112 protein-coding genes, 1 tRNA gene and 1 pseudogene (1 of these 114 cut by a window edge) are annotated in these 114461 nt (G+C 72.6%); 69 read left to right on the forward strand and 45 right to left on the reverse strand.

What is annotated here, in order from left to right:
• Positions 1 to 130: 130 nt before the first annotated feature.
• Positions 131 to 883 carry an SDR family NAD(P)-dependent oxidoreductase gene (locus tag BN6_RS00275; protein WP_015097504.1) on the reverse strand — a complete coding sequence of 251 codons (753 nt, stop codon included), beginning with the start codon at positions 881 to 883 and terminating at the stop codon, positions 131 to 133.
• Between the two features lie 296 nt (positions 884 to 1179).
• Here BN6_RS00275 and BN6_RS00280 point away from each other — a divergent pair, with 296 nt between their 5' ends.
• The 4 genes from BN6_RS00280 (at position 1180) to BN6_RS00295 (ending at position 6515) form a co-directional block, all read left to right on the forward strand.
• Positions 1180 to 2475, forward strand: a complete 1296-nt coding sequence (locus tag BN6_RS00280) for a UDP-glucose dehydrogenase family protein (protein WP_015097506.1) — start codon at positions 1180 to 1182, stop codon at positions 2473 to 2475.
• Positions 2476 to 2551: 76 nt separating this feature from the next.
• Complete coding sequence (locus BN6_RS00285; RefSeq protein ID WP_015097507.1) at positions 2552 to 4345, forward strand: gamma-glutamyltransferase family protein; 1794 nt, start codon at positions 2552 to 2554, stop codon at positions 4343 to 4345.
• Positions 4346 to 5038: 693 nt separating this feature from the next.
• On the forward strand, positions 5039 to 5989 hold the full coding sequence (locus tag BN6_RS43125) for a sensor histidine kinase (protein WP_231904915.1): 951 nt from the start codon (positions 5039 to 5041) through the stop codon (positions 5987 to 5989).
• Positions 5871 to 6515, forward strand: coding sequence for a response regulator transcription factor (locus BN6_RS00295; RefSeq protein ID WP_231905491.1), 645 nt, complete (start codon positions 5871 to 5873; stop codon positions 6513 to 6515). The genes BN6_RS43125 and BN6_RS00295 overlap by 119 nt, the downstream gene beginning before the upstream one ends.
• Positions 6516 to 6712: 197 nt before the next feature.
• Here BN6_RS00295 and BN6_RS00300 read toward each other — a convergent pair whose 3' ends face one another.
• Complete coding sequence (locus tag BN6_RS00300; protein ID WP_015097510.1) at positions 6713 to 7087, reverse strand: hypothetical protein; 375 nt, start codon at positions 7085 to 7087, stop codon at positions 6713 to 6715.
• A 371-nt stretch (positions 7088 to 7458) separates the two neighbouring features.
• Between BN6_RS00300 and gmd the strand changes: the two genes are divergently transcribed.
• Both gmd and BN6_RS00310 read left to right on the forward strand, forming a co-directional pair.
• Positions 7459 to 8448 carry a GDP-mannose 4,6-dehydratase gene (gene gmd / locus BN6_RS00305; RefSeq protein WP_015097511.1) on the forward strand — a complete coding sequence of 330 codons (990 nt, stop codon included), beginning with the start codon at positions 7459 to 7461 and terminating at the stop codon, positions 8446 to 8448.
• Positions 8445 to 9338, forward strand: a complete 894-nt coding sequence (locus tag BN6_RS00310; protein WP_015097512.1) for an FkbM family methyltransferase — start codon at positions 8445 to 8447, stop codon at positions 9336 to 9338. The genes gmd and BN6_RS00310 overlap by 4 nt, the downstream gene beginning before the upstream one ends.
• A 60-nt stretch (positions 9339 to 9398) precedes the next feature.
• Here the strand turns inward: BN6_RS00310 and BN6_RS00315 are convergent, their stop codons facing one another.
• The 5 genes from BN6_RS00315 to BN6_RS00335 all read right to left on the reverse strand — a co-directional run bounded on the left by BN6_RS00315 (position 9399) and on the right by BN6_RS00335 (position 17888).
• On the reverse strand, positions 9399 to 11810 hold the full coding sequence (locus tag BN6_RS00315) for a glycosyltransferase family 4 protein (RefSeq protein ID WP_231904917.1): 2412 nt from the start codon (positions 11808 to 11810) through the stop codon (positions 9399 to 9401).
• Positions 11801 to 12961, reverse strand: a complete 1161-nt coding sequence (locus tag BN6_RS00320; RefSeq protein WP_015097514.1) for a methyltransferase domain-containing protein — start codon at positions 12959 to 12961, stop codon at positions 11801 to 11803. The genes BN6_RS00315 and BN6_RS00320 overlap by 10 nt, the downstream gene beginning before the upstream one ends.
• 91 nt (positions 12962 to 13052) lie before the next feature.
• Positions 13053 to 14351, reverse strand: coding sequence for an alginate O-acetyltransferase AlgX-related protein (locus BN6_RS00325; protein ID WP_015097515.1), 1299 nt, complete (start codon positions 14349 to 14351; stop codon positions 13053 to 13055).
• A complete protein-coding gene (locus BN6_RS00330; protein WP_015097516.1) occupies positions 14348 to 16693 on the reverse strand; it encodes a glycosyltransferase in 2346 nt (781 codons plus the stop codon). Before BN6_RS00330 ends, BN6_RS00325 begins: the two co-directional genes overlap by 4 nt.
• Positions 16686 to 17888, reverse strand: coding sequence for a hypothetical protein (locus BN6_RS00335; protein ID WP_015097517.1), 1203 nt, complete (start codon positions 17886 to 17888; stop codon positions 16686 to 16688). The genes BN6_RS00330 and BN6_RS00335 overlap by 8 nt, the downstream gene beginning before the upstream one ends.
• 440 nt (positions 17889 to 18328) lie before the next feature.
• Between BN6_RS00335 and BN6_RS41435 the strand changes: the two genes are divergently transcribed.
• The gene (locus BN6_RS41435; RefSeq protein ID WP_051075402.1) at positions 18329 to 19690 is read left to right on the forward strand and encodes a hypothetical protein; all 1362 of its coding nucleotides are present in this window, start codon (positions 18329 to 18331) and stop codon (positions 19688 to 19690) included.
• A gap of 63 nt (positions 19691 to 19753) precedes the next feature.
• Positions 19754 to 20221 (forward strand): annotated as a pseudogene (locus BN6_RS50095) (hypothetical protein); the annotation flags it as partial.
• Positions 20222 to 20821: 600 nt separating this feature from the next.
• Here the strand turns inward: BN6_RS50095 and BN6_RS46410 are convergent.
• The 4 genes from BN6_RS46410 to BN6_RS00365 all read right to left on the reverse strand — a co-directional run bounded on the left by BN6_RS46410 (position 20822) and on the right by BN6_RS00365 (position 22398).
• Positions 20822 to 21229 carry a hypothetical protein gene (locus BN6_RS46410; RefSeq protein WP_158509332.1) on the reverse strand — a complete coding sequence of 136 codons (408 nt, stop codon included), beginning with the start codon at positions 21227 to 21229 and terminating at the stop codon, positions 20822 to 20824.
• 95 nt (positions 21230 to 21324) lie between these two features.
• Complete coding sequence (locus BN6_RS00355) at positions 21325 to 21753, reverse strand: OsmC family protein (protein ID WP_015097521.1); 429 nt, start codon at positions 21751 to 21753, stop codon at positions 21325 to 21327.
• A 146-nt stretch (positions 21754 to 21899) separates the two neighbouring features.
• Positions 21900 to 21972, reverse strand: a tRNA-Gly gene (locus tag BN6_RS00360).
• 27 nt (positions 21973 to 21999) lie between these two features.
• Positions 22000 to 22398 carry a DUF7674 family protein gene (locus tag BN6_RS00365; RefSeq protein WP_015097522.1) on the reverse strand — a complete coding sequence of 133 codons (399 nt, stop codon included), beginning with the start codon at positions 22396 to 22398 and terminating at the stop codon, positions 22000 to 22002.
• A 248-nt stretch (positions 22399 to 22646) separates the two neighbouring features.
• Between BN6_RS00365 and BN6_RS00370 the strand changes: the two genes are divergently transcribed.
• From BN6_RS00370 to BN6_RS00385, 4 genes are all read left to right on the forward strand, one after another.
• Entirely contained in the window at positions 22647 to 23987 is a 1341-nt protein-coding gene (locus BN6_RS00370; protein ID WP_015097523.1) for a sigma-70 family RNA polymerase sigma factor, read from the forward strand.
• A gap of 98 nt (positions 23988 to 24085) precedes the next feature.
• Positions 24086 to 24520: a hypothetical protein gene (locus BN6_RS00375; protein WP_015097524.1), complete on the forward strand. Its 435-nt coding sequence runs from the start codon at positions 24086 to 24088 to the stop codon at positions 24518 to 24520.
• 136 nt (positions 24521 to 24656) lie between these two features.
• Positions 24657 to 25520 (forward strand): Fpg/Nei family DNA glycosylase, encoded by an 864-nt coding sequence (locus BN6_RS00380; RefSeq protein WP_015097525.1) that lies wholly within the window; start codon positions 24657 to 24659, stop codon positions 25518 to 25520.
• Positions 25521 to 25846: 326 nt separating this feature from the next.
• Positions 25847 to 27106, forward strand: a complete 1260-nt coding sequence (locus BN6_RS00385; RefSeq protein WP_015097526.1) for a sensor histidine kinase — start codon at positions 25847 to 25849, stop codon at positions 27104 to 27106.
• 179 nt (positions 27107 to 27285) lie between these two features.
• Here the strand turns inward: BN6_RS00385 and BN6_RS47325 are convergent, their stop codons facing one another.
• A complete protein-coding gene (locus tag BN6_RS47325) occupies positions 27286 to 27456 on the reverse strand; it encodes a hypothetical protein (protein WP_015097527.1) in 171 nt (56 codons plus the stop codon).
• A gap of 55 nt (positions 27457 to 27511) precedes the next feature.
• On the opposite strand from BN6_RS47325, the gene BN6_RS00390 reads away from it, so the two are divergent.
• From BN6_RS00390 to BN6_RS00405, 4 genes are all read left to right on the forward strand, one after another.
• The gene (locus BN6_RS00390; protein WP_015097528.1) at positions 27512 to 28378 is read left to right on the forward strand and encodes a S49 family peptidase; all 867 of its coding nucleotides are present in this window, start codon (positions 27512 to 27514) and stop codon (positions 28376 to 28378) included.
• A 63-nt stretch (positions 28379 to 28441) separates the two neighbouring features.
• Positions 28442 to 29296 carry a LytR/AlgR family response regulator transcription factor gene (locus BN6_RS00395; RefSeq protein ID WP_015097529.1) on the forward strand — a complete coding sequence of 285 codons (855 nt, stop codon included), beginning with the start codon at positions 28442 to 28444 and terminating at the stop codon, positions 29294 to 29296.
• Positions 29293 to 29733, forward strand: a complete 441-nt coding sequence (locus BN6_RS00400) for a hypothetical protein (RefSeq protein WP_015097530.1) — start codon at positions 29293 to 29295, stop codon at positions 29731 to 29733. The genes BN6_RS00395 and BN6_RS00400 overlap by 4 nt, the downstream gene beginning before the upstream one ends.
• A complete protein-coding gene (locus BN6_RS00405; RefSeq protein ID WP_015097531.1) occupies positions 29730 to 31514 on the forward strand; it encodes a sodium/solute symporter in 1785 nt (594 codons plus the stop codon). The genes BN6_RS00400 and BN6_RS00405 overlap by 4 nt, the downstream gene beginning before the upstream one ends.
• Before the next feature lie 230 nt (positions 31515 to 31744).
• On the opposite strand, the gene BN6_RS00410 is transcribed toward BN6_RS00405, so the two are convergent.
• Positions 31745 to 32665, reverse strand: coding sequence for an Lrp/AsnC family transcriptional regulator (locus tag BN6_RS00410; RefSeq protein WP_015097532.1), 921 nt, complete (start codon positions 32663 to 32665; stop codon positions 31745 to 31747).
• A gap of 482 nt (positions 32666 to 33147) precedes the next feature.
• On the opposite strand from BN6_RS00410, the gene BN6_RS00415 reads away from it, so the two are divergent.
• Both BN6_RS00415 and BN6_RS00420 read left to right on the forward strand, forming a co-directional pair.
• Positions 33148 to 33504 (forward strand): DUF485 domain-containing protein, encoded by a 357-nt coding sequence (locus BN6_RS00415; protein ID WP_041311515.1) that lies wholly within the window; start codon positions 33148 to 33150, stop codon positions 33502 to 33504.
• On the forward strand, positions 33501 to 35087 hold the full coding sequence (locus BN6_RS00420; RefSeq protein ID WP_015097534.1) for a solute symporter family protein: 1587 nt from the start codon (positions 33501 to 33503) through the stop codon (positions 35085 to 35087). Before BN6_RS00415 ends, BN6_RS00420 begins: the two co-directional genes overlap by 4 nt.
• Here the strand turns inward: BN6_RS00420 and BN6_RS00425 are convergent.
• On the reverse strand, positions 35084 to 35857 hold the full coding sequence (locus BN6_RS00425; RefSeq protein ID WP_015097535.1) for a helix-turn-helix domain-containing protein: 774 nt from the start codon (positions 35855 to 35857) through the stop codon (positions 35084 to 35086). The two genes, BN6_RS00420 and BN6_RS00425, sit on opposite strands and share 4 nt — an antisense overlap.
• Positions 35858 to 36001: 144 nt before the next feature.
• Here BN6_RS00425 and BN6_RS00430 point away from each other — a divergent pair, with 144 nt between their 5' ends.
• The 3 genes from BN6_RS00430 to BN6_RS00440 all read left to right on the forward strand — a co-directional run bounded on the left by BN6_RS00430 (position 36002) and on the right by BN6_RS00440 (position 38267).
• Positions 36002 to 36904, forward strand: coding sequence for a hypothetical protein (locus BN6_RS00430; protein ID WP_015097536.1), 903 nt, complete (start codon positions 36002 to 36004; stop codon positions 36902 to 36904).
• 120 nt (positions 36905 to 37024) lie between these two features.
• The gene (locus BN6_RS00435; RefSeq protein ID WP_015097537.1) at positions 37025 to 37363 is read left to right on the forward strand and encodes a rhodanese-like domain-containing protein; all 339 of its coding nucleotides are present in this window, start codon (positions 37025 to 37027) and stop codon (positions 37361 to 37363) included.
• A 1-nt stretch (position 37364) separates the two neighbouring features.
• Positions 37365 to 38267: a DUF4328 domain-containing protein gene (locus BN6_RS00440; protein WP_015097538.1), complete on the forward strand. Its 903-nt coding sequence runs from the start codon at positions 37365 to 37367 to the stop codon at positions 38265 to 38267.
• A gap of 74 nt (positions 38268 to 38341) precedes the next feature.
• Here BN6_RS00440 and BN6_RS46415 read toward each other — a convergent pair whose 3' ends face one another.
• From BN6_RS46415 to BN6_RS00460, 4 genes are all read right to left on the reverse strand, one after another.
• Positions 38342 to 38713, reverse strand: coding sequence for a superantigen-like protein SSL4 (locus BN6_RS46415; protein WP_015097539.1), 372 nt, complete (start codon positions 38711 to 38713; stop codon positions 38342 to 38344).
• An 82-nt stretch (positions 38714 to 38795) separates the two neighbouring features.
• On the reverse strand, positions 38796 to 39176 hold the full coding sequence (locus tag BN6_RS00450; RefSeq protein WP_015097540.1) for a hypothetical protein: 381 nt from the start codon (positions 39174 to 39176) through the stop codon (positions 38796 to 38798).
• The gene (locus BN6_RS00455) at positions 39169 to 39696 is read right to left on the reverse strand and encodes a SigE family RNA polymerase sigma factor (RefSeq protein WP_015097541.1); all 528 of its coding nucleotides are present in this window, start codon (positions 39694 to 39696) and stop codon (positions 39169 to 39171) included. Before BN6_RS00455 ends, BN6_RS00450 begins: the two co-directional genes overlap by 8 nt.
• Positions 39697 to 39723: 27 nt before the next feature.
• A complete protein-coding gene (locus BN6_RS00460) occupies positions 39724 to 39993 on the reverse strand; it encodes a hypothetical protein (protein ID WP_041311519.1) in 270 nt (89 codons plus the stop codon).
• On the opposite strand from BN6_RS00460, the gene BN6_RS00465 reads away from it, so the two are divergent.
• The 4 genes from BN6_RS00465 (at position 39992) to BN6_RS00480 (ending at position 42831) form a co-directional block, all read left to right on the forward strand.
• Positions 39992 to 40912, forward strand: coding sequence for a helix-turn-helix domain-containing protein (locus BN6_RS00465; protein WP_015097543.1), 921 nt, complete (start codon positions 39992 to 39994; stop codon positions 40910 to 40912). The two genes, BN6_RS00460 and BN6_RS00465, sit on opposite strands and share 2 nt — an antisense overlap.
• Before the next feature lie 8 nt (positions 40913 to 40920).
• Positions 40921 to 41121 (forward strand): DUF397 domain-containing protein, encoded by a 201-nt coding sequence (locus BN6_RS00470; RefSeq protein ID WP_015097544.1) that lies wholly within the window; start codon positions 40921 to 40923, stop codon positions 41119 to 41121.
• A 177-nt stretch (positions 41122 to 41298) separates the two neighbouring features.
• The gene (locus BN6_RS00475) at positions 41299 to 41505 is read left to right on the forward strand and encodes a hypothetical protein (protein WP_041311522.1); all 207 of its coding nucleotides are present in this window, start codon (positions 41299 to 41301) and stop codon (positions 41503 to 41505) included.
• Between the two features lie 300 nt (positions 41506 to 41805).
• Positions 41806 to 42831, forward strand: coding sequence for a glycerophosphodiester phosphodiesterase family protein (locus BN6_RS00480; RefSeq protein WP_041311523.1), 1026 nt, complete (start codon positions 41806 to 41808; stop codon positions 42829 to 42831).
• Between the two features lie 16 nt (positions 42832 to 42847).
• On the opposite strand, the gene BN6_RS00485 is transcribed toward BN6_RS00480, so the two are convergent.
• Positions 42848 to 44080 (reverse strand): cytochrome P450, encoded by a 1233-nt coding sequence (locus BN6_RS00485; RefSeq protein ID WP_015097547.1) that lies wholly within the window; start codon positions 44078 to 44080, stop codon positions 42848 to 42850.
• Positions 44081 to 44173: 93 nt separating this feature from the next.
• Between BN6_RS00485 and BN6_RS00490 the strand changes: the two genes are divergently transcribed.
• The 6 genes from BN6_RS00490 (at position 44174) to BN6_RS00515 (ending at position 48031) form a co-directional block, all read left to right on the forward strand.
• On the forward strand, positions 44174 to 44881 hold the full coding sequence (locus BN6_RS00490) for a glycerophosphodiester phosphodiesterase (protein WP_015097548.1): 708 nt from the start codon (positions 44174 to 44176) through the stop codon (positions 44879 to 44881).
• Positions 44882 to 44906: 25 nt separating this feature from the next.
• The gene (locus tag BN6_RS00495; RefSeq protein WP_015097549.1) at positions 44907 to 45851 is read left to right on the forward strand and encodes a DUF5926 family protein; all 945 of its coding nucleotides are present in this window, start codon (positions 44907 to 44909) and stop codon (positions 45849 to 45851) included.
• An 80-nt stretch (positions 45852 to 45931) separates the two neighbouring features.
• On the forward strand, positions 45932 to 46258 hold the full coding sequence (locus BN6_RS00500; protein WP_015097550.1) for a DUF952 domain-containing protein: 327 nt from the start codon (positions 45932 to 45934) through the stop codon (positions 46256 to 46258).
• A 125-nt stretch (positions 46259 to 46383) separates the two neighbouring features.
• Positions 46384 to 46893, forward strand: a complete 510-nt coding sequence (locus BN6_RS00505) for a SigE family RNA polymerase sigma factor (RefSeq protein ID WP_015097551.1) — start codon at positions 46384 to 46386, stop codon at positions 46891 to 46893.
• Positions 46890 to 47525 carry a hypothetical protein gene (locus BN6_RS00510; protein WP_041311527.1) on the forward strand — a complete coding sequence of 212 codons (636 nt, stop codon included), beginning with the start codon at positions 46890 to 46892 and terminating at the stop codon, positions 47523 to 47525. The genes BN6_RS00505 and BN6_RS00510 overlap by 4 nt, the downstream gene beginning before the upstream one ends.
• Complete coding sequence (locus tag BN6_RS00515; protein ID WP_015097553.1) at positions 47510 to 48031, forward strand: hypothetical protein; 522 nt, start codon at positions 47510 to 47512, stop codon at positions 48029 to 48031. Before BN6_RS00510 ends, BN6_RS00515 begins: the two co-directional genes overlap by 16 nt.
• A gap of 68 nt (positions 48032 to 48099) precedes the next feature.
• Here the strand turns inward: BN6_RS00515 and BN6_RS00520 are convergent, their stop codons facing one another.
• Positions 48100 to 48657, reverse strand: a complete 558-nt coding sequence (locus BN6_RS00520; protein WP_015097554.1) for a ferritin — start codon at positions 48655 to 48657, stop codon at positions 48100 to 48102.
• A 138-nt stretch (positions 48658 to 48795) separates the two neighbouring features.
• A complete protein-coding gene (locus BN6_RS00525) occupies positions 48796 to 50046 on the reverse strand; it encodes an arginine deiminase (protein ID WP_051075405.1) in 1251 nt (416 codons plus the stop codon).
• A gap of 202 nt (positions 50047 to 50248) precedes the next feature.
• Between BN6_RS00525 and BN6_RS00530 the strand changes: the two genes are divergently transcribed.
• Both BN6_RS00530 and BN6_RS41445 read left to right on the forward strand, forming a co-directional pair.
• Positions 50249 to 50608, forward strand: coding sequence for a hypothetical protein (locus BN6_RS00530; RefSeq protein WP_015097556.1), 360 nt, complete (start codon positions 50249 to 50251; stop codon positions 50606 to 50608).
• Between the two features lies 1 nt (position 50609).
• The gene (locus BN6_RS41445) at positions 50610 to 52682 is read left to right on the forward strand and encodes a caspase, EACC1-associated type (protein WP_015097557.1); all 2073 of its coding nucleotides are present in this window, start codon (positions 50610 to 50612) and stop codon (positions 52680 to 52682) included.
• Positions 52683 to 52686: 4 nt separating this feature from the next.
• Here BN6_RS41445 and BN6_RS00540 read toward each other — a convergent pair whose 3' ends face one another.
• From BN6_RS00540 to BN6_RS00555, 4 genes are all read right to left on the reverse strand, one after another.
• Entirely contained in the window at positions 52687 to 53346 is a 660-nt protein-coding gene (locus BN6_RS00540) for a GOLPH3/VPS74 family protein (RefSeq protein WP_015097558.1), read from the reverse strand.
• Positions 53347 to 53371: 25 nt separating this feature from the next.
• Positions 53372 to 54634 carry an alpha/beta hydrolase family protein gene (locus BN6_RS00545; RefSeq protein ID WP_015097559.1) on the reverse strand — a complete coding sequence of 421 codons (1263 nt, stop codon included), beginning with the start codon at positions 54632 to 54634 and terminating at the stop codon, positions 53372 to 53374.
• A 111-nt stretch (positions 54635 to 54745) separates the two neighbouring features.
• Complete coding sequence (locus tag BN6_RS00550; RefSeq protein ID WP_015097560.1) at positions 54746 to 55507, reverse strand: CPBP family intramembrane glutamic endopeptidase; 762 nt, start codon at positions 55505 to 55507, stop codon at positions 54746 to 54748.
• 9 nt (positions 55508 to 55516) lie between these two features.
• A complete protein-coding gene (locus tag BN6_RS00555) occupies positions 55517 to 56275 on the reverse strand; it encodes a DUF2470 domain-containing protein (protein WP_015097561.1) in 759 nt (252 codons plus the stop codon).
• 149 nt (positions 56276 to 56424) lie between these two features.
• Between BN6_RS00555 and BN6_RS00560 the strand changes: the two genes are divergently transcribed.
• The gene (locus BN6_RS00560; protein ID WP_015097562.1) at positions 56425 to 56892 is read left to right on the forward strand and encodes a hypothetical protein; all 468 of its coding nucleotides are present in this window, start codon (positions 56425 to 56427) and stop codon (positions 56890 to 56892) included.
• 101 nt (positions 56893 to 56993) lie between these two features.
• Positions 56994 to 57470 carry a hypothetical protein gene (locus BN6_RS00565; protein ID WP_148302676.1) on the forward strand — a complete coding sequence of 159 codons (477 nt, stop codon included), beginning with the start codon at positions 56994 to 56996 and terminating at the stop codon, positions 57468 to 57470.
• 57 nt (positions 57471 to 57527) lie between these two features.
• Here BN6_RS00565 and BN6_RS00570 read toward each other — a convergent pair whose 3' ends face one another.
• The 6 genes from BN6_RS00570 to BN6_RS00595 all read right to left on the reverse strand — a co-directional run bounded on the left by BN6_RS00570 (position 57528) and on the right by BN6_RS00595 (position 66124).
• Complete coding sequence (locus tag BN6_RS00570; RefSeq protein WP_015097564.1) at positions 57528 to 58706, reverse strand: VWA domain-containing protein; 1179 nt, start codon at positions 58704 to 58706, stop codon at positions 57528 to 57530.
• 119 nt (positions 58707 to 58825) lie between these two features.
• Entirely contained in the window at positions 58826 to 61135 is a 2310-nt protein-coding gene (locus BN6_RS00575) for a DUF5682 family protein (RefSeq protein WP_015097565.1), read from the reverse strand.
• A complete protein-coding gene (locus BN6_RS00580) occupies positions 61135 to 62217 on the reverse strand; it encodes an ATP-binding protein (RefSeq protein ID WP_015097566.1) in 1083 nt (360 codons plus the stop codon). Before BN6_RS00580 ends, BN6_RS00575 begins: the two co-directional genes overlap by 1 nt.
• Complete coding sequence (locus BN6_RS41450; protein WP_015097567.1) at positions 62214 to 63644, reverse strand: DUF5691 domain-containing protein; 1431 nt, start codon at positions 63642 to 63644, stop codon at positions 62214 to 62216. Before BN6_RS41450 ends, BN6_RS00580 begins: the two co-directional genes overlap by 4 nt.
• Positions 63641 to 64909, reverse strand: a complete 1269-nt coding sequence (locus BN6_RS00590) for an SWIM zinc finger family protein (RefSeq protein WP_015097568.1) — start codon at positions 64907 to 64909, stop codon at positions 63641 to 63643. Before BN6_RS00590 ends, BN6_RS41450 begins: the two co-directional genes overlap by 4 nt.
• Positions 64910 to 64948: 39 nt before the next feature.
• Complete coding sequence (locus BN6_RS00595; protein WP_015097569.1) at positions 64949 to 66124, reverse strand: homogentisate 1,2-dioxygenase; 1176 nt, start codon at positions 66122 to 66124, stop codon at positions 64949 to 64951.
• 69 nt (positions 66125 to 66193) lie between these two features.
• On the opposite strand from BN6_RS00595, the gene BN6_RS00600 reads away from it, so the two are divergent.
• Genes BN6_RS00600 through BN6_RS00610 form a run of 3 tightly spaced genes read left to right on the forward strand, consistent with a single transcriptional unit; the run spans position 66194 to position 68915 of the window.
• Positions 66194 to 67060, forward strand: coding sequence for a hypothetical protein (locus BN6_RS00600; RefSeq protein WP_015097570.1), 867 nt, complete (start codon positions 66194 to 66196; stop codon positions 67058 to 67060).
• On the forward strand, positions 67057 to 68235 hold the full coding sequence (locus tag BN6_RS00605; RefSeq protein ID WP_041311531.1) for a fumarylacetoacetate hydrolase family protein: 1179 nt from the start codon (positions 67057 to 67059) through the stop codon (positions 68233 to 68235). Before BN6_RS00600 ends, BN6_RS00605 begins: the two co-directional genes overlap by 4 nt.
• 8 nt (positions 68236 to 68243) lie before the next feature.
• Positions 68244 to 68915: an IclR family transcriptional regulator gene (locus BN6_RS00610; RefSeq protein ID WP_015097572.1), complete on the forward strand. Its 672-nt coding sequence runs from the start codon at positions 68244 to 68246 to the stop codon at positions 68913 to 68915.
• Positions 68916 to 68997: 82 nt separating this feature from the next.
• Here the strand turns inward: BN6_RS00610 and BN6_RS00615 are convergent, their stop codons facing one another.
• Positions 68998 to 69822, reverse strand: coding sequence for an MBL fold metallo-hydrolase (locus tag BN6_RS00615; RefSeq protein ID WP_015097573.1), 825 nt, complete (start codon positions 69820 to 69822; stop codon positions 68998 to 69000).
• A gap of 61 nt (positions 69823 to 69883) precedes the next feature.
• Positions 69884 to 70480 (reverse strand): TMEM165/GDT1 family protein, encoded by a 597-nt coding sequence (locus BN6_RS00620; RefSeq protein ID WP_041311535.1) that lies wholly within the window; start codon positions 70478 to 70480, stop codon positions 69884 to 69886.
• Between the two features lie 330 nt (positions 70481 to 70810).
• On the opposite strand from BN6_RS00620, the gene BN6_RS00625 reads away from it, so the two are divergent.
• Both BN6_RS00625 and cydB read left to right on the forward strand, forming a co-directional pair.
• Positions 70811 to 72301, forward strand: coding sequence for a cytochrome ubiquinol oxidase subunit I (locus BN6_RS00625; RefSeq protein WP_041315812.1), 1491 nt, complete (start codon positions 70811 to 70813; stop codon positions 72299 to 72301).
• A 9-nt stretch (positions 72302 to 72310) separates the two neighbouring features.
• Positions 72311 to 73318, forward strand: coding sequence for a cytochrome d ubiquinol oxidase subunit II (cydB, locus tag BN6_RS00630; protein ID WP_015097576.1), 1008 nt, complete (start codon positions 72311 to 72313; stop codon positions 73316 to 73318).
• A gap of 4 nt (positions 73319 to 73322) precedes the next feature.
• On the opposite strand, the gene BN6_RS41455 is transcribed toward cydB, so the two are convergent.
• On the reverse strand, positions 73323 to 73808 hold the full coding sequence (locus tag BN6_RS41455; protein WP_051075407.1) for a hypothetical protein: 486 nt from the start codon (positions 73806 to 73808) through the stop codon (positions 73323 to 73325).
• 205 nt (positions 73809 to 74013) lie between these two features.
• On the opposite strand from BN6_RS41455, the gene cydD reads away from it, so the two are divergent.
• Both cydD and BN6_RS00645 read left to right on the forward strand, forming a co-directional pair.
• A complete protein-coding gene (cydD, locus tag BN6_RS00640; protein WP_197540230.1) occupies positions 74014 to 77370 on the forward strand; it encodes a thiol reductant ABC exporter subunit CydD in 3357 nt (1118 codons plus the stop codon).
• Positions 77371 to 77375: 5 nt separating this feature from the next.
• Positions 77376 to 78500, forward strand: a complete 1125-nt coding sequence (locus BN6_RS00645) for a GAF domain-containing sensor histidine kinase (protein ID WP_408005274.1) — start codon at positions 77376 to 77378, stop codon at positions 78498 to 78500.
• Positions 78501 to 78578: 78 nt separating this feature from the next.
• Here BN6_RS00645 and BN6_RS00650 read toward each other — a convergent pair whose 3' ends face one another.
• Entirely contained in the window at positions 78579 to 79202 is a 624-nt protein-coding gene (locus tag BN6_RS00650) for a response regulator (RefSeq protein ID WP_231904921.1), read from the reverse strand.
• Between the two features lie 61 nt (positions 79203 to 79263).
• Between BN6_RS00650 and BN6_RS00655 the strand changes: the two genes are divergently transcribed.
• Positions 79264 to 79746, forward strand: coding sequence for a GNAT family N-acetyltransferase (locus BN6_RS00655; RefSeq protein WP_015097581.1), 483 nt, complete (start codon positions 79264 to 79266; stop codon positions 79744 to 79746).
• A gap of 69 nt (positions 79747 to 79815) precedes the next feature.
• On the opposite strand, the gene BN6_RS00660 is transcribed toward BN6_RS00655, so the two are convergent.
• Entirely contained in the window at positions 79816 to 80427 is a 612-nt protein-coding gene (locus tag BN6_RS00660) for a macro domain-containing protein (protein ID WP_051075408.1), read from the reverse strand.
• A gap of 102 nt (positions 80428 to 80529) precedes the next feature.
• Here BN6_RS00660 and pheA point away from each other — a divergent pair, with 102 nt between their 5' ends.
• Complete coding sequence (gene pheA, locus BN6_RS00665; protein WP_015097583.1) at positions 80530 to 81465, forward strand: prephenate dehydratase; 936 nt, start codon at positions 80530 to 80532, stop codon at positions 81463 to 81465.
• Positions 81462 to 82073 (forward strand): histidine phosphatase family protein, encoded by a 612-nt coding sequence (locus BN6_RS00670; RefSeq protein WP_041311543.1) that lies wholly within the window; start codon positions 81462 to 81464, stop codon positions 82071 to 82073. The genes pheA and BN6_RS00670 overlap by 4 nt, the downstream gene beginning before the upstream one ends.
• 125 nt (positions 82074 to 82198) lie before the next feature.
• Here BN6_RS00670 and BN6_RS00675 read toward each other — a convergent pair whose 3' ends face one another.
• Together BN6_RS00675 and BN6_RS00680 are read right to left on the reverse strand one after the other, a co-directional pair.
• Entirely contained in the window at positions 82199 to 82549 is a 351-nt protein-coding gene (locus tag BN6_RS00675; RefSeq protein ID WP_015097585.1) for a metallopeptidase family protein, read from the reverse strand.
• Between the two features lie 4 nt (positions 82550 to 82553).
• Complete coding sequence (locus tag BN6_RS00680; RefSeq protein ID WP_231904923.1) at positions 82554 to 83624, reverse strand: septum formation family protein; 1071 nt, start codon at positions 83622 to 83624, stop codon at positions 82554 to 82556.
• 328 nt (positions 83625 to 83952) lie between these two features.
• Here BN6_RS00680 and BN6_RS45195 point away from each other — a divergent pair, with 328 nt between their 5' ends.
• From BN6_RS45195 to BN6_RS00730, 10 genes are all read left to right on the forward strand, one after another.
• Positions 83953 to 84606, forward strand: a complete 654-nt coding sequence (locus BN6_RS45195) for a hypothetical protein (RefSeq protein ID WP_331712621.1) — start codon at positions 83953 to 83955, stop codon at positions 84604 to 84606.
• A complete protein-coding gene (locus tag BN6_RS00690; RefSeq protein WP_015097588.1) occupies positions 84607 to 85770 on the forward strand; it encodes a glutathionylspermidine synthase family protein in 1164 nt (387 codons plus the stop codon).
• An 11-nt stretch (positions 85771 to 85781) separates the two neighbouring features.
• Entirely contained in the window at positions 85782 to 86234 is a 453-nt protein-coding gene (locus BN6_RS00695; RefSeq protein WP_015097589.1) for a DUF350 domain-containing protein, read from the forward strand.
• 110 nt (positions 86235 to 86344) lie between these two features.
• The gene (gene serS / locus BN6_RS00700; RefSeq protein ID WP_015097590.1) at positions 86345 to 87595 is read left to right on the forward strand and encodes a serine--tRNA ligase; all 1251 of its coding nucleotides are present in this window, start codon (positions 86345 to 86347) and stop codon (positions 87593 to 87595) included.
• A 94-nt stretch (positions 87596 to 87689) separates the two neighbouring features.
• The gene (locus BN6_RS00705) at positions 87690 to 88388 is read left to right on the forward strand and encodes an acyl-ACP--UDP-N-acetylglucosamine O-acyltransferase family protein (protein WP_015097591.1); all 699 of its coding nucleotides are present in this window, start codon (positions 87690 to 87692) and stop codon (positions 88386 to 88388) included.
• An 81-nt stretch (positions 88389 to 88469) separates the two neighbouring features.
• A complete protein-coding gene (locus BN6_RS00710; RefSeq protein ID WP_015097592.1) occupies positions 88470 to 88709 on the forward strand; it encodes an acyl carrier protein in 240 nt (79 codons plus the stop codon).
• Positions 88710 to 88712: 3 nt separating this feature from the next.
• Positions 88713 to 89447, forward strand: a complete 735-nt coding sequence (locus tag BN6_RS00715) for an SDR family NAD(P)-dependent oxidoreductase (RefSeq protein WP_015097593.1) — start codon at positions 88713 to 88715, stop codon at positions 89445 to 89447.
• Positions 89444 to 90817, forward strand: coding sequence for an AMP-binding protein (locus BN6_RS00720; RefSeq protein ID WP_015097594.1), 1374 nt, complete (start codon positions 89444 to 89446; stop codon positions 90815 to 90817). The genes BN6_RS00715 and BN6_RS00720 overlap by 4 nt, the downstream gene beginning before the upstream one ends.
• Positions 90814 to 91860 (forward strand): LuxE/PaaK family acyltransferase, encoded by a 1047-nt coding sequence (locus tag BN6_RS00725; RefSeq protein WP_015097595.1) that lies wholly within the window; start codon positions 90814 to 90816, stop codon positions 91858 to 91860. The genes BN6_RS00720 and BN6_RS00725 overlap by 4 nt, the downstream gene beginning before the upstream one ends.
• Positions 91857 to 93080: an acyl-CoA reductase gene (locus BN6_RS00730; protein ID WP_015097596.1), complete on the forward strand. Its 1224-nt coding sequence runs from the start codon at positions 91857 to 91859 to the stop codon at positions 93078 to 93080. The genes BN6_RS00725 and BN6_RS00730 overlap by 4 nt, the downstream gene beginning before the upstream one ends.
• 37 nt (positions 93081 to 93117) lie before the next feature.
• Here BN6_RS00730 and BN6_RS00735 read toward each other — a convergent pair whose 3' ends face one another.
• The 5 genes from BN6_RS00735 to BN6_RS00755 form a co-directional block, all read right to left on the reverse strand.
• The gene (locus BN6_RS00735) at positions 93118 to 94263 is read right to left on the reverse strand and encodes an RNA polymerase sigma factor (RefSeq protein ID WP_015097597.1); all 1146 of its coding nucleotides are present in this window, start codon (positions 94261 to 94263) and stop codon (positions 93118 to 93120) included.
• 31 nt (positions 94264 to 94294) lie between these two features.
• On the reverse strand, positions 94295 to 94702 hold the full coding sequence (locus BN6_RS00740; RefSeq protein ID WP_015097598.1) for a YciI family protein: 408 nt from the start codon (positions 94700 to 94702) through the stop codon (positions 94295 to 94297).
• A 151-nt stretch (positions 94703 to 94853) separates the two neighbouring features.
• Positions 94854 to 95951, reverse strand: a complete 1098-nt coding sequence (locus BN6_RS00745) for a UDP-N-acetylglucosamine 2-epimerase (RefSeq protein WP_015097599.1) — start codon at positions 95949 to 95951, stop codon at positions 94854 to 94856.
• Positions 95952 to 95983: 32 nt separating this feature from the next.
• Positions 95984 to 97150: an L-2-hydroxyglutarate oxidase gene (lhgO, locus tag BN6_RS00750; protein ID WP_015097600.1), complete on the reverse strand. Its 1167-nt coding sequence runs from the start codon at positions 97148 to 97150 to the stop codon at positions 95984 to 95986.
• A gap of 21 nt (positions 97151 to 97171) precedes the next feature.
• Positions 97172 to 98038 (reverse strand): LLM class flavin-dependent oxidoreductase, encoded by an 867-nt coding sequence (locus BN6_RS00755; RefSeq protein WP_015097601.1) that lies wholly within the window; start codon positions 98036 to 98038, stop codon positions 97172 to 97174.
• A 59-nt stretch (positions 98039 to 98097) separates the two neighbouring features.
• Here BN6_RS00755 and BN6_RS00760 point away from each other — a divergent pair, with 59 nt between their 5' ends.
• From BN6_RS00760 to BN6_RS00825, 14 genes are all read left to right on the forward strand, one after another.
• Positions 98098 to 98910 carry an HAD family hydrolase gene (locus BN6_RS00760; protein WP_015097602.1) on the forward strand — a complete coding sequence of 271 codons (813 nt, stop codon included), beginning with the start codon at positions 98098 to 98100 and terminating at the stop codon, positions 98908 to 98910.
• A 169-nt stretch (positions 98911 to 99079) separates the two neighbouring features.
• Positions 99080 to 100177, forward strand: coding sequence for a DegT/DnrJ/EryC1/StrS family aminotransferase (locus BN6_RS00765; RefSeq protein WP_015097603.1), 1098 nt, complete (start codon positions 99080 to 99082; stop codon positions 100175 to 100177).
• Entirely contained in the window at positions 100174 to 101142 is a 969-nt protein-coding gene (locus tag BN6_RS00770) for a Gfo/Idh/MocA family protein (protein WP_015097604.1), read from the forward strand. The genes BN6_RS00765 and BN6_RS00770 overlap by 4 nt, the downstream gene beginning before the upstream one ends.
• Positions 101143 to 101187: 45 nt before the next feature.
• Entirely contained in the window at positions 101188 to 103101 is a 1914-nt protein-coding gene (locus BN6_RS00775; protein WP_015097605.1) for a DUF6541 family protein, read from the forward strand.
• A 46-nt stretch (positions 103102 to 103147) separates the two neighbouring features.
• Positions 103148 to 104155 carry a glycosyltransferase family 2 protein gene (locus BN6_RS00780; RefSeq protein WP_015097606.1) on the forward strand — a complete coding sequence of 336 codons (1008 nt, stop codon included), beginning with the start codon at positions 103148 to 103150 and terminating at the stop codon, positions 104153 to 104155.
• 11 nt (positions 104156 to 104166) lie between these two features.
• The gene (locus tag BN6_RS00785; protein WP_015097607.1) at positions 104167 to 105417 is read left to right on the forward strand and encodes a hypothetical protein; all 1251 of its coding nucleotides are present in this window, start codon (positions 104167 to 104169) and stop codon (positions 105415 to 105417) included.
• 244 nt (positions 105418 to 105661) lie between these two features.
• Positions 105662 to 107617, forward strand: coding sequence for a DUF6541 family protein (locus BN6_RS00790; protein WP_015097608.1), 1956 nt, complete (start codon positions 105662 to 105664; stop codon positions 107615 to 107617).
• A 33-nt stretch (positions 107618 to 107650) separates the two neighbouring features.
• Positions 107651 to 108394 (forward strand): glycosyltransferase family 2 protein, encoded by a 744-nt coding sequence (locus tag BN6_RS00795; protein ID WP_015097609.1) that lies wholly within the window; start codon positions 107651 to 107653, stop codon positions 108392 to 108394.
• 9 nt (positions 108395 to 108403) lie between these two features.
• The gene (locus BN6_RS00800; protein ID WP_015097610.1) at positions 108404 to 108832 is read left to right on the forward strand and encodes a DUF2304 domain-containing protein; all 429 of its coding nucleotides are present in this window, start codon (positions 108404 to 108406) and stop codon (positions 108830 to 108832) included.
• A gap of 549 nt (positions 108833 to 109381) precedes the next feature.
• Positions 109382 to 109606 carry a hypothetical protein gene (locus BN6_RS00805; RefSeq protein ID WP_015097611.1) on the forward strand — a complete coding sequence of 75 codons (225 nt, stop codon included), beginning with the start codon at positions 109382 to 109384 and terminating at the stop codon, positions 109604 to 109606.
• Positions 109607 to 109680: 74 nt separating this feature from the next.
• Complete coding sequence (gene glf / locus BN6_RS00810) at positions 109681 to 110865, forward strand: UDP-galactopyranose mutase (protein ID WP_015097612.1); 1185 nt, start codon at positions 109681 to 109683, stop codon at positions 110863 to 110865.
• A gap of 156 nt (positions 110866 to 111021) precedes the next feature.
• Positions 111022 to 112911, forward strand: coding sequence for a glycosyltransferase (locus BN6_RS00815; protein WP_015097613.1), 1890 nt, complete (start codon positions 111022 to 111024; stop codon positions 112909 to 112911).
• A gap of 177 nt (positions 112912 to 113088) precedes the next feature.
• Positions 113089 to 113442 (forward strand): PadR family transcriptional regulator, encoded by a 354-nt coding sequence (locus BN6_RS00820; protein WP_015097614.1) that lies wholly within the window; start codon positions 113089 to 113091, stop codon positions 113440 to 113442.
• Complete coding sequence (locus BN6_RS00825; protein WP_015097615.1) at positions 113439 to 114032, forward strand: HAAS signaling domain-containing protein; 594 nt, start codon at positions 113439 to 113441, stop codon at positions 114030 to 114032. The genes BN6_RS00820 and BN6_RS00825 overlap by 4 nt, the downstream gene beginning before the upstream one ends.
• Positions 114033 to 114045: 13 nt before the next feature.
• Here BN6_RS00825 and BN6_RS45200 read toward each other — a convergent pair whose 3' ends face one another.
• Positions 114046 to 114270: a hypothetical protein gene (locus tag BN6_RS45200; protein WP_015097616.1), complete on the reverse strand. Its 225-nt coding sequence runs from the start codon at positions 114268 to 114270 to the stop codon at positions 114046 to 114048.
• Between the two features lie 84 nt (positions 114271 to 114354).
• A protein-coding gene (gene glfT1 / locus BN6_RS00830) for a galactofuranosyltransferase GlfT1 (RefSeq protein WP_015097617.1) crosses the window boundary here: on the reverse strand, positions 114355 to 114461 show its end. 790 nt of this gene lie beyond the right edge of the window; only the last 107 of its 897 coding nucleotides appear in the window; the start codon falls outside the window, past its right edge; the stop codon is at positions 114355 to 114357.

Consider the following 114461-nt stretch of genomic DNA (forward strand, 5'->3'; position numbering starts at 1 on the left):
TGACATGTGGGCAAGTGGGCAATGCCCCATCGTGTTGACTGCCGCACACCGCTGAATGCATCGGACGGGTCCCGACGGAGTACCGGCCGCGGTGCGGAAGCGCGTTGCCTGCACAGACCGGCTGCTGTACCTAGCGAGGCGCCATGCGCAGGGCGCCGTCCATCCGGATGACCTCGCCGTTGAGGTAATCGTGCTCCACGATCGAGACGGCGAGCTGCGCGTACTCCTCGGGCAGCGCCAGCCGCTTGGGGAACGGCACGCCCGCCGCCAGGCCCGCGCGGAACTCCTCGGAGACGGTGGCCAGCATCGGCGTGTCCACGATGCCCGGCGCGATCGTCATCACCCGCACGCCCACCGACGACAGGTCGCGCGCGGCCGGCAGCGTCATGCCGACCACGGCCGCCTTGGACGAGGCGTAGGCGACCTGGCCGATCTGCCCGTCGTAGGCCGCGATGGAGGCGGTGTTGATCACGATGCCGCGCTGGCCGTGCTCCAGCGGCTCGGACCTGCCCATCGCCGCCGCCGCGAGCCGCAGCACGTTGAACGTGCCGACCAGGTTCACGTCGATGACCTTGCGGTAGAGGTCCAGCGGGTGCGGGCCGGTCTTGCCGACGGTGCGGGTGGACGGGCCGATGCCCGCGCAGTTGACCACCACGCGCAGCGGGCTGCCGGAGCCGGCGGCGGTGTCGACCGCGGCCTGCACGTCCTCCTCGGAGGTCACGTCGGCGGCCAGGTAGGTGACGCCCTCGACGGGTTCCGCGTCGTCCACCCGGATGTCCAGGGCGAACACGCTCGCGCCCTTCGCGGCCAGCGCCCGCGCCGTCGCGTTGCCCAGGCCGGACGCGCCGCCGGTGACGATCGCCGCGGTTCCCTCGATCTTCATGCCACACCCTCCGTTGCCCAGCGACCCTGCCGGGTCTGGAGGTTAACGGCCGTTCAGCGCGCGGTGCTCGGACAGGTGCAGCAATGCGACCAAGGGCACGGCCGCCACCAGCGCCAGCCCGGCGAAGATGGCCAAGATCAGCAGCAGTTCCATACCTGAACGATGCACCCGCCGGGCGTGCTCGCGCGTCCGCCGCCAGGGCTGTTCCCGAGTACCCCCAGAGGACTACCCACCTCACTCTCCGCATACAACTCAAGTTCCACCCACGGCCAACTTCGGCTGCGACCGTCTGGACCATGTTCGTCCGACGGATCGCGGTCGTGGGAACGGGTTACGTGGGCCTGACCACGGGGGCCTGCCTGGCCTCCCTGGGGCATCGGGTCGTCTGCGCCGACGTGGACACGCTGAAGGTCGCCCGGCTGCGCGCGGGCCAGGTCGACATCCTCGAACCGGGGCTGACCGAGCTGGTCACCGAGGGCCAGGCCGCCGGGCGGCTGGAGTTCGTGGAGGGCGCGCGGGCCGCCGTGGCCGACGCCGAGGTGGTGTTCCTGTGCCTGCCCACGCCGATGGGCTTGGGTGGCGCGGCGGACCTGTCCGCGGTCGAGTCGGTGGCCCGTGACCTGCGCGAGGTGCTCCCGTACGGGACGGTCGTGGTGTGCAAGTCCACGGTCCCGGTCGGCACCTCGACGCGGGTCGCGGACCTGGTCGGCCGGGAGGACGTGGCCGTGGTGTCGAACCCGGAGTTCCTGCGCGAGGGCAGCGCCGTGCGCGACTTCCTGCACCCGGACCGGATCGTCGTCGGCTCCGACTCGCCGCAGGCCGCCGAGCGGGTCGCCGCGCTGTTCGCCAAGCTCGGCGCGCCGACCGTGCTGATGGACGCGGCCAGCGCCGAGATGGTCAAGTACGCCGCCAACTGCTTCCTGGCGATGAAGCTGTCCTACGTGAACGCGATCGCCGAGCTGTGCGAGCTGGTCGGGGCGGACGTCTCGGCGGTGACCGACGGCATGGGCCACGACCGGCGGATCGGCCAGTCGTTCCTGCGGCCCGGACCCGGCTGGGGCGGGTCGTGCCTGCCCAAGGACACCCACGCCATGGTGCGGATCGCGGAGTCGGTGGGGGTCGACTTCGACCTGGTCCGGTCCACCATCGACACCAACCGGCGGCAGCAGCGGCGGGTGGTGGACAAGGTGCGCGACGCGGTCGGCGGCACGCTCGCCGGTGCCCGGATCGGCATCCTCGGGCTGGCGTTCAAGGCGGGCACCAACGACCTGCGGGACTCGCCGGCGCTGGCGGTGGCCGAGCTGCTCGCCTTCGAGGGCGCCGAGCTGGTCGCGCACGACCCCGAGATCGGCCGGCCGCTGGTCGGGATGACCGTCGTGGACGACGCCTACCTGGCCGTCCGGGACGCCGACGCGGTGGTGTTGCTCACGGAGTGGCCCGAGTTCCGGGCCCTGGACTGGGGTCGGGTGGCCGACCTGATGAGCGGTGTCGTGGTCCTCGACACCCGCAACCACCTCGACGCGGACGCCTTGCACCGCGCGGGTTTGGCGTTGCGGGGGCTCGGGCGCAGGCAGCCCGCGGCAGCCGGTTGAGCCGACCGTCGTACATCAGGACACAATTTAGTTCGCCTGGTTAACCAAAGATGGGATGTCCACGTAGGTTGTCCGCGTGTTCACAACCCGCCCTGAACTCGTCGGTACCCACGGCATGGTCGCGTCCACGCACTGGCTCGCCTCCAGCGCGGGCATGGCCGTGCTGGAGGACGGCGGCAACGCGTTCGACGCGGCCGTCACCGCGGGCTTCGTGCTGCAAGTCGTCGAGCCGCACCTGAACGGTCCGGGCGGCGAGGTGCCCGTGGTGTTCACCGCGGCGGGCGAGGCGACCCCGAAGGTGCTGTGCGGCCAGGGCGTCGCCCCGGCCGGGGCGACCACCGACCACTACCGCGGCCTGGGCCTGGACCTGGTGCCGGGCAGCGGGCTGCTCGCGGCGACCGTGCCGGGCGCCTGGGACGGCTGGCTGACGCTGCTGCGCGACTACGGGACCAAGTCGCTGCGGGACGTGCTCGGGTACGCCATCGGGTACGCGCGCGACGGGTTCCCGCTGCTGGAGCGCGTGTCGGCGACCGTCGAGACGGTCTCGGAGCTGTTCCGCGAGCACTGGCGCTCGTCGGCGGGGCTGTGGCTGGCCGACGGGAAGGCACCCCGGCCGGGCGCGCGGTTCCGCAACCCGAAGCTGGCCGACACGTGGGAGTGGCTGCTCGCCGCCGGCGAGGCCGCCGGGACCGACCGCGAGGCGCAGATCGAGGCGGCGCGGCGGGCCTGGTCGCAGGGTTTCGTCGCCGCGCAGGTGGAGGAGTTCTGCCGGACCGCGTTCCGCGACGACTCCGGTGCCGACCACGCGGGCGTGCTGACCGGGCAGGACATGGCGTCCTGGCAGGCGACCTACGAGGACGCGGTGACCGCGGACTTCGACGGGTGGACGGTCGCGAAGATCGGCGCGTGGTCGCAGGGACCGGTGCTGTTGCAGCAGTTGCGGCTGCTGGAGTCGTTCGGCGACCGGCTGTCCTACGTCGACGGCGTGCCGACGCCCGAGACGGTGCACCTGGCGGTGGAGTGCGCCAAGCTGGCCTTCGCCGACCGCGAGGCCTGGTACGGCGACAGCGCGGACGTGCCGCTGGACACCCTGCTGTCGAAGGACTACGCGCAAGCCCGCAGCGCTCTGGTCGGGGAGACCGCCTCCCTCGAACTGCGCCCCGGGTCCCCGGACGGGCGGGACCCGGTGCTGCCGCGGCACGTGCTCGCCGGCCGTTCCGCCATCGTCACCGACGGCGGTGGCGCGCTCGGCGAGCCCACCGTCTCGCGGACCGGCGCGGTCCGCGGCGACACGGTGCACATCGACGTGGTGGACCGCTGGGGCAACCTGGTGTCGGCCACCCCGTCCGGCGGCTGGCTCCAGTCGTCGCCGACCATCCCGTCGCTCGGGTTCTGCCTGGGCACCCGCGCGCAGATGTTCTGGCTGGACGAGGGCCTGCCCAACACCCTCGCCCCCGGCAAGCGGCCGAGGATCACGCTGTCCCCGACGCTGGCGCTGCGCGACGGCGAGCCGGCCCTCGGCTTCGGCACGCCCGGCGGCGACCAGCAGGACCAGTGGCAGCTCGGGTTCTGGCTGGCGCACACCGTCGGCGGCCTGAACCTCCAGGAGGCCATCGACTCGCCGATGTGGCACAGCAACGCGTTCCCGAGCTCGTTCTACCCGAGGGCGTGGACGCCCGGCGAGCTGGTGGTCGAGTCGCGGCTGGGCGCGGCGGCGCTGGAGTCGCTGCGGGACCGCGGTCACCAGGTGGTCGACGCGGGCCCGTGGTCGCTCGGCCGGATGTCCGCGGTGTCCCGGGACCCGCACGACGGCTTCCTCCGCGCCGCCGCCAACGCCCGCGGCAACCAGGGCTACGCCGCCGGCCGCTGACCGGCCCGCACCCGACCCGACCGCGCCACCGACCCGGGACGCTCGACCGCGCCACCGAACTGGGGCGCTCGACCGCGCCGCCCGGGTCGGTGGACCGCGCAGGTGACCTCGCGTCACCGGCCCTCCGGCGGCCTCGGGCCGTCGGCCGCCGCCACTGGTCACCGGACCGCGCCGACGGTGTCGGGGGCGGGCTCCCCGGACGGCGGCCGGCGGGCTCGGCGTTCGTCGGGCGGGCGGTCGTCGCCTGGGCCGGGTCGCGTGGCGTCGCGGGATCCGGCGGGTGGCGCTCGAACGGTGACCAGTGGCGGTGCGGGGCCCTGGGCGGCCCGGTGGTGATGGGGTTGGAACGGCCCCGGCCCGAGGGGGAGGGGGCCGGGACCGTTCCGGCTCTGGGGTGGGTGTCGGTCAGCCGACGCCCGTGCGGGGCGACCCTGGGGCGAGGGCCGCTCCCGTGGTCTTCGTGAAGTTCACGGGGCGGAAAATTTCGCAGTCCGACCCCTCGGATCAAGCTCGCTACCTCCTCCGAGTGGACTTCTTCACCCGGAGCGGTGGCCGTGGGGGTCGGCGGCGGTGGCCGTGGGCGGCGGTGCGGCGGTGGGGGCGGAGGGCTGCCGGGGTACGACCGGTGTCGTACTCGGGGAGCACGCCCGCAGGACGATGTCGTCGCTGGTGGCGCTCCCGTACGGTCGTGCCGTGGCTTGGCTGGCGTGGGTGTGGTTCGCGGCGACGTTCGTGCCGCTGTTCTGGCGTCGCCGCTACCCGGTCGCCGTCATCGCGGTCACCGGGGTGTCCACGTGGCTCTACTACGTCACCGGCCACTGGGGCCCGCTGATCGTCGTCCCGGCGTTCGCGCTCCTCTCGCTGCGCCGGGTGCGCATCGCCGAACGCCGGGACCGCCGCATGGAGGAGGAACGCCTCCGGATCGCCCGCGAGGTGCACGACGTGGTCGCGCACAGCCTCGCCATGATCAACGTCCAGGCCGGTGTCGCGGCGCACGTCGCCGACCGCCGCCCGGAGGAGGCCGTGAAGGCGCTCAAGGCCATCAAGGAAGCCTCCGGCCACGCCTTGGACGACCTGCGCGCGACGCTCGGCGTCCTGCGCACCGGCGAGGGCGTCACGCCGGTGCCCTCGCTGTCCCGGCTGGCCGAGCTGGTCGGCCCGGTCCCGAAGGCGCGCGTGGTGGGCGAGCCGGGCGAGCTGCCGGCCCCGGTGGACGCGGCGGCGTACCGGGTGGTGCAGGAGTCGCTCACCAACGCCCTGCGCTACGCCCCGGACGCGACCGCGATCACGATCACGTTCACCCGGGTCGAGCCGGTGCGGGGTGCGGCGGGGCGGCTGGAGATCTCGGTGCGCGACGACGGCACGGACACCGCGCAGGCGGCGCAGGGCGCGGGGTCGGGGCTGCGCGGTATGCGGGAGCGGGTGGCGGCCCTGGGCGGTGGGCTGGAGGCCGGTCCCCGGCCGGGGGGCGGGTTCGAGGTGCGTGCGGTTCTGCCGTGGGAGGTGGCGCGTGATCAGGGTGGTGCTGGCCGACGACCAGGTGCTGGTGCGGGCGGGGTTCCGCCTGCTGCTGGACACGGAGGACGGGTTCGAGGTGGTCGGCGAGGCCGGCGACGGGGCGGAGGCGCTGCTGCTGGCGCGTGAGCACCGGCCGGACGTCGTGGTGATGGACATCCGGATGCCCGGTGTGGACGGGCTGACCGCGACCCGGGACATCTGCGCCGAGCTGCCGGACGTGAAGGTCCTCGTGCTGACCACGTTCGACGTCGACCAGTACGTGTTCGAGGCGCTGCGCGGCGGCGCGTCGGGGTTCCTGCTCAAGGACGCCGACCCGGTCGAGCTGCTGCGCGCCCTGACCGTGGTGGCGCGGGGGGACGCGCTGCTCGCGCCGAGCGTCACCCGTCGCCTGATCGAGGAGTTCGCCGCTCGTCCGGAGCACCGCCGACCGGATCCGAAAGCGCTGCGTGAACTCACCGCCCGGGAACGGGAGATCCTGGCCCTGGTGGCGGGTGGCCTCTCCAACGACGAGATCGCCGAACACCTGGTCATCAGCCCGGCGACTTCGCGGACTCACGTGAGCCGGGTGATGACGAAACTGGCCGCGCGGGATCGGGCACAACTCGTCGTGCTCGCCTACGAATCGGGTTTGGTGCGCGTCCGAAGGCCATAACCCGACAGTATGAGGAATTGTTATACCTCTGGTAACCCAGGGTATTGGTCGTATTGGTCACCCATTCCGGCGACTCCGGTACAAGGGTGCATATGCTCGTTACGGAAAGCGAGCGGACACCGATAAAAATGTACGGAGGGTGACCAACCCGAGAAGCCCCGCGTTGTTCGCGCGGGGCGGGCGGATGGGAGCGGAAGTCAGGCGATCGCGCCCGGCGGCAGCTTCAGCTTGAACGGCAGGGTCGTCACCACGGCCAGATCCGACGCGGTCCGCTTCATCAGCGTGGGCGCGTTGCGGGACCCGGGCTCGGGCAGGTCGAGCAGCCGGTCGACGGCCTCGACCAGCGGGCCCTCGTAGATCCAGACCGCCTGCGCGGCCCGCGTGCTGTCCCGAACCGCAGGTAGGCGGCCTGCGCGCGCCTCGGTCTCGGACCAGAACAGGATCGAGTCGATGAACCCTCTGCGTTGCTTGAACGCCATGATGCGATCGAGCTGTCCGTCCTCGTCCCGGAGGTGGAGGAACTGGAAACCGCTCTCGCGCAGCTCGATGACCTTGCTCAGTGCGAGATCCATGGCGCACCTACCTCTGTATCTGAGGTCCCCTAGCAGGCACAGGTCTGATGACCTGAAAAAGATCGTACGGCAAGCGCACAATCCGCCATAGGGCCTAGGTGGACGATGTGGTCTCAATGCGAGGACGATCGCTGTCTTTTCGATACGGACCGCAGCGTCCAAAGCGTGCGCGCCGAAAATGTGACCGCTCCCAAAGTGACCAGGCTCACAGCAAGCCACATCTGCTTCTCCGGTCTTCGGGGATGTCATCACCACAAGAGACGCCGCGCATGGCAAGGGGGTTGCCTGCCGCCCGCGCGACCAACCCCTGTCCCGACCGGCCCGCCCGGATCGGGTGAAGGCGGCGACGCGCCCACGGCTATCCTGGCGCGGTGGCGCGTGCATTGATCACCGGTATCACCGGTCAGGACGGCCGTTATCTCGCCGAGCTCCTGCACAGCAAGGGGTACGAGGTCTTCGGCCTGGTCAAGGGGCAGAGCAACCCGCGCGCCGAGCTGGTGCAGCAGGAACTGCCGTTCGTCGAGGTGGTCTCGGCCGACCTCCAGGACCTGACCAGCCTCATCTCCGCCGTCGAGCAGACCCAGCCGGACGAGGTGTACAACCTCGCGGCCATCTCGTTCGTGGCGCTGAGCTTCAAGCAGGCCGAGCTGACCTCGAACGTCACCGGCCTGGGCGTCCTGCGGATGCTGGAGGCCATCCGGATGGCGGGCGGCAGCACCAACAACCCGATCCGCTTCTACCAGGCGTCCAGCTCCGAGATGTTCGGCAAGGTGCGGGAGACGCCGCAGCGCGAGACGACCCCGTTCTACCCGCGGTCGCCGTACGGCGTGGCCAAGGTCTTCGGCCACGACATCACGGTCAACTACCGCGACAGCTACCACCTCTACGCCTGCTCCGGGATCCTGTTCAACCACGAGTCGCCGCGCCGCGGGCTGGAGTTCGTCACCCGCAAGATCACCAACGCGGTGGCCCGGATCAAGCTCGGCCTGCAGGACACGCTGGCGCTGGGCGACCTCGAACCGCGCCGCGACTGGGGCTTCGCCGGCGACTACGTGCAGGCCATGTGGCAGATGCTCCAGCAGGACGAGCCCGACGACTACGTGATCGCGACCGGCCGCACGCACCGGGTGCGCGACTTCGTGCACGCCGCGTTCGCCCACGCGGGCATCGAGGACTGGGAGAAGCACGTCACCCAGGACCCGCGCTTCTTCCGCCCGGCCGAGGTCGACCTGCTGGTCGGCGACGCGTCCAAGGCGCACGAGAAGCTGGGCTGGAAGCCCGAGGTGGAGTTCGCCGAACTGGTCGCGATGATGGTCGACCACGACCTCGAAGTGGAAGCACGCAAGGCCGGCCGGCAGTGATCTCGTACGCGCAGAACGGCGAGGACGTCGTCCTCGCGCGGCTGTTCGGCGAGCGGTCCACCGGCCGGTACGTCGACGTCGGCGCGGCCGACGCGGTCAAGGACTCGGTCACCAAGCACTTCTACGACCTGGGCTGGCGCGGCATCAACGTCGAGCCGATCCCGGAGCACGCCGAGAAGCTGCGCGAGGCCCGCCCGGAGGACGTGACGCTGGCCGTCGCGCTGGGCGCGGCCGGCGGCACCGCCACCCTGCACGTCGTGGAGGACCGCTCCGGCTGGTCCACCCTGGACACCGACCTGGCCACCGGCTACCGCGCCGAGTTCAAGGTGGTCGAGATCGAGGTCGAGGTGCGCACGCTCGCCGACGTGCTCGACGAGCACCCGGGCCCGGTCGACTTCCTCAAGATCGACGTCGAGGGCGCGGAGCGGGCCGTCATCGAGGGCGCGGACTGGGCCCGGCACGCGCCGCGGGTGGTCGTGGTCGAGGCGACCGAGCCCGGCTCGCCGACGCCCAACCACGAGGGCTGGGAGCCGCTGATGCTCGCGGCCGGCTACGTGTTCGTGCTGTTCGACGGGCTCAACCGGTTCTACGCGCGGGAGTCCGACGCCGAGGCGCGCCGGGTGCTCGCCGCGCCCGCGAACGTGTTCGACGAGTTCGTGCCGGCCGACCTGGTCGAGCCGGTCGACCAGCGCGCCGCCCGGGTGGCCGAGGTCGGCTACATCCGGCGGATGGAGGACGCCCTGCGCGAGGCGCAGGAGGCGCGGGTCGAGGACGCCGCCCGGATCGAGGAGCTGCGCGCCGCGCTGCGCGAGGCCGAGCAGCAGGTGGCGCGCTCGGACCGGCGGCTGGCCGCGCTGGAAGCCCGCCTGGTCGAGCTGGAGAACCGCTGACCCGACCCGCGCGAGCGGGCCGGGCCCCCGAATCACCGCCCCCGAACCACCGCCCGGGACTCACCGCCCGGCGGTCAGCCTCCGGTGCACGCCGCCGAGGTGCCTGCCCTCGGCGTAGATGGTCCTGATCCGGTCGCGCATCAGCGCGCCGACGGCCTCCGCGCCGCTGTGCGCCCGGATCGCCTGCTGCGCCCGCGCACCCATCCGCGCCCGCAGCGCCGGGCTGTCGGCGAGCCGCCGCAACCACTGGCCGGCCTGCGCCACGTCCGGCTCCGCCCACAGCTGGCCCGGCCGGTACCAGTCGGCGAACCGGTCGTCGTAGCGGTGGTCCTTCGCGGTGATCCGGCGGATGTCGTACCCGACGGTCGCCGCCGCGCCGGGCGGCATGAAGTCGGTGTTGCCGCCGTAGCCGGTGGCCACCACCGGTTTGCCGAGCAGCATCGCCTCCGCCATGCCCATCCCGAAGCCCTCGGAGCGGTGCAGCGACGCGTACACGTCGCACGACGCCAGCAGCGAGTCCATCTCGGCGCGGCTGAGGTTCTCGGCGATCAACGTCCCCCCGACGCTCGCGACGGCGTCGCTCAGCGCGGCGGCCATCAGCGGGAAGATGTCCAGGTCGACGGCCTTAATCACCAGCTGCGCGGTGGTGCCGCGCTCGTCGGCCGAGAACGCCCGGCGGAACGCGTCGATCACGCCCCACGGGTTCTTCCGGGCGTCGCTGGAGGACGCGCTGAAGGTGAACAGCACCACGAACGCGTCCTCGGCCAGCCCGAACCGCGCCCGGTCCGGTGCCGTCGACACCTCCGGGATCACCGTGGGCACCACCATGATCGGGATGTCGGTGACCGTGCGGAACGTGTCGGCGATGAACGACGAGAGCACCCACAGCTCGTCCAGCCTGGGCAGCTGGGCCAGCGTGTAGTCCAGGATCTCCGGCAGCTCCCACGCCCACAGCGCGATCGTGTAGCGGTCCAGCGCCGAGTCCGGGATGAGCTGGAACTCGTTGAGGTTGACCATCCACAGGTCGACCGGGTAGTCCTTGCCGCCGCGCAGCTCGGCGATCCGGGGCGGCACGGTGACCGTCCGGACCGGTGCGCGCGAGTTGAACTCGGTGAAGGTCAGGCCCGCGTCGGTGCCCGCCAGCGCCAGCGCGGCCCGCCGGAACGACTCGGACAGCCCGGTGGTGGCCCGCATGTCGCCGAACAGGTTCGCGCCCGGGACCGCGATGTCCAGCGGCGCGGTCACGTCCGCCGGCACCGCCGCCCGTGCGACCTGCGGCACGTGGTCGGCCGACGCCTCCAGCGCCGCCCGGTACTGCCGGGCGACCACCGGCCAGGACGCGTTGGCCGCGACCCAGCCCCGGGCCAGCCGGCCCGCCGCGCGCACCTCGCCGGGCTCGACGATCATCCGCTCCATCAGCGCGGCCAGCGCCTCGGCCTCGGCCTGCGGCTCCAGCGGCACCCGGAAGCAGAACCGCTCGTCGTGGTGCCGGTTCTGCGGCAGGTCGCTGGTGATCACCGCCCGGCCCGCGCCGAACGCCCGCATCATCACCGCGCTGGTCTCCCCGGCCGTCGGCCAGCGCAGGTTCACCACCGCGTCGGACGCGCCGATCAGCCGCTCGAAGTCGTCCTTGGCCGGGCTGAGCACCACCTCCACGGACTGCTCCAGCCCGTACTGCTCCATGGCCCGCACCACGTCGGCGTGCACGTCCGGGTAGTCCACGTGCCCGGCGATCAGCAGCCGGGCGTGCGGCCACCGCCGGCGCGCCTGCGCGAACGCCAGCACCACCACCAGGATCCGCTTGATCCGGTTGAACCCGCCGAACACGCCGAACACCACGTGCTCGTCGGTCCAGCCGAACCGGGACCGCACGGCGGCGCGCTCGGTGTCGTCGCGCACCGGCGCGCCGGAGTTGACGACGGACACCGGCAGCGCCGGGTACCGCTCGCGCAGCCGCGCCGCCGTGAACGGGTCGTGCACGATGACGCCCTTGCTCGCGGCGAGCAGCCGCCGCTCCATGGTCATCGTCATGGCGTCGAGGTACCGGGTGCCGTCCGCCTCGACCGCCGGCCACCCGTGCAGCAGGGCCGGGTCGTGGACGTCGCCCCAGATGGGGCCGTGCGCGTAGACCAGTTCGTCGCGGAACCCGGGGGTGCCGATCCCGCCGTGGAAGCCCTGCTGGAAGTCCAGCAGGGAGGTGTCGTGCAGCACCACCACGCCCGGCTCGGCCAGCGCCCGCCGGTAGATCCACGAGTGCACGCCCGAGTGGTTGCCCATCTGGTAGACCGGCAGCCCGGTCGCCTCGGCGGGCGGGACCACCGGCACCGGCGCCACCACGTCGGCCGACCGCGACACGGCGGTCAGCGACACCTCGTCGGCCAGCGGGCCGAGCAGCTCGTAGGTGTAGTCCGAGATCCCGCTGCGCTCGGGCGGCAGCGGGCTCCACATGCCCACCCGCATGGTCACACCCACGCCAGCAGGCAGTACCGGCCGGCCCGCGCCGCGTCGGTGGTGGCGGCGGTGACCGCCGTGGCGGGCCGCCGGTCCGGCGTCGTGGTGGGCCACCCGTCGAGCGGGCCGCCGTCCGGGTAGCGCACCTCGACCCGGGAGAACCCGGCGACCTCGGCCAGGAACCGCAGGAACGTCGGGTGCACCGGCCGCCGGGCGAACGGGTCGACGTGGAAGTCGACCGGGCCGCCGTCCGGGTCGGGCGTCTCCAGCACCAGCACGCCGCCGGGCTTGAGCGAGCGCGCGGCCAGGTCGAAGAACCGGGACAGCTCCGCCGGGTCGTGCCGCTCGGCGAACCGGAACGCGGTGACCGCGCCCAGCGACCGCTTGCCGGCGCGCTCCAGCACGTCCAGCGGGTCGGCCTCGGTCACCGGCAGCCCGAGCTCCGCGCAGTGCTTGACCACGAACGGGTTGGCCGACGCGCCGGACGCGGGCACCTGCGCCGCGCGCAGCACCTCCAGCCACTCGCCGCGGCTGGGCGACACGTCCAGCACCGGCCCGCCGGTCGCCCGCACCACCGGCACGTACGCCTCGCGGCCCGCGCGGACCCGGTCCTCGGGGCCGTCCAGCAGGTGCGCGACCGGGATCTCCAGGTTCGCCGCCCGGTCCGGCACCGCGCCCACCTCGACCTCGGGGGCGGTGGCCCGCGCCCGGTCCAGGAACAGGTCGAGCTGGGCGTGCCGCAGCCGGGTGTCCAGCGCCGCCGAGTCCAGGTCGGCCAGCTTGCGCTCGATCCGGTCCAGCCGCTCGGCCACCTCGTCGGTCGCGGTCTCCCGGTCGACCAGGCGCAGCCGCAGGTCGGTGACCTCGGTGCGGACGCCGCCGATCGCCGCGTACAGCCGCTGGTTGAGGCCCGCCACGATGTTCTGGTCGGCCGCGCGCAGCTGCTCCAGCTCCTCGCCGGTGGCGGCGCGGGCGGCACCGGCACCGCTCTGGCTCAGCGCGTCGACCGCGTCGCGGACCGCGAGGTTGAAGTCGACCTGCCCCTTGAGCTGCCGCTTCCAGAGCAGGCGCAGCAGGAACCGGCCGAACAGGTCCCGTGAGCGCAGCGGCAGGTTGAGGTTCCGGTGCTTCTCCAGGCGGATGATGGCGTCCGCCAGGCGTGCGTGCGACATGGGCCGTCCAACGAAAGATCGAGGGTGAGGTCGCCGAGAGCGGCTGAGGGGCAGTCTAGGCCGGCACCGCGCGCGGGATGGCCGCAACGGGTCAGCGGACCGGCTTCGCCTTGAGCTGCGCGACGATCGTGTCGATGACGACCGGGCTGAGCAGGACCGGCGTGCCGGCCACCAGGCTGCGCTCGGCCACCTCGACGACGACCGCCGTGGTGTCGGCGAGCATCCTCCCGGCGGCCTCGCCCCGGTCGGGCGCGAGCTGCGCGTGGTGCATGATCGTCAGGTCGCAGAACGCGCTGCCCAGGTACTTGGTGGTGCGGGTGGTGAACGAGTCGCCGATCATCCCGACCCGCGGGCCGTACGTGCCGATCCCGGTGGTGGTGTTGAGCCGCAACGGCTTGTCCAGGTCGCGGGGGGTGTCGTCGCGGGTCCGCGAGGTCTTGCCGTCGGGCAGGATCCGGTAGGACAGGCCGGTCGTGGTGCCGGTGCGGCCGATCAGCGGCGGCAGGTCGGCGTCCGACCGCCACGCCGGGCCCTCGTCCACCCGCCACGTCGAGGTCAGGCCGGGCCGCAGCTTCTCGGCGACCCGCCGGGCGGTCACCACCCCGCCCTCCTCGCCCCAGTGCGCGTCGACCGGGCCGTAGACCGGCGTGCCGAGCCGCTCGCCCCAGTCCGCCAGGTCCTGGCGCACGTCCAGGACGTAGTCCTCCCGGGACATCGCGGCCCAGAACTCGTCGACCACCTCGCGGTGGCACTCGCGGCCGGGCAGGTCGGCGGGCAGGTTCTGCGGGTAGAGGGTCGCCTTGTCCGGCGCGACCACCACGACGAACTGCCGGCCGGTCGACGTCACGCCGTCGCGCAGCGTCCGCAGCAGCCGCACGGTCTCGTCGGTGGCCAGCGACTGCGAGCAGTGGCTGGCCAGTTCGTTGCCCAGGTACAGCCAGCCGTTGGTGCCCTCCACGACGTCCGGGAAGGTGACCGGCGGGCGCTTCGGCTTGGGGGCCTTGCTGGTCTCGGTCGGGATGACCGCGCCGGCCTGGTCGGACTTGGGCCGCGCGGGCGGCTCGCCGAACACGCCCCGGCTGATCGCGTCGTAGAGGCCGATCGCCTGCTCGCGCAGCGGCAGGTGGTCGCTCGCCCACGGCTGGAGCTTCTCGATCTCGGTGATCCCGGGGAACCCGGTCAGCGCCCGGTTCTCGAACTCGCGCGGGTGCGCGCCCAGCACGAACGCCACCGCGGGCAGCGTCAGGAACACCACCGCGCAGATCAGCGACACCCGCTGGGTGGCGCCGTGCCGGGGGCGGTGCAGGGCGTGCTCGGTGGGCAGCAGCGACTCGTGCACCGGCGGCAGCACGGTCGCGGCGTCCGGTTCGGCCTCGTGGTGAGCGGTCATCGCCCGTCCAGTATGGCCTCCACCCGGCCCAGCGCGTGCCGGATCGGGCCGGCCGCCGGGCGGAGCAGCCGGCGCGCGGCGCGCACCAGCGGCGGTCGGGGCGGCGGTGGTGGCGGCGGTGTGTTGCGGGCCAGCCACGTCCGGTGCGCGGCGTCGAGGCGGGTGTGCAGCCACGCGGCGGCGACGTCGAACGACCGGGTGCGCAGCAGGTGCTCACGGGCGGCCAGGCCGCGCCGGTGCGCCTCCAGCGGGTCGTCGGCGATCTCGCGCAGGGCGCGCGCGGCGGCGTCCAGGTCGGGCTCGGCCCAGTGGGCGTCGGCCTGGTACGGCAGCCAGCCCGGACCGACGACCGACATGCCGTGCGGGATCGGCCAGCCGACCGAGGCGTTGACGAACTCGGTTGTGCCGCCGTAGTCGGTGGACACGACCGCGAGGCCGCGCATCATCGCCTCCGCGACGGTCAGGCCGAAGCCCTCGCTGCGGTGCAGCGACACGTAGGCGTGGCTGCTCGCGTACAGCTCGGCCAACTCGCCCGCGGTCAGGTACCGCTCGACCAGGGTGATCCGCGGGTCGTCGGCGACCAGCAGCCGCAACCGCTCGGCCGCCCGCGTGTGGAGATGGGAATTCGTCGACTTGACGACCAGCTTCACGTCCGTGCGGCCCGGGAACGCCCGCTGGAACGCCGTCACCACGCCCCACGGGTTCTTGCGCTGCGCGGTGCTGTTGTAGTCGAACGCGAACAGGAAGCCCGTGGTCTCGCCGGGCTCACGCGGCGCGGTGCGCACCAGGCCGCGCTCCACCACCGGGACGGGCACGGTCCGCACCGGGACCGGCGAGTGCGGCTCGATCGCCCGGCGCACGAAGTCGCTGACCGTCCACACCTCGTCCACCAGGTCGAAGTGGTGCATGGTCGGCGGGAAGTCGGCCAGCTCCCACGCCCACAGCCCGATCCGGTACCGGCCGTGCCCCACCTCGGGGTCGGCCTCCAGCAGCGAGCGGGTGAAGTCGCCGTTCACCGTGATCAGGCTGACCGGGTACGTCGGCCGGCCCACCGAGTCCGGCGCGGCCACGCCCGTGCGCACGTTGCCCTTCACCGAGTGCTCGTCCACGACGGACACGTGCGGCACGCCGGCGGCGGCCACCACGTCCAGCATCACCCGGCCCATCTCGCCGATGCCCAGTTCCGCCGTGTGGTAGCCGGCCACGTTCACGCCGAACGCCCGCGTCGGGCCGGCCGGTTCCACCGGCGGGGTCGGCAGCGCCCACACCGGCACGCCCTCGTGCACGCCGTGCCGCCCGCACCAATCGCGGAAGCCGGAGTCAGCGGGGTCCAGTGGGCGCGGGAACGCGACCTGGAGGTCGACCCGGGACAGCCACAAGCCGTGCAGCAGCCGGTTCATGCCCGTCGTGCGCTGCGCGGGCGTCGCGGGGGAGGTGAGCCAGTCGCGGAACGCGGTGCCGTCGAACGCGTGCGGCGGCGGGATGACCGGGGTGTCGTCCAACGGGTCCGGCTCGACCCGCAGCGCCGCCTTGTACACCGCGCGCATCACGTCGTTGATCGGCTCGCCGTCCGGGAACGCGTCGAACGCCGACCGGGTCGTGACCGGGGTGTGCAGGTCGTAGATCCGGCGCCACTCCGGGTGCTCCGAGAGCAGCACGCGGTCGTGGCCCGGCGCGGTCAGCCACGGGTCCTCGTGGCCGGTGAAGTCGACCACCAGCGCCCGGGACGGCTCCCGCTCGTGCAGGTTCCCGGCGGCCACGCCCAGACCCGGGTCGCGCGCCACGTGGTGCGCGAAGAGGGCGGCGGCGTCCCCGACCCACCCGCGCGGGGTCTGCGCGACCAGGTCGGCGCGGGCCCGGTCGGCCCAGAAGTCCACGAACGCCTTCGCGTCCCGGCCCACCGCCACGAGGTTCTCGGTGAACCCGCCCACCTCGCGCGGGTGCCGGCCGTCGTCGGGCAGCGGCCCGAGCAGCCTCGGGACCAGCGTCAGCCCGGCCGGGAAGTCCGGCAGCCGGCCCAGCACCAGCGAGTCCGACCCGAAGTGCACGACCAGGTCGTGCGCGTCGAGCAGCCGGCGGACCAGCAGCGGCGCGGCGAACCGGGCCAGCTCGTCGGCCGTCGCGCAGGTCGCCGCCCGCAGGTACTCCTGCGCCGGGACACCCAGGTCGCGCGCCGCGAGCACGGTGACGCCGGGCAGCTCTCCGGCGTCCTCCCACGCGTCGGCGACCAGCACCACGAAGCCGTGGTCCGGGTGGTGCTCCAGGTAGGAGCGGGCCAGGGCGCTCGCCGCGCCCGGCCCGCCGACCACCACCGCACAGCCGGCGACCCGCCGGTCAGGCATCCACGGCCAGTTGCTCGATCTGCGCCGCCAGCAGGTCGTCGAACGCCTTGGCGACCTTCGCGAGGTCCTTGCCCGTCACCTGGACGCGGACCACGACGTCCTTGGAGATGTAGTGCGCGCGCACCACGCCGAGGCCGTTGCCGGCCGGCGCGGTCTGGAACGCCGTGACGCCCTTGGGCAGCGTGCCGGTGTAGGGCTCCATCGCGTACTTCGCCTGGAGCACGCCCAGCGCGTCCACGGCGGTCTTCGCCTCGGGAGCACCGGTCATCCGCACGGTCAGCACCTGCGTGTACAGCTCGCCGCCGGACACCACCGAGCCGCCCAGCCGGGACCGGCCCGCGCCGGAGGCCTGGAACGTCTCGTTCTCCTCGGCGGTGAGCAGCTTGCCCGCCACCACGTCGGCGAAGTTCTGCACGCCGGACTGGTCCTGGCTCACGCCGGGCAGCTCCGCGACCTCCAGGCCGTCCTTCGGCTTGGTCGTGGTCGTGGTCGGCGGCGCACCGGTGGTCTGCTGCTGGGTCCCGCCGCCGGTCGTCGTGCTGTCCCGGGTGGTGAAGAACCAGATGCCGCCGCCGATCAGCGCCAGCACCACCACGATGCCGACGATCGCCAGCCACTTCTTGCCGCCGCCACCGCCGCTCTCGTCGAACACCTCGGGGCCCTGGGCGATCCAGCTCGGCGTCTGCTCGCCGACCACGCCAAAACCCTGGTCGTTGCCCCACGGCGGGGTGTTCGCCGGGGCCGCGCCACCCCAGCCGCCCGGCTGGGGCTGCTGCGGGGGCATCTGGTTCGGCGGCGGCGCGACCGGGCGCACGTACTGCGTGCGGTCCGCGTCGACCGGCCGCTGCTGCGCGCTGACCACCTGGGTGGCCTCCGGGTTCGCCGCCGGCTGTGGCACCGGAGGCTGCCCCTGCGGCGGCGACAGCGGCGGCTGTGCCACCGGAGGCTGTGCCACCGGCGGCTGGCCGGGCGTCACCACCTGCGTCGCGTCCGGGTTCGGGCCGCCCTGGGGCGGCTGCGAGGCCTCCCAGCGGAACGGCGCGCCGAACGGGCCGTTGGTCTGCGGTGGTTGTTGCGGCGCCGCGCCCGAGGCGGAAGCCAGGAGCTCGTCACGACGCCGGCGGTATTCGTCGGCGCTGATCCGACCCTCCGCCAACGTCCTGTCCAGCTCCGCCAGGTCCTCTTGCCAGGCCATCCGCCCCTCCAAAGTCGCCGCGCGGTCGCCATTGTGGCCTATCGCCCCGCGGCGCTTTCGGGCATCCGCCACTTGTGATGCTGTCGTTGCCGTCGGTGAGCCGGGCTCACGTGCGGCGACCGGCCGGACCGGGCCGCCCCTGGGCTCCTTCTTGGGCTGAACGGCGCAGTGAATTGCTCTGATCAGGGCAATTCCCGGTCGGGTGGACCTTCGTCGGGCGAATCACCGGGCACGACGCTGTGCGGTTCGTCCGCTCCAGTGGTCTTCGCGCTCGTGCCGACCACCGGGCGACGATGTCCTTCAGCGTCCGGAAGACGAGTCGGTAGGCGTCCGGCGGGCGAGTAGTGGTCAGGGGGACCGCGGCTCGCGGGTGCGCCCGTCTTCCAGGGGGAATCGATTTGTCAGCGCTCAGAGCGCGCCTGTCGGCGCGCGTTCCGGTCGTGCTCGTCGCAGCCTTCGCCGCGGTCCTGGGATCGATCCCGGCCGCCCACGCCGGCACCGGGCCGGACCCGGCCCTCGCCGTGCAAGTGCCCACCGGGCCCTACCTGGTGGGGCAGGAGATCCCGATCCGGATCACCGCCGCCAACCGGGGCGACGTGGCCGAGAAGGTCTACGTCGGCACATCGCCCACCTCCGGCTCGTACCTGAGCCTGAGCGGGCTGGGCCCGCTCGCCCACCCCGGCACGACCCTCGCGCCGGGCGCGTCGACCACCGTCGAGGTGACCGGCCGCATCCACCACTGGCAGGGCGTTCCGGTCGTCCGGTTCTCCCTCTACGCCCCGTCCGACGTCGACCGGGGCAACAACGAGGCCGAGGTCCGGCTGCCGTTCACCTCGCCGGACTCCGGCACCGGGACCGCCACCGGGCTCGTCTACGGCGACCGCGACGGCGACCAGGTCGCCGACCCGGGCGAAGGGCTCGCCGGCGTGCGCTTGCAGGCCCACGACGGGGACCTGTCGCACCACTACGTCGTCCGCACCGACGCCCAGGGCCGCTACCGGTTCACCGGGCTGCCGGTCCGGCGGTACCGGCTGTCCGTCGGCCAGGCACCGGACGGGTGGGTGCTGCCGCGCAGCGCTGAAGTCGACGTCGACGGCAACGGCGAGGAGTACGCCGAGCACCGGGCCGTGCGGCCGTTGAGCGACCGGCTCGGCGCGGTGGCCGGGTTCGACCAGGAGCACCACCTGGTCGGCGACCGCGCGCGGGTCTTCGTGACGCTGACCAACAACGGCCCCACCGACATCACCGGCATCAAGGCGGGCTGCGACCGCAGCGGCGGCGAGGGCCCGCACCTGGTCGACCTCGACGTCGGCGACCTGGCCTGGGACCGGCCGGGCGTGACCGTCCCGGCCGGCCAGTCGCGGGTGTACGTGATCAGCGGGACGGTGCCGGCCAAGGCCACCGGCTTCGGCACGGCGAACATCGGCTGCGACTTCGGCCCCGACGGCGACCACGCGCCGGAGGGCTACCCCCGGGTCTTGCCCTACACCCGGGTCGACGCGCCGCGCGCGGACACCTGGCTGGTCTACTACGAGGACCGCGACAACGACACGATCCGCGACCCGGACGAGGCCGTCGTCGACCTGGAGGTCCGGTTGACCGACGCGATCTCCGGCGTCGTCGCGGACACGGCCCGGACCGACGCGCGGGGCCGCGTGGACTTCCGCAACATCCCGGCCGGCCCGTACTGGGCGGTGCTGAACGGCCGGTGGAAGTACGAGCCCCCCAACGGCGGCGGGCTGTACGTCGGCACGTGCGTCCACTGCCGCGGTGGTCAGACGACTGCGGTGCTGCCCTCCTGATCGCCTGCACCTGAAGGCGGCCCCGCCGGCGCGGGGCCGCCTGGTCAGTTGCGCTTGGTCAGGATGGTCGGCCCGACGATCCGCCGGGCGAGCCGCCGCAGCGCGCTCTTGGACCTGCCCTGGGCCGACTCCTCCGCCTCCTCCTCCACCGGGGCGGGCGTCGGCTCCGCCTTCGGTTCCGGTGTGGCGGGCGCGAGCACCTCCGTACCGGCTTCGGAGGATGCGGGCGTCGCGGGTGCGGGCGCGGCTCCTGCCGGCGGGGTGGCGGGCGGTGGGGTGGCGGGCGGCCTGGTGACGGGCGCGAACACGACCGTCGCGGCGTGCGCGGCCGCGTTCTGGACCGGGGACACCGGTGCCGGGGGTTCCTCGACGGGCCGGGCGACCGGCTGGGAGGCAATCGCCTCCTTGACCTCGGCCACCGGTTGGGCCACGACCGACTGGCCATTGGCGGCCGGCGGCACGACCGGCTTCGGCGGAACGGCCACCGGTGGCACGGACTTCACCGGCACGGACTTCACCGGCACGGACTTCACCGGCACGACCTTCACCGGCACGGACTTCACCGGCACGGGCGTGACCGGCGGTGCCGCCGGCACCACCTCCGCCACGGGCTCCTCCACCGGGACCGCCGGGGTGAACAAGCCGCGCGCCGAATCCGCCGCGACCGGCTCCACGACCGGCTCGGCCGGCGGGGACAGGACTCCCGCCATCGGGGCGGGCGTCACCGCGTCCACCGGTGCGGCCTCGACGCCCGGCGTGGCGACGGCTCTGGCGTCGACCACGCCGTCAGCCGGTCCGGGCGCCGCCGGGGCCGGCTTCGGGACGCCGTTCGGGACGGCCTTCGGGACGGCTTGGGCCGGCGCGGCACCGAGGGTGCCCGACCGCGAGGCCGGAGCCGGGATGGTGCCCGCCACGCCCGCCACGGAGGTCCGTTCGGCGGTCGCCACCGCCGAGGTGGACAGCGGCCTGGGTGCCGCGACAAGGCGGCTGCGGGTGGCAACGTGCGGCATGCGGAGGGTCGGCGCTTCGTTGCTCGGCTGGGACTTGTTCTGCGGGGACTGGTCAGGCTCCTGGCTGAACGTCACACCGGGATCTTGCCAAAACACGCTGAGTGAGTCAGTGGCAGGTGAATCAGCAGAAGATCAACCCACACGGCCTGGTGGTCGTCGTGGTGGTTCGGGATGTCGTAGTCGTGGGCCGCGTGGTGGTGGTCGTCGGCCTGGTGGTCGTGCTCGCGGTGGTGGTCACGGCGGTGGTGGTCGTCGTCGTGCCGCTGCCCGTCGTCGTGGTGGTCGTGCTCGACGCCGCCGTGGTCGTCGTCGTGGTGCTCGACCGCGTGCCGCCGGTGGCCGAGGCGGCGGTCGTGGTGGTCCGGCCGGGCTGCGAGCTGTTGGTCACCACGACGATGTGCGCGTCACCCACCGGTTGGACCGCCTGGGGCGCCTCGGTCATGGCCCCGTGGGCGAACAGGGCGGCGAGCACGGCACCGACCAACGCGCCGATCGCGAGCCGCGTCGAACCCCCCGCTGCGGTGAGCATTGGCCTTGAGTACCGGCATCCCCCAGGCGGGTCAAATCGTTCCCGGGTGATCGGTACCGGCTCGATACTCGTGATATCGAGCCGGTACCGGCGGTTCACCCCGCGAGTTCCGCGGTCAGCGTGATCGTGGTGCCGGTCAGCGCCTGGCTGACCGGGCAGTTCTTCTTCGCGGTCTCGGCGGCCTCGGCGAAACCGTCGGCGCTCAGGCCCGGCACGGTCGCCCGGACGGTCAGGTGGATGCCGGTGATGCCGGTGCCCGGCTGGAAGGTCACCTCGGCGGCGGTGTCGACCTGCGTCGGCGGGGTGCCCGCCTGGGCCAGGCCGTGCGAGAGCGCCATCGAGTAGCACGACGAGTGGGCCGCCGCGATGAGCTCCTCGGGGCTGGTCTTGCCGTTCGCCTCCTCGGCGCGCGACGGCCAGGACACCGCGTACGAGCCGATGCCGGACGACTCCAGCGTCACGGTGCCGCTGCCCTGGAGCAGGTTGCCTTCCCAGTGCGTGGTCGCCTTGCGGGTGGTGGCCATGGTGGTGGACTCCGTATCCAGAACGTCGGAAAAGCCTTCGCCGCCAACCTAACGGCGATCACCCGGCGACGCCCGACCCGGCCCGCCGGATCACACCCGGAAACGCCGAAAGGGCCCCGGAAATGTTCCGGAGCCCTTTCGGCGAGAGCGGATGACGAGACTCGAACTCGCGACCCTCACCTTGGCAAGGTGATGCGCTACCAACTGCGCTACATCCGCCTGACACGAAGAACTATAGACCACGCCTCACACCGCATTGCGACCGGGGGGTGGTGTCGCCCCCAGCAACTGGTCTACCTCGGACAACCGCTCCGCGGGCCAGCGCCACTCCCACAGCGGCCGCACCTTGTCCACGACCTCGGCCGGCAACCAGGGCGCCACCTCGTCGCGCAGCTCCCACTCGTCGAACACGTGCTCGTAGAAGCTGACCACCGACGCGTTGGCCAGGAACTGCTCCGGCTGCTGGAAGCACCAGTGCGCGAAGCCGTAGACGCGGCCCAGCACGTCGTCGTCACCGGCCCGGTGCGCCTCGGCCGCGAGTTGCCACAACTCCGACAGGAACACGTGACAGGACCACGACTCGCGCTCGACGACCGCGCTCAGTTCGGGGAGGAGGGCCGAAGCCCTTGTGCGCCAATCGCCCACGAGGCGGGACCCTACCGGTCGAACGGCCCAACGCGGCGGGGCCGCCCACCAGCTGACGCCTACCCGTAACCGGTCCGTCACCGAGTGCTAGCAGTGGGCGTTGGGATACCCAGAGTGGTCCCCTGCTCCGAACGGCCCACGCCGACTGTCGGGTCTTCGGTATCGGGTCGCTATCACTTCGGGGCGCGACCACCCGGTTGTGGCATCTTGACCTCGGACCACAGTGCGGGCGGGAGGTGCCGGGCGGGATGGCCGGAGATGCCGATTTCGACCGGGAACTGCTCGCCAGGGTGCGGTCCGGCGACGACTCGGCGTTCGGGGAGCTGTTCTCCCGGCACGCCGACGCGGTCCGGAGGTTCGCCCTCCGGCACGTCCGTGAACACGCCGAGGCCGACGACCTGACCGCCGAGGCGTTCTTCCGCGTCCTGCAGGCGATCCGCCGCGGCACCGGGCCGACCGACCACGTGCGCACCTACCTGCTGACCGTCGCCCGCCGCGTCGCGTGGGAGTGGAGCGGTCGGCGGCGGGACGTGCCGGTGGAGGACGAGGAGCTGTCCCGCCGGGTCGAGCCGTTCCCGGACGCCACCGCCGCGCGCCCCGAGCACGCGCTGATCTCGCGGGCGTTCACCAGCCTCCCGGAGCGCTGGCGGACCGTGCTGTGGCAGGTCGAGGTGGAGGGCGAGCGGCCCGCCGCCGTCGCGCCCAGCTTCGGCCTGAGCCCCAACGCGATGGCCGCCCTGGCCCGGCGGGCCCGCGAAGGGCTGCGCGCCGCCTACCTCCAGGCGCACCTGGCGGAGGACGTCGGGCCGCGCGCGTGCAGCTCCGTGGTCGCCAAGCTCGGCAACTACACCGCCGGCGGCGTCCAGGGCGCGGAGCAGCGGCGCATCCGCAAGCACCTGCAGACCTGCTCCTCCTGCAACTCGCTGCACGCCGAGCTGACCGAGGTGTGCTCGACGCTGCGGGCGCACGCGGCGAGCATCGCCGTGCCGGTCGCCGCGACCGCCCTGTTCGGCACCGCCGCGCTGGGCCAGGCCGTGCTGGGTCAGGCGGCGCTGGGCAAGGCGGCCTGGCTCACCGGCCGGGTCAAGCTGGCGCTCGCGGCGTCCGCGTCGGCCGTCGCGGTCGGCCTGTTCGGGGTGATCGCGGGCTCGTTCACCGGCGCACCCGGGCCGGCCCTGGTCGACGCCTCCCCGGACACCCCGAACGGCAGCGACGTGCTGGAGCTGCGCTCCACCGCGCCGACCGTCACCGGGTGGCCGACCAGCGAGACCTCCCCGGAACCGCCGCCGGCGCGGGAGCAGGTCGAGCACACCCGCGCGGCGGTCCGCGCGACCACCACCCAGCCGGCCAAGCCCGCCACGACGACGACGCGGGCGTCCGAGGCCGGGTCGGTGTCCGCCCCGGCCACGACGACCCGTGAGCTGCGGCTGTTCCAAGAGCCCGTGGACGACACCCAGACGTCCGCGACGACCACCTCCGAGACGCCGACGGCCCTGGTCGAAACCACCACGACCACCCCCGCCACGCCGACGGTCACCCCCACCACGGTGACGCTGCACCCGACGCCGAGCGCGCTCGAACCCTCCTGATCACGGGCCGCGACCACCGGGTTCACCCACTGGTTGCAAGGGTTTGCCGGTAGCGTTGAGGCCGCTGAGTGATCGTTCGACGCCTGAGGAGCACGGTGATGACGCGGCTGGTGCGCGGTGCGGACGGCCGGATGTGGACGGTGCGCAGCCAGATCGAGTGGCGCAACCCGTCCGCCGACGCCGACTTCGAGCACGACGTGAGCGGCGGCCACGGGCCGGGCGTGCTCATGCTGGCGCTCGTGGTGGTGATGGGCGTGATCCTGGTCGCCTGGACGCCCCAGGAGGTCGTCGTCCCGGCGTGGCTGATCTTCGCCCTGGTCCTGGTGTTCCTGTTCTTCCCGGCCCGGTGGGCGGTGCGCCGGCCGTGGCTGGTGGCGGCCGAGGCGAAGAAGACCGACGAGCTGCCGCCGGAGCGCTGGGTGGGGTCCGTGCGCGGGTTCCTGACCGTGCGCAACGAGGTCTCCAACGTGGCCCGCAAGATCGAGATGTACTCCCTGCCGGACCTCGACGGCCCGCTGCAACCGGTCGACTGACGCCCGCCGCCCGACTCCCCTCCGGCCGCGTTCACCGACCCGCCCGGCTCGGGACGACTCCCCGGTCGGCCCCTGGTCGACTCCCGGTCGGCCCGGTTGGGTCGACTGATCGGGTTTCGCGGGCGACACTGGTCCGGTGCCGGAACTACCCGAGGTCGAGGCGCTGGCCGACCACCTGCGCGAGCACGCCGTCGGGCGTGTCGTGCACCGGGTCGACGTGGCGTCGTTGCAGGTCTTGAAGACTTTCACGCCGCCGTGGACCGATCTGCAAGGTCGGACGGTGACCGGCGCGGGCCGGCACGGCAAACACCTGGACCTGGACTGCGACGGGCTGCACCTGATCGTGCACCTGGCGCGGGCCGGCTGGCTGAGGTGGTCCGACACGATGTCGGCGGCCCCGCTCAAGCCCGGCAAGGGGCCGCTGGCGCTGCGCGTGCACCTGGGGCCGCCGGGGCAGGGGCCGGGGTTCGACCTGACCGAGGCGGGCACCAAGAAGGGGCTCGCGGCGTGGGTGACCACCGACCCGCGGACCGTGCCGGGCATCGCCCGGTTGGGGCCGGACGCGTTGTCGGTGTCGCGGGCGCGGCTGGAGGAGCTGTTCGCGGGCCGTGCGGAGCGGCTGAAGACGGCGCTGACGGACCAGACGCTCATGGCCGGGGTGGGCAACGCCTACTCGGACGAGATCATGCACACGGCCCGCCTGTCGCCTTATGCGACGGCGGGGAAGTTGAACGCCGAGGCGCTGGACCGGTTGCACGAGGCGTTGATCGGGGTGCTGACGGACGCCGTGGCGCGGTCCGTGGGGCAGTCCGCGGCGCGGCTGAAGGGTGAGAAGCGGTCCGGGCTTCGGGTGCACGCGCGCAACGGGCTGCCGTGCCCGGTGTGCGGGGACACGGTGCGCGAGGTGTCGTTCGCCGACAAGGCGTTCCAGTACTGCCCGACCTGCCAGACCGGCGGCAAGCCGCTGGCCGACCGCCGGATGTCCCGCCTGCTCAAGTAAGCCGCCCTCAGCAGTGAGCTGCCCTCAGCAGCAAGTGCGGCCTCCGCAGCCGTCCCGCCGGGTGCGAAGAGTGACCGATCAGGTGACAAGTCACCCGATGGGGAAGGTATGCACCCGTACCCGGTCGCACAGCGCGTGTCCGAAGCGTCCGACCGACCGTCCGAACAGCGCAGCGGAAACCGCCCGACGGCCCGCAGTGGTTCCATCGAGCAGGTGTAGGGACCGACTCAGGGTGTGCCTAACGCCACCGAGCGGAGGTGAATTCATCGGATGTCTACTCGATCCGGTGGACAACCCCTTGCTTAGAGGCCACTGGACGGCACAGCATGGACGCCGTGCGTGACCTCCTGACCGAGCGCGCGGTGCTCGGTGTCATCGCGACCTTGGCCGTGCTGGGCCTCTTCGTGATGCTGTGCCGTGCCCGACGGGTGAGCACGTCGGTCGAAGACGCCGTGATGGACATGCTGCACCGGATGTCCAAGGCGTCCGCCGACCTGCGAGAAGGGCTCACGCAGGACGCGGCGGACAAGGCCACACCCCACCTGCGGGAGATGCTGCGGTGCGTCGCGGTCGGGATCACCGACCACGAGGGCACGCTGCTGTCGTGGGACGGCGGTGCCAACGACCACTACGAGTTCCTGCGGACCTACATCGAGCGGGCGATCGGCGAGTGCCACAAGGAGCACGTCGAACACCGGAAGCTCGACTGCGAGCTGCCCGGCCCGTGCTCGCTGCACTCGGCGGTGATCGTGCCGCTGATCGTCGAGTCCGAGGTCGCCGGGACGTTGATCGTGGTCAGCGGCGTGGCGAACAAGCGGCAGATCCGGATGGCGGAGGAGACCGCCAGGTTCGTCTCCACGCAGCTGGAGCTGGAAGTGCTGCAGAAGTCCCGGCAGGCGCTGGCACAGGCCGAGGTCCGGGCGCTGCGCGCGCAGATCTCGCCGCACTTCGTGTACAACGCGCTGAACACGATCTCGTCGCTGATCAGGACGGACCCGTCGCACGCGCGGGAGCTGCTCCAGGAGTTCGCCGAGTTCACCCGGTACTCGTTCCGGACCGACGGCTTCTTCACGACGTTGGCCGACGAGCTCACCAACATCCACCGCTACCTGACCATCGAGCAGGCGCGGTACGGCCCGCGGCTCAACGTCAGGTTGAAGATCGCCCCCGAGGTGCTCCAGGTGGTCCTGCCGTTCCTGGTCCTGCAACCGCTGGTGGAGAACGCGGTCCGGCACGGCCTGGCGAAGAAGCCGGGCGGCGGCCTGCTGACGATCATCGCCGAGGACAACGGCGCGGAAGCCCTGATCTCGGTCGAGGACGACGGCCTCGGCATGGACCCGGACCGCCTGTTCGAAGACCTGAAGGACAGCCACCAGACCGGCGCCCACGTGGGTCTGGGCAACATCAACCACCGGATGAGGGCGGTCTTCGGCGACGACTACGCCCTGGTCGTCGAGACCGCGCCGGACGCCGGCATGAAGATCATCCTGAAGGTGCCCAAGTACTCGCCGGGTGTCCGCACCAACCTGCCGCTGGTTCCCCACAAACTGGAGGAGACCTCGGAACAGCCGGCCATACGCGCCTGACCAGCGGGTGTGCGTGATCACCTGTCGGTGGCGAACGCGGACCTGCGGCGGTGGTGGCGAACCCGGTCCTGGCGGGTCCATCGCGACGCGTGCCGCAGTGGCGACACTCGGCCCGTGCGGCGTGCGGCTCGGGTGGTGTTCGTTCGGTGGTGTGGCGTTCGGCTCGCGGGGTCGGCCTGTCAGGGGGCGGCGGCGACGGCCAGGGTGGTCACCAGCATCACCGCGCACACCGACCACACGATCCACATCCAGTAGATGTGCATGGAGGTCGGGCCGTCCGCGTTCTGCCGGCCTCGGTCGTCCCACCACTCGACGTACCGCTCCAGCCACCGGATCGGGTTGAACGTCACCGGCCGATGTTAGCTCCGCCACCCTCGTTTTCGACCTCCGACGTAAGGTCGACGCATGAGCGTGACGGACAAGATCGCCGCCCGGCTGCCCAAGATCGTCAGTGACCGCGCCGAGCGCGGGCCGGTCGTCGCCGCCGTGCGGTTGCACGGGGTGATCACGCCCACCCCGACGCCCATGGCGCGCAACACGATCAGCATGCAGACCGTCGAGAGCGCGCTGACCCGCGCGTTCGACCACGACCGGCTGGTCGCGGTCGCGTTGCTGATCAACTCGCCGGGGGGTGCGCCGACGCAGTCCGCGCTGATCGCCGAGCGGATCCGCGAGCTGGCCGCCAAGAAGCGGGTTCCGGTGCTGGCGTTCTGCGAGGACCTCGCGGCGTCCGGTGGCTACTGGCTGGCCTGCGCGGCGGACGAGGTCTTCGCGCACGGGACGTCGCTGGTCGGGTCGATCGGCGTGGTGAGCGCGGGGTTCGGGCTCGACGGGCTGTTGCAGCGGCACGGGATCGAGCGGCGGGTGTTCACCGCCGGGGAGCACAAGGTGCGGCTCGACCCGTTCCAGCCGGTCAAGGCCGAGGACGTCGAGTGGCTCAAGGGGTTGCACGTCGACCTGCACGCGCAGTTCACCGCCTGGGTGCGGGAGCGGCGCGGGCCGAAGCTCACCGGGTCCGACGAGGAGCTGTTCACCGGCGAGATCTGGACCGGTTCGCAGGCTCGCGACCTGGGCCTGGTGGACGGGATCGGCACGTTGCGCTCGGTCGTCGCCAAGCGCTACCCGGACGCCGAGATCGCGGTCGCGGAACCCCGCCGCCCGCTGCTCGCCCGCCTCGGGCTCGCCGGCAGCACCACCCGATCGGGGGACTTCGTACCGGCCGCGCTGGCCGCGTTGGAGGAGCGGGCACGCTGGTCGCGATTCGGGTTGTAGCGCGGTCCGAGGTCACGGTCGGCGTCGACTCCCCCTACCCCACGTAGACACAGACCGGCGTAAATGGGCAAGATGCGCGGCACAGTGAGCACCCACGACAACACCGGCCTCCTCGTTCTGGCGGTGGACGACGAGGCACCCGGTCTGAGCGAGATCAAGTATCTGCTCGAGAGCAGCCCGCACATTCGGCGCGTGCTGACCGCCTTCGACGCCGCCGAGGCCCTGCGCATCCTCCGGGGCGACTACGACCCCGAGGTGATGGAGCGCACCAAGGCCGGCCTGCCGCCGGTCGACGCGGTGTTCGCCGACATCAACATGCCGGGGCTCAGCGGCACGGACCTGGCGCGCGTGCTGGGCGCCTTCCGCGCGCCGCCGGCGCTGGTGTTCGTGACGGGCGTGGAGCACTCGGAGGCGGTGGTGGCCTTCGAGGTCGGCGCGCTGGACTTCGTGACCAAGCCGATCAACGAGGACCGCATCAACAAGGCGATCTCGCGGGTGGTGGACCGGGTGGCGGTGACGCCCGCGGTCACGCCCGAGCCGGTGGCGCAGGAGCCGACCGACGACGAGGTCATCCCGGTCGAGCTGGGTGGCACCATCAAGCTCGTGCCCCGGGCCAGCGTCCGCTACGTCGAAGCGCAGGGCGACTACGCGCGCCTGCACACCAGCGACGGCCAGAGCCACCTGGTGCGGATCCCGCTCGCCCAACTGGAGGAACGGTGGGAGAACGCGGGTTTCGTCCGCATCCACCGCTCCTTCCTGGTGGCGCTGCCGCTGGTGACCGAGCTGCGGATGACCTCGAACGGCTACGCGGTGGTGATCGGCTCCGGCGAGGGCGCCAAGGAGCTGCCGGTGAGCCGGCGGCACACCCGTGAGCTGAAGGAGCGGATCGTCCGGCCGCCCAAGAGCAGTTGGGGATGAGCAAGCACTCCGGCCCGCCGGGGCAGCCCGACCAGCCGCAGCCCGGGGAGCGGGATGCCTGGCTGTCGGTGGCGGCGCGCAAGAACCGCCGCCGGCGGGTGGTGCTGGCCGATCCGCGCGGCCGGGGCCGGGTGCTGCGCACGATCATCGAGCTGGAGGAGCAGACCAGCGTCGGCGAGAAGCTGATCCGCGACCTGATCAGGCAGCAGCTCAAGACCGCGTTCCTGCTCGGCGGCGGCACGCTGACCCTGCTCGCCCTGCTGCCGCTGGTGTTCTACTTCGTGCCCGCGCTGTCCGGCGTGGAGCTGGCGGGCGTGCGGCTGCCGTGGCTGATCCTCGGCGTCGTGCCGTTCCCGCTCTGCTACGCCGTGGGCTACGCGTACCGAAGACTCGCCGAACGCCACGAGCACGACTTCGTGAGCTCGGTGGACCGGTGATCCAGAACCTGTGGAGCCTGGGCCTGGTCGTGGTCGTCGCGGCGCTCACGTTCCTGCTGGGCTACGTGGGTTCGCGGCGCGCCAACACCACCCCGGACTTCCTGGTGGCGCGCCGGGCGATCCCGGCGACCCGCAACGCCGCGGCGATCTCCGGCGAGTACCTGTCGGCGGCGTCGTTCCTCGGGGTGGCCGGGCTGGTGCTCAAGGACGGCATCGACGCGCTCTGGTACCCGATCGGCTTCACCGCGGGCTACCTGGCGCTGATGCTGTTCGTCGCGGCCCCGCTGCGCCGCTCGGGCGCGTACACGCTGCCGGACTTCGCCGAGGCGCGGCTGGGGTCGACCAGCCTGCGCCGGGTGTGCACGTTCTTCGTGATCTGCATCGGCGTGCTGTACCTGGTGCCGCAGTTGCAGTCGGCGGGCTTGACGCTGAACACGATCACCGGGTTGCCGGCGTGGCTGGGCGGCGCGGTGGTGACGGTGATCGTGGTGGTGAACGTGCTGGGCGGCGGGATGCGGGCGATCACGCTGGTGCAGGCGTTCCAGTACTGGGGCAAGCTGTTCGCGATCGCCGCGCCGACGTTCGTGCTGTTCGCGGTGTTCCTGGGCGGGCCGGGCAACGGGGCGCGGTCGGTGGACGAGGCGGGCGTGCTGCGCTTCCACGAGGCCGTCACGGTCACCACGGCCGAGCAGGTGCGGGTGCAGGTGGTGGTGCCCATGGAGCTGTCGGCGACCGGCCAGGTCAACGGCGGGCGCGCGGACGGCGACGTGTACTGGACGCCCGGCACGTACACCATCGGCAAGGGCACGGTGCTGCGCTTCGAGCAGGACTCGCCGGTGCCGGTGGTGGACGACTCGCCGACCGACAACGAGAGCTGGCTGACCCCGCAGGCCGGTGGGCTGGGCGGGCTGTTCGAGACCTACTCGCTGATCTTCGCGACGTTCCTGGGCACGATGGGCCTGCCGCACGTCCTGGTGCGCTTCTACACGAACCCGGACGGCAAGGCGGCCCGCCGGACCGCGCTGCACGTGCTGTACCTGCTGGGCCTGTTCTACATCTTCCCGACGGTGCTGGGGGTCGTCTCGCGGCTGTACCTGCCGCAGTTGCTGGTGACCGGCAAGACCGACGCGGCGGTGCTGGTGCTGCCGTACACGATGCAGCCGAACCTGCTGGGCCAGGTGTTGGGCGCGATCGTGGCGGCGGGCGCGTTCGCGGCGTTCCTGTCGACGTCGTCGGGTCTGGTGGTGAGCGTGGCCGGGGTGGTGTCGACGGACATCCTGCCGGGCAAGGTGCGCGACTTCCGGTGGGCGACGGTGCTGACCGGCGCGGTGGCGATCGGGTTGGCGCTGCTGCTGCCGCGCGCGGACGCGTCGCTGACGGTGGCGATGTCGTTCGCGCTGGCCGCGTCGACGTTCTGCCCGTTGCTGGTGCTGGGGATCTGGTGGCGCGGGCTGACGTGGGTGGGCGCGGTGGCCGGTCTGGTGGTGGGCGGCGGGCTGGTGATCGGTTCGCAGGCGGTGACGGTGGTGAGCTCCTACACCGGCGGGTGGGCCCCGTCGGTGTTCTCGATGCCCGCGCTGGTGACGGTGCCGGCGTCGTTCCTGACGATGGTGATGATCAGCCGGTTGACCGGCCGGCGGCGGCCGGAGGACGTGAGCCAGATCCTGCTGCGGTTGCACGCGCCGGACCCGCTGGGGTTCATGCGGGACCGGGAGCAGCGGCCGGCACCCGAGCCGGAGCCGGCGGGCGACCGGCGGGACCCGCCCGCGCCGTGGGGCTAGCGCGGCGGTCCTCCGCGCCCGGTGGACCGCCGCGCCGTTGGTGGACGCGCCGCCGGGCACGGTCGGCAGCACGGTGGATCACCCGCTCCGACCAGGCTGATCGGGTCGGACGACGGTGTGTCGGGAACGTCCGGCCTGGTGTTAGCCAGATCGCGCGGAATCGCGCCCCAGGGCACTTCTGCCACCCGATCGAATGAAGTTCTGCCCCCTCGACACCGCCTGGTGACGGGTCAGCCGAGCGCTTTCACGGTCCGCAGCACGGGCGCGGTCTCGATCGCGGTGATGTGCTCGATGGTGCCGAGCCGGTCCACGAGGTACCGGTGCAGGGCGCGCGGTGTCGGGCAGAGGGCTTGCGCGGCGAGGTTGGTGGGGCCGGTGGTGGCCGCGACGAACGCCAGCTCCTCGTGCCGCGCCAGGGTCTTGGCCACGTGGTCGAGGTGCGCGGGCGGCACCGACAGCCACAGCATGGCGTGCGTGGTCGCGCCGAGCAGCGCCGAGTCGATCTCCACGTCGAAGAACACCGCGCCGCTCGCGGTCAGCGCGGTCAGCCGGCGGGCGACGGTGACCGGTGACCAGCCGGTGGCCTCGGCGAGCTCGGCCTGGCTGGTGCGGCCGTCGCGGCGCAGCGCGGCGAGCAGGGCGGCGTCGGTGTCGGCGAGCGGTTGGCCGTCCTGGGACCGGGGCGGGGTCAGCTTCGCGAGCTGGTGCGGTGTCAGGGCCTTCGCGCGGCCGTGCCACGCGGTCGGGCCGCCCAGGTACATGTGCAGCAGGTGGTGGGCGGACACCGAGGTGATGCTCGCGGTGCGCGGGATGTCCTGCACCAGCAGGGAGTCGCCGGTGATCAGCGCGGAGATCCCGGTGCCGCCGGAGGTGAGCTTCACCCACGAGGTGTCCGGTCGGCGGGCCAGCGATTCGGCGATGTCGCGGGCGGTGGCCGGGCTCGCGGTCAGCCGGATCAGCCAGCGCGACCCGTCGAGGTGGTCGGGGTCGGGCAGGCCGACGACCTTCAGCCCGGCTTCGGCGCGCAGCCTGCGGTAGCGCCGGGTCACCGTCTGGGTGGACACGCCGAGCACGGCCCCGATCCAGTTGAACGGCGCGCGGCCGTTCACGTGCAGCGCGTGCACCAGCGCACGATCCAGTTCATCCAGCACGATTCCGCATCCTAGGGCCCACCAGTGGAAGTTTTCCGAAGTCTGGCCGTAGCGACTGGAAGGAAATCGGGTCCACGCGGAGACTCGGCGGCACGGTCGGCGTAGTGCCCCTCAGGGGTGTGTTCTTCGCCACCGGCGTGGCCCCTGCGGGCCGGGTGGCGGTGGGCCTGCCTGCCCTCGCCGCTGGTGCCGTCGGGGCGCTGCGGCACCCGTTCAGACCTGCGGTTTAACCGCTCCGAGTAGGCATATTGCACGACCGGGTGACCTTCAAACCCTCGATCCGGTGACCGGATTGCTGATCATTCAGCAGGCTGCTCGTCTCAGCATTCCTACCGCTCATCGCATCACCCGACTGTTGAGCGCAAGTCCACGGACGGGGTCTTTCAGACGTGACCCACGTCTCCCTACGGTGCAGCGCGTATCTGAACGCACCGGGAGGGTCACGTGCCGTTCACACCGCCGACCAGCGCGAGGAGGGGATCATGAGCACCACCGAGAACACCTCGGACGGTCCGACCCCTGCCGGAGCGGCCCACGACTGGGTCGAAGTCCAGTCCGGCCCCGAATTCGTCGAGCTCCGCCGCAGGCTCCGCACCTTCGTGTTCCCCATGGCCGGGCTGTTCCTGGTCTGGTACCTCGTCTACGTCCTGCTCGCCGACTACGCGCACGACTTCATGTCGACCAAGGTGCTCGGCAACATCAACGTCGGCCTGATCCTCGGCCTGCTCCAGTTCGTGTCGACGTTCGCCATCACCACCCTCTACGTGCGCCACGCCAACAAGAACCTCGACCCCCGCGCGGAAGCACTCCGCGAGAAGCTCGAAGGGGGTCAGGCGTGAACAACAACGCCCTGCTCAACGTCGGCATCTTCGCGGTGTTCGTGGTCGCCACCCTGTTCGTGGTGATCCGGGCCAGCCGCAACACCAAGACCGCCGCCGACTACCTGGCCGCCGGCCGTGCGTTCACCGGTCCGCAGAACGGCATCGCGATCGCCGGCGACTACCTCTCCGCCGCGTCCTTCCTCGGCATCGCGGGCGCGATCGCGGTCTACGGCTACGACGGCTTCCTCTACTCGATCGGCTTCCTGGTCGCCTGGCTGGTGGCGCTGCTGCTGGTCGCGGAACTGCTGCGCAACACCGGCAAGTACACGATGGGCGACGTCCTGAGCTTCCGGATGCGGCAGCGCCCGGTCCGCGCCGCGGCGGCCACCTCGACCATGGCCGTGTCGTTCTTCTACCTGCTCGCGCAGATGGCGGGCGCGGGCGGCCTGGTCGCGCTGCTGCTCGGCATCGACGACAAGCTGGGCCAGGCCGCGGTGATCGCCGTCGTCGGCGCGCTGATGATCACCTACGTGCTGATCGGCGGCATGAAGGGCACCACCTGGGTGCAGATCATCAAGGCGGTGCTGCTGATCGTCGGCGCGGCCGTGATGACCCTGTGGGTGCTCGGCAAGTACGGCTTCAACCTCTCGTCGCTGCTCGGCGCGGCGGTCGACAACGCGCCCAAGGCCGGCGAGAAGCTGCTCGGCCCCGGGTTGCAGTACGGCGCGTCCGGGACGACCAAGCTGGACTTCCTGTCGCTGGCGCTGGCCCTGGTGCTCGGCACCGCCGGCCTGCCGCACATCCTGATGCGCTTCTACACCGTGCCCACGGCCAAGGAAGCCCGCCGCTCGGTGGTCTGGGCGATCTGGCTGATCGGCCTGTTCTACCTGCTCACCCTGGTGCTCGGCTACGGCGCGGCGGCGCTGGTCGGGCCGGACAAGATCCTCGGCGCGCCCGGCAAGGCCAACTCCGCGGCCCCGCTGCTCGCCGAGGCGCTGGGCGGGCCGCTGCTGCTGGGGCTGATCGCGGCGGTCGCGTTCGCCACGATCCTGGCGGTGGTGGCCGGGCTGACGATCACCGCTTCGGCGTCGTTCGCGCACGACATCTACGCCAACATCATCAAGAAGGGCGTCGCGGAGGACAAGGACGCCGAGGTCAAGGTGGCGCGTCGGACCGCCATCGTGATCGGCGTCGTGTCCATCCTCGGCGGCATCGCGGCCAACGGCCAGAACATCGCGTTCCTGGTGGCGCTGGCGTTCGCGGTGGCCGCGTCGGCGAACCTGCCGACCATCCTGTACTCGCTGTTCTGGAAGCGGTTCAACACCTCGGGCGCGCTGTGGTCGATCTACGGCGGTCTGGTCGTGACCATCACGCTGATCGTCCTGTCGCCGGCGGTGTCCGGGAAGCCGACGTCGATGTTCCCCAACGCGCACTTCGACCTGTTCCCGCTGTCCAACCCCGGCATCGTGTCGATCCCGGTGGCGTTCTTCCTCGGCTGGCTGGGCACCGTGCTGTCCAAGGAGAACGACAAGCGGAAGTACGCCGAGATGGAGGTCCGCGCGCTGACCGGCGTGGGCGCCGAGAAGGCGACCCGGCACTAGGCCCCGGGGTCCGCGCGCCCCGCCGGGACGCGCGGACCCCGTTCGGCCAGGAACCGGGTCGGCGTGCACCCGGCCAGGTCGCGGAAGTCCCGGCTCAGGTGCGCCTGGTCGCTGTACCCGCAGGCGTCGGCGACCCCGGCCAGCGGCCGGTCGGTGACCAGCAGCATCGACGCGGCCCGCTCGAACCGGGCGACCCGGCTCAGCCGGCGTGGCGAGCAGCCCACCTGCCGGCCGACCATCGCCGTCAGGTGCTGGCGGCTCCAGCCCAGCCGATCGGCCATCCCGGCCAGCGACAGGCGGGCGGTGGCGGGCCGGACCAGCTGCCACGCCGCCAGGAGCACTTCCGGCGCCGGTGCCGGCCCGACCTCCGCGCGGGCCGCCAACGCCCGGTCGAGCAGCGCGAACCGGCTCGGCCAGTCGCCCAGCCGCGCCAGTTCGCCCTCCAGCCGGTGCACCCACGAACCCCACAGGTCGACGAGCGGAACGACCTGCCCCGCCAGGTCGTTCACCGGCACGCCCGCCAGCCGGTACGCGCCCAGCACGGTCAGTTCGACGGCGATCGCGTGCTCGCGGTCGTGCGAGCCGAGCAGCCGAGCGCCCTCGACCCCCACGCTCAGGAACGACGGCAGGGCCGGCGACCGGTGCGGGTGCCCGAAGTCCAGGTACAGCAGCGGTCGCACGCTCGGCACCTGGAGCCGGCGCAGCGCCGGCCCGGTCAGCTCCGGCCCGCCGGCCCGGCGCACCACGACCGACCGCGTCCACGTCGTCACCAGTCCAGTCTGTTGTCCCCCAAGGCTTTCGGCAGCGGCCGAACGGCCGCACCGGCGGGCGTCAAACGTTCAAGACAGCACGCGGACACCGTCCGTAGCGTTCGGCGTCGACCGTTTCTCAAGGGGAGGAAGGACGTGGGGGACATGCAACGACGAAGACTGCTCGGCCTGCTCGCGGCCGGTGTCACCGCGCTGTCGGTGGCCGTCGCGGCACCGGGCACCGCCTCGGCGGCGGGCACTGTCGCGTTCCACAACGTGCAGGACGGGGACGCCACCTGGCAGGGCGCGTTCCCGTTCGACAGCGGCGGCAACGTCAGCCAGGTCGCGGCGGGCACGGTCGGCACCGACCTGCACGTGGTCACCGTGGCCGACGGGAACGTCTACCACCGGATCCGCTGGGGCGGCGGCTCGTGGACCAACCCCGTCGAGATCGACAGCGGCGGGGGCGTCACCCAGGTCGCGGTGGGCACGGTCGGGTCGCGCCTGCACGTGGCGACCGTGGCCGGGGGCAACGTCTACCACCGGTTCCGCTGGGACACCGGGTACTGGACCACCCCCAGCCTGATCGACGGCGGCGGGACCGTCGGCCAGGTCGCCATCGCGGGCATCGGCCCGATCCTGCACGTGGCCACGGTGGCCGGCGGGAACGTCTACCACCGGGTCCGGTGGGACGACGGTTCGTGGACGAGCCCCGGCCTGATCGACGGCGGCGGGAACGTCGGGCAGGTCGCGGTGGCCAGCACGGGCACGACCCTGCACGTGGCGACGCTGGCCGGCGGGAACGTGTACAACCGGGTCCGGTGGGACGACGGTTCGTGGACGAGCCCCGGTCTGCTCGACGGCGGCGGGAACGTCACCCAGCTCGCGCTCGGGGGCACCGACGGCCTGCTGGACGTGGCGACGGTGGCCGGCGGCAGCGTCTACCACCGCTGGCTGGACCGCGACGGCTGGTCGCCGCTGGTACTGGTCGACCCGGCCGGGCAGATCAAGCGGATCGCCGGTGCCACCACCAACACGAACCAGTTCCACCTGATCACGCTGATCTAGCGGGCGGGGACGAGGGCGGCGGCTGGTCGCCCTCGGCAGGCGCGGCTTCCCCCGTTCGGGGACGGGGGGAGTCGCGCCGCCTTATCCCACGCTTACCGGGCCGCATGGCAGCATGGACGCGTGACCGTTCCCAGCGTTGAAGTGTCGTCGGTACCGGCGGAGCTGCCCGAGGGCACAGTGCTGCTCGACGTCCGCGAGGCCGACGAGTGGGCGGCCGGCCACGCGCCGGGCGCGCTGCACATCCCGATGAGCGAGCTCGCGCAGCGGCTCGGCGACCTGCCCGGCGACAGCGAGTTCCTCGTGGTGTGCCGCGCCGGCGGCCGGTCCGCGAAGGTGACGCAGTACCTCAACGCCAACGGCTGGGACGCCACCAACGTCGACGGCGGGATGCAGGTGTGGGCGGCAGCGGGCCGGCCGCTGGTCGGAGAGGTCGACGGCGCGCAGCCGGAGGTCATCTGACATGGCGCTCCAGCCGATGCGGGTGGACTGGGTGGCGAGCCCGCCGCCCGGCGCCTACCCGCACCGTCGGCTGGCCGCGCCGCCGCGCCCGTACGGCGGCCCCCCGTCCTACCCGGTGCCGCCCCGGTGGGGTTTCCCGCTGCTGGCCTGGCGCTGGCCGACGTCGGTCGCCACGGACGCCAAGCCCGCCGACTCCGTCGACCAGGTGCAACGCCTGGCGCGCACCGCCTCGCACGTCCTCGCGCTGGCCGGCGTGATGGCGCTGTGGGCGGCCGGCAGCGAGGTCTGGCGGTACGTCCTGCTGCTGCTCAGCCGGCACGGCGCGCTGGCCGCCGGCACTGTCGACGTGTCCGACGCGATGGTCCGGGCGTCGTCCACCGTCGCGGCGGTGGCCGCCGCGGCCGGGCTGGTGCTCACCCTGCTGTGGCTGCGCCGGGCGCGAGGCGCGGCGGCGTCGGCCGCCGGCTACGGCCCGTCCCGGTCCGACCGCGAAGTGCTCGCCGGCGTGCTGGTCCCCGGCGTGAACCTGGTGGTGCCCGGCTCGATCGCGGCGGAGCTGGAACACGCCGCGCTGCGCCTGCCGGTCGACGCCCGGCCCCGGCCGTCGCGGCTGGTCCGCTGGTGGTGGGGGCTGTGGTCGTGCACCCTGCTGTTCACGGCGGGCACCATCGCGTGGTCGTTCCGGTCGAGCGTGCAGGCGCTGGCCGACGGCGTGCTGCTGCACGCGGTCGCCGACCTGCTGGCCGCCGCCGTGGCGATCCTGACCGCGGTGCTGGTGCGGCGGATCACGAGCCTGTTGCTGCCCGTGCCGACGAGCGCGTTGCGGCGGATGCGCGTGGTGGGCGTGAAAGACGCGCCGGAACCCGCGTTGCGCTCGGTCCGGGCGTCCGGTTCACCCCGCTAGAAGAGCTGCGTCGGGAATAACCGAAAAATCCCCCCGCCGGCCTTCCACGGTCGACGGGGGGATTTTTGCGGTTGTTACCGGGTCGGTGCGATCGTCGCGCCGGGGCTCGTCGTCACCGTGCTGGACGGGTGTTGCGGCTTGGTGGTGACCGTGCTGGACGGGTGTTCCGGCTTGGTCGTCACCGTGCTGGTCGGCTGCTCCGGCTTGGTGGTGACCGAGCTGCTCGGCTCGCTCGCACCGGGGCTGGTGGTGACCGTGCTGACCGGCGCTTCCGGGCTGGTCGTGACGGTCGACTCCGGCTTGGTGGTCACGCTGATCGGTGCGGGCACCGTCGGCGACGGGTCGGCCAGCGCGGTCACCGTGATGCCGCCGCCGGCCAGGACGCCGATCGCGACGGCGGTCGCCACCAGCGCGCGGCGGGAGCGTAGGGCGGTCGGGAAACGCATGGGAGATCCTCCTGGAGTCGGTGTCGCTGTTCCCATGCGGCTCGACGCGGATCTGTTGCACTTGGCGGGGAATCCGCCGGAATCAGTTCGTCGGGCCGGGTTGCGAAGTCTGCGTGGTCCGGGTGGGGCCTTCAGCGCGGCTGGTGGTGACCGTGCTGCTCGGCGCCTCCGGCTTGGTCGTGACGGATTCCGGCGTCGGGCTCACCGTGCTGGACGTGGTCGTCGTGGGTCCGACGGTCGGCACCTGGCCGGGTTCGGACGCGCCCGGACCGCGCGGGATCAGCAGCAGGCTGACCGCCACGACCGCGAGCACCGCGGCGGCCGAGATCAGCGGGGCGAAGCGGCGCAGCGGGCGGCGGCGGGCCGACGCGCGGGCGCGGATCGCCGGCCCCGACAGCGTCGAGCGGACCCGGCCGGCTTGTCTGCCGAGCATCCGGCGCAGCTCTTCCTCGGTCTCAGTCATGGCCCCTCCACGCGCGTTCCGGCATCCCGATCGCCGACCTCAGCCCGGCCAGGCCGCGACTGACATGGGACCGCACGGTCGCCAACCGGCACCCGAGCACCTGCGAGATCTCCTCGTCGGTCAGGTCCTCGTAGTACCGCAGCACCACCGCCGCCCGCTGCTGCCGGGGAAGCTCCCGCAACAGCCGCCACAACCGCTCGTCCCGCTCCCCCCAGAGCCGGTCGACGTGCTCGCCCTCCGGCAGGTCGTCCCCGGCGGGCCGGATGTGCCGGGTGCTCCACCGCCGTCGCCACGAGAGGTGCTCGTTGGTCACCGCGCGCCGGACGTAGGCGTAGGCGGTGGCCGGGGTCAGGTCGCCCCAGCGCGGGAAGACCCGGACGAGCACCTCCTGCACCATGTCCTCGGCGTCGGCCCGGCTGCCGGACAGCAGCACGGCGTACCGGACCAGTGCCTGCTGGTTGTCGTGGACGAACTGGTCGAACGACGACGCGACGTCCACACCGCTCTCCGTCCTGGTCACGTGGCACACCCGGTGACTAGACGCGGCTCAGTCCCGTTCTGTTGCTCCGGTGACGTGGAACACGGCGTCGTGCTCCTGCTCCTCGAAGTCCCACACGAGCCGCAGCGGCAGCCGGCGGCCCCAACGCCGCAGGGCGGCCTCGGCGGAGCTGTGCTGCGCGACGAGGCTGCGGCCCGTGGCGGGGTCGCGGCGGTAGAGGACCGTGTCGGTGCGGTCGTCGTCCACGATCTCCATCCCCCACGCGTAGACGAGGGACGGATCGGACTCGGACACCAGCGAGAACAGGTTCGCTTCCATGGGAAACACTGTGCTGGCGGGACGAACACTCTTTGGTGTGAACACTTCCGGGAATCCCGAAATCGATCTTTTCGCCGGCATACTCGATGTCGTGAGCACCCAACCCCCGTTCCGTCGACGCCGCCTCGGCAGGAAGCTCGCCCGGATGCGTACTTCCGCCGACATGACGCTCGACGTCGCCGCCCAGTGCCTGTTCAAGACCAGGTCCGCCCTGCACCGGATAGAGAAGGGCGAGACCCTGGTCGACGTCCACCTGGTCAAATCGATGATGGACCTCTACGACGCCTACGACCCCGGCCTGGTCGAGGAAACGGTCCGCGCCCGCGAGCGCGGCTGGTGGCTCTCGCTGGGCGTCGAGAACCAAGGCTACCTCGACGTGGAGACCGAAGCCGGGGAGATCCGCGAGTTCTGCATGGCGGTCGTGCCGGGTCTGCTGCAAACCTCCGAGTACACCCGCGCGGTGTTCCAAGCGCACCCGTTGCAGCGCACCAGGCGCTGGCTGGAGGCCGACCTCAAAGTCCGGCGGATCAGGCAGAAACGGCTGACCGACCCGGAGAACCTGTTGCGGCTGGAGGCGATCATCGACGAGTCCGCGCTGCGCAGACCGGTCGGCGGCGCGGAGACCATGCGCGAGCAGTTGGTGCACGTGGTCCGGATGGCGGACCTCCCCAACGTGACCATCCGTGTCCTGTCCAACGAGCGGGGCGCGCACAGTTCGATGGCAGGGGGCTTCACCGTGCTGAACTTCCCCGACGCCGCCGACCCGTCCGTCCTCTACGTGGAGCACCCGTTCGGTTCACTGCACATGGAGGAGGAAAGGCTGACGGTCGAAGCTAAGGTGGCATTCGGGCACCTGGCGAACCAGGCGTTGAGCCCTGAGGAGTCGGTCGCCCTGTTGGAGCGGATCCTGACCGAGTGAAAGAGGCGATGTCCGTGTCCACTGTGGACTCCACCGGTCTGGTGTGGCGCAAGAGCAGCCGAAGCGGCGGTGGGAGCAACGGCAACTGCGTGGAGGTGGCGTTCGCGGGGGCGGCGGTCGCCGTGCGGGACTCCAAGAACCCGGCCGCCGGCGTGCTCGCGTTCCCCGCTGCGCAGTGGGCGTTCTTCCGACGGGGCCTGGGTTCCTGACCCTCGCGAACCCGCCGTGCCGCGCCAGGTGGCGGCCGGTCTGAGACGGGTTCGTCAGCCCTGTTCACGTTGGACGTGTGGTTGGGGCTGAACCGGTGCGCTTCGGGTCGGCAGACGGCACAATGGGCGGCCCGGTCAGCGTGGCAGGAGGCACCCATCACAGCCCAGGAACTGACCTTGTTGGCGCTGGGAATTCCGTTCGGCGTCGCGGCGAACGCCCTCTACCAGTACCTCCGGGGTGTCATCAGTCGACGGATGGACCCGATCAGCCTGGCGGGTCAGTGGGGCGAGCTGATCAGCGGCATAGACGAGCGCCGGTGCAGCATCGGCGAGATCCGGTACGACCTGCGTCGGAGGATGTGGGTGTTCGACGGGACGAACTAGCACAACGACGGTCGGCCGTTCTGCCGCTGGACGACTGTGGCGAGCTACCTGGACAAGTCGAGAAGAGGTTGGTGCCCGACAACGGCTTCTTCATCTCGGGCCAGGAAGGCGAGTCCTTCAGGTCGTTCAAGCTCATCAGGCTGGAGCGGATTCCGGACGACCTCGACTCGATTCGTGCGGTCCTGGCCGGGCTCGTACGCAAGGAGGGGGTCCGGGGTCGGCCTCCTGTTCCCCGCTGTTCAGTGGGCGTTCTTCCGGCGGGGCTTGGGTTGCTGGCCGGTGGCGTGCCACGGTGGCCCCATGCGGGCACTCGGAGTATCGGTGGCTGTCGTGGTGGTCGGGGCGTTGGTCTCGTCGGGGGTCGCCCAGGCGCACCACCGGAGGGCGTTCGACCTCCAGGCCCACCGGGGTGGGATCGGGTTGACGGTGGAGAGCACGCTCGCCGCGTTCGGCCGGGCGCTCGAAACCGGGGTGACCACGCTCGAACTCGACGTCCAGATCACCAAGGACGGGCGCGAGGTGATCACGCACGACCGCAGGACCAACCCGGCCAAGTGCGCCGACACCACACCCGCCACCCCCGGCGATCCCGCTTTCCCCTACGCCGGCAAGTACGTCAAGGACCTCACCTTCGCCCAGGTCCGCACGCTGGACTGCGGGTCCCGGCCGCACCCGGACTTCCCCGGCCAGGTCGCCTCTCCCGGCGCCAGGATGCCGACCCTCGCCGAACTGTTCGCGCTGGCCCGCGAGTACCGCGCGTGGGACGTGAAGTTCAACATCGAGACCAAGGTCGAGGCCGCCGCCCCGCACGAGACCGCGCCGCGCGAGCAGTTCGTGGAGGTCACCTCGCGCGAGATCCGCCGGTCCGGCTTCTACCGCAACGTCACCGTCCAGTCCTTCGACTGGGGCACCTTGATGCTGTGGCGCGAGAAGGAGCCGCGCCTCCCGCTGGTCGCGCTGACCCAGCCCGAGTTCCTGCGCCCCGGCTCGCCGTGGACCGGCGGGCTCGAACTCGCCGACTTCGGCGGCAGCGTCGTCAAGGCGGTGCGGAGCTTCGGCGCGTCCGCGCTCTCGCCGGTGCACGGCAACCCGCAGAACGGCAAGGTCGGCGACCCGAACTACGTCCCGTTCACCACCAAGGCCCTGGTGGACGAGGCGCACCGGCACCACCTCAAGGTCGTCCCGTGGACCATCGACGACCCCGCGACCATGGACAAGCTGATCGGCGACGGCGTGGACGGCATCATCACCGACTACCCAGACCGGCTCCGCACCGTTCTCAAGGAGCGCGGGTTCAAGCTCGCGCGCACCTACAAGAAGCGTTGACCTGGAGGCCCGGCCGTCAGCTGTCGGCCAGCGGGAGTTCGTGCAGGCCGCGGATGACGAACTCGGCGCGGCGGCGGGGTTCGGCCGCCAAGACCGCGCCGGGCAGCTTGCGGGTCAGCGAGGACAGGGCGGCCTGGACCTCGATCCGGGCCAGCGGCGCGCCCAGGCAGTAGTGGATGCCCATGCCGAAACCCAGGTGGGCGTTGGGCGTGCGGCTCACGTCCAGCTCGTCCGGGCGGTCGAACACCTTCGGGTCGCGGGCCGCCGCGCCCAGCAGCGCGGCGATCTTCTGGCCCTCCTCGACCGCGAACCCGGCGATCTCCACCCGTTCGGTGGCGGTCCGCTCGAAGAGCTGGAGGGGCGAGTCGTAGCGGATCAGTTCCTCGACCGCCGTGGAGAGGAGGGACTGATCCGCTACCACCCTTTCCCACTGGTCGCGGTGGGCCAGGAGGGCGTTCACGCCGTTGCCGATGACGTTGACGGTGGCCTCGTGGCCGGCCATGAGCAGCAGGACAGCCGTGGCGACCAGCTCGTCCTCGGTGAGCTTCGCGCCGTCGGTGTCGGTGACCGCGACGAGGTCGGACACCAGGTCGTCGCCGGGCGTCCTGCGCCGCAGTGCGACCAGTTCGCGCAGGTAGGCCACGAACTCGGTGGCGGCCCGCTCGGCCGCCGCCTTCTTCTCCGGTGCCAGGCCGTACTCGTACATCTTCACGATCGCGTTCGACCACGGCTGGAGCAGCGCGCGGTCGCCCGCGGGCACGCCCAGCAGTTCGGCGATGACCTCGACCGGCAGCGGCGCGGCGACGTGCGAGAGCAGGTCGGCCTGACCCTCGGTGCGGACCTTGGCGACCAGCTCGTCCACCAGGCGGTCGGCCAGGTCGGCGATCCACGGGCGCAGCCGCTCGACGTGCCCGCGGCCGAAGGCGGCGGCGACCAGCCGGCGCAGCCGGGTGTGCGTCGGGGGCTCGTTCTCCAGCAGCGAGTTGCGGTGCAGCAGGTTGAAGCCGGTGAACTCCTCGACGGGCTTCGCGTCGGTCCACAGCCGGCCCAGGCCGCGGTGGCGCAGCACGGCCGACGCGGACGCGTGCGACACCGCGACGGCGACGCCCATCTGCTCGTGCCAGTGCACCTCGGCCCGCGCGCGCAGCGCGGCGAACACCGGGTACGGATCGGCGAGGAAAGCCGGATCGTGCTGGTCGAAGGGTGCCACGGTCACGGACGGTAGGTCTTGAGCGCGGCTCGCGTCCATCCGGGAGTGGTTGTTCCTTCAAATATTCAGCTACCCGTGACCAGAAGTAGTCGGGTTGACCCGTTCGGTGCTCCACCAGGAGCATTCCCGACTGTGCCGCCCGAACTGATCGCCCACCGAGGGGCGTCCGCGCTCCGCCCGGAGCACACCCTGGCCGCGTACGAACTGGCGGTCGCCCAAGGCGCGGACGGCGTCGAGTGCGACGTCCGGCTGACCCGCGACGGGCACCTGGTGTGCGTCCACGACCGCACCGTCGACCGCACCAGCGACGGGCGAGGCGTCGTGAGCGCGATGACGCTCGAAGAGCTGCGCCGGCACGACTACGGCACGGCGCTCGGCGGCGCACCCGCGCCCCTGCTGACCTTCGAGGACCTGCTGGGGCTGGTCGCGGACAGCGGCGTGCGGCTGTTCGTGGAGACCAAGCACCCGGTCCGCCACCGGGGCGCGGTGGAGCGCGCGCTGGTCGAACCGCTCGCCCGGCACCGGGTGGACGCGGTGATGATGTCGTTCTCCGTGGCCGCAGTGCGGCGGTTCAAGGCGCTGGTGCCCGCGACGCCGACCGTGCTGCTGTTCGGGAGGTACTGGCCGCAGCGGCTGCCGGCCTTCGCCGACCTCCCCGGACCGGGCGTCGACCTGCTCAGACGCCACCCGGGCCGGGGTGCGGGCGCGTACTGCTGGACGGTGGACGAGCCCGCCGACATCGCGTTGTGCGTCGAGCGCGGGGTGCGGTACCTGGCGACCAACAACCCGGCGCAGACCCGTGGCGTGCTAGCGGCTAACTTGACGCCCGACCAGCCCTGACGGGCACGACCTGAAGGAGGCGGCGGTGGCGAAGCGGACGGCCGTGAAGAACCAGTCGGCGGACGGCGTCAACCCGCGCCAACCCTGCCCGTGTGGCTCCGGCAAGCGCTACAAGGCCTGCCACGGCGGGGCCGGCGGCGGGGCGGACGTCATCGTGGCCCGGCCGTTCGAGGGGCTCGCGGCGGAGACCGAGCTGATCGCGCTGCGCGAGTTCGTGCCGTCGGCCACGATGAAGCTGCCGCTCAAGGACGCCGGGCGCGAGGTGGTGCTCGCCTCGGTGCTGCCGATGGCCGCCGCCGCGCTGATCCGCGCCGACGGGACGGCGTTCGTCGGCCTCCAGGTCCAGACACGTTCGGGTGATTTGAGCCGGGACCTGGCCCGCGCGGTCCAGTGGGTGCTCACCGCCGAGACCGGTGACGCCCTCCCGGTGGTCGGCCCGGACGACGGCACGAACCCCGGCCGGTTGCAGGACCTGCTCGACGCGGACGCGACCGTCACCCCCGAGTTGCACACCGACTTCGCGTGGTGGATGCCGCCGGACAACGAGCCGGCCGGCGACGTGGCGTTGTCGCTGGAGCGGGCCAACGCGGCGATCCTGCCGACCGAGCGGGTCGACGCGCCGGGCGTGCACGCGGCGTACTGGGTGGACGCGGGCGACAAGGCGCACCTGCGCTGGGTGCGCCCGGAGCCCGAGGAGCGGTTGCTGGCGGCGCTGGCGCGGCTGTCCGTGCGCGGCGAGCTGGACCTGGGCGAGGGCTCCCGGTACGCGGGGTCGTTCCGGGCGCACGGACTGCTGGTGCCGGTGTGGGACCTCGACCGCGAACTGCACTCCAGCGAGTGGGCATCGCCCGCCGAGGGTTTGAGCAAGCGTTTGCGGGATGCGCTGACCAGCCTGGACGACGAGCCGCTGACCGAGGCCGAGCGGCGCGCGCGGGACGGCCTGCGCGGTCGGCAGATCACGCTGAGGTAGTTGTCCACAGAGTTATCCCCAGTTGTCCACAGCGGCCTGTGGATAGGGTTGTGGACAACTTCAGGGGAAGGTGTGGACGGATGCTGCTGCGGATCGCTTCACGGGACGAGTGGGCGCGCGACCGGGAAGCCGGCGCGATCCCGCTCGACCCGGACGGCTTCGTGCACTGCTCGGACCCCGGCACGGTCCACCTGCCGGCCAACCGGGTCTTCCCCGGCCGGCACGACCTGGTGCTGCTGGTGATCGACCCCGAGGGCCTGCCCGTGCTGTGGGAGCCGGGCGACGGCGACGAGACCGGGCCGTGGTTCCCGCACGTCTACGGCCCCGTCCCGGCCGATGCCGTGGTGGCCGTGCAGGAGTTCACGCCCGACACCGACGGCGTGTTCCGCCCGCCGCCCGTCCTGTGACCTGATCCGGGGCAACCCAGATCCGGGGCAACCCAGATCCGGGGCAACCCAGATCCGGGGCAACCCAGAGTGGGGTTCGCGCGTGAACCCACCGACGACGGGAGGTCGTCGGGAAGGGGAGCGAGGTGACCGCGGTCCTGTCCGCCGACCGGTCCCAGGTCCAGGCCGACTTCGGGGAGTTCGTCCGGGTGAACCTGCCCGGTCTGCTCCGGTACGCGCACGCGCTGACCGGCAACCCGCACGACGCCGCCGACCTGGTGCAGACCGTGCTGGAGAAAGTCGGCTCGCGCTGGGGCGCGGTGCTGCGCAAGGACGTCGAACCGATCGCGTACGCGCGGCGGGCGCTGGCCAACGCGCACATCAGCCGCTGGCGGCGGCACCGCCGCGAGCACCTGGTGGCCGACCTCCCCGAGGTCGTCGCCGCGGCCGGCGTCGACCGGCTGGAGCACGAACCGCTGTGGCAGGCGTTGCGCGCGCTGCCGCCGCGCCAGCGGGCCGTGGTGGTGCTGCGCTTCTACGAGGGCCTGTCCGAACAGGAGATCGCCGCGACGCTGGGCATCTCGCCGGGCACGGTCAAGAGCCAGAACAGCAAGGCGATGGCCACGCTGCGGCGTCGGCTGGAGCCGGAGGGGTGACCCGGGTGGAGCTGGACGAGCGGTTGCGCGAGCTGTTCGAGGACCAGCGGCTCGACCTCCCGGCGCGGCCGGGGGCGTCGGACGGGATCGTGGCGGGCGCGCGCCGCCGGCGGCGCAACCGGGTCGCCGGCGCGGGCGCGCTCGCGGTGGTCGTGGTCGGCTTGGGCGCGTTCGGCGCGGCCGGGTTGCGCGGTGCCGTCGAGTCGGACGTGGGCACGCCGCGGCAGGAGGTGGTCAGCGTGTCGCCGCAGTCGTTGGAACGGCCCGCCTTCGGCCACTTCCGGCTGGGGATGACCGACGCCGAGGCGCGCGCCACGGGCGTGCTGCGGCTGCCCGGCCAGGGCACCGGGTGCGTGGCCTACGCGGTCAACGGGCAGCCTGGCGACGGTGTGCTGGTGTCGCCGACCGAGGGCGTCGTGGGGATCACGCTCCCGCAGGCGGGCGCCACCCCGTCCGGGGTCGGCGAGGGTACGACGGTGGACGCCGCGCGGGCCGCGTACCCGTCCCTGGTGGTCGACGGGGGCAAGGCGGTCGTGCCGATGGGTGGCTGGCGCTACACGTTCCTGCTCGACGGCCAGGCCGTGGCCGCCGTGCGGATCGAGAAGGAGGGCACCGCGTGCGCCGGGTCCTGATCGTGCTGACCGCCCTGCTCGCCGCGGGTTGCTCCCCGCCGACCGGGCGCGAGCCGTCGATCGGGCGCGAGCCGTCGATCGGCTCGATCGCGCCGACCCGGACGGTGGTGGTGGACGACGTGCCGGTGCTGCTGCCCGAGGGGCTGGGCGAGGTCCGGCTGGGGGCCCGGCTGGCCGACCTGCGGGCGGCCGGCGAGATCGGGGAGGCCGTCGAGGACGTGACCGCGAACTGCCCGGTGCACGCGCTGGCGAAAACCCGGGGCCGGGTCGCGGTGGCCGACGGGGAGGTGGCGCGGATCCGGGTGGAGGCCCGCGTGCGGACCCCGGAAGGGCTGCGCCTGGGTGATTCCCGGGCACGGCTGCGGGAGCTTTACCCGGATGTCGTGGCAGATCCGCACCGGTTCACCGTGGACGTGACCGGGAACACCCGCTACGAATTCTATTTCCTCGGTGGCGGGGACACCGTGACCGCTATCGGGACGGGGCGGCCGGACAGCGGCTGCTGATTGTCCGCGCGCGAGGAACGCGCCGCCCGTTCGGGGGAAGGGCGGCGCGTCCGGCCTCGGGCGGGGTGTTACAGGGCACCGCCGGCCGCGCGCGGCGCGGTCGGGTCGGACTCCTCGCGGCTCGCCTCGCGGACCAGGAAGTTCTCCACGTGGAACAGGTTGCCCTCGGCGCGGTCGACCACGGTCAGCAACGTCGACATCGACGCGACCTCCTCCACCTGCTCCTTGAGGAACCACTGGAGGAACTGCTCGCCCAGGTAGTCGCCCTCGTCGCGGGCGGTCCGGGCCAGCGCCACGATCTGGTCGGTCACCGTGCGCTCCTGCTGGAGGGCGAGCTCGACCGGCTCACGGGCGCTGGAGAAGTCGTTGCGCACCTCGTCCACGCCCGGGACGGTGACCTTGAGGTCGCTGTCGAGCAGGTACTGGACGATCATCATCGCGTGGTTGCGCTCTTCCAGCGCCTGCGCGTAGAAGTGCGCCGCGAGGCGCGGCAGGTCCTGGTTGTCGTACCAGACCGCGATCGCCGTGTACTGCTGCGAGGCGGTGAACTCGTGCCGCACCTGCTCCTGGAGCAGTTCGTGGAACCTGGACGCGCGGGCTGGAATCTGCTTCACGTTGGAGGCCATGCGGCTCACATTAGCCGAGGATAAAGTCCTGCGCATTGAAGGCCAGCCTAATAATGGTATAGGAAGGTTTGCCTCACAAAGGCCGGCCTCGGCCGGTTTCGGCTCTCTCGGGTAAAGGTAGGCAAACCTTCCCCGGTTTTATCGGACCAGTGCCGCGCGGTCGATCGGGCAGGACATGCAGCGCGGCCCGCCCCGGCCCGAGCCCAGTTCCGACCCGCTGATCCGGAGCACCTCGACGCCCGCGTCCTCCAGCCGGGCGTTGGTCTCCACGTTGCGCTCGTAGGCCACGACCAGGCCCGGCCCGACGGCCAGCGTGTTGTTGCCGTCGTCCCACTGCTCGCGCTCGGCGGTCACCGGGTCCAGCCCGGTGTCGATGACCCGCAGCTTCGCGATGCCCATCGCGTCGGCGGCGGCTTCCAGGAACGGCGCGCGGTCCTCGACCACGACGCCGCCGTCGCCGTCCGAGCGGACGGGGAAGGCGAACAGGTTGTCGCGCACCGCCGGGTACATCACCACGGCGTCCCGGTCGACCATCGTGCACACGGTGTCCAGGTGCATCGTGGCGCGCTCCTGGGTGATCGGCACCGCCAGCACGGTGTGCGCGAGCCCGTCGCTGAGCGCGGACCGGGCGAACGACTCCGCGCCCGCCGGCGTGGTCCGCTCGCCGACGCCGATCGCCAGCACGCCCGGCGCGAGCAGCAGCACGTCACCGCCCTCGACCGGCGCGGAGTGGGCCCCGTAGGCGCGGCCGGTCTTGCGGAAGCGCGGGTGGTAGGCGTAGATCAGGTCGGTCAGCGCGGTCTCCCGGTCGCGCGCGGGCAGCGCCAGCGACGTGATCGCGACCCGGTCGCCCACCCACACCGACGAGTCGCGGGTGAACAGCAGGTTCGGCAGCGGGTCGACCGCGAAGTCGATCGGGTGGTGCATCTTGCGCACCAGCGACGCGCCCTCGGCGGCCGGCAGCTCCTCGAAGGTCATGCCGGTCATCAGGGCGGTGGCCAGCTGCTCCGGCGCGATCGACTCCAGGTGCGAGCGCAGCGCGTCGGCCAGGTCGATGCCCAGCCGGCGCTCGTTGACCGCGCTGTGGATGCCCGCGATCCGCGCCCGGTCGTCGTGCAGCGCCGCGACCAGCAGGTCGGACAGCAGCAGCACCTCCACGCCCCGGCCGCGCAGCACCTCGGCGAACGCGTCGTGCTCCTCCTGGGCGCGGTCCACCCACGGCACGCCGTCGAACAGGAGCTGGTCGTTGTTGCGCGGGGTCAGGCGCTTGAGCTCGGCGCCGGGCCGGTGCAGCAGCACCGTCCGCAGTGGACCGACCTCGCTGTCGACCCTCGGCGCCGGCGAGGGCGCGCCGTCGGTGGGATCCGTCTGGGCGATGTGCGCAGTCACGTAGGCGAGGGTAACTCGACGATGGCGATACATGCAGCTCTGAGTGGCCTAGCTTGGCGAAACTCGATCGTATGAACGGCTGAATGCAGCGATTCGTTAAGTCCGATGGGGCATGCGACAGGCAAACGTTGCGTTGTGAGGTGGACTGCCTCGGCCCGCTCGGCTCCTGGGATGATCGTGCCCCGAACGGGAGGGGATCGCTGTGTTCCACTTGACGGTCGACGCACCGGGCAGTGCCGCGTCCGCGACGAACATGCTGCTCGACGAGCTGGTGCGGGGTGCGCGGGTGGACGTCCGGCACGCGCCCGCCGAGCTGCCCGACGGCGCGAAGTCGGGCACCGGGATGGCGTTGACCGAACTGCTGCTCAACGGCGCGGTGCCGGCCGCCGTGGCCGCCGCCGTCGCGTCCGTGGTGACGGCGTTCGTGCAGCGCGGCAGCGCGCGCAAGGTCGTGATCAAGAAGGGCGACTCGACCATCACCGTCCAGGGCGGCGACGCGCGCACCCAGAAGGCGCTGGTCGAGCAGTGGCTCAAGGAGCAGGCGCCCGAGGTCGAGGGCTGAGGTGGGGCGCTACGCGCTGCTCGTCGCCACCGGGGAGTACCAGGACGTCGGGCTGAGCCGGCTGCGCGCGCCGGCCCAGGACGTCGAGCGGCTCGCCGCGCTGCTGGAAGACCCCGACGTGGGTGGGTTCACCGAGGTCCGGGTGCTGCGCGACGCCGACGACGACGAGATCCGGCGGGCCGTGGAGGACGTGCTGGCGGCGCGCTCCCCGGACGACCTGGTGCTGGTCTACTTCTCCTGCCACGGCCTGACCACGCCCACCCGGCGGCTCTACTTCGCCGCCGCCAACACCGTGCGGGACCGGCCCGCCGGCAGCGCCGTGCCCCGGTCGTTCGTGCACGAGCAGCTGGAGGACTGCCGGGCCGCCGGGCGGATCCTGGTGCTCGACTGCTGCTTCAGCGGCGCGTTCGTGGAGGGGTTCAAGGCCGGCGACGCGCCCGTGCTGGACGCCTCGACCGGGTACGTCGTGCTGACCGCCTCGAACGCCTACGAGTACGCGTTCGAGGAGGACACGCTGTCGCTGGAGGCCCCGCGCGCGTCGCTGTTCACCGACGTGCTGATCGAAGGGCTCGCCAGTGGGTCGGCCGACCTGGACGGGGACGGCTGGGTCGACGTCAACGAGCTGTTCTCCTACGCGTCGCGGGAGGTGCGGCGGCGGCGCCCGGACCAGACGCCGCAGTTCTTCGCGCAGTCCTCCGGCGGGGCGCTGCGGGTCGCGCGGGCCGGCGGGGTGCCGGTGGTGGTGCGCCGCTCGGCGTCCTACACCTCCGGGCAGTTGTTGGTGGCGCGCGGTTTCCGGTCGGCGGCCGAACCGGTGTGCCGGACCCTGGGGCCGTTGGGCCGGCGGGCCGTGGTGTTCGTGGACGGCCGGCCGGTGGAGCTGGGCGACGCGGCGGCCATCGCGGCGGCGTTCCACCCGGACGACCCCCGCGACTCGCTGGGGGCTTCCTACGTGCGGGAACTGATCACCGCCGTGCACCGGGAGTGCGGTGACGGCGGTGCGACGGCGGTGGCCGTCGCGCAGGGCGCGGTGACCAGGCTGATCGAGGCCATGCGCGAGGGCCACAACCCGGTGCGGCTGCTGCGCGGCCTGCGCGAGGCGGCGGAGCGGGCCGACCGGCTGATCGGCACGTCGAGCCAGCCGCTGGTGATGGCCGACCTGCCCCGGGTCGCCGGCACGGCGGCCTGCGACGAGGTGATCGGCGCCCTGGTGGGCGACGTGGTCACGATGGCCGGGCGGCGCGGCGCGGTGCTGGTCGAGGAGAGCAACCGGGCCGGGATGTCCTACGAGACCGCGCGCGGGCTGCGGTTCACCGGCGGGTACGCGACGGCGCAGTTCGTCACCGACCCCGCGCGGAGGGAGGCCGTGTTGGTCGACGCCGCGGTCGCGCTGTTCACCGGGCGGCTCCCCGAACGGGCGCTCGTGCTGCTGAAAAGGCGGGAGCCGCACGACCTGCTCGTGGTGTGCGAGGAGCTGTCCGACGCGCTGCTGGCGGAAGTGCTGCACCTGTCGGAGCCGACCCGCCGGATCGTCGTGGTGACGGCCGAACCCGAGATGGTCCGGCGGTTGCACCCCGTCGTGGGCGGTCTGGTGCTCGACGCCGACCTGGCCGCGGCGGCCGACATCTCCGCGTTCGGGTCGGCGGCCAAGGTCGTGGCCACCGACCGCGACACGATCGTGATCGGCGCGCGGACCGGCGAGGCGTTCGGGTCGGTCGCCTCGATCCCCGACACCGGCGTCCGCATCCGGGCCGGCGCGGCGGACGTCGGCCGGGTCGAACGGGCCGTGCGCGCGGTCCGCAGCGCCGCGTACGACGGGGTGCTGCCCGGCGGCGGTGCCGGGCTGGCCGAGATCGGCGAGCGGCTCGCGCGGATGGCGGGCGGGGACGCCGCGCACGTGGCCGGGTGGCGGGCGTTGGCCGGTGCGCTCGGCGAGCCGTCGCGGTGGATCGCGGAGAACTCGGCGGTGCCGGCGGGGGAGCTGGACCCGTCGTTGATCGACTCGGCGGGCACCGCGCGGGCCGTGGTCGCCGCCGCCGCGCGCACGGCCGAGAGGTTCCTGCTGGTCGCCTAGGTGCTCAGGAGGTCGTGGTCGACGGGATGATCACGGCGACCATCACCGCCGTCAGCGCGGCCTGCACCTCCTCGATCGCCTTGCGGGTGGCGTCGGCCGCCCACCCGCCTTCGGAGATCTCCCTGAGGCGCTTCTTGACCCGGTCCCGGGGCTGGGTGAAGACCTTCCGGTCGAACTGGACGGCCTTGATGATCGAGCACAGCGCGGCGGTGCGCGGGTCCACCTTGTCGTCGGTCTCGATCGCCTTCGCCAGCCGGCGGCGCACCTCGGTCTCCAGCGCCGGCTCCACCCCGCCCGGCGAGGGGAACCTGGTGCGCGGGAACACCCACAGCACCTTGTCCTGCTCGCGGCGCAGGACCTCCTGGTCGGCCAGGCCGTCCAGGACGTCGTCGGTGAGGCCCTTGGCCAGCTTCTGCACCCACTCCTTGGGCCTGCGCAGCTTGTCGTCCGCGATCGTGGTCAGCGCCGCGTCCAGCACCGGGTGGCCGATGGGGGCCGTGCTCAGCGCCGCGACCCGCTTGTCCACCACGTCGACCCGGCCCGCGATGGCCAGTTCCACCAGCACCGCGCCGGCCAGGCCGTAGCCCAGGGAGGGCTGGCCCAGCCGGCACGTGCCGTCGTCGTCGTAGGCCAACAGGGCCAGCTCGTCGGCGAGAGTCAACATGGGTCCACCATAAGCGGACCGCAGGTCAGACGATGAACCTCGTGTCCGGGTGGCGGGCCGGTCCGGCCGGGCCGAACAGCCGGCCGTCGCGGCGCTTGAGGTGGTGGTCGAAGAAACCGCCGAAGTACTCGTGCTGCGCCTTGAGCGAGCGGTTCGCGTCGATCGCGCCGACCAGTTCCTCCTTCTTGCCGGGCTTGAGCACCGAGGTCAGCTGCGGCGCGACGATCTGCAGGTCGGTGAAGCTGTAGTGGGTGCTCTTGTCGAAGTGCAGGTCGCGCTTCCAACCCCGCTGCGTGGACCAGAACGCGCCCCAGGTCGGGTCGATGGTGGTGTCGACGTGCGAGTGCTCGAAGACCTGGCCCGTCGCCGGGTCCACGAGATCGCCGCCGACCAGCATGAACGGCCGGTCCAGGCCGTGCTTGACGGCCTCGCCGTACTCGGTGTCGCTCCAGGCCATCGAGCCGTCGACGTTCATGCCCGCGTCGAACCGGCGGTCGTGGTACATCGTCTCGGCGGCGGTGTACCCGCCGTAGGAGTGGCCGTAGATGCCGACCTTCGACAGGTCCAGGGAGCCGGCCAGCCCGCGTGGCAGCGGGTCGCGCTCGGCATCCGGGTTGTCGCCCCGCTCCAGCCTGGTCAGCTGGTCCAGCACGAACCGGCTGTCGGCCACCCGGGCGTCGATCGAGGGCTTCCAGATCGACGGGTCTTCCTGGTCGAGCGAGGCCGGCACGACCCGGCCGCCCGGGAACTCCACGGCCGCCGCCTCGCCGGTGTGCGAGATCGACGCCACGACGTAGCCCCGGCTCGCCAGGTCGTCGGTGAGGCCCGCGTTGAGTTCCTTGGAGCTGCCGAAACCGTGCGAGAACACCACCACGGGCCAGTCGTCCGAGCGGTCGGCGGTGGCCCCGGTGCGCGCCTGGCGCCGGGAGCCCGCCCAGTCGACGGTGCCGACCGGCAGGTCGAGCAGGTCCGGGATGGAGGCGAGCGCGTCGACGTGCGGTGCGACGCCGGGGGTCATCCAGTCGGTGCGCTGCCCGTCGCGCTTGGCCGGGTAGGTGACGGTGACCATCAGCTCGCGCTTCACGGCCGGCTGCCACGGGTCCTGGCGGGCGTTGTCCACCAGGTGCAGGTCGGTGGTCCCGACCGGGTAGCGCCCGCTGAGCGCGGGCAGGGTGATCTTGATGCCGGTCTTGGCCGGGTCGGCGATCGCGGCCGGTGCGACCAGCAGCGTGGAGGTCACGGCGAGGCCGGCGGCCAGGGCCAGGACGCGTTCGTGCGGTGTGGACACTTCGGGTTCGTCCCCTCGGGAGGCCAGTGGTTCCGGCCCATGCTGACAAGGGGCGGATCACGTGCGCGTCAACCTGGCGGTTGAGGCGGCCTACCTCGCGCGGGGGATGCGCTACGGCAGCCAGGAGACCTTGCCGCGCAACAGGGTGTAGCCGAGGAACGCGACCACGTCGAGCAGGGTGTGCGCGACGATCAGGATCCACAGCCGGTTCGTCCGCTGGAACACCTTGCCGAACACCAGGCCCATCACCACGTTGCCGATGAACCCGCCGAAGCCCTGGTACAGGTGGTAGCTGCCGCGCAGGACCGAACTCGCCAGCAGCGCGGTGCCGTCCCGCCACCCGAGTTGCTTGAGCCGGGTGAGCAGGTAGCCGACGACCAGGACCTCCTCGGCCCACGCGTTGCCGAACGCGGCCAGCACCAGCGTGACGCTCCGCCACCACGATTCGTCCAAGGTGGACGGTTGGACGGCCAGGTTGAGGCCGAGCTTCCAGGCCGCGAAGTACAGCGCCAGGCCGGGGATGCCGATGACCGCCGCCAGGCCGAGGCTGCCCAGCGCGTCCGGGCCGATCCGGGAGCGGTCCAGCCCCAGCGCCCTGAGCCTGGTGCCGCCGCGCCACAGCAGGTAGAGGCCGAGCCCGCCCCACGCGGCCAGCTGCACGACGCCGAGCAGCTGGGCGACGAGGTCGAGCAGGTCGAACCGGGCCTGCGGCACGTTGATCGCCACGGACTGCTGGTCGAGCGGCTTGGGCTGGAGCAGGCTGTCCGCCAGCCGGACCAGGCTGCGCAGCCCCGACAGGCCCAGCGTCACCGCGAACACCAGGACGATCTCGATCCGGTACGCGCGGCGGTCCGGCAGGTGCTCCTCGATCACCAGCGCAGGTTAGCCCCGTTGCGCCAGGAACGGGCAGCCCATCAGCCTGCGCAGCTCCACCGCCAGCTCACCCGCCGTGGACACCGGGCGGGAGAACGCGATCCGCACGTCGTGGTCCTCCTCGGTGGTCTCCACCCGCAGCCGCAGCCCGAACCGGTCCAGGCCGAGCGGGCGGACGTGGCCACCGCGCAGCTGCTCCGGCAGGTGCCCGGCCAGCAGGCCCACCACGTCCCGGTGGGACAGCTCCAGGTGCCGCAGCCAGTGGTCCTCCTGCCGGTGGAACGGGTCCGGGTCGGCCTGCGCGAACAGCTCCGGGCGCAGCGACGTCGTGCCCTCCGCGTCGGCCACCACCAGCGACGCCGGGCTCAGCCGCAGCACCGACGCGCCGTGGCCCACGTCCAGCAGGCGCGGGTCCGGGCGCTCGTCGGCCACGTCGAGGCACGCGGTGCGCGCCTCCCGCGGGTCGAGCGTGCGCAGCCAGCCGGTGATCCACAGCAGGCCGCGGACCGGCTCGCGCAACTGCACGGCCGCGTGGTCGGCGATCTCCAGCATCGCGGTGATCTCGGTGCCGCGCGCCGCGCCGGTCAGCGGGTGCTCGTCCGGCAGCACGATCGTGGCGTCACCGCGGGCGTGCACGTGGTGCAGCACCGGGACCACCCGGTGCTCCGTGCCGTCCGACGGCAACAGGGCCGCGCGCCCGCCCCGGGCGGCGATGGTGCGCGCGCGCTCCGCCGGGTGCGGGGCGGGCGGTCGACGGTTCTCGGTCACCGCTCACCTCCCAACTTAGGGCAGCCTAACTTGGAGGCGGCCGTGCGCGGTAGTCCCACTATCGTCGTATCACTTCGTGGTCGCCCGCTGACGCGGTGCGGGTGGTGGCCCTAGCCTGGGTGCCGCCTTGGCGGAGGTGCCCGTTGGTCGTGCCGAAGAAGCCGTCCACCGAAGGTGCGGCGCTCGATGACCAGTGGACCCGGCACTGCCTGGAGATAGCGAGTCGACGGGCGTTCGCGTGGGTCGTCCTCGGCGTGCTCGCGTTCGGCGGGCAGCTGGCCCTGGTGTTCGTCGCGGACGTGCGGTCCGACCTGCCCGTGGCGCTGCTCGGGTTCTCGGTCGTGGTCGTGGTGCTCGCGGCGTCGCGCCGGCGGCCGTTGGCCCCGGTGCTCTCCGACCGCGAGTGGCGTTACGTGCGGGTGCACTGGCGCAACGGGCTGCTCGTCGTGCACGGGGAGCGGTCGCTGGTGCTGGACGTGAGCGCCGGGCCGCTGGCGCGCGGGCGGATCAGCCGGCACCGCCGGGCCTGGCTCGTCGCACCGGACCGGTTCGGCAACACCGTGCTCACCTTCCGCGGCGTGCCCCGCCTGTTCCCGGCCCGCGTGCGGCGGCGCTGAGTGGTCGTTCGAGTGCGGCCGGTTGCTGAGAGTTTTGTCTCCACCGGGTTTGATGATCATTTTTTCGGCTACCCCAGCCGGTGCCGAAAGAATCTGGTTTTGTGGGAGCAGTGGTGGGCGAGGAGTGGACGCAGCGGTGCCTGACCCGAGCCGATCGGCGCGCGGTCGGGTTCATCGTGATCGCGCTCCTGTCGTTCGGGGTGCTGTGGCTGGTGTCGCTGTGGATCGGGTCGAAGTGGGTCTTCGTGCTGATCCCGCTGTGCATCGAGTTCGCGGTGCCGGGACTGCGGCACTTCTTCAGCCGGCGGGTGGTGCGCCGGCTCGCGGCGTCGTTCCCGTGGCACCAGGTGGCGGTGACGTTCGTGCCCGGCCGGGCCCGCGTCGGGCGGCAGGCGTACCTGGAGACCGCCGGGTCGGACCGGACGTTCCTGCGGCTGCCCGAGATGCCCGAGCGGGTGCGTGAACAGGTCCGGCGCACCGGCCGGCTGTGGCTGGCCGGCCCCGACGACCGCGGCCGCACCGCCGTGCTGACCCGCGGCACGCCGTTCGTCACCCTCGGCCGAGTGGTGATCCGCTAGGCCGAGTGGTGATCCGCCAGGCCCTCTTGGGAGCCGCGGGCCCCGGACTTCGCCGGGTCAGCGGCCCACCGGGATGTCGTTGCGCTCCGCCCACGCCGCGACGTCCTCCTTGCGCAGCGCCGTCGCCAGCAGGTCCGGGAAGCGGTCCGGGGTGCAGGCGAACGCGGGCGCGCCGAGGTCGGACAGCTTCGCCGCCAGCTCGTGGTCGTAGGCCGGGGTCCCGCTGTCCGACAACGCCAGCAGCACCACCACCGTCACCCCGCTGCGCACCAGCTCGCGCACCCGGCGCTGCAGCTCGCGCGCCACCCCGCCCTCGTAGAGGTCGCTGATCAGGACCATGACCGTGTCCGACGGCCGGCGCACCAGCGACTGCCCGTACGCCACCGCCCGGTTGATGTCCGTGCCGCCGCCCAGCTGCGTGGCGAACAGCAGGTCGACCGGGTCCTTGAGCTCCTCGGTCAGGTCGACCACCTCGGTGTCGAACACGACCAGCTTCGTGTCCACCGCCTTGAGCGAGGCCAGGCTCGCGCCCATCACGGCGGAGTAGACCACCGACTCGGCCATCGACCCCGACTGGTCCACCAGCAGGATCACGTCCTTGAGCGCCGCCGACCGGCTGCGCCGGGTGTTGCCGACCAGCCGCTGCACCACCACCGTGCGCTGGTCCGGTTGGTAGTGCTTGAGGTTCGCGCGGATCGTGCGCGACCAGTCGACGTCGGCCAGGCGCGGGCGGCTGGTGCGCTTGGAGTGGTCGACCGCCCCGTGCACGGCGGCCAGCAGGCGGTCGGCCAGCCGGCGCTCGATGTCCTCCACGACCTTGCGGACCACGGCGCGGGCGGTCTCCCGGGTGCGCGCGGGGATCGCGGAGGACAGCGACACCAGCGTGCCCACCAGGTTCACGTCCGGTTCGACGGAGGCCAGCAGCTCCGGTTCGAGCAGCAGTTGGCGCAGGCCCAGCCGGTCCACGGCGTCGCGCTGCATCACCTGCACGACGGAGGTCGGGAAGTACGTGCGGATGTCGCCCAGCCAGCGGTGCAGCACCGGCGAGGAACCCCCGAGCCCCGCGCTGCGCTTGCCGTTGGCGTCGGGCGCGTCGCTCGCCGTCGTCGGCGCGCCGCCACCGTAGAGGCCGGTCAGGGCCGCGTCGCGGCGGCGGTCGTCCTCGGCGAGCGCGGACAGCTCACCGGACGCCCCGCCGAGCAGCAGTCGCCAGCGGCGCAGGCGTTCGTCGGTCATCCGGGCTCCTCGGCGCGTCTCGGGGCGGTGCGGTCAGGCGGTCAGGCGGTGCGGTCAGGCGGTGCGGTCAGGCGGTGCGGTCAGGCGGTGCGGTCAGGCGGTGCGGTCAGGCGGTGCGGTCAGGCGGTCGCGGTGAGCAGGGCGCGGACGTGGGTGGCCAGCCGGGCGGCCAGGTCCTCGTCCCAGTCCGCGGTGTCGCCGGTGGTGGCGGTGGTGCCCTTCACCCGGTCGCCGAGCATTCGGCGTTCGGCCGGGGTGAAGTCGGTGACGGCCTTGCGCAGCAGGGGGAGCGCGGCCTCGAAGTCGGTCGTCGCCAGGCCGGAGAGCCAGTCGTCCACGACGCCGAACAGCCTCGGGTCGGCGGTGAGCAGGGCCGCCGAGCCGCGCAGGAAGCCCGCCACGAAGGCCGTCGCGCCGGCCGCCAGGGAGACCGCGCGGTGCAGGCGCGCGGCGACCGCGTCCGAGTCGAGGGTGCCCGCCTCCCACAGCAGCCTGGTCGCGCGGCCGGTGGGCAGGCCGTGGGCGTCGGGCATGCCCACCAGGGATTCCAGCGCGCGCCGCCAGGTCGCCCGGTGGTCCTCGTCGGCGGCCAGGCGCACGGCGTCGTCCGCGCCGTCCACCGCCGTCACCGCGCGTTCCGCCGTGTCCTCGTCCACCGAGCGGCACGCCAGCGGCAGGCCGACCGCGCCGCGGGTCAGCAGGCCGTGCAGGGCGACCCGCAGCAGCTCCGGGTCGGTGCCGCGGACCGAGCCGTAGCGGACGGTGTTGGCCAGGTTCGGCAGTGCCGCCAGCAGTTCGAGGGCGTCGGTCGCCGCCGCGGCGCAGCGGTCCAGCGCCGTCCGGGCGGCGGCGACCGCCTGCTCGATCTCGCAGCCGACGGCCTGGCTCAGCGCGTCGGCCGCGTCCACGACCCGGGTGGCGTCGGCCGAGCGCCGGGTCAGCACGTGCCCGGCGGCGGCCTCGACGGTCGTGCCGTGGCGGGCGGCGGTCGCCAGGGCGATCGCGAACTCCGGCCGCCAGTGCAGCTGCCACGCCTCGGCGAACGTGCCCAGCGTCCGGGTGGTGTCCGGCGTCCCCCACGGCACGCCCAGCACCTCCAGCCGGCGCAGCAGCTTGGACCGCTCCCGGTCGGTGTCCTTGCGCAGGTCGAGCCGGATCGGTCTCGGGGTGGCGTTGAACGGCAGCCGCAGCCGCCGGGTCAGCCGGTTGAGGTCGGCGGCCAGCGGCGAGGTCGGGACGTCCTCGCCCACCTCGCCGAGCCGCTCGCCCACCACCAGCCGGGCGTGGACCAGGTCCAGCGGCACCTGCTCGCCGTGGCAGAGCACGGCTTTCGCGGCCTCCATCACCTCGGACAGGCCCGGTGACGGGCGGCCGCGCAGCGCCGCCAGGGTGTCGGCCAGGCGGACCGCCTCCACCGCGCTCGCCGTCGACGCCGGGAGGTCCTCGCCGCGCAGCACGGCGCTCGCCCGGGAGAACCAGCGCGCCACCGTGTCGCCCTTCGGCGCGCACTCCCACAGGTGGGCGTACCAGCCGGGCGAGGCGACGCCCGCGCCGTAGCCGGACTCGGCGGCCAGCTTGCCGTGGCTCCACGGCACCCACGTGCCGGAGATCTTCTTGCGCGGCAGGCCCTTGAGCGCTGCCGCGTCGGTGGTGGCGGGCGGCAGGTCGGTCAGCGCCGGGACGTGCCACGCGCCGCACACCACGGCGATCGCGCCCTCGGTGTCCTTCAACGCCCGGCGCAGGTTCTGCCGCATCGCGGCCTCCCGGCGCAGGGTCCGGGCGTCGACCTCGTCGGCGAACTCCTCGCGCAGCGCGGTCATCGCCTCCGCCACCGCCTCGGCCAGGTCCGCCGGGTCGGTGTGGTGCTCGACCACGTCCTCCCACCAGCGTTCCGGGTCGTCGAAGCCCGCCGCCTCGGCGAGGGTGCCCAGCGGGTCGAGCGAGGGCCGGACGGGCCTGGCCGACTCGCCGCCCGGTCCTTCTCCGTCCGGTGCGCCGCCGTCCGGCTGTTCGTCGTCCGGTGCGCCGCCATCCGGCGTTTCGTCGTCCGGTGTGTCGCGGTCCGGTCGTTCGCGCGTCGGTGCGCCGCCGGCCGGTGCTTCGGCCAGGGAGGCGGCGGCGGGCAGGTCGAAGAAGCGCACCTCGACGTCGTTGCGGTGCGCCCACACCATGGCCCGCCACTCCGGCGAGAACTCGGCGAACGGCCAGAACGCGGCGCTCGACGGCTCCGCCTCGTCGTGCAGCAGCAGCGCCACCGGCGGCACCAGGTCCGGCAGGTGCCGCAGCAGGGCGTCGCCCTCCGGCGGGCCCTCGATCAGCACCAGCTCGGGCTTCGTGCGGGCCAGCGCCGCCTCGACCATCCGGGCCGAGCCCGGACCGTGGTGGCGGATGCCGAGCAGGGTGACCCGGTCGGGTAGTCCACGCGCCATCAGCGGTCCTGGCACGCTCGGTAGAGGTCGCGCCAGTCGGCGCGCTCCTTGACCACGGCCTCCAGGTACTCCCGCCACGCGGCGGTGTCCGACACGCGGTCCTTCACCACCGCGCCCAGCAGGCCCGACGCCAGCTCGTCGGCGGTGATCGTGCCGTCGCCGAAGTGGCCGGCCAGCGCCATGCCGCTGGTGATCACCGAGATCGCCTCGGCGGTCGACAGGCTGCCGCTGGGCTTCTTCAGCTGGGTGCGACCGTCCACAGTGGACCCGTTGCGCAGCTCGCGGAAGATCCGCACCACCCGGCGCACCTCGTCCAGCGCGGGCGGTTCGGCGGGCAGCTCCAGCGCCCGGCCCAGCTGCGCGGCGCGCGCCGACACGATCCGCACCTCGTCGTCCTCGGACGCGGGCGGCGGCAGCACGACGGTGTTGAAGCGGCGGGCCAGCGCCGACGACATCTGGTTGACGCCCCGGTCCCGGTCGTTCGCGGTCGCGATCACGGTGAAACCGGGGACGGCCTGCACCTGGATCCCCAGCTCCGGCACCGGCAGCGACTTCTCCGACAGGATGGTGATGAACGAGTCCTGCACCTCGGCGGGCATCCGGGTCAGCTCCTCGATCCGGGCCACCGCGCCCTCGCGCATCGCCGACATCACCGGGCTCGGCACGATCGCCGCCTCGCTCGGGCCCTCGGCGATCAGCCGGGCGTAGTTCCAGCCGTAGCGGACCGAGTCCTCGCCGGTGCCCGCCGTGCCCTGCACGACCCGGGTCGAATCGCCGCTGACCGCCGCCGCGATGTGCTCGGACAGCCACGACTTCGCCGTCCCCGGCACGCCCACCAGCAGCAGCGCCCGGTCGGTGACCAGGGTGCCCACGGCGATCTCCACCAGCCGGCGGTCGCCGACGTACTTCGGGCTGATCACCGTGCCGTCGGCCAGCGTGCCGCCGAGCACGTACCGCACCACGGCCTGCGGCGACATCCGCCAGCGCGGCGGGCGCGCCCGGTCGTCCGTGCGCACCAGGGCTTCGAGCTCGTCGGCGTACTGGTGCTCCGCGGACGGGCGCAGCACGGTCTCGGTGGTCACGGGAGGGGTCCTTCCGGTCGGGGGGCGAAGGCGTCGCGGAGCTGCATCCGCAGGCGGAGCACGTCGAGGTCGGCGGTCTGCTCGGGCCACCGGGCGGTGATCGCGGCCCAGTGCGCGCCGAGCACCTCGGCGTCACCCCGGGCGAGCAGCACGGCCGGCGGCCGGCCGGCCCGCCACCTCGGGTCGCGCATGTCGGTGTAGCGCGCCAGCAGTTCCTCGGTCGCGGCCGGCGACCACGGCGCGGGCAGTTGCGAGCAGGCGTGGTCGAGCAGGTCGTAGTTCCAGTTCCGGGACACCTCGGCGATGGTCCGGGCGGCCAGTTCGGCGGGCAGCGTCGCCAGCATCTCCAACTGCTCCATGCCGGTCAGCGTCCGGGTCGCGGCGACCGCCCACGGCCCGGCGTCCACCGCCAGCCGCAGCCGCTGGGCCACGCCGCGCAGCAGCGACGCCGCCCACGGGCCGCGCTCCAGCTCGACGGCCGCGCCCGCGTCGTCGGTGTCCAGCCGGGCGGTCCAGTGGCCCGGCGGCACGCTCGCCGCGGCACCCCGCAACCGGCCCGCCACGCCCGTCTCGGAACCGTCGCGCAGCAGGTCGCGGGCCTCGTCCGGCTCGGGGTCGGGTTCGGTCCACAGCTCCTCGCTCTGCACGTCGAACCCGTCGGCGGTCAGCCACAGGCCGCGGTGCAGGCGTTCCGCGGCGCGCTCGGCCAATTGGGAGCCGGGCAGGCCGCGCAGCAGCCGCAGCGCCTCGTCGTGCACGCCGATCGCCCGGTCGTCCAGGGCCTGCTCCAGCAGCGGCTCGTCGGCCGCCGAGAGGCCGGTCTCCAGGGCGGCGACGAGGGCCTGCCGGTCGGTCGCCCGGCGCTGCCCGGCGAACCGCTCGGCCAGGAACCCGCCGGTGCCCGCCGGATCGGCGGCCCGCGCCCGGCGCAGCGCCGAGGCGCGGGCGGTGCCCGGCAGGTCCAGCGCCGACTCCAGGTCGACCTCGTCGGCCGACCCGTCGACCGCCCACCCCCACCCCGGCCGCACCGAGGCCAGCCACCGCCCGCGCCCGCCGAGCACCTTGCCGACCGCCTGCCGCAGGCCGGGGTGCCCGGTGGCCAGGCCGAGGAGCGCAGGCAGCTCCCGGGGGTGCGCGACGACCCCGCGCCGGGCCGCCAGCCCGCACCACTCGGTGAGCAGGATCTGGTCGTCCAGCGCCAGGACCTGCGCCAGCACCGCCCGCGCCGGCCGTTCGGCGACCCGGTCGGCGGACGCGGGCGCGGCGGCCAGCACCGGCCCGTCGAGCACGGCCGGCAGCCGCGCGGCGTGCGCGGCCACCCCCAGCGCGGCACACCGGTCCAGCAGCCCACCCGGCTCCACCCCGGCCCGGTGCGCGCCGATCACCAGCGCCTGCACGGTGTCGTCCCACTCGGCTTTCACGCTCATCCGAGCACCTCCGGGGCGCCGCCCGGCTCGGCGACCGCGCCCAGGCGCAGCTCGCGGCCGTTCCACAGGCCCCACGCGTCGAACGGGTCGCCGGCCGTCAGCGCGATCGCCTGGTCCAGCGCCTGGTCGTCGCGCACCGGCAGGCCGCGGCCCGCCGCGTCGAGCAGGTGGCGGGTGTCGGCGGTCAGCCGGACCCCGGCGCAGCCCAGCGGGTGCAGCCGCAGCCACGGATCGGCCTCCAGCGTCTCCACCAGGCCCGCCAGCGCCTCCCGCCAGCCCGGCGGCGCGGCCAACCGGCTGGTCGGCTCCTCGCCCGCCACGTCGCCCACCGCGACCCGGCGCGGGGCCGAGCCCGGGTACGGGTGCAGCACGGCCCGCACCTCGACGCCGTGCGCCAGCGGCGGGAGCGGGCGGGTGCCGCCGCCCGCGTGCCGGACCGCCGTCACCCAGCCGTGCGCGCGGCCCCACACCCACTGCCGGACGGTGCGCACCAGGCCGTCGTCGGTCTCCAGCTTCAGCAGCGGCAGCCAGCGGTCGGACCACGACTCGCCGGCCCGCACCTCCTCCTCGGTCACCGAGAAGCCCAGCCGGCGGCGCACCACGTCGGTGTCGGTGCCGGCCAGCCGCGCCAGCAGGTGCAGGCCGCCCACCCGGTCGGCCGCCTCGTGCGCCCACTCCGGGCCGCCCGCCGCGACCACCGAGCGCAGCTCCTCCAGCGCCGTGGCCAGGCCCTTGGCCTGCGCGTCGACCATCCGCGCGCCGATCGCGTGCCACCAGGCCGCGTCCCGCGCGGGCAGGCCGGCGATGCCCGCCGCCGCCACGTCGGCCAGCCAGTCGGCCAGCCCCGCGACGCCGCCGCGCACCGCCTCGGCCCGGTTGCGGGCGGTCTTCTCCTTCGCGCGGGCGCGGCGCTGCTCGGCCTCGGGCGAGGTGTCCGGCGGGGCGGCGACCTTCTGCCGCCGGTCCAGCCACTCCACCACCCAGTCCGGCGCCTCGCCCTCGGGCAGCGGGTCACGCGCGTCGAGCAGTTGCAGCGCCAGGCCGTGCTTGCAGGGGAACTTGCGGGACGGGCACGAGCACTTCGCGGCGCGGTCGGCCAGGTCGACGCACACCCGGTACGGGGTGCGCCCGCTGCCCTTGCACTGCCCCCACAGCGCCTCGGCGCTGCGGCCCGAACCGGACCAGCCCGACGACCCGGCCAGCCGGGTGGCGCTGCTCGCCACCTGGCTGTCGGGTGCCAGGGCCAGAACCGCTTGTGCGTCCATGACCGCCGACGGTAGTGGCGACCACCGACAAAAAGTCGATCACCCCTGGTCGGGACCCCGACGTGCCCAGGTCCAGGCGTAGCCGGGGTCCTCGGCGGCCAGCGCCGCCTCGCCCAGCTCCAGCGGGCGGAACGTGTCGACCATGACCGCGGTCTCGTCGAAGAAGTCCGCGCCCAGCGACGCCTCGACCGCGCCCGGCTGCGGGCCGTGCGTGCAGCCCGACGGGTGCAGCGACAGCGAGCCGACGCCGATGCCGGAGCCCTTGCGGGCCTCGTAGTTGCCGCCCACGTAGAACATCAGCTCGTCGGAGTCGACGTTCGCGTGGTTGTAGGGCACGGGCACCGCGAGCGGGTGGTAGTCGACCTTGCGCGGCATGAACGAGCACACCACGAAGTTCGGGCCCTCGAACGTCTGGTGCACGGGCGGCGGCTGGTGCACGCGGCCCGTGATCGGCTCGAAGTCGCGGATGTGGAAGACCCACGGGTACAGGCAGCCGTCCCAGCCCACCACGTCGAACGGGTGGTTGGCGTAGGTGAACCTGGTCAGGCCCGCGCGGTGGCGCACGAGCACCTCGACGTCCTCGCCGTCGACCAGCAGCGGCTCGACCGGGCCGCGGATGTCCCGCTCGCAGTACGGCGAGTGCTCCAGGAACTGGCCCTTGGCCGACAGGTAGCGCTTCGGCGGTCCGATGTGACCCGTTGCTTCCAGCACGAGGATGTTCATCGGATTGCGGGGCACGACGCGGTACGTGCACGACGTCGGCAACACAACGTAATCGCCCTCGCCGACCGGGAGGGCGCCGTAGATGGTCTCGACGACACCGTCGCCGGACTGGACGTACAGGAGCTCGTCGCCGGCCGCGTTGCGGTACAGCGGGCTCGGGGCGTTCGCGGTGACGAAGCCGATCGTCACGTCCGGGTTGCCGAACAGGCGGCGGCGGCCGGTGACCGCGTCCACATCGCCCGACCAGGTCAGATCCTGGGTCTTGAAAGCGCGCGGCTTGAGCGGCAGGTTCGCCGCGAGCGGGCCGCGGACGTCCTCGACGGTCTCCGCGTTCACGATCGCGGTCGGCAGGTGGCGGTGGTAGAGCAGGGCCGAATCGGCCGAGAAACCCTCTACCCCCATCAGCTCTTCCGCGTACAGCCCGCCCTCCGGGGTGCGGAACTGCGTGTGGCGCTTTCGGGGGATCTCACCCACCTGGCGGTAGTACGCCATCGTTCACTCCGGGCGTTCGATAGTCGGACATCTTTGTTCATTGGCCGGTACACCACTAGCGTGTCAGCCGTGTCAAGCGCCTTCGAACTCCGTGCGCCCGGTCCCCGCGGCACTCCGCCCCTGCTCGCGCGGCTAGTCGACGACGCCGCGCTGTTCCCGCCGGGCAACGCGACCATGCCCGACGCCGTCCGCGGTCACCTCGACGCGCGGGTCGGCGAGTGGGCCGGCGCGGTCGGGCTGTTCCTGTGTCCCGCGTCACGTCTGGCCGAGCTGATCACCGAACTGATCAAGGTCAAGCCGGTGAAGCCCATCGCGCTGTCCCTGATCATCGACACCGGGCTGGGCGGCGTGCCCAAGGCCGTGTCGATCGTCGAGTCGCGCAGCGAGCTGCTCGCGCTGCGCATGGTCGAGATGCCCGCCCCGTCCGACGTGGACGAGGTGTGGCTGGAACGCGTCTCCGAGTTCGTCCCGGAGGACGTGATCCGCGTCGTGGAGCCCCGCCGGGGCGCCCCCGAGTGGCTCGACGGCGTGCGCCGCGTCATCGAGCACGGCAGCTGGCCCAAGCTGCGCTGCGGAGGTCTCTCCCGGGAGAACTTCCCCAGCGCGGACGAGGTCGCCGACTTCCTGTCGGTGGTCGCCGCGGGCGGCGTCGCCTTCAAAGCCACCGCCGGGCTGCACCACGCCGTCCGGTACACCGACGAGAAGACCGGGTTCACCCACCACGGGTTCCTGAACCTGCTCGTGGCCACCGGGCGCGCCCTGTCGGGCGGTGACGTGCGGGAAGCGCTGTCGTCGTCGGACCAGGAAGCGCTCGCGGCCGAGGCCAAGGGGCTGTCCGACCAGGCCGCGCACGCCGTGCGCGGGGTATTCGCCTCCTACGGCTCGTGCTCGCTCGACGAGCCCATCACCGACCTCGAAGAACTGGGCCTCCTGTGACCTGGATCGAAGACCCGGCGTTCGTCGCCGACGCGCCCTTCGGGCCGCAGACCCTGCCTTACGGCGTGCTCGGCGACGACGGCATCGCGGTGCGCGTCGGCGACCAGGCGTTGCCGCTGCGGCCCATCGCCGACCACTTCGGGGCACTGGCCCCGCTGGTGTCGGCGGGCGATCTGAACCCGCTGCTGGCCGCAGGGCGGCCCGCGTGGAGCGAATTGCGGGCGCGGGTGCTGGAACTGGTCACGGCGGCCTCAGCGCCGCGTGGGGCCGTCCTGGCGGCCTTGGGCGGCGAGGTGCTGCCGTTCCAGGTCGCCGACTACGTCGACTTCTACTCGTCGCGGCACCACGCCGAGAACGTCGGCCGGATCTTCCGGCCCGACGGCGAGCCGCTGCTGCCCAACTGGACCCACATCCCGATCGGCTACCACGGGCGGGCCGGGACGGTCGTCGTCTCCGGCACGCCCGTCGTCCGGCCGCACGGGCAGCGCAAGACGCCCGAGGGGCCCGTGTTCGGGCCGTCGCAGCGGCTCGACATCGAAGCCGAGGTCGGGTTCGTGTGCGGTGGGCCGGTGGCGTCGCGGTTGACGCCGTCGCGGGCCGTGGACCACGTGTTCGGCGTGGCCCTGGTCAACGACTGGTCCGCGCGCGACGTGCAGGCGTGGGAGTACCAGCCGCTCGGGCCGTTCCTGGGCAAGTCGTTCGCCACGTCGATCTCGGCGTGGATCACCCCGCTGGAGGCGTTCGCGGTCGCCCGCGTGACGCCGCCGCCGCTGGGCAACGACGTGCTGCCCTACCTGGTCGAGGAACGCCCGTGGGGGCTCGACGTCCGGCTCGAGGTCGAGTGGAACGGGACGCTGGTCTCCAAGCCGCCGTTCCGCGAGATGTCGTGGACGTTCGCGCAGCAACTCGCGCACCTGTCGGCGAACGGCGCTACCGTTCGGCCGGGCGACTTGATCGCGTCGGGCACCGTCTCCGGTCCCTCCCGTGACGAGCGCGGCTCCTTCCTGGAGCTGAGCTGGGGAGGTAAGGAACAGGTCGACGTCGACGGCGGCCGGACGTTCCTGGAGGACGGCGACACGGTGCGGATCACCGCGACGGCCCCCGGCGAACACGGCTCGCTGGTCGGCTTGGCCGAGGTGGTCGGCACGATCGCGCCCGCCGACACGGAAAGGTAGGGCGACCGGTGGGCAGACCCGACCCGCGCGGCCGACTGCCGGTACCGGCCGGGTCGAAGGAGAGCTCGCTGACCCTGGAGCGGGGCCTGGCCCTGCTCCAGGCGGTGGCCGACGCCGAGTCGGAGGCACCGTCGATCAGCGAGCTCGCCGCCGCCATCGGCGCGTCCCGGGCGGCGGTCTACCGGCTGCTGGTGCCGTTGCAGTCGCGCGGCCTGGTGCGGCGCGAGGGGTCGAAGGTGCGGCTCGGGCTGGGCGTGCTCCGGCTGGCGTCCAACGTGCTGCCGCAGCTGCGGCTGGCCGCCCAACCCGCGCTGCGGACGTTGGCCGAGCACGTCGGCGCGACCTCGCACCTGACGGTCGCGGACGGCACCGAGGCCCAGGCGGTCGCGGTGGTGGAGCCGTCCTGGACGGCCTACCACGTGGCCTACCGGGTCGGCTCGCGCCACCCGGTGCACCGGGGCGCGGCGGGCAAGGCGATCGGGCTCTCGGTGGAGGGCCGGCAGTGGGTCCACTCGACCGGCGAGCTGCAACCCGGGGCGTTCGGCGTGGCCGCGCCGGTGCGCGGGGTGCCGGGCCTGCGGGCCAGCGTCGGCGTGGTGGCCCTGGAGAAGCTGGACGGTGACGTCGTCGGACCGCAGGTGGTGCGGGCGGCGCAGGAGGTCGCCGACGCGCTGCGGTGACCCCGGGGAGCGCCGTTCCGTGGAATTGACCGACCATTCCACGAATCGCGCGCGATGGAATTCCGGCGGTGTCCCGGACCTGCTATCCGGGCGTCCCGCCGCGCTTTTCGGCGAGCTGCCGGAGCTGCCATTCGCAGACGTCCGGCAGCCAATCCCGGCCGAACGTGGCCAAGGGGCCGATGCGCGGGTCGTCGGGTGTGCGGCCGTCGCGCAGGGCGAGCACGTACGCCAGGTCCTGGTCGATCCGCGCGCGTACCTCGCCGGCTCCGCCGACGGAGCCGTGACCTGGGATGACGACCTCGACGTCGGCCGCCACGCCGTCGAGCAGCCGCAGCCCGTCGAGGTAGTCCCCGATCGGGTCCTCGGCACCCAGGTCGGGGAACGGGACCAGGACGTCGGAAAGCATGTCGCCGGCGATGAGCACACCGCTTTCCCCGACCAGCAGCGCCGCGTGACCCTGGGCGTGCGCCGGGTGTTCGACGATCCGGACTTCGGGACCGTCCCACGGGATCCGCGCGGTTCCGGCGGGCAGTCCGGTGATGAGGCCGAACAGGTCCAGCGGTGTTTCTTCGGCGATCTCCGGCGGCAGCCCCTCGGCGACGCGGGCCCGCCAGTCCTCGGTCGCCAGCAGCTCGCCGAGGAACGCCGCGCAGCCGGCCGTGCCGTAGCGGGGTGCGTCGCCGAACCCGCCGTGCCAGAGCACGTGGTCCCAGTCGGGGTGCGTCGAGAAGCCCGCCACGACGGGCCGGCCCGACTCGCGGAGGTCGTTGGCCAGGCAGGCCAGCTCGTCGCCGGTGGTCCCGGGGTCGACGAGCAGCACGCCCGCCCGGCCCTGCACGACGACGGCGTTGTTGCGGAGCAGCTCGCTCTGGTGGACCAGCACGCCCTCCGCGACCTGCTCCAGCATGGGGCTCCTCCCGGTGACCGCTTGCCGAGACGGTAGTACCCGTCCGTGCCGGCGGGTGGTGTCAGCCCATGATCGCCTGCCACGCGGCCACCGCGGCGAACACCGCGAAGATCGCGCCGCTGACCCGTTGGATCAGGTGGGTGGGGATGCGGCCGGCGATCTTGCGGCCGACCAGGACGGCGATCCCGGCGACCACGACCAGGGCCAGGAACGCGCCGACGCCCACGAACACCGGGGCGCCGTAGCGGGCCGACAGCGCCGCCGTGGCCAGCTGGGACGCGTCGCCCCACTCGGCCGCGAACAGCACGCCGAACGACGTCAGCGCCGCCCGGCGGAACGTCACCGCGCCGCCACTACCCGACTCGGCCGACTCCTCGTCGTCCGCCGCGAAGCTCTCCTTGAGCAGCAGGAACGCCCCGACGCCGAACAGCAGGGCCACGATCCCGGCGACCAGCCGGTCCGGCAGCAGGGTCAGCACCCCGCCGAAGGTCGCCGCCACCACGCACTGGACGGCGAACGCGACGGTGACCCCGACGAACACCGGCCAGGCCCGGTAGCGGGTGGTCAGCACGAGGGTGGCGACCATCGTCTTGTCCGGCAGTTCGGCGAGGAAGATGACGCCGAACGCCGTGAAGAGCGCGATGAGTTCCGGTGCCACGGGTACCTCCACGTCCGGTGGATCCCGGACGGAGGCAGCACGACCCCGACCGGGCGTGATGCACTGCCCGGCCGGAGGTCTCGTTCGCCCGTCGTGAAGACCGGGTGAGGGACCGGATCCGTTCGAAGACGGACCAGTATGTCGATCACCTCGCCGGACCGCTCGGCACAGCCGCGGTCGCGGGAACTACTCCCCTCTGGCGAGACTCATCGTAGTGCACGCATCGGTGCAGGTCGACGTGACGCCGACCGCACCGGGGGACCTTGGTCCCGGTACCCACGGGACCGTCGTACCTGAGCGGGAACCCCCTGCCGACCTAGCGTCGTGGTCGTGGAAGTTCTCGATCTGGCGCGGTGGCAGTTCGGCATCACCACCGTCTACCACTTCTTGATGGTGCCGCTGACGATCGGGCTGTCGCTGCTGGTCGCCGGGATGCAAACGGCCTGGGTGCGCACGGGGGACCGCAAGTACCTGGCGATGACCAAGTTCTGGGGCAAGCTGCTGCTGATCAACTTCGCCATGGGCGTGGTGACCGGCATCGTGCAGGAGTTCCAGTTCGGCATGACCTGGAGCGCCTACTCGCGGTTCGTCGGCGACGTGTTCGGCGCGCCGCTGGCGATGGAGGGCCTGGTCGCCTTCTTCGTCGAGTCGACCTTCCTGGGCCTGTGGATCTTCGGCTGGGACCGCCTGCCGCGCAAGGTGCACCTGGCCTGCGCGTGGGCGTTCTCGCTGGCCACGATCGCGTCGGCCTACTTCATCCTGGCCGCGAACTCGTGGATGCAGCACCCGGTGGGCGCGGAGCTGGTGGACGGCCGGGCCCGGCTGACCTCGATCTGGGCGGTGCTGGGCAACAACACCGTCCTGGCGGCCTTCCCGCACACGATCTTCGGCGCGTTCGCGGTGGCCGCCGCGTTCCTGGTCGGCATCGCCGCCTGGCAGCTGTGGCGCAAGTCGGCCGAGGGGCCGGTGTGGCGCTCGTCGGTGAAGCTCGGCACGTGGGTCGGCGTCGTGGCGTTCTCGGGGTTGGCGATCACCGGCGACTTCCAGGGCAAGCTGATGTTCGAGCAGCAGCCGATGAAGATGGCCGCCGCCGAGGCGCTGTGCCACACCGAGTCGCCGGCGTCGTTCTCGGTGTTCGCGGTCGGCGACGTGACCCGGCCGGACTGCGAGAACGTCAAGAGCGTCACCGTGCCCGCGCTGCTGTCGTTCCTGGCGCACAACGACTTCAGCACCGAGGTGAAGGGCATCGAGGACCTCGTCCCGGAGTACCGGGAGAAGTACGGCGCGAACTACCCGGTGGACGAGCGGTTGGGCGAGCTGTCGGGCAAGCCGATCGACTACGTGCCGAACCTCGTCGTCACCTACTGGGGCTTCCGGCTGATGATCGGCTTCGGCGCGATCTCGGCGGCCACCGGGCTGCTGGTGCTGTGGCTGATCCGGCGCGGCCGGGCGGTGCCGGGCGGGCGCTGGTTCCGGTGGTTGGCGCTGGGCAGCATCGCGACGCCGTTCCTGGGCAACAGCTTCGGCTGGATCTTCACCGAGATGGGCCGCCAGCCGTTCGTCGTGGTGCCCAACCCGACCGGCGTGGACGGGGTGTGGATGTTCACCGCGCGGGCGGTGTCGAACTCGACCGTCGGCGAGGTGCTCACCTCGTTGATCGCGCTCACGACCGTCTACGGCCTGCTGGCGTGCGTCGAGGTGTTTCTGATGCGCCGGTACGTGCGCGGCGGGGTCGCGGGCGTGCTGCCCGACGAGAAACCCGACGACGGTGCCGGCGGGTCGGCCGACAAGGGCGACGACGTGCTGTCGTTCGCCTACTGAGGGGGAGCCGTGGAGACGTTCTGGTTCTGCGTGATCGCCCTGCTGTGGCTGGGCTACCTGTTCCTGGAGGGCTTCGACTTCGGCGTCGGGATGCTGCTGCCGGTGCTGGGCCGCGACGAGACCGAGCGCCGGGTGCTGATCAACACGATCGGCCCGGTGTGGGACGGCAACGAGGTGTGGCTGCTGGTGGCGGGCGGCGCGACGTTCGCCGCGTTCCCCGGCTGGTACGCCTCGCTGTTCAGCTCGACCTACCTCCCGCTGGTGCTGTTCCTGCTCGCGCTGATCGGCCGCGGGGTGGCGTTCGAGTACCGCGGCAAGGTCGACTCGGCGCGCTGGCGGCGGGTGTGGGACGCGGTGATCTTCGCCGGCTCGTGGGTCGCGGCGCTGGGCGTCGGCCTGGTCCTGACGGCCACCGTGTTCGGCCTGCCGCTGGACGCGGCGGGCGACCGGGTCGGCTCGCCGTTCGCCGCGATCACCTGGGAGACCCTGCTGGGCGCGCTGGCCATCGCCGGCTACGCGCTGGTGCACGGCGCGGTGTTCCTCTCGCTCAAGACCGAGGGCGAGGTGCGCGAACGGGCCCGCGCCCTCGCGCTGCGGATCGCGCCGGTCGCGCTGCTGCCGCTGGTGGTCCTGCTGCTGGTGGTGCAGATCCGGTTCGGCTCGGTGGGCACCTACGCGGCGGCGATCGTGGTGGCGCTGGCGGCGTTCGGGGCGCTGGCCCGGCTGGCGCTGCGGCGTGAGGGCCAGGCGTTCGCGCTGATGGGGGTCGCCGTCGCGGCGGCGGTGGTGGCGCTGTTCGGCGCGCTCTACCCGAACGTGCTGCCGTCGACGTTGGACCCGGCGTTCTCGCTGACCGTGGCGAACACGGCGTCGAGCCCGTACACGCTGACCGTGATGACGTGGGTGGCCGCGTTCGGCACCCCGGCCGTGCTGGTCTACCAGGGCTGGACGTACTGGGTGTTCCGCAAGCGGATCGGCACCCGGCACATCCCCCGGGTGCACGTGCCCACGTCGTGAACCGCTAGTCCGGTGTGGAGGGCGGATCGAAGTTGGCGTCCTCCACCTCGCGGATCAGGAACGACCCGTCGTCGGGGTCGACCACGGCGGTGAGCAGCCGACCGCGCACGTAGGAGGGGTTCATCCCGCACCGGTACTCGGCCCTGAACGGTGGGACGTCCGGTCCGCTGATCCGCAGGAGCATCTCGACGTGCTCGTCCTCGCCGCCGTCGCTGCGCGCGGCCAGGATCTCGGCGGTCGCGGGCAGGCCCACCTCGTCCAGCCGCAGCAGCCGCGCGCGCGTCCGGGTCGTGCCGCGCCAGATCCCGATGCCCATCGGGGTCAGCAGCAGGGTCAGCAGCGAGCCGACGACCAACTGCGCCGACACCGGGCCGTCCTCGTCGTACCCGAACCACGCGACGATCGGCCCGGCCAGCGCGAAGGCGAGGCTGAGCAGTCGCCAGCCGACGTTCCGCCCGCGACCGACGCCGACCACCTCCACCAGCCCCATGCGTGGATGGTAGGGAAAATCCTTCACGTTGTCGGCGGGAACGCCCGGGAAAGCCGCGCCGTCGCCGTGGCGGTTGTGCGGTTCCGCGCAGCCCGCCGCACGTCGGTGCGCCCGGACGGCGCAGCGGCGGCGGGACCTAGGTCCTGTGCCGGACGGGACCGTCGTACCTGAGCCGGCTCCACCTGCGGCGATTACCGTCGTTGGCGTGGACGTCCCCGGAGCCCCTTCCGCCAAGAAGCCGGGGAGGGGTCCGCTCGGCGCGCTGCCGGCCCTTTCGCCGTCGGCGCGCCGGGCGTTGGCCTCGTGCGGCGCGCTGGCCGCGCTGTCGGCCGGCGCGCTGGTGTGGCAGGCCGTCGCCCTCGCGTCCGCACTGGTCGCCGGCGGGTCGCTGTGGTCACTGGCGTTCGCGGTGTGCGCGCGGGCCGGGCTGGCGTGGGCCACCGAGACCGTCGCGGCACGAGCCGCCGCCGGGGCCAAGGAAGAGCTGCGCGCGGCCGTGCTGGACCGGGCGCTGGGCCTGGGGCCCGCGTGGATCGTCGCCCGCGGCCCGGCCGAGCTGGCGGTGCTCGCCACCAAGGGCCTCGACGCCCTGGACGCCTACTTCACCCGCTACCTGCCCGCGCTGGTGACGACCGCCGTCGTGCCGGTGCTGGTGGGCGCGTGGATCCTGGCCACCGACCCGACCTCGGCCGTGCTGATCGCGGTGACCCTGCCGCTGATCCCGGTCTTCGCCATCCTGATCGGCAAGTTCACCTCGGCGCGGGTCGCGGCGGCGGCCTCGGCGCTGGAACGGCTCTCCGGCCGGCTCGCCGAACTCGTGCGGGCGCTGCCCGTGCTCAGCGCGTTCGGGCGGGCGCGGGCGCAGGCGGCGGCGGTCCGGGCGGTCGGCGAGCGGTACCGCAAGACGACCATGGGCACGTTGCGGGTGGCGTTCCTGTCGGCGCTGGTGCTGGAGATCGTCGCGTCGCTGTCGGTCGCGCTGATCGCGGTCGGCATCGGGCTGCGGCTGGTGTCCGGCGAGATGACGCTGCTCACCGGGCTGGTCGTGCTGATCCTCGCACCCGAGTGCTACCTGCCGCTGCGGGCCGCCGGCGCCGCGCACCACGCGTCGGAGGACGGCGTGGAGGCGGTCCGGCGGGTGGCCGAGGTGCCGGTGCCCGAGCCGCGCAAGCCGGCCGGACCGCGCACGGTGGGCCGGGTGACCGTGGCGTCGCGGCAGCGCAGGCCCGCCGCGGCGGACGGCCAGGTCGCCGGCATCGAGGTGCGCAACCTGAGGGTGCGGCGGCGGGACCGGTTCGCGCCCGACGGCATCAGCCTCACCGTGCGGCCGGGCGAGGTGCACCGGCTGGACGCGCCCAGCGGCGCGGGCAAGTCCACCTTGTTCTCGGTGCTGCTGGGGTTCGTGCCGGCCGACGGCGGGGAGGTGCTGGTCGACCGGGACGCGATCGCCTGGGTGCCGCAGCGGCCCGCGTTCGCCGGGCGGACCGTCGCCGACGAGCTGGAGCTGACCACCGGCCGGGTCGACCTCGACGTGCTGGCCGAGGTCGCCGCCGACCACCTGGTGGACCGCCGGATCGCCGAGCTGTCGACGGGGGAGCGGCACCGGGTCGCGATCGCCCGCGCGCTGACCCGCGTCGCCGACGGCGCGACCGTCCTGCTGCTGGACGAGCCCACCGCGCACCTCGACCCGGCCACCGCCGCCCGGGTCATGGCCGCCGTGCGGCGGGCCGCCGACCGGGGCGCGGCGGTCCTGCTGGCCACCCACCGGGTGGTCGAGCAGGACGACGCGGCGGTGGTCGCGGCGCGCACGGACCACGAAGTCGGCCGGTCGTCCGTTCCCCGGACGCCGCGGCCGACCGCCCGGGTGCTGGCCGGGGCGGCGCTGGGGGTCGCCGCCTCGGCCGGCGGGGTCGCCCTGACCGCGCTCGCCGCGTACCTGATCGCCAAGGCCGCCACCCAGCCGCCGATCCTCACCTTGTCGGTGCTGGTCGTCGGCGTCCGGACGTTCGCGCTGGCCAAGGGCGTGCTGCGGTACCTGGAGCGGCTCGTGTCGCACGACGCGGCGTTCCGGTTCGCCGAGGACCTGCGGGTCCGGCTGTGGCGGGGGCTGCGGCCGGGACGGGCCGAGCTGACCCGGCTGGTGGACGACGTCGACACCGTCCGCGACCTGGTGCCGCGCGTGGTGCAGCCGCCGCTGGTCGCGGCCGGGGTGGGTGCGGCGGCGGTGGTGCTGTTCGCGCTGGTCTCGCCGTGGGCCGGGCTGGCGCTGGCGGTGGCGCTGGTCGTCGGGGGCACGCTCGCGCCGCTGGTCGCGGTGCTGGCGGAGCGGCGGGCGAGCACCGTGCTGGCGCGCGGCCGGCGGCGGGTGTCGGAGGACGTGCTGACGCTGCTGACCGCCGCGCCCGACCTGATCGCGTTCGGGGCGGACCGCCGGGCGCGGGCGGCGCTGGCCGACCACGACGCCGAACTGGCCGGGCTGGCGCGCCGGCAGGCGTTCGGCGCGGGTGCGGCGACGGGGGTCGTGCACCTGGCGCTCGGGTTCGCGGTGGTGGCGTGCACGGCGTTGGCCTCGGGGGTCGACCCGCTGCTCGTGCCGCTGCTGGGGCTCGTGCCGCTGGCGTTGGCGGAGGTCCTGAGCACGCTGCCCACCGCGGCTCAGCACCTGCGACCGCTGCGCGAGGCGTACGGGAGGATTGTTGAACAATCGGTTCAGCGCCCCCCGGTCGTATCCAAGCAGGAGCTACCGACAATTCCGCGCGCCGAGGACGTGGGGGACGTCCCGGCTGCTGCGGAGCGGGTCGGTCCGCTGGTGCCACAGCGGACCGACCCGCGGGCCGACGACGTCGCGGGTCTGCGCGCCGACGGCGATGTCGTGGTGCTGGAGGCCGGTGGCGGTGCCGTGGAGCCGGAGGACGGCGGTGCCGTGGAGCCGGAGGACGGTGATGTCGTGGTGCTGGAGGACGGCGATGTCGTGGTGCTGGAGCACGTCACGGTCGGATGGCCGGGGGCGACCGCGCCCGTGCTGGAGGACGTGACCGGGCGGGTTCCGCGCGGGGCGAAGGTGGCCGTGGTCGGCGCGTCCGGAGCGGGCAAGTCGACGCTGTTCGCGCTGCTGCTCGGGTTCGTGGACGCGTCGACCGGCGTCGTCCGGCGGCCCGAACGGGTCGCCTGGTGCCCGCAGGAGCCGATGCTGGTCACCACGTCCGTCCGGGACAACCTGCGCATCGGCGACCCCGCCGCCACCGACGACGACCTGCGCGACGTCCTGGCGCGCGTCGGGCTCCGGCTCGACCTGGACACCGAGATCGGCCCGACGCTGCTGTCCGGCGGCGAGGCCCAGCGGGTGGCGCTCGCGCGGGCGCTGCTGTTCGACACCGACCTCCTGCTGCTCGACGAACCCACCGCGCACCTCGACGAGGCGTCCGCCCGCGACCTGCTCGACCTGGTCGACGGCCTGGACCGGACCGTCCTGCACATCACCCACCGGCCCGACGAGGCGGCGCGGGCGGACCTGGTGTGGGAGGTGTCCCGGGGGCGGATCGGGGTCGGGGCCTACCGTTGACAGCCGTGGACCCCGCCCTGGTGCTCGCCGCGTCGACCGAGATCACCACCGCCGCGCTGGCCGGCGACGACCCGGACGCCGTGCTGCCGCTCGTCGTGCGGCGCGCCGTCGAACTCGCCGAAGCCGACCTGGGCCTGGCGATGGTGACCGGCCCCGACGGCACGCTCACCGTCGAAGCGTCCTCCGGCGACGACGACCCGGTCGGGATCGTGCTCTCCGACCGCTCCTCCGCCGCCCGCGCCGCGCGGACCGGCGTCCCCGTCGTCTCCGACGACTTCACCACCGACCCGCGCACCGCGCCGTTCGTGCCCAAAGCCCTGCGCGGCTACGGGCCGTTCGCGGTCGCGCCGTTCGGCACCATGGAACGGCGGATCGGCGCGCTCGCCGTGTACCGGCGCAAGGGCGCGGCACGGTTCAGCACCGACACCGTGGACGTGCTGACGGCGTTCGCCGCGCAGGCCGGGCTCGCCGTGGTGCTCGCCGAGGGGTTCACCGCGCGCCAGCGGATAGCGGTCTACGAGGAGCGCGAGCGGATCGCGCGGGACCTGCACGACGTGATCATCCAACGCCTGTACGCGACCGGCGTGCAGCTCGACCTGCTCGACCGGCGGCTCAAGCTCGACGGCCGCGAGGCCCAGCGGCTCGCCGACTGCGTCGACCAGCTCGACCAGACCATGGCCGAGGTGCGGGCCACCGTCCGCGCGCTGCGCAGCGCCGACCCCGGCCGCCCCGGCGACGCCGACCTGCGCGGCTCGGTGCTGGCCGAGGCGCACACGGCCGGCGAGCTGCTGGGCTTCGAGCCCGAGGTGCGCATCGACGGCGAACTCGGCCAGGTGCCACCCGACCTCGCCGACCACGCGCGGGCGGCGTTGCGCGAGGCGCTGTCCAACGTGGTGCGGCACTCCGGGGCGCGCACCGTCCAGATCGGGCTCACCGAGACCGACGCGCGCCTCGTGCTCCGGGTCGCCGACGACGGCTGCGGGATCCCGCGCGGCGTGGCCCGGCGCGGCCTGCGACACCTCGAAGAGCGCGCGCTGGCGGCCGGCGGCGGCTGCGAGGTCTCGTCGTCGCCGCGCACCGGCACCACCATCACCTGGCACGTCCCGCTGACACCCTCAGCCCTCGCCTGACCGCCGCCCGACCCCCGCCCGACCCCGTGGAGCGCGGGGTCGGCCAGCGGGAGCGGCGGGGGTGGCCGGCGGGGGTGGCTAGCGGGAGCGGCGGGCGACCCAGGCGGCGGCTTGGGTGCGGCGCTCCATGCCGAGCTTCGCGAGCACCGCCGTGACGTAGTTCTTCACCGTCTTCTCGGCCAGGAACAGCCGCTCGGCGATCTGCCGGTTCGTCATGCCCTCGCCGATCAGGTCCAGCACCCGGCGCTCCTGCTCGGTCAGCGCGTCCAGCACGTCGACCTCCGGCGGCCGGCGCATCCGCTCCAGCACCCGTGCCGTGGTCTGCGGGTCCAGCAGCGACCGGCCCGCCGCCACCTCGCGCACCGCCACCACCAGGTCCTGGCCCCGCACCTGCTTGAGCAGGTAGCCCGACGCGCCCGCCATGATCGCGCCGACCAGCGCCTCCTCGTCGTCGAACGCGGTCAGCACCAGGCAGCGCACCCCCACGTCGCGCAGCCGCCGGCACAGCTCGACCCCGGTCCCGTCGGGCAGCCGGACGTCCACGACCGCCACGTCCGGCCGGGTCGCGGTCGCCCGGACGAACGCCTCGTCCACCCCGCCCGCCTCGGCGACCACGGTGATGTCGTCCTCGTCGTCGAGCAGTTCGCGCAGTCCCCTGCGCACCACTTCGTGGTCGTCGACCAGCAACACGCGCACGGGCACGAACCAACCATAGGGCGAATGCCGGTACCGGCCGCACGCGGTCGCCAAGACAGTGCAAGGCATGCTCGTACGCGTGATCGAGGAAGCCGACCGGATCGTCGTCGGCCGACTGGTACTGGAACTGTGGGGCGCGCACACCGCCGTGGCCCACGGCCAGGTCTTCTTCCCCGCCAGCCTGCCGGGGTTCCTGGTGGAACACCAGGAACAGGTCGTCGGACTGCTGACCTACGCCTCGTCGGACGGCCTGATGGAGATCGTCACCATCGACGCGCTGAGACGCGGCCGGGGCGTGGGCAGCTCCCTGGTCGACGCGGCCGTCCAGCGGGCCCGGCAGCTCGGCTGCTCGCGAATCCGGCTCACCACCACCAACGACAACCTCGACGCGCTGCGGTTCTACCAGCGCCGGGGGTTCCGACTCACCGCGCTGCGGCCCGACGCCGTCCGCGAGTCCCGCCGGCTCAAGCCCGAGATCCCGTCGGTCGGGGACTACGGCATCCCCATCACCGACGAGCTGGACCTGGAGAGATGGATCGCTCCCCGGTAGTTGTCCACAGGCCCTGCGCAGGTTGTCCACAGACCTGTGCACAATCCGTGTGACCTGGACTACACCGGTTCACTTGCTGGACAGCGCGCTGAACACCTCGTCCCACGCCGCGGCGACCTGCCGCGCGCACGTCCCCGGCGCGACCCCGCCCACCCCGGTGCCCAGACCGGGCATGGCGATCGTGCGCACCACGCCCCGCAGGGGACGGCCGTCCTCCAGCCGGCCGTCCCGCCACAGGCGCAGCACCGCACGCGCCGCCAGGTAGGGGTGCACGGTGTCGGACGGCAGGTGCTCGGCGGGCCGGCGCATGGTGGGCGCGCTGATCAACCACTCCGGCTCGGTCTCGCCGGTGGGCACCACCAACGCCTCGCCCACCGGCAGCTCGCCGCCGTGCAGAGCCAGGATCCCGCTCCGCACGTGCGCCTCCACCAGGGGGAACGCGCGGGCGTACACGGCGTCGATCCCGCCGCGCATCCAACCCGAGGAATTCGCCGGGCTCACCACGGCCTCGGCCACGATGTCGAGCACCGAACCCCGGTGCACCTCGACCCCGTCGCGGCCGTCGGCGACACCCGACCACGCTGTCGCGAGCGGCTCGTCGACAGCGCAGAGCACCAGACGGGGAACAGCTGCCGGAGCGTTGATCTCACCCTCCGTATCGGCGGACACAGCCGCAAGCATTCCAGGACACAGGGGTCGGGTGGAACGGGGGCGGGCACCCGCCGGGCGGGTGATCCTCGCCTCAGCGGCGACCACTTGCGGTGGTACTCGTATCGTTGCGCCGTGCTCGCCTACTTCGGACCGCAGGGAACCTTCACCGAGCAGGCCGCGCGCGCCTTCTCCGCAGCCGACCCCGCTCACGACGACCTCGTGCCGTTCGACACCGTGCCCGCGGCCCTGGCCGCCGCCCGGCGCGGCGAGGTCGACGCCGCGTGCGTGCCGGTGGAGAACTCGGTCGAGGGCGCGGTGCCGGCCACCATGGACGCGCTGACCGAGGGCGACCCGCTCGTGGCGGTCGCCGAGACGGTGCTCGACGTGCGGTTCAGCGTGCTCGTGCGACCGGGGGCGGGCGAGCCCAAGACCATCGCCAGCCACCCGCACGCCCTCGCCCAGGTGCGGCACTGGATCGCCGAGAACCTGCCGACCGCGACCGCCGTCGCCACCACGTCCACCGCCGCCGCCGCGCGAGCGGTCCTCGCGGGCGAGTTCGACGCCGCCGTGAGCGCGCCGGTGGCCGTCCGGCACTACCCGCTGGAGGTGCTGGCGACCGACGTGGCGGACGTGCGCGACGCGAAGACCAGGTTCCTGCTCCTGCGCCGCCCCGGCCCGCTGCCCCGGCCCACCGGCCACGACCGGACGTCGGTCGTGGTGACCGCGACCGACCGGATCGGCGCGCTGTCGGACCTGCTGGCGGAACTGGCGCTGCGCCGGATCAACCTGACCAGGATCGAGTCCCGGCCCACCAAGGGCAGGCTCGGCGAGTACCGGTTCTACATCGACCTCGACGGGCACGCCGCCGAACCCGGCGTGGGCGACGCGCTGGCCGCGCTGCGCAGGCACTGCCCGGACACCCGCTTCCTCGGCTCGTACCCGAAGGCCGAGCCGGTCTTGCGGGCCGAGGCGGGAGCGCGGGCCGAGCCGGGCGGCTCGCCCGCGGCCGACGAGTTCGTGGCGGCGGCCGAGTGGGTCGCGTCGCTGAGGGAAGGGCTGGGGGCGTGAAACTCATCCTGGCGAGGCACGGCGAAACCGCGTCGAACCTGAAGATGGCACTGGACACCCTGCCACCGGGCCCACCGCTCACCGAAGCCGGTGAGGTGCAGGCGGCCGCGCTGGCGGCGTCCCTGGCGACCGAGCGGGTGGTCGCGGTCTACGCCAGCACGGCGCTGCGCGCCCAGCAGACCGCCGCCCCGGTGGCCGCCGCGTTCGGCCTGGAGGTCGAGGTGGTGGACGGCGTCCAGGAGATCTTCTGCGGCGACCTCGAAGGCCGGCACGACAAGGAGGCCTTCGAACTCTTCCTCGCCGCGGTCCACCAGTGGACCGAAGGCAACCTCGACGCGACCATCCCCGGCGGCGAAAGCGGCCGCCAGGTCGTCGACCGCTTCGTGGCGACGGTCGACAAACTGGCCACCCGCCACGCACCAGACGACACGTTCGTCCTGGTCAGCCACGGCGGCGCAGTGCGAATGGCAGCCCTCACCCTGGCCACCAACGTCCAACCGGCCCTGGCCGAAGCAGGTTTGCTCCCCAACACCGGCCGAGTAGTCCTGGAAAACACCGGCAACGGCTGGACCTGCACCTCGTGGACCGGCGTCGACACCATCCACTGACCCACCCGACCCGCTGACGGACACAGGCGCACCGGCCAACCCGAAACCCCCGGCCAACCGGGCTGCGGAGCTGACGGGGCTGCAAATCGACACGGGTCACGGCCGGCACGGCGTGGGCGGGGAGGTCAGCCCCAGCCGAGTTCGTGGAGCTTGTCGTCGTCGATGCCGAAGTGGTGGGCGATTTCGTGGATCACGGTGATCGCCACTTCTTCCACCACGTCGTCGTCCGTGTGGCAGATGTCCAGGATCGCCTCCCGGTAGATCGTCACGCGGTCCGGTAGGACGCCGCCGTAGTCCGTCGTCCGGCGGGTGAGCGCGATCCCGTGGTACAGGCCCAGCAGGCCCGGGTCTTCCGGGTGGCGGTCTTCGACCAGGACGACCACGTTGTTCATCGCCGTCGCGAACTCCGGCGGGATCAGGTCGAGGGCTTCGCCCACCAGCTCTTCGAACCTCTGTCGGGACATCTCCGCCGGCACGGGGTCACCTCGTCGGTTCGGTGGTGGTGGTGGTCGTGGTCGTGGTCTTCTCCGACGACGACGACGTCACCGCCGAGCTCGTCGCCGAGCCCGACTTGGACTCCGAGTGCAGCGGCGCGCCGGTGGGCTCGTCCTGCTGCACGGCCGTGGTCTGCGGTGGGTTCGCGGTGGTCAGGGGTGGGGCGTTGGGGTTCCTGATGCTCTTCTCCCACGCCGTCAGCCCCTTGTTGTCCGGGGCCGGGGTCGCGCCCACCTTGCAGTTCGCCCGGAACGAGCCCGCCTTCCAGCTCTCCTCCGCCCTGGTGTCCCAGGTCACGATGAGGCCCTTGGCCCGGAAGTCGATGCCGCCGCTGTACTCCGCCGCGATCCGGGGGCACTCGCCGGACATGATCTCGTCCTGCTTGTCCAGCGGCGGGAAATCGCCGGCGGGCAGCGTGACCACGCCGACGATCTCGAACGTGTGCGGCTCGGCGCAGTCCACCGGGTCGCCCACGCCGAGCGCCTCGGTCACCCCCAGGCACACGCCGGGGTCGAAGACCGCCGACTGGTCCTGGGTCTTCGCCGTCCCGTACGCCGGCAGCAGCCCGCCCGCCGGCCCCGCCACCTGCAGGCCGCAGCGCAACGTCCGCTGCCCGGACTGCCACAGCCGCTCGCCGGGGTTCAGCGGCCCGACGGTGTACTTCCCGGCCGGGTCGAACTTGCCGCCCAGGTAGGCCAGCGACGCCTTGACGCAGCGCTCCTCGCTGATCTCCTGCCACTGCTCGTCGGTCGGGAACGGGGCCTGCGGCCCGTACGCCCCGCCGATGTCCTCGACAGCTGTGACCTCGAACATGTGCTGCGCCTTGCAGTCGACCTTGGTCACGTCCGACAGGGTGCGCTTGGTCCAGTTCAGGCAGTCGCCCGCCTGCGAGGTGTAGACCGGGTTGACGACCTCCGTCGTCCCCGGGACACCCCCGCCGGCACCGACCGGCCACGACGTGAACGTGCTCAGCCCGAGCAGCGCGAACGCGCCGACGAACGCGCCGAGCATGACCAACTGGTCACCTCGACGAAACCACCGCGCGGTTTTGGACATCTACTCCATGATGCCTGGGCCGACGCCGATCCCCATCGGGCGGGTGGAGTGTGTTGCTTTTGGGACACTCGTCACCCATTTGGCGGCCGATCTCTGTACCGTCCCCGCCGGGAGTGAGTGGCTGATGACTGAGAACGACCGGAACGATCACGACAAGCGCGACGAGCGCGACGGACGCGACGGACGGAACGACCGGAACGGGGCCAGTGCCGCGTCCGGTGCTTCGGGCACGCCGGGAGCACCTGCGCCGGACCCGTCGACGTCGGGAACGCCGACGTCCGGGGCGCCCGCGTCCGGAGCATCGCCGGCGAAGCCCGGTGCGTCGGACGTGTCGGGTGGCAGCACGCCGCCGCCGTACGTGCCGCCGTCTGCTCCGCCGACCGGGCCGCCGCAGTCCGGGCCGCCGCAGTCCGGGAAGCCGCAGTCCGGGAAGCCGGGGCAGCCTGGTGGGCAGCCGGGGCAGAAGCGCGGGCAGGTGCGGCAGCAGCAGCCCGGTGTCACGCAGCCTCGGCCGCCCACGGTCGCCGAGCAGCGGGCCCGTGCGCAGGAGATCCAGCGCCGGCAGCAGGCTGAGCTGGCCGAAGAGGCCGAGCGCGCCCGCAAGAAGAAGCTGCGCAAGCGGCTGCTGATCGGCGGTGGTGTCGCCGTCGGCGTCGTGGGCGTGGTGGCGATCTGGTACGCCGCTTCCAGCCCCGACGACGTCGAGGCCCAGTGCACGCAGGACGGCGTCGTGGTCGACGACCAGTACTGCGACGACAACTACGCGCGGTCGCACGGCGGTTACACCAGTGGTGGGTTCATCTACATCGGCGGCAGCTCCTACCGCTACCACTACGGCGGTTCCAGCGTGCCCGTCGGCCAGAAGGTCAGCGGCGGCAGCTACACCGTGCCCAAGGGCGCGAACGTGACCACCAAGTCCGGCACCACGATCCAGCGCGGCGGTTTCGGCGTTTCCGGCGGCAGCAAGAGCGGGGGCAGCTGAGTGCGCCGGGAGACCTCCGCGCCCCGTCCGAACTGGCAGCGCACGGTGTCCGACCAGGGGCTGGTGTTCGGCGCGCCCGCGCGTGCCGCGGACGGCAGCCCCCGCCCGTACTGGGACGAGTCGGCGCACTACGTGTTCGACATGAGCGACATCCTGTCCCTCGAAGCGGATGTCGAGCTGCTGCACAGCATGTGCCTCGAAGCCGTCGACAACGTCGTTTTGACCGAGCGGTTCCGGGACTTCGGCATCCAGGAGTGGGTGTGGCCGGCGATCGCCGAGTCGTGGAAGCGCCGCGACCCGCACGTCTACGGCCGGTTCGACCTGCGCTACGACGGGCGCGGCCCGGCGAAGATGCTGGAGTACAACGCCGACACCCCGACGTCGCTGCTGGAGGCCTCGGTCGTCCAGTGGAACTGGAAGACCGACGTCTTCCCGGACGACGACCAGTGGAACTCGGTGCACGAGAAGCTGGTCGAGCGGTGGACCGAGCTGCGCGACCTGCTGCCGTCCAACGAGCTGCACTTCACCTGGTCCGGGGCGGACCCGTCGGGTGAGGACCACGTCACGGTCGCCTACCTCCAGGAGACGGCCGCCGAGGCGGGCATGAACACCGTCGGCCTGGCGATCGAGGAGATCGGCTGGGACTCGGCGCTCAACCGGTTCGTCGACCTCGAAGAGGCCCCGATGGGCACGGTCGTGAAGCTCTACCCGTGGGAGTGGGTGGTCGACGAGCAGTTCGGCCGCTTCGCGGTGCAGAGCCTGCCCGGCACGCTGTGGGTCGAGCCGCTGTGGAAGATGCTGCTGTCCAACAAGGCGCTGCTCGCGGTGCTGTGGGAGATGTACCCCGGCCACCCGAACCTGCTGCCCGCGTTCCTGGACGAGCCGGGCCTGCTCACCGAGTACGTGCGCAAGCCCCGGCTGGGCCGGGAGGGCGCGAACATCCAGATCGTGGCACCGGGCTACGAGACGCAGACCGGTGGTGTGTACGGCAAGGAAGGCTTCGTCTACCAGCTGTTCGACCCGCTGCCCGAGTTCGACGGCTACCGCCCCGCGCTGGGCGCGTGGGTGGTCGGCGACACGGCGGCCGGGCTCGGCATCCGCGAGACGGTCGGCCTGGTGACCGACGATGGCGCGGCGTTCGTCCCGCATCGGATTGTCGAATGAATGGAGTGGCAGTGATCAGCGAACTCGCGTTGGACCCGGGCTTCGGCTCCGCGATCGGCCGGGGCGTCGGCGCGATCGCCCTGTACGCCGTGGTCGGCCTGGTGCTGATGGTCGTGGGCTTCTACGCCATCGACTTCACCACGCCCGGCAAGCTCTCCGGCCTGGTCCGGTCGGGCGCGCCGAACGCGGTGATCGTGACGGCGGCCGGCCTGGTGAGCATGGCCCTGATCATCGTCGTCGCGATCTACAGCTCGGCGGGCAAGCTGGACGAGGGCCTGCTCTCGGCCCTGGTCTTCGGCTTCGTCGGCATCATCGTGCAGGTCCTGGCGGTGCGCCTGCTGGAGTGGGTGACCCGGCTGGACATCGGCAGGCTGATCGAGTCGGACAAGTTCGCGCCCGCCAGCGTCGTGGTCGCCAGCGCGCACGTCGCGCTCGGCCTCGTGGTCGCGGTCGCGATCAGCTAGTCCTGCGGCTTCTCGCGAGGGCCCCGTCCGGCACGTCCGGGCGGGGCCCTCGCCGCGTCCGGGTGATATCCGCGCGAGGTCGCGAGGGGTGACGGACTACCCTCTGCCTCGTGATTGACCTCAGGGCCTTGCGCGAGAACCCGGAAGCCGTCCGCGCGTCGCAGCGTGCGCGTGGCGAGGACGAAGCCGTGGTCGACGCGCTGCTGTCCGCCGACGAGCGGCGCCGGGCGGCGATCGCCCGCGCGGACGCGCTGCGCGGCGAGCAGAAGGCGTTCGGCAAGCAGGTCGGCCGGGCCCGGGGCGAGGAGCGCGAGGCGCTGCTGGCCAAGGGCAAGGAGCTGGCCGCCGAGGTCAAGGCCGCCGAGGCCGAGCAGTCGCGGGCCGAGACCGAGCTGGACGAGCTGCACCGGGCCGTGCCGAACGTGGTGCACCCGGACGCGCCGGCCGGCGGTGTGGACGACTTCGCGGTGCTCAAGCACGTGGGCGAGCCGCGGGTGTTCGACTTCGAGCCGCTGGACCACCTCGACCTGGGTACCCGGCTGGGCGGCATCGACATGGAGCGCGGCGCGAAGGTGTCGGGCTCGCGGTTCTACTTCCTGACCGGGGTGCTGGCGCAGCTGGAACTGGCGCTGCTGAACATGGCGGTCGCGCAGGCGACGAAGGCCGGGTTCACCCTGATGATCACGCCGACCCTGGTCCGCCCGGAGATCATGGCGGGCACCGGGTTCCTGGGCGCGCACGCGAGCGAGGTCTACCGGCTGCGCGACGACGACCTGTACCTGGTGGGCACGTCGGAGGTGCCGCTGGCGGGCTACCACGCGGACGAGATCCTCGACGGCGAGCGCCGGTACGCGGGCTGGTCGTCGTGCTACCGGCGCGAGGCCGGCTCGTACGGCAAGGACACCCGCGGCATCATCCGGGTCCACCAGTTCAACAAGGTGGAGATGTTCTCCTACGTCCGGCCCGAGGACGCCGAGGCCGAGCACGCGCGGCTGCTGGCCTGGGAAGAGGAGATGCTGGCCAAGATCGAGGTGCCCTACCGGGTGATCGACACCGCGGCCGGCGACCTGGGCACGTCCGCCGCCCGCAAGTTCGACTGCGAGGCGTGGATCCCGACCCAGCAGGCGTACCGGGAGCTGACCTCGACCTCGAACTGCACCACGTTCCAGGCGCGCCGGCTCAACGTCCGCTACCGGGACGAGAACGGCAAGCCGCAGATCGCCGCCACGCTCAACGGCACGCTGGCCACCACCCGGTGGATCGTCGCCATCCTGGAGAACCACCAGCAGCCCGACGGCTCGGTGGTCGTCCCGCGGGCGCTGCGGCCGTTCCTCGGCGTGGACGTCCTCACGGTCGGCTGAGCACCCCTCCGGTACAGTGGGGCACCGACCCCCGCCCAGCGTAACCGCTGGTGACGTGGGTGACACACATCATCCACGGGGCAGGGACGAGCAGGTGGCGAACCGCATTCACCAGACCGCGATCATCGGCGCGGAGGTCGAGCTCGGCGACGACAACGTGATCGGCCCGTACACGGTGATCGCCGGGCCGGCGCGGATCGGCGACGGCAACTACATCGGCCCGCACGTGAGCATCGGCGGCCCGGCCGAGTACCTGGGCGCCGACCACCTGGCGGGCTGGGACGGCGAGGTCGGCGGCCCCGGCGTGGTGATCGGCGACCGCAACCGGATCCGCGAGTTCGTCACGGTCAACCAGGGTGTGACCGAGGCCACCGCGGTCGGCGACGACTGCTACCTGATGGGCCGCGCGCACCTCGCCCACGACGTCCGGCTGGACGACGGCGTGATCGTGACCAGCGCGGTGCAGATCGCGGGCCACTGCCACGTGTGGTCGGGCGCGAACGTCGGGCTGGGCACGGTCGTGCACCAGCGCACCACGATCGGTCCGGGCGCGATGGTCGGGATGGGCTCGGCGGTGCGCAAGGAGGTCGGCGCGTTCACCATCACGGTCGGCAACCCGGCCCGCACGACCGGTGTCAACACCGTCGGTCTCCAGCGCCGGGGCTGCACCGAGGAATCGATCGCGGGTCTGACGGGTTTCCTCACCGGGAAGGACCCCGCGGTTCCGGGGGACCTGCCGGAGGAGTTGGCCGCCCTGCTCAAGGCGTGGGCGGAACGCGGCTCCCAGCACTGACCGGCGCTCCCGGCACCGGCCGGGCTCCAGCACTGTCCGGGGCTGCGGCCCAGCGGATCCAGCAGAGAGATTGAGAGCAGCATGTCGATTGACGACCGCCTCCGCACCGTCTTCGTGGACGCGCTCCAACTGGACGACGACGTGGACGTGGAGAACCTCAAGTACCGCGACATCGACGCGTGGGACTCGGTCGGCCACATGGCGCTGGTCGCGGCCATCGAGGACGAGTTCGACGTGCAGTTCGAGACCGAGCAGGTCATCGACCTGAGCAGCTTCAAGGTCGCGGGCGACATGCTGCGGGGCCTCGGCGTCGGTGAGTAGCCGGTGAGCAGCTTCGACGGCAGGGTCGCGGTGGTCACCGGCGGCACCCGCGGCATCGGGTTCGCGACGGCCGCCGCGCTGGCCGGGGCGGGCGCGACGGTGGTGATCACCGGGCGCGACGCCGAGGTGGCCGCGGCGAGGGCCGCCGAGCTGGGTCCGCGGGTGTCCGGCGTGGCGCTGGACGTGACGGACTCGGCGGCGGTCAAGGACGTGTTCAAGGCGGTCGCCAAGCAGCACGGCCGGATCGACGTGCTGGTGGCGAGCGCGGGCGTGCTCGAGGGCGGCCTGATCGGCATGCTCACCGACGACCACATCGGCACCACGCTGGCCACGAACGTGGCCGGCACGATCACCTGCGTGCAGGCGGCGGCGCGGGCCATGATGCGCAAGCGGTCGGGCTCGATCGTGCTGCTCGGGTCCGTGGTCGGCGAGCGCGGCAACGCGGGCCAGACGGTCTACGCGGCGTCCAAGGCGGCCCTGTCGGCGACGGCGAAGTCGGCGGCCAAGGAGCTGGGCCGGCACGGCATCCGGGTCAACGCGGTCGCGCCGGGCGTGATCCGCACCGACCTGATCGACGGGCAGTCCGCCGAGGTGCTGGCCAAGGTCGAGGCGGACACCGCGCTGGGCCGGCTCGGCACGGCCGAGGAGGTCGCGGCGGTGATCCGGTTCCTGGCGGGCGACGACGCCTCGTTCGTCACCGGGCAGGTGCTCGGTATCGACGGAGGTCTGGTGCTGTGACGCTGGTGCACCCCGGAGCACGGCTGCGCGACGCCGCGTCGGGCGAGCTGCTCGAAGGCGACGGGCTGGCCGCGCGGGTGGCCGAGGTGGCCGCGTCGCACGCGGCGCTGCCGCCCGGCGTGCTGTTCCTGCGGGTCGGCTTGGACGTGCCGTCCGTGCTGGCCTACCTGGGCGCTCTGGAGGCGCGGCGCGCGGTGGCGCTGCTGGACCCGGGGCAGGACCGGGCGGTGCTCGACGACCTGGTGGCGCGGTTCCGGCCGGCCGCGGTGATCGGCGCGGCCGGCGAGGCCGCGCCGGGCTACGGCGCGGACTGGGTGCGCGAGGACGCCGAGGGCGTCGCGCCGCACCCGGACCTGGCGGTGCTGCTGCCGACCAGCGGGTCGACCGGGAACCCCAAGTTCGTGCGGCTGTCGCGCGCGGCGCTGCTGGCCAACGCGGAGGCGATCGCCGAGGTGCTGGCGATCGGCCCGGACGAGGTCGCGCCGACGACGCTGCCGCTGCACTACAGCTACGGGATGTCGGTGCTCAACAGCCACCTGCTGCGCGGCGCGACCGTGCTGCTGGAGGGCTCGGGCGTGGTGGCGCGGCCGTTCTGGGACGCGGTGGCCGAGCACGGCGCCACGTCGCTGGCCGGCGTGCCCTACCACTACGAGATGCTGCGCCGGCTGAAGTTCGACCCGGCCAAGTACCCGACGCTGCGGACGCTGACGCAGGCCGGCGGCCGGTTGCGGACCGAGCTGGTGACCGAGTTCAACGACCGGATGATCGCCGTCGGCGGCCGAATGTTCGTGATGTACGGGCAGACCGAGGCCGCGCCGCGGATGGCGACCGTGCCCGCCGAGCGCCTGGCGGACAAGCTCGGGTCGGCCGGCCGCGCGCTGCCCGGCGGGTCGTTCGCGGTGCGCCTGGCCGACGGCTCCGAGGTGGTGACGCCCGACGTCGTCGGCGAGATCGTCTACCGGGGGCCCAACGTGATGATGGGCTACGCCGAGGCGGAGGCCGAGCTGGCGCTGCCCGACCAGGTCGGCGGCGTGCTGGCGACCGGTGACCTGGGGTACCTGGACGCCGAGGGGTACCTGTACGTGACGGGCCGGTCGAAGCGGATCGGCAAGGTGTTCGGCAACCGGGTCAACCTCGACGACCTGGAACGGCTGGTCAAGCAGTTCGGTGTCGCGGCGGCCGTGCCCGCGGGCGACAAGGTCGTGGTGTGGCTGGACGGCGCGACCAAGGACGGGTGCAAGGCGGCGGCGAAGGCGTTGGCCGAGGCGCTGCACCTGCACGTGACGGGTTTCGACGTGCGCCCGGTCGACGGGTTCCCGCTGCTGGCCAGCGGGAAGGTCGACTACCGGTCGCTGGAGGCACAGGTATGAGCGTGTTCGCGCGTCCGCAGGCCGAGCGGGAGGCCGCGCTGCTCGCGGAGCTCACCGCGCTCACCGCACACCACCGGGAGCACTGCCCGCCCTACGACCGGATCCTGTCCTCGCTGGGCACGCCGACCGGGTTCGGGTCGTTGGCGGAGCTGCCGTGGCTGCCGGTGCGGATGTTCAAGACCCACGACCTCAAGAGCGTCCCGGACGACGAGGTGTTCAAGGTCCTCACGTCCTCGGGCACGACCGGCGCGGGCGCGTCGCGGATCTACCTGGACAAGGAAGCCGCGGCCGTGCAGCCCCGCCAGCTGGGCGCGACGCTCAAGGAGGTGCTGGGCGGCAAGCGGTTGCCGATGCTGATGGTCGACACGATCAGCATCATCAAGAACCGGCGCTCGTTCTCCGCGCGCGGCGCGGGCGTGCTCGGCATGGCGAACTTCGGCCGCAACCACGTGTACGCGCTGGACGAGCACGACCGGCCGGACGTCGAGGCGGTCAAGGAGTTCCTGGCCAAGCACGGCTCGGAGCCGTTCCTGATCTTCGGCTTCACGTTCATGGTGTGGCAGTACCTGTACGAGGTCGCGAAGGAGCACTCGCTGGACCTCTCGAACGGGATCCTGATCCACTCCGGCGGCTGGAAGAAGCTGATCGACATCGCGGTCGACAACGCGGAGTTCCGCCGGCGGTTCGCCGAGGACACCGGGCTGACCCGGATCCACAACTACTACGGGATGATCGAGCAGATCGGGACCGTGTTCCTGGAGGGACCGTCCGGGAACTCGCTGTACTGCCCCGAGTTCGCCGATGTGATCATCCGCGACCCGGACACCTGGGAGGAGCAGCCGGTGGGCAAGCCCGGTGTCATCGAGGTGGTCTCGACGCTGCCGCGCTCGTACCCCGGCCACGTGCTGCTGACCGAGGACCTCGGGGTGGTGCACGGGATCGACGACGGCGACTGGCCCGGCAAGCGGTTCTCGGTGCTGGGGCGGCTGCCGCGGGCCGAGGCCCGGGGCTGCTCGGACACGTTCTCCGGAGCGGTCGCGTGAGGCGGCGGTTCCCGGCCGGGCCGGACGTGACGGTGGCGGAGCTGCTCGACGGGCTGGCGGCGGAGCCGGTCGGCGGCCCGCTGCGGGTCGGCGACGAGCGGGTCGTGGACTTCCTGGTCGCGTTCGCGCGCAAGCTGCTCGCGCCCGCGACCGCGCGGCGGTTCCCGGAGCTGGCCTCGCTCGGCTTCTTCCTGCGGCGCGGCGAGATCGCGAAGGTGCTGGCCGCGCCGGAGCGGTCCGGCGTGCTGAGGTTCCCGCGCGGCACGGTGTTCCACGTGCCGCCGGCGAACGTGGACACGATCTTCGTCTACTCGTGGGCGCTGTCGGCGCTGGCGGGCAACCGGAACGTGGTGCGGATCTCGCCCCGCTCGGCCGGGGCCGCCTCCGCCGTGGTGGACGCGCTGAACGAGGCGCTGGCCACCGCCGACCCCGTCGTGGCGCAGACCCAGGTGATGGTGACCTACGACCGCGACGACTCGGTGACGGCCGCGCTGTCGGCCGCCTGCGACCTGCGGGTCATCTGGGGCGGCGACCGGGCGGTGACCGAGGTCCGCAAGCACCCGCTGCCGCCGCACGCGCGGGACGTCACGTTCCCGGACCGGGCCTCGTTCGCGGTGCTGTCGCTGGACGGGTGGGCGGCGTCCTCCGTCGAGCAGCGGCGGGACGCCGTGGTCGGTTTCTACAACGACTCGTACTGGTTCGACCAGGCCGCGTGCGCGTCGCCCCGGGCGTTGTTCTGGGTCGGCGACGTCGAGCGGGCCGAGCCCGCGCGCGCGGAGTTCCTGGCGCTGCTGGCCGAGGTGCTGGCGGCCAAGGGGCACGTGGTCGAGCCCGCGATGGCCGTGCAGAAGCGCGTCTCGGCGTACGGGGTGGCGGCGGACGGGCACGCCACCGCGATCGCGTTCGAGGGCAACGCCGTGACCACGCTGGAGCTGACGGCCGCCGCCGACGTGCCGCGCGAGTGGCTGGGCGCGGGGACGTTCCCGATGGCCACGCTCGCGTCGCTGGCCGAGTTCGTGCCGATGGTGCAGCGCAAGGACCAGACGCTGTCCGCGTTCGGGTTCTCCCAGGACGAGCTGGAGGGTTTGGCGCACTCGCTGGCCGGGCGCGGGATCGACCGGATCGTGCCGTTCGGCTCGGCGTTGACGTTCTCCCAGCTCTGGGACGGCTACGACCTGCTCTCCGAGTTCACCCGCCTGGTCACCGTCAACGCCAAGTAGCCGGACAGCCGGGCAGCTGGCCGGCTGGGCAGTTCGGTCAGCGGTCCGGCAGGGCGTTGAGCCGGGCGGCCTGGCGGGTCAGGTGCTCTCGCTCGGCCAGGTTGGGCGCTTGGCCGGCGGCTTCGGCGTAGAGCCGGGCCGCCCTCGCCCGGTCACCGTCGCGTTCGTGCAGGTAGGCGGCCACGGCGGTGTGCCGGGGCAGCGAGTCGTCCAGCGCGGCGAGGGCGGCCAGGCCGGCCCGCGGCCCGTCCGCCTCGCCGACCGCGACCGCCCGGTTGAGCCGGACCACCGGGCTGTCGGTCAGCCGCACCAGCTCGTCGTACCACTCGACGATCTGCACCCAGTCGGTCTCGCCGGCGGTGGGCGCGTCGGCGTGCAGCGCCGCGATCGCCGCCTGCGCCTGGAACTCGCCCAGCCGGTCGCGGGCCAGCGCCGCCTGGAGGACCTCGACGCCCTCGGCGATGGCCGCGGTGTCCCACCGGCCCCGGTCCTGCTCGGCCAGCGGCACCAGGCGGCCGGTCGACGTGGTCCGGGCGGCCCGCCGGGCGTGGTGCAGCAACATGAGCGCGAGCAGCCCGGCCACCTCGGGGTGGTCGATCGCGGCCGCGAGCCGCCGGGTGATCCGGATTGCCTCGGCCACCAGGTCGACGTCGCCCGAGTAGCCCTCGTTGAACACCAGGTAGAGCACGCGCAGCACGGTGGCGACGTCGCCGGGCCGGTCCAGCCGCACGCCTGAGACGGTGCGCTTGGCCCGGCTGATCCGCTGCGCCATGGTCGCCTCGGGCACCAGGTAGGCCGCCGCGATCTGGCGGGTGGTCAGCCCGCCGACGGCGCGCAGCGTCAGCGCGACCGCCGACGACGGCGTCAGCGACGGGTGGGCGCACCGGAAGTAGAGCTGGAGCGTGTCGTCCACGTCGACCGCCGGGCCGGGCGCGGGCTCCTCCTCGACCAGGTCCTCACGCCGGCGGCGGGAGGCGTCCGACCGGGTCGCGTCGAGGAACTTGCGCCACGAGACGGTGACCAGCCAGCCCTTCGGGTCCCGGGGCGGGTCGGCCGACCAGGTGCGGACGGCCTCGACCAGGGCGTCCTGCACGGCGTCCTCGGCCGCCGCGAAGTCCGCGCCGCGGCGGACGAGGACGCCGATCACGTTCGGCGTGAGATCGCGGAGCAGCGCCTCGTCCACGGCCGCGGTCCGGTTCGGTGGCGTGGCCGGGTCAGTCGGTGACCGTGGGCGTCACGCCGTAGAACGGGCGCAGCTCCAGCCACTCGTGGATCGGCTCGCCGCCCGCGCCGGGCGCGGCCGACAGCTCGCCGGCCAGCTCGATCGCGCGCTCCCGGGTGTCCACGTCGATCACCATCCAGCCGGCGATCAGGTCCTTGGTCTCGGCGAACGGCCCGTCGGTGACCGGCGGCCGGCCCTCGCCGTCGAACCGGACGAACAGGCCGTCGGGGGACAGCGCCTGGCTGTCCACGAACTCGCCGGTCCGCTCCAGCCGCTCGGCGAAGTCGTTCATGTACTGGACGTGCGCCGAGACCTCCTCGGGCGTCCACTGCGCCATGGGCACGTCGTTGACCGCCGCCGGCGCGCCGCGGTAGTGCTTGAGCAGCAGGTACTTGGCCATGGTGGTGCTCCTCGGTGCCGGGGCGACCCGTCGGGGGTCGCCGTCACCGCTGGGACGCGGCCGGTTCGCGGTTCTCGACATCGCCGCCGGAACTTTCTTTCCGACCCGTCGCGCAGCGGGGTCCACCCGGTCCGCGACGGGCCGGGACGCCTCAGCAGTAGCCGAGCTGCGCCAGGGTGTCCACGACGATCTTGCTCGGGTGGAAGTCGTCCATCCGGTCGGGCAGCCGGTAGGACTCGTAGTCGTCCAGGAACGCCTGGAGCTTGTCGCCGCTCATGCCGGTCAGCAGCAGGGTCGTGCCGGGGCCGTGCCGGTCCTCGGTGCGCTCGCGGTGGATCGCGCACGGCACGCCCAGGTAGTTGCACTCCGCCTGGAGGCCGCCGGAGTCGGTGACCACGAACTTGGCCCGCGCCATGACCGGCAGGAACGCCAGGTAGCGCAGCTTCGGCTTGAGGATGAAGCGCTCGTCGTCGAACAGGTCGCCCAGGCCGTACTGCTTGATCCGGTCCTGCTCGGGCGGACCCGCCAGGTACAGGATCGGCATCCGCTCGCTGGCCTTGCGCAGCAGCTCCAGCGCCTCGCGGTACTTGTCCGCCCGCGACACCAGCTCGAAGCGGTGCAGGGTGGCCAGGCCGAACTCGGCGGGCAGCGGGAAGGTCGGCTCGGCGTCGATGGCCAGCCGCATCGCGTCGATGGCCGTGTTCGCGCCGGTGCCGATGACCGCGCCGCGCGCGTTGCGCAGGTTGTGCACCTCCTTCGCCGTCGGGGCGAAGTGCAGGTCCACGATCTTCGCGGCGAGCTTGCGGTTGAGCTCCTCGGGCAGCGGCGAGAGCAGGCTGCCCGACCGGGCGCCGGCCTCGACGTGCGCCACCCGCGCCTTGAGGATCCGCTTGCCGATCAGCGCGCCGTACGGCGTGGTGAACGTGTCGCCGTGGACGATGACCAGCGGCGGGCGGCCGTCGTCGTTCAGGATCGACCGGAGTTCGGCGCGCCTGCCCCACGCGTTGCGCAGGACGGTCGCGGCCCAGCCGGGGACCTGCGCGGGCCGCTCGATGTGCACGGCCTGTTCCTTCGGGACCAGCCACACGGCCGGCTCCGGCAACCTGAGGTCGGCCAGCGTCTCGGCGACGTGGTCGACGTGCTGCGCGGTGAACCAGATCTGCGGTTTCGTGCCCCGGTCCGCGATCGCGTGGAACACCGGGGCGATCTTGATCAGTTCCGCGGTGGTGCCGAGGATGAAGGAGATCACGCCCGGCAGAATACCGGGGCGAGGGCGGTGTCCTAACTCCGCGTCAGGTCCGCGACGTGCTTCGCGATCTCCAGTGATCCGGTCGCGGCCGGCGACGGGGCGTTGAGCACGTGCACCTGGCCGGGCGCGCCCTGCACCAGGAAGTCGTCCACCAGCGAGCCGTCCGGGCGCATCGCCTGCGCCCGCACCCCCGCCCCGGACGGCAGCAGGTCGTCCTCCCGGACCTCGGGCACCAGCCGGGCCAGGCTCGCGGCGAAGCGTTTGCGGGAGAACGACCGCAGCACCTCCTCCAGACCGGTCCGGGCGTACTTGCGGGCCAGCTTCCAGGTGCCGGGGAACCGCGCGACGTCGAGGACGTCCTTCGGCGAGACGTCGCGCCACCGGTAGCCCTCGCGGCGCAGCGCCAGCACGGCGTTGGGGCCGCAGTGCACGCTGCCGTCGAGCATCCGGGTCAGGTGCACGCCCAGGAACGGCAGCGTGGGGTCCGGGACCGGGTAGATCAGGCCGCGCACCAGTTCCGTGCGGCGCAGCTCGAAGTACTCGCCGCGGAACGGGACGATCCGCGCCTGCGGCGTGAGGCCGGCCAGCTCGGCGACCCGGTCGCTGTGCAGGCCCGCGCAGTTGACCAGCACGTCCGCGCGCACCACGTCCTGCGGCGTGGCCACCTCGACCTTGCCGGCGCGCGAGCGGATCGCCAGCGCCGGGGTGTGCAGGCGCAGGTCGTGGTCCTTCAGCCGGGCGACCAGCGCCTGGCAGACGGCCGGGAAGTCGATGATGCCGGTGCTCTCCACCCGCAGCGCCTGGACGCAGGCCACCTCGGGCTCGTGGTCCCGGGCCTCCGCCGCGGAGATGAGCTTCGCGGGCACGCCGTTGGCCTCGGCGCGGTCGGCCAGGGCGTGCAGCCGGGGCAGCTCCTCCTCCGACGTGGCGACGACGAGCTTGCCGCACACCTCGACCGGCACGCCGTGCTCGTGGGCGAAGTCGACCATGGACCGGTTGCCCGCCACGGACATCGTCGCCTTCAGCGAGCCGGGCTTGTAGTACAGCCCGGCGTGCACGACGTTGCTGTTGTGGCCGGTCTGGTGGGCGCCCCAGCGCCCCTCCTTCTCCAGGACCGTCACCCGATCACCGCGCGAGGCGAGTTCGTTCGCCACCGCCAAGCCGACGATCCCGCCGCCGATAACCACGATGTGCCGCACGGGGCGTGAATCTACGCGGGCTCAGCTCAGCGCGGGCAGCACATCGGCGGCGATCGCCTCCAGCACGCCCTCGCTGCCGGCGTACACGCCGTCGTGCCGGGGCCAGTGCGCGATCACGTCGGTGAACCCCAGCTCCTCGGCCCGGCCCACCGCGTCCCGGAAGGTCTCCACGCTGGTCAGCGAGTACACCGGGGCCGAGTCGAGGTCGAGGTAGCGGTCCACCCGGCGGCCGGTCCCGTGCTGGATCGCGGTGAACCGCCCGGCCAGGTCGGCGACGCCCCGCCACCAGGCGTCGAGGTCGTCGGTGTCCGGGCCGGTGGTCACCCAGCCCTGCCCCTGCCGGGCGGCGACCCGCATCGCCTTCGGGCCGTTCGCGGCGACCAGGAACGGCATCCGCGGCCGCTGCACGCCGCCGGGCGCGCTGCGGGCGTCCACGGCGGTGTAGTGCTCGCCGTGCCAGGTCGTGCGGTCCTTGCGCAGCAGCTCGTCGAGCAGGTCCACGAACTCGCCGAACCGGGCCGTGCGCTCGCCGGGGGTGCGCGGGGCCGCGCCCATCACCTCGACGTCGTAGCCCGCGCCGCCCGCGCCGACGCCGAGCGTGAACCGGCCGTCGGAGACGTCGTCCAGGGCGAGCAGCTCGCGGGCGAAGGGCACCGGGTGGCGGAAGTTCGGGCTCGCCACGTACGTGCCGAGCCGGATGCGCTCGGTCACCATCGCGGCGGCGGTCAGGGTCGGCACCGCGCCGAACCACGGACCGTCCACCAGGGTGCGCCAGCCCAGGTGGTCGTAGGTCCACGCGTGGTGGAAGCCGTACTCCTCGGCCGCCTTCCACTTGGGCTCGGCGAACCACCAGCGGTGCTCGGGAAGGATGACGATGCCGGTGCGCACGGACGTACGGTAACCAGGTCCCGGCCCCCGCCCGGAGCCGGACCAGGCATCATCGGGGGGTGGAAAGACCTGGACTGGTGGCCTCGGACGTCGACGGAACCTTGCTCAGCCCGCTGCACCGGGTGACCGGGCGCACGGCGGCGGCGGTGGGCCGGGTGGTGGCGGCCGGCGTGCCGTTCGTGCTGGCCACCGGGCGCCCGCCGCGCTGGGTGCCGGACATCGCCGAGGCCGCGGGCCTCGACGGGTACGCGGTGTGCGCCAACGGCGCGGTGCTCTACCACCTGGGGCAGGACCGGGTGGTCTGGCAGCGCACCCTCGACCCGGTGCTGCTGCGCGACATCATGAACTCGCTGGACGAGGTGCTGCCGGGGGTGGCGTTCGCCGTCGAGCGGACCGGCGAGTCGGCGTTCGACGAGACGGTGCCCCAGTTCATCGCCGAGGACGGCTACACCCACCCGTGGCCCGAGGGGCCCGAGCCGAACGGCGACCGCTCCGGGATGCTCACCCGGCCGGTGGTGAAGTTGCTGGTCCGGCACCGCGAGATGACCAGCGCGGAGATGTCGCTGGCGATCGTCGAGCTGCTCGGCGGCCAGGTCGACGCCACCTACTCCACGACCATGGGCCTGGTGGAGCTGGCCGCGCCCGGCGTGACGAAGGCCACCGGCCTGGCCGACGTCGCGCAGCGGCTGGGCGTGGACCCGGCGGACGTGCTGGCCTTCGGCGACATGCCCAACGACGTCGAGATGCTCACCTGGGCGGGCCACGGCGTCGCGATGGCCAACGGCCACGAGGACGCGCTGGCCGCCGCCGACGAGGTCACCGCGCCCAACGCCGAGGACGGCGTGGCGATGGTGCTGGAGCGCTGGTTCTGACCCCTGCGCGCCGCCGCGCCCGGCCGGCCGGGCGCGGCGGTCGCGGGGAGCGGGCCAACCCAGGCCGGATGCCGCGCGTCCCTAGCGGTAGCGTGGTGCCCCGCGTAGCAGGCCGAAGGCACCGTGCCGATCGTGTTGCCAGGTAATCTTGAAGGCGGAGAGCTGCTGAATGATCCCCATCACTGTCGTTGACGTGGCGGCGGCCGAGGAGTTGGTGCTCCAGGTCCTGCGGTCCGGAGCCATCGCCCAGGGCCCCATGGTCAAGCGGTTCGAGGAGGAGTTCGGCAAGGTCGCCGGCGTCCCGCACGCGGTCGCGGTGAACAACGGCACCACGGCGCTGGTCGCCTCCCTCCAGGTGCTCGACCTCAAGCCCGGCGACGAGGTCGTGACTTCGCCGTTCACCTTCGTGGCGACGCTGAACGCGATCCTGGAGGCCGGTGCCACCGCCCGGTTCGCCGACATCTCCGAGGACGACTTCAACATCGACCCGGACGCCGTGGCCGGTGCCGTCACGCCCGCGACCAAGGTCCTGATGCCGGTCCACCTCTACGGCCAGATGGCCGACATGGGCCGGCTGGTGCCGCTGGCCGGCGAGCACGGCCTGGCGATCGTCGAGGACGCCGCGCAGGCGGTCGGCGCGACCTTCGAGGGCAAGCCCGCCGGCAGCTTCGGCCTGGGCTGCTTCTCGCTGTACGCGACGAAGAACATCACCACCGCCGAGGGCGGCGTGATCACCACCTCGGACGACACCCTGGCCGACCGGCTGCGCGTGCTGCGCAACCAGGGCATGCGGCAGCGCTACCAGTACGAGGTCGCGGGCCACAACTACCGGATGACCGACGTGCACGCCGCGATCGGCATCCCGCAGCTGGAGCAGCTCGCCACGATCACCGAGGCGCGGCAGCGCAACGCCGAGGCGCTGAACAAGGGCCTGGCCGACATCACCGGCCTGCGGACGCCGCAGATCCTGCCCGGCCGCACCCACGTGTGGCACCAGTACACGGTGCTGGTCACCGACGACGCCCCGGTGAGCCGCGACGAGCTCGCCGCGAAGCTCACCGAGAAGGGCATCGGCAACGGCACCTACTACCCCAAGACGGTCTTCGACTACGACTGCTACCGGGACAACCCGAACGTCGTGATCTCCGACGTGCCGGTGGCCGAGCGGGTCGCCCGCCAGGCGCTGTCGCTGCCGGTGCACCCGAAGCTGACCGACGCCGACCTGGACGCGGTCGTGGGCGCGGTGCGCGAGGTGCTGGGCGCATGAGCACGCCGAAGATCGCCCTCGTGGGCGTGGGCTCCATGGGGTCGCTGCACGCCCGGGTCACCGGCCAGAGCGAGCGCTGTGAGCTGGCCCGCATCGTCGACCCGCGCCAGGACGTCGGCCAGCAGGTCGCCGAGCTGTACGGCGCGGCCTGGACGCCGGAGATCGGCGACCTGTCCGACGTGGACGCGGTCATCCTCGCGTCGGCCACCGAGACCCACTACGGGCTGGCGCTGGAGGTCCTGAACCAGGGCAAGCCGCTGCTGGTGGAGAAGCCGGTGTGCGCCGACCTCGCGCAGACCGAGGAGGTGCTGGCGCTCGCCGCGCAGCGCGGCCTGCCGATCATGTGCGGCCTGCTGGAGCGCTACAACCCGGCCGTCATGACGGCGCTGGACCTGCTCACCGAGCCGGTGTACGTCTCGGCCGTGCGGCACTCGCCCTACGCGCCGCGCATCCGCACCGGTGTCGCGTGGGACCTGCTGGTGCACGACGTCGACCTGGCGATCCGCTGCATGGGCGGCGCGGAGCCGAACAACTTCTCGGCGGGCGTCGGCCAGTTCCACCCGGACTCGGTGCCCGGCGCGGAGGACGTGGTCAACACCCTGCTGGGCTTCCCGTCGGGCGCGATCGCCTCGGTGTCGGCCAGCCGGATCGGGCAGCGCAAGATCCGCACGCTGTCGATCACCGAGCTGGACCGGCTGATCGAGGTCGACCTGCTGACCCGCAACATCACGATCTACCACCACGTGTCCCAGGACGCCGCGACGCCGGACGGCCGGGGCTACCGCCAGCAGGCGATCATCGAGATCCCGGAGCTGGTCACCGCCCGCGAGCCGCTGGCCACCCAGCTCGACCGCTTCCTGGAGCTGATCGCCGGGAAGGTCGACGCGGACGCCGAGCGGGCGTCGATCCTGCCCTCGCACCGGGCCGTGGCCTCGGTGCGGGCGCAGTCGACCGCCGCCCGATGACCACCCGCCCGCCGGAGATGCCGCGAAGGCAGTGAGGAATCGCGGATGATCGTGCTGGTCGTCCTGGCCTACTGGGTGCCGGGCCTCGCCTTGGGGCTCGCACTCCGATTACGGGGCTGGACCCTGGCCGCGATCGCGCCGGCGCTGACCTTCGGCGTGGTCGCGCTGGCCGTGGTCGTGCTGCCCCGGGTCGGCCTGACCTGGACCCCGTTCACCGCCCTGGCGTGGGCGGCGCTGCTGGTGGCGCTCGCCGGCGTCGCGGCGTGGCTGGTGCACCGGCGCACGCCGGCCGAGCCGGCCGAGCCCGTCGCGAAGCGGGGCCGCCGGGACCACGTGGTGGTCGGTGTCGGTGTCGCGCTGGGCGTGGCGTGGGGAGTGTTCACGTACCTGCGCGGCGTGAAGTCCGTGACCTCGGTCAACCAGGACTGGGACGCGCCGTACCACGGCAGCGCCATCCGGTGGATCGCCGAGCACGGCAACCTGTCGCCGGCCGACCTGGCGACGCTGGCCAACACCCCCGGCAAGCCCGGCTACTTCTACCCGAACACCTACCACGCGCTGCTCGCGCCGGTGTTCGACACCGGCGCGCTCGACATGGCGGTGCTGCTGCACTTCGCCGCGATGATGGTGCTACTGGCGTGGCCGCTGGGCATCGCCGCGTTCGGCCTGGCGTGGCGGCTCCCGCCGGTCGCGGTGGCCGTGGCGGCGACCGTGTCGGCGTGGTTCGGCACGTTCCCGTACGACCTGCTGTGGCGCGGCCCGCTGTGGCCGTACGTGGCCGCGGTGGCGCTGGTGCCCGCGGTGCTGGCGCTGCTCAAACCGCTGGTCGACGGGCAGCGCGGGATCGGTGTGCCGGTCGCCGTCGCGGTGGCCCTGGCCGGGCTCCTCGGCCTGCACACCAGCCTGGCGTTCGTGATCGCCGTCTACGTCGTGCTGCTGCTGCTCGCGCTGTTGCTGCGGCTGGAGAAGACCGACTGGAAGCGGTCGTGGCGGCCGATCGCGCTGACCGGCGCGCTCGCCGCCGTGCTCGGGCTGCCGGTCGTGCTGCCCGCGCTGGTGAACGTCGGCGGCATCACCGGGGCCGAGTGGCCGGTGCTGGGCACGACGGTCGGCGGGCTGGTCCAGGGCGCCCTGTTCTCCTCCAGCGACCCGCCGCCGTTCTACTGGGTGGGCGTGCCCGCGCTGCTGGGCGTGCTGCTGCTGGTGTGGCGGCGGCGGCTCGTGTGGGCGGTCGGCGCGTACGCGGTGTTCGTGTTGATGTTCGCCTCCGCCGTGTCGCACAAGCTGCCGTTCCTGTCCGTGCTGACCGGGCCGTTCTACAACGACGCGTGGCGCATCGCCGCGCTGCTGCCGCTGGTGGGCGCGATCGCCGTGGGTGAGTTCGCCCACGCGGTGGGCAGCGGGGTCGCCGCGCTGCTCAAGCGGCGCGTGGGCCGGCGGTGGACCACGACCGCGCTGCCGCTGGGCGCGACCGCCGTCGTGGTCGTAGTGCTGGCCGTGGGCAGCGGCGGCTACCTGGCCAAGAACACCACCCGCCTGGCGTGGCACTACACGGGCGACGTGGTCAGCGGCGACGAGGTGCAGGCGTACCGGTGGCTGGGCGAGCACGCCCGGCCGGGCGAGGTCGTGGCCAACGACGTCCGGGACGGCGCGGTGTGGATGTACCCGTTGGCCGGCGCGACGCCGCTGAACTGGAGCTACTACGGGCCGCCGGGCACCAGCGACGCCTGGTGGCTGGAGCAGAACCTCAACCACCTGGACAGCGACCCGAAGGTGCGGGAGCTGGTCGACCGGAACCGCGTCCGGTACGCCGTGCTGGGTGCGGGCATGGTCCAGCAGAAGGGCGAGCGGTCTCCCGGGCTGCGCGACCTCGACTCGGTCAAGCACCTGCGCAAGGCGTACGAGAACGCCGGCGCGGTGGTGTACGAGGTGCTCCCGGCGGGGGCCGCCCGACCCTGACGCCCCCCTGGGAGCCCCGGCCCCCGGTCGCTGGATACTGTGAGGCGTGACGAGCCGGAGCAACGTTCCCAGCCTCAGCATTGTCATCCCGGTGTACAACGAGCCGGACTGGATCGGACGCTCGGTCGGCGCCCTGCGCGTCGCCCTGGAGAACGCCCGGTGGGACGCCGAGATCGTCGTCGTGGACGACGGCAGCACCGACGACACCCCCGCGCGGCTCGCCGAGCTGCCCGGCGTGACGGTGCTGACCCAGCCCAACGGCGGCCGGTTCGCCGCCCGCCTGGCCGGCATCACCAAGGCGTCCGGCGACCTGGTGCTGATGCTCGACAGCCGGGTGATCATGGACCCCGGTTCGCTGGTGTTCCTGCGCGACCAGCTGGCCGAGCACCCCGAGCGCACGGTGTGGAACGGCCACATCAACGCCGACACCACCGGCAACCCGTACGGGGCCTTCATGCAGGGCCTGGTCGCCGTCGCCTGGCGGCGGTACGCGGCCGACCCCCGGCTGACCTCGTTCACCGCCGAGGACTTCGACGCCTACCCCAAGGGCACCACGCTGTTCGTCGCGCCGCGCAAGGTGCTCGAAGAGGCCGCGATGTCGTTCTCGTCGCTCTACGACGACGTGCGGCTGGCCAGCGACGACACCCGGATGCTGCGCTGGATCGCCGAGCAGGGCCCGATCTTCATCGCGCCCGGCTTCGCCGCCGAGTACAACAGCCGCGACTCGCTGCCGAAGTTCACCAAGCACGCCTACTTCCGCGGCAGCACGTTCGTGGACGGCTACCTCGACTCGCCCGGCCCGGTGCGCAACGCCGCGTTCGCCGCGGCCGGCGTCGGCGTGGCCGGGCTGGTCCTGTTGCTGCGCAAGCCGAAGCTCGCGGTCGCGCTGGCCGCGGCCGGTTCCGCGGCGGCGGGCGCGGTGGTGCGCAAGAGCGGCGGGACCAAGGACCAGTCGCTGGCCGTCGCCAAGCTGCTGACGCTGTTCGCGGCGTGCTTCGGCGCGGGCGCGGCGCGCGGCCTGGCCCTGGCGTTGCGCAAACGGCTCGGCAGGTGAGCGCCGCGCCGGTGACCGGCCGGTCCCTGGGCACCGTCGGCATCGCGACCCTGGTCGCGGCCGTCCTGGGCTACCCGCTGCTGGTCGTCACGGCGCGGGTGCTCTCCCCGCTCGACAACGAGGTCTTCCTCACCTTCTGGGGCCTGCTGTTCGGGGCCGGCGCGGTGATGTCGACCATCGAGCAGGAGGTGTCCCGGCAGACCACGCTCGCCGACGTGGCCGGCAAGCGGGCCGGGTTCGGCGTGGCGCAGGTCGTGGCCGTGTGCGCGGTGGCCGTGCTGGTGCTCGGCCTGGTCGTGCTGCTGCCGCCGGTCAGCTCCCGGCTGTTCGGCGACGGCGGCGGGTCCATCGCCCTGGCCGCCGCCGGCGGCGCGCTCGGCTTCGCGCTCCAGTTCGGGCTGCGCGGGCTGCTCCTGGGCAGCGGGCAGGTCAAGCCCTACAGCGCGCTGGTGGTGGTCGAGCCGCTGATCCGGGCCGTGCTGCTGGGCGGTTTCGTGGTGGCCGGCCTCAACGGCCTGGTGCCGCTGACCATCGCGGTCGCCGCCGGGTCGCTGGCCTGGCTGGTGTTCGCCTGGCGGGCCCGCCCGCTGGTCGACCTGCGCGGCGACCGCGAGCCGTGGGCGGTCGTCGCCCGGCGGATGGTCGTGCTCATGCTCGGCGCGGGGCTGGTGGCCAGCGTGCTCACCGGCTACCCGGCGGTCGCCAAGCTGTTCAAGTCCCCCGCGGACGGCGATTCGCTGACCGCCCTGTTCCTCACCCTGACCGTCGCCCGGCTGCCGCTGCTGCTGCTCTCGCCCGTCCAGGCGCTGGCCGTGCCGACCGTCGTGCGGCTCTCGGTCGACGCGGCCGGCCGGCGTCGGCTCCGGGCACTGCTGGCCAAGGGCGCGGCCGCCGCGGTCGGCGTCGCCGCGCTCGGCGCGGGGCTCGGCGCGCTGTTGGGGCCGTGGGTCATCCCGCTGGTGTTCAGCGCCAAGTACCTGGTCGAGTCCTGGGTCGTCGCCGGGCTGGTGTGGTCGTCGGTCGTGCTGGGCGCGGTGATGCTGCTGGCGGCGGTGCTGGTGGCGCGCAAGCAGGTCGGCGCGCAGCTCGTGCTGTGGGCGGTCGTCGCCGCGACGAGCGTGCTCGTGCTCTGGTTGTGGCCCGCGGACATCGTCGTGCGGGCGGTCCTCGGACTGGTCGTCGCGCCCACGGTCGGGCTCGCGCTGGGCGCGTGGCTGGTGCTCCGCGAACGCGCCGGCGACACCGTCGAGGCGAGTGGTTAGGCCCCCGTGTCCGACTCCCGTCGAGTTCCGGTCGTTCTGCCGGCGTCGCACGAAGAAAACCGCGTCGAACGCAGATCGGTGATCCGTCCGGCTGTCGGTTCGCTGTTCGAACAGGCGATCGAAAGGGTGTTCGGGGCCGGTGCGGTGGGCGGCAGGGCGGGAAATCGGTGAATCGGCGTACGGGTATTCTGCGCCTGCGGCGGGCAATGCACCCGCGACTACCAGGTGACAGGTTGCGACTTCGATGAGTGCGGTGCTGGTACTACTGCTGTGCTGGTTGCCTGGCCTGGTGTTCGGGCTGGCGCTCGGCTTGCGTGGCTGGGTGCTGGCGGCGGGCGCGCCGGCCTTCACCTACGGCCTGGTCTCCCTCGGCGGGCTCCTCCTCGGGCAACTGGGTGTCTCCTGGACGCTGCTCACCTTCGGCGCCTGGGCGCTGGTGGCCTCGGTGCTCGCGCTGGTCGCGACGCTGGTCTGGCGCCGGCTGCGCGGACCCGCCCAGCCGGCGCCGGACCAGCCGGCCGAGGACGTCGTCCGGCGCTCGGTGCGGGACAACCTGGTCGTCGTCGCCGGCCTCGCGGTCGGTCTCGCGGTGGGCGTCGTCACCTACCTGCGCGGCATCGGCAGCCTCTCCCGGCTCAGCCAGGACTGGGACGCGCCGCACCACGGCAACCTCATCCGCTGGTTCGCCGAGCACCAGTCCTCCGTGGTGGCCAACGCGGGCATGATCGGCAACCAGCCGGACTCCACCAGCTACTTCTACCCCAGCACCTACCACAAGCTGCTCGCGCTGCTGCTGGACCAGGCGGGCCTCGGGATGCCCGAGCTGCTCAACTCGGGCGCGCTCGTCACCGTGGTGAGCTGGCCGATCGGGATCGCGGCGATGGGCCTGGCGTGGCGGCTGTCGCCGCTGACGGTGGCGTTCGCGGCGGCCGTGTCGACCTGGTTCTCCCCGTTCCCCTACGACTCGCTGTGGCGCGGGCCGCTCTGGCCGTACCTGGCGGGCATCGCCCTGCTGCCGGCCCTGCTGGCGCTCACCCGCCTGCTGTTCGAGCCGCGCGGCATCACCGGCCCGGTGGCCATCGCGGTGGTCCTGGCCGGGCTGGTCGGCCTGCACACCAGCCTCGCGTTCATCGTGTTCGGCCTCTACCTGGTCATCCTGGTGTCCTGCGCGTTCCGGTGGACGCCGATCGACTGGCGGCGGGCCTGGCCGTCCCTGGTGGCGGTGGCCGTGCTCGGCGTGCTGGCGGCGGTGCCGATGATCCTGCCCGCGCTGGGCAACGCGGCCGGCGTGACCGCCGCGATCTGGAACTCCGAGGCCACCCCGGCGGGCGCCCTCGGCCAGACCATCACCTTCTCGGGCGTGGTGGTCTTCCCGCAGTGGTGGATCGGGCCCGCCGCGTTCGCCGGCATGTGGTGCATGGTCCGCCAGCGGCTGATGCTGTGGCTGGTCGCCGCGTACGTGGTGTTCGGCGGGCTCTACGCGGCCACCGTGTCGTTGGAATCGCCGCTCATCCACAAGCTGACCGGCCCGTTCTACAACGACCACTGGCGGCTCGCGGTCATGCTGCCGCTGTTCGGCTCGATCTCGTTCGGCGTCTTCGTCGTCACCTTCGGCGGGTGGCTGGTCGGCAAGTGGGGCGCCCGGCTGCCCGCGAAGTGGCCCGCCGGCCGGGTCGCGGTCGCCGCCAGCCTGGTGCTGTTCCTGGTGATCGGCGTGATGAGCGGCGCGTACGTGAAGCGCAACGTCGACCGGCTGGCGCAGACCTACCAGGACGGCCCCACGGTCAGCTCCGGCGAGCAGGACGCCTACCGCTGGCTCGCCCAGCGGGTGCGGCCGGGCGAGCGGGTGATGAACGACGTGACCGACGGCTCCGCGTGGATGTACGCGGTGGCGAAGGTCGAGCCCGTGGTGTGGTCGTTCTACGGCGCGCCGGACGGCTCGACCGAGAGCTACCTCGTCGCGAACCTGCGGTTGATCAACGTCGATCCCAAGGTGCGCGAGGGGCTGGACCGGCTCAAGGTCCGCTACGTGATCCTCGGCAAGGGCTTCGTGCGCCCGTGGGGCAACCGGGCCAGGGGGCTGTACAGCCTGCCGCTCGTCAAGGGTTTCCACCAGGTCTACCGGACCGACGATGCGACGATCTACGAGATCGAAGGTCAGCAAGACGTGGCCACGAGTCCGGCCCCGGCCGGGCGCTGAGGTGTGTCCGAGCCGAAGAGAAGGGTTGTCGAGGTGCCGGGAACGGTAACGCCGACCGACCGCGTGCTGATCGTGCTGCCCGCGCTGAACGAGTCGGGCAACGTGGCCTCGGTGGTCGCCAAGGTCAAGGCCGCCATGCCCGAGGCCGGCGTGCTCGTGGTGGACGACGGGTCCACCGACGACACGTCCGAGCGGGCCAGGGCGGCGGGTGCCGACGTGGCGCGGCTGGTGGTCAACCTCGGGGTCGGCGGCGCGATGCGGACCGGGTTCCGGTACGCCCTGCGCAACGGGTACTCCGTGGTCGTCCAGGTCGACGCGGACGGCCAGCACGACCCGGACGAGCTCGCGGCGCTGCTGCGCGGGCTGGACGAGGCCGACATCGTGATCGGCTCCCGGTTCGCGGGCAAGGGCGACTACAAGGCGGGCGGACCGCGCCGGTGGGCGATGGTCGTGCTCTCCGTGGTGCTGTCCCGGCTCGCGAAGACCAAGCTGAGCGACGTGACCTCGGGGTTCAAGGCCTCCGGCCCCCGGGCGGTCGCGCTGTTCGCGGACAACTACCCGGCCGAGTACCTCGGCGACACCATCGAGGCGCTGGTGCTCGCGCTGCGGGGTGGCCTGGTGGTCAAGGAGATACCGGTGGTCATGCTGGAACGCCAGTCCGGCACCCCCAGCACCTCACCCGTCCGGTCGGCGGTCTACCTCGGTCGCGCCGGCCTCGCCCTGTTGCTCGCCCTCGTCCGCCGCGCCCCGGCCGACGACCGGTCCGACGCTGCCTAGGAGATCGCGATGGCCTCGTGGCGCCTGATGAGCATCATCGTCGCGGTACTGGTGCTCCTGCTCGTGTTCGAGATGATGCGCCGGCGCAAGCTCCGCGAGAAGTACGCGGCCATCTGGCTGCTGCTCGCGGTGCTGGTGACCGTGCTGGCCGCGGTACCCGGCGTGCCGGAGTTCCTGACCAACGTCACCGGCATCATCACCCCGTCGAACTTCGTCCTGTTCTTCGCGGTCGGCGTGCTCGGCCTGGTCGCGCTGCACCTGGCCACCGAGGTCGGCCGGCTGGAGGAGGAGGTGCGCACGGCGATCGAGGAGATCGCGTTGCAGCGCACCGATCACGATCGCCGGCACCGGGAGCTGGAGCAACGCCTCCAGGACCTGGAGCGCGTTTCGGGGGTGTCCTCCGCCGAGCCGAGGCCGTCCTCGAACCGGGTCGGCTGACGCCTGGTAGCAGTCACCGTCTTCGACCCCGACGACGAACACGGCCACTCCTCGTGGGGTGGACACGGCCGTGCCGGCGTCGGGGTTCGGACGACCTCGTGGCCGTAGCTGTCGGTGAGCATGATGTCCCGCGCGGGTGGCGGGAAGCGGTGCGCTCATCCCCCGGAACGCGCCCGTGGCGGAGCGACGACACGGCCTGCGCTTCGAGATCCACGATCCGGCGGTAATTGTTCGGTACGATGGTGGCGGTGTAAGGACTGGGCGCTCCCCGGCCGCGGGCGGTTCGCGTGAACCGCAACAATTCGGCCCCTTTCGTCGCCCACGACACCGCGGTGATCGAGCAGCCGTTCCAGCTCAGCCGTTGCAGATCGTGAACGCACCGTTTCCAGGTCGTCGACCTTCGAAACCGCGCACCCCGGCAACGGCACTCGCCTGACGGCCACTGCTCGCTCCTTTGATCGGAGCGCAGAACCAGCCGGGCTCTCACGTCCGTGCTGTTCCTCGACTGCGCGAATGTCACGACCAACGCACGTGGAAACGGTGGTGCCCATGTATTCCGACCACTCGGCGGTACGCGGCACGGTGTGGTTCGACCTCGCCGACGCGAAACAGATCACCTATCGGCTGGAGCCCGACGAGGACTCCGCCCGCTTCACCGTCCTCGGTCCGGTCGAGGTCGAACTCGACCTGCCGCGCGACCTCGTCCGGCACTGCCGCGACCTGTTCGACGCCGCTCTCGCCGAACTCGCCGGGAACGCCGAACGGCGGCCCTGATCCACCTGCCCGAACCGGCCGCGGTCAAGGGGTGGGACCTGTCACGGCGGGTCACTGCCGTACGCTCAAGCGCCGTGAGCTTCGCAGGATATGACCTGATCGTGGTCGGTTCCGGGTTCTACGGCCTGACCGTCGCCGAGCGTGCCGCCAGCCAGTTGGACAAGCGCGTGCTGGTCCTGGAACGCCGTGAGCACATCGGTGGCAACGCCTACTCCGAGGCCGAACCCGAGACCGGGATCGAGGTGCACCGCTACGGCGCGCACCTGTTCCACACCTCGAACAAGCGGGTCTGGGACTACGTCAACCAGTTCACCGAGTTCACCGGCTACCAGCACCGCGTGTTCGCCATGCACAACGGCACGGCGTACCAGTTCCCGATGGGACTGGGCCTGATCACGCAGTTCGTGGGCCGCTACCTGACCCCCGACGAGGCGCGCGCCTGGGTCGCCGAGCACGCCGCGGAGATCGACTCCAAGGACGCCACGAACCTGGAGGAGAAGGCGATCTCGCTGGTCGGCCGCCCCCTCTACGAGGCCTTCGTGCGGGACTACTCCGCGAAGCAGTGGCAGACCGACCCGAAGGAGCTCCCGGCCGCGGTGATCAGCCGGCTGCCGGTCCGCTACACGTTCGACAACCGCTACTTCAACGACACGTACGAGGGCCTGCCCAAGGACGGCTACACGGCGTGGCTGGAGAAGATGGCCGACCACCCGAACATCGACGTGCGGCTGTCCACCGACTACTTCGACGTCAAGGACGAGATCCCGGCGGGCACGCCGACCGTCTACACCGGCCCGGTCGACCGGTACTTCGACTACTCCGAGGGCTGGCTGGGCTGGCGCACGCTGGACTTCGAGCAGGAAGTCCTGCCGACCGGCGACTTCCAGGGCACCCCGGTGATGAACTACAACGACGCCGACGTGCCCTACACCCGGATCCACGAGTTCCGGCACTTCCACCCGGAGCGCGACTACCCGACCGACAAGACGGTCATCGTCCGCGAGTTCTCCCGGTCCGCGGAGAAGGACGACGAACCGTACTACCCGATCAACACCGCCGAGGACCGGGCCAAGCTGGAGCGCTACCGCGAGCTGGCCAAGGCCGAGGCGGCCGAGCGCAACGTGCTGTTCGGCGGTCGGCTGGGCACCTACAAGTACCTCGACATGCACATGGCCATCGGTTCGGCGCTGACGGCGTTCGACAACAAGATCGCCCCGCACCTCACCGGGGGCGCGGCGCTCGACGGCAGCCTCGACTGAGATACCAGGGCCACCGCCCCGGCCGGCACCGCGTCGCCCTCCTCGGGCGACGCGGTATGGTCGCTGGTACCACCTGAACCGCCTGGCCACCTCGACGCGGGTGGTCGCCGACACCCGATTCTCGAACCGCTCCGCCGGTTCGCCGGAGGAAAGCACGTGACCGAGCACAGCTCCAGTGGCGGCATCGACCCGAGCAAGGTGCTCCAGCGGGTGATCCTGCCCCGCGACGAGGACCCGCTGGACGTCCGTCCGCTCTACCTGGACGAGCCGGAGAACGTGCACTCGCACGTCTCGTCGCGCCGTTCGGTGACCGTCCCGGCGTCGGCCAAGGTGTCGTTCGCCTCCTACTTCAACGCCTTCCCGGCCAGCTACTGGAAGCGCTGGACGGTGGTCGACGAGGTCGTGCTGCGCCTGCGGGTGCGCGGAGCCGGTCGGCTGGACGTGTACCGCTCGAAGCCCAACGGTGACCCGATCCACCTGGACGGCAAGCCGATCCGCTCGCCCGAGTCGTGGGCGGACGTCGAGTTCCGGGTGAACCTCAAGCCGTTCGAGGACGGCGGCTGGATCTGGTTCGACGTGTTCACCGACGACGCGGTGCTGGAGATCGGCGAGGCCGCGTGGACCACCGACAAGGTGATCGCGCCGCAGAAGGTCGCCATCGGCATGACCACCATGCGCCCGGTCGACGCGGTGATCGCGCTGCGCGCGCTGGGCGAGGACCCGGCCGTGCTCGAGGTCGTGCAGAAGGTGTTCGTCGCCGACCAGGGCGCGGTCAAGGTCCGGGACACCGAGGGCTACGCCGAGGCCGTCAAGCTGCTCGGCGCGAAGCTGGAAGTGATCGAGCAGGACAACCTCGGCGGCTCCGGCGGGTTCACCCGCGGCCTGTACGAGGCGATCGAGCACACCGACGTCGACCAGATCATGCTGATGGACGACGACATCCGGCTGGAGCCGGACGCGGTGCTGCGCTCCAACGCGTTCGCCCGCGCGGCGGCCCAGCCGGTCATCGTCGGCAGCCACATGCTCAACCTCCAGGCCCGCGCCCGGCTGCACAGCATGGGCGAGGTCGTCGACCTGGCGTCGGGGTTCTGGCGGGCCGCGCCCGGCGCGGTCACCGACCACGACTTCGCCACCGAGTCGCTGCGCGAGACCGAGGAACTGCACCTGCGCATCAACTCCACCTACAACGGCTGGTGGATGTGCCTGTTCCCGCGTGAGGTCGTGCAGCGCACCGGCTACCCGCTGCCGCTGTTCATCAAGTGGGACGACGCGGAGTACTCGCTGCGGGCGCTGGAGAAGGGCTTTCCGACGGTGTCGCTGCCGGGTTCGGCGGTGTGGCACATGCCGTGGACCGACAAGAACGACGCCACCGACTGGCAGGCGTACTTCCACACCCGCAACCGGCTGGTGATGGCGGCGCTGCACAGCCCGTACGACATCCGCTCGACGCTGCTCAAGCAGGGCCTGAAGCTGTCGCTGCGGCACCTGCTGTCGATGGAGTACTCGACGGTGGCCGTGCAGCAGAAGGCCATCGAGGACTTCCTCGCCGGGCCGGGCAAGCTGTTCGAGTCGCTGCGCACGGCGCTGCCGGAGGTCCAGGCGCTGCGCAAGACCTACTCGGACGCCCAGGTGCTGCCCTCGGCCCGCGAGTTCCCGCCGCCGACGTTCGACATGGTGCGCGCGGAGGCGATGCTGAAGCCGCCGACGAACCCGGCGACGATCGCGGCGGAGGCGGCGAAGGCGCTGGTGCACAACCTGCGCTCGCCCGACGCGTCCACCGCGCAGCGCCCGCAGATCAACGTGCCGGCCACGAACGCCCGCTGGTTCCTGCTCGGCAACCTCGACTCGGCGACGGTGTCGAGCGCGGACGGCTCCGGCGTCGCGTTCCGCAAGCGCGACCCGAAGGAGTTCAAGCAGCTCATGGCCCGCGCGGTGCGCAACTACCGGCGGCTGGGCCAGGAGTGGCCCCGGCTCAAGAAGGTCTACCGCGACGCGCTGCCCGAGCTGACCTCGGTCGAGGCGTGGCGCAAGGTCTTCGAGAACTAGTACTGCAACGTCCGGCGGAAGCGGTGCGGCCCACTCGGGCCGCACCGCTTCTCGTTTGCGCCGGTTCCGATCCGCCGTCGGCCGCTTGACGGCGGCAGGCGGCCATTCGAGTGATTCGCGGACCGGGTGGAGCCATGTTGAGCACGCTACCTTGCGCGAAAAGGTAGCGTGCCCGACATGGCCCCGCCGGAGCGTGAGCGGAGTCCCCTGGCGCACATGCGCCGGGGGCTGATCGAGTTCTGCGTGCTGACGCTGCTGAGCGGGCGCGACCGGTACGCCGTGGAACTGGTGCAGGTACTGGCCCGCCACGACCTGATCGCCGGCGAGGGCACGATCTACCCGTTGCTGTCCCGGCTGCGCAAGCAGGGGCTGGTGACCACCGCGTGGCAGGAGAGCCAGACCGGGCCGCCACGCCGGTACTACGGGCTGACCAGCGACGGCGTGGGCGCGCTCGCCCGGTTCAGCTCGGACTGGGCGGCGCTGAGCGGGTCGGTCGACGAGATCATCCGGGGGAAGGGCGACATCGCGTGAACAGCTCGGTCGAACGTCATCCGCTGGTCCTCGCCTACCTCGACGCGTTGCGGCGCGAGGCGGCGCCCCTGCCCCGGTCGCGCCGGGAGGAACTGGCCGGGGAGATCCAGTCGCACATCGAGGTCGTGCTGCCCCCGGAACCGACGGAGGCCGAGGTGCGCAACGTCCTGGAGCGCCTGGGCACGCCGGAGGAGATCGTGGACGCCGAACTCGACGGCGAGCCGCCCCGGTCCCGCCGGGAACCGCTGACCCGGGGCGACGTAGTCGGCCTGCTGCTGGTCCTGCTAGGCGGCTTCGCGGTGCCGCCGATCGGCTACCTGGTCGGGACCGCGCTGCTGGGCGCGTCCCGCCGGTGGTCGGCACCGGTGCGCGTGCTGCTGGTCGGGCTGCCCTGCGTGGCAGTGCTGGTGCTGGTGGCGCAACTTGTCAGGAACGGCCAATGGTATGTGTTCACCGACCTCCTCACGAGTCCGCGCCTGGCTTTCGGTGAATACGGCGCGATGGGCGTGGTGGCGCTGCCTTACACCGCGGCGCAGACCGCGGCACTGGTGGTCGCCCGCCACCTCTCACCGCTGGCGAAGCGGCGGTGAGTCAGCCCCGCGTTTATTCGAAGTGCGCGGCCACGACGTGCCCGAAGTTCACCACGAACTCGTTGCCGTCGGCGGTCGTGATGGATTGTGTGTGGCCGTTGCGGACGACTTGGATCAACCGTGGTCCGAGGTCGTCCACGACCTCTTGCGAGACCCGGATGGAAATCGGGTTCGGGTTTGCCGCGAGGTGCAGGACGAGGCTGGCCTTACGCGCTTCAGAAGACATGGCGCCAGCCAACCGAAAGGCTGTCGACCAGGCAAGACAGGTTCGCTCGCAGCGATTACGCGCAGAGCGAACCAGGCTCGTGCCGACCCGTTTCCGTCACTTCCGGAAAAACCTCTCGCGTTGTCCCTGGCGGACCAGTTTCAGCCATTCCAGGAACGCCTTCGGGTCCTTTCGGACGCCGATGAAGTACAGCCCGAACCGGA

Origin of the sequence: Saccharothrix espanaensis DSM 44229, from assembly GCF_000328705.1 — a bacterium.
Classification (GTDB): Bacteria; Actinomycetota; Actinomycetes; order Mycobacteriales; family Pseudonocardiaceae; genus Actinosynnema; species Actinosynnema espanaense.

Bases quoted from the DNA above. Each gene is read 5' to 3' on its own strand.
- BN6_RS00275 (WP_015097504.1), bottom strand. From the start codon at position 883: ATGAAGATCGAGGGAACCGCGGCGATCGTCACCGGCGGCGCGTCCGGC.
- BN6_RS00280 (WP_015097506.1), top strand. From the start codon at position 1,180: ATGTTCGTCCGACGGATCGCGGTCGTGGGAACGGGTTACGTGGGCCTG.
- BN6_RS00300 (WP_015097510.1), bottom strand. From the start codon at position 7,087: ATGGATCTCGCACTGAGCAAGGTCATCGAGCTGCGCGAGAGCGGTTTC.
- BN6_RS00320 (WP_015097514.1), bottom strand. From the start codon at position 12,961: ATGTCGCACGCACGCCTGGCGGACGCCATCATCCGCCTGGAGAAGCAC.
- BN6_RS00325 (WP_015097515.1), bottom strand. From the start codon at position 14,351: ATGACCGCTCACCACGAGGCCGAACCGGACGCCGCGACCGTGCTGCCG.
- BN6_RS00330 (WP_015097516.1), bottom strand. From the start codon at position 16,693: ATGCCTGACCGGCGGGTCGCCGGCTGTGCGGTGGTGGTCGGCGGGCCG.
- BN6_RS00335 (WP_015097517.1), bottom strand. From the start codon at position 17,888: ATGGCCTGGCAAGAGGACCTGGCGGAGCTGGACAGGACGTTGGCGGAG.
- BN6_RS46410 (WP_158509332.1), bottom strand. From the start codon at position 21,229: ATGCTCACCGCAGCGGGGGGTTCGACGCGGCTCGCGATCGGCGCGTTG.
- BN6_RS00355 (WP_015097521.1), bottom strand. From the start codon at position 21,753: ATGGCCACCACCCGCAAGGCGACCACGCACTGGGAAGGCAACCTGCTC.
- BN6_RS00370 (WP_015097523.1), top strand. From the start codon at position 22,647: ATGGCCGGAGATGCCGATTTCGACCGGGAACTGCTCGCCAGGGTGCGG.
- BN6_RS00375 (WP_015097524.1), top strand. From the start codon at position 24,086: ATGACGCGGCTGGTGCGCGGTGCGGACGGCCGGATGTGGACGGTGCGC.
- BN6_RS00385 (WP_015097526.1), top strand. From the start codon at position 25,847: ATGGACGCCGTGCGTGACCTCCTGACCGAGCGCGCGGTGCTCGGTGTC.
- BN6_RS00390 (WP_015097528.1), top strand. From the start codon at position 27,512: ATGAGCGTGACGGACAAGATCGCCGCCCGGCTGCCCAAGATCGTCAGT.
- BN6_RS00395 (WP_015097529.1), top strand. From the start codon at position 28,442: ATGGGCAAGATGCGCGGCACAGTGAGCACCCACGACAACACCGGCCTC.
- BN6_RS00400 (WP_015097530.1), top strand. From the start codon at position 29,293: ATGAGCAAGCACTCCGGCCCGCCGGGGCAGCCCGACCAGCCGCAGCCC.
- BN6_RS00415 (WP_041311515.1), top strand. From the start codon at position 33,148: ATGAGCACCACCGAGAACACCTCGGACGGTCCGACCCCTGCCGGAGCG.
- BN6_RS00430 (WP_015097536.1), top strand. From the start codon at position 36,002: ATGCAACGACGAAGACTGCTCGGCCTGCTCGCGGCCGGTGTCACCGCG.
- BN6_RS00440 (WP_015097538.1), top strand. From the start codon at position 37,365: ATGGCGCTCCAGCCGATGCGGGTGGACTGGGTGGCGAGCCCGCCGCCC.
- BN6_RS46415 (WP_015097539.1), bottom strand. From the start codon at position 38,713: ATGCGTTTCCCGACCGCCCTACGCTCCCGCCGCGCGCTGGTGGCGACC.
- BN6_RS00450 (WP_015097540.1), bottom strand. From the start codon at position 39,176: ATGACTGAGACCGAGGAAGAGCTGCGCCGGATGCTCGGCAGACAAGCC.
- BN6_RS00465 (WP_015097543.1), top strand. From the start codon at position 39,992: ATGGGAAACACTGTGCTGGCGGGACGAACACTCTTTGGTGTGAACACT.
- BN6_RS00460 (WP_041311519.1), bottom strand. From the start codon at position 39,993: ATGGAAGCGAACCTGTTCTCGCTGGTGTCCGAGTCCGATCCGTCCCTC.
- BN6_RS00470 (WP_015097544.1), top strand. From the start codon at position 40,921: ATGTCCGTGTCCACTGTGGACTCCACCGGTCTGGTGTGGCGCAAGAGC.
- BN6_RS00480 (WP_041311523.1), top strand. From the start codon at position 41,806: ATGCGGGCACTCGGAGTATCGGTGGCTGTCGTGGTGGTCGGGGCGTTG.
- BN6_RS00485 (WP_015097547.1), bottom strand. From the start codon at position 44,080: ATGGACGCGAGCCGCGCTCAAGACCTACCGTCCGTGACCGTGGCACCC.
- BN6_RS00500 (WP_015097550.1), top strand. From the start codon at position 45,932: ATGCTGCTGCGGATCGCTTCACGGGACGAGTGGGCGCGCGACCGGGAA.
- BN6_RS00520 (WP_015097554.1), bottom strand. From the start codon at position 48,657: ATGGCCTCCAACGTGAAGCAGATTCCAGCCCGCGCGTCCAGGTTCCAC.
- BN6_RS00540 (WP_015097558.1), bottom strand. From the start codon at position 53,346: ATGTTGACTCTCGCCGACGAGCTGGCCCTGTTGGCCTACGACGACGAC.
- BN6_RS00570 (WP_015097564.1), bottom strand. From the start codon at position 58,706: ATGACCGACGAACGCCTGCGCCGCTGGCGACTGCTGCTCGGCGGGGCG.
- BN6_RS00575 (WP_015097565.1), bottom strand. From the start codon at position 61,135: ATGGCGCGTGGACTACCCGACCGGGTCACCCTGCTCGGCATCCGCCAC.
- BN6_RS41450 (WP_015097567.1), bottom strand. From the start codon at position 63,644: ATGAGCGTGAAAGCCGAGTGGGACGACACCGTGCAGGCGCTGGTGATC.
- BN6_RS00590 (WP_015097568.1), bottom strand. From the start codon at position 64,909: ATGGACGCACAAGCGGTTCTGGCCCTGGCACCCGACAGCCAGGTGGCG.
- BN6_RS00595 (WP_015097569.1), bottom strand. From the start codon at position 66,124: ATGGCGTACTACCGCCAGGTGGGTGAGATCCCCCGAAAGCGCCACACG.
- BN6_RS00615 (WP_015097573.1), bottom strand. From the start codon at position 69,822: ATGCTGGAGCAGGTCGCGGAGGGCGTGCTGGTCCACCAGAGCGAGCTG.
- BN6_RS41455 (WP_051075407.1), bottom strand. From the start codon at position 73,808: ATGGGGCTGGTGGAGGTGGTCGGCGTCGGTCGCGGGCGGAACGTCGGC.
- BN6_RS00655 (WP_015097581.1), top strand. From the start codon at position 79,264: ATGCTCGTACGCGTGATCGAGGAAGCCGACCGGATCGTCGTCGGCCGA.
- BN6_RS00660 (WP_051075408.1), bottom strand. From the start codon at position 80,427: ATGCTTGCGGCTGTGTCCGCCGATACGGAGGGTGAGATCAACGCTCCG.
- BN6_RS00680 (WP_231904923.1), bottom strand. From the start codon at position 83,624: ATGTCCAAAACCGCGCGGTGGTTTCGTCGAGGTGACCAGTTGGTCATG.
- BN6_RS00710 (WP_015097592.1), top strand. From the start codon at position 88,470: ATGTCGATTGACGACCGCCTCCGCACCGTCTTCGTGGACGCGCTCCAA.
- BN6_RS00725 (WP_015097595.1), top strand. From the start codon at position 90,814: ATGAGCGTGTTCGCGCGTCCGCAGGCCGAGCGGGAGGCCGCGCTGCTC.
- BN6_RS00740 (WP_015097598.1), bottom strand. From the start codon at position 94,702: ATGGCCAAGTACCTGCTGCTCAAGCACTACCGCGGCGCGCCGGCGGCG.
- BN6_RS00765 (WP_015097603.1), top strand. From the start codon at position 99,080: ATGATCCCCATCACTGTCGTTGACGTGGCGGCGGCCGAGGAGTTGGTG.
- BN6_RS00770 (WP_015097604.1), top strand. From the start codon at position 100,174: ATGAGCACGCCGAAGATCGCCCTCGTGGGCGTGGGCTCCATGGGGTCG.
- BN6_RS00775 (WP_015097605.1), top strand. From the start codon at position 101,188: ATGATCGTGCTGGTCGTCCTGGCCTACTGGGTGCCGGGCCTCGCCTTG.
- BN6_RS00790 (WP_015097608.1), top strand. From the start codon at position 105,662: ATGAGTGCGGTGCTGGTACTACTGCTGTGCTGGTTGCCTGGCCTGGTG.
- BN6_RS00800 (WP_015097610.1), top strand. From the start codon at position 108,404: ATGGCCTCGTGGCGCCTGATGAGCATCATCGTCGCGGTACTGGTGCTC.
- BN6_RS00805 (WP_015097611.1), top strand. From the start codon at position 109,382: ATGTATTCCGACCACTCGGCGGTACGCGGCACGGTGTGGTTCGACCTC.
- BN6_RS00820 (WP_015097614.1), top strand. From the start codon at position 113,089: ATGGCCCCGCCGGAGCGTGAGCGGAGTCCCCTGGCGCACATGCGCCGG.